The following is a 95,561-nucleotide window of genomic DNA, read 5'->3' on the forward strand; positions in this document are numbered from 1 at the left end:
CGATTGCGACGATTGCGAAGCGTGACTCTCCACCCCAGCACCCTAAACATACAAGCGAAGCGCAGCGTAGCGAGTTTAGCGAGACCCCGCCGTAGTCGAGCACCGCAGGTTGCCCGTAGCGAAGCGTAGGGACCCAGACTGCGGGTCGCCTTTTCTTTGGTGACTTTCTTTTGGCGAAGCAAAAGAAAGTTACTTGCTGCCGGGCAATCCCCGGCCGGCAACTCTCAGCAAAGTACCCCTGTCAGAACAAGACCAAATCTCCTCCGTTATGCACAAATCCAAATAAATTAAGAGCAATATATTCTTTTGAGTTTTAACGTCTGCTCCCCACAATGCTTTGATCAAGCAACCTCAAGGAGCAAACCATGGCCACCCTCAGACTCGGCGACATCGCCCCCGACTTCACCCAGGACTCCACCGCAGGCAAGATTTCCTTCCATGAATGGGCCGGCGACTCATGGGTTGTGCTGTTTTCGCATCCCGCTGATTTCACTCCCGTCTGCACCACCGAGCTCGGCAAGACCGCTGCGCTGAGCGGTGAATTCGCCAAGCGCAACGTCAAGCCCATCGCGGTCAGCGTCGATCCGCTGGAATCCCATGGCAAATGGGTCAACGACATCAACGAGACGCAGAACACCACGGTGAACTTCCCCATCCTGGCCGATGCCGACCGCAAGGTGGCCGGCCTCTACGACATGATTCACCCGAACGCCTTGAGCACCGGCCCCACGGCCACCGTGCGCAGCGTGTTCATCATCGACCCGAAGAAGGCCATCCGCACGACCTTCACCTATCCCGCCAGCACGGGCCGCAACTTTGACGAAATCCTGCGTGTCATCGACTCGCTGCAGCTGACCGATGGCTACAAGGTGGCGACGCCGGTGAACTGGAAGGACGGCGACGACGTGATCATCGTGCCCAGCCTGCAAGACCCGGCCGAACTGGCACAGCGTTTCCCCAAGGGTTTCAAGGCCGTGAAGCCTTACCTGCGCATCACGCCGCAGCCTAATAAGTAATCAAGCCGACGGATTCACGCGAAGTGCGCTTCATCATCGTTCCTGGCTGGCGCGACTCCGGTCCCGGCCACTGGCAAAGCCTGTGGGCCGAACGCCTGGGCAATGCGGTGCGCGTGCGGCAGGACGACTGGATCACGCCTTCGCGCAAGGCCTGGGTGGCGGCTATCGCCAACACCATCCAGTTGCAGAAGGAGCCGGTGGTCATCGTCGCGCACAGCCTGGGCTGCATCGCGACGGCGCATCTGCCGCCTGAAGCGGTCGACCGCATACAGGGCGCCTTGCTGGTGGCGCCGGCCGACCCGGAACGCCGCGCCGTCCTGAGCGACTTCGCGCCCGTGCCTTACCAGAAGCTGCCTTACCGCAGCGTGCTGGTGGCCAGCAGCAACGATCCCTTCTGTCCGGTTCGCCTGGCCGGCGCGTATGCCCGCGCCTGGGGCAGCGAGTTTGTGCGCCTGCAGGACGCGGGGCACATCAACGTTGAATCGGGCCACGGTGAATGGCCGCTAGGCATTGCCTTGCTGCAGTCGCTGGCCGGTGACGCCTCGCTTTCGGCGCCGCGGCTTGATTTTTCTTCCCCGCAAATATCTTCCTCTTCTTCTTTCGGATCCCTGGAAACGGCATGACTTCCCCAAAATTCAAAATCGCACTTGCGGCCCTGGCGCTGGCAACGAGCGGTATCTCCCTGGCGCAAACGCAAACGCTGCTCAACGGTTCTTATGACGTCGCGCGCGAGTTCTACAAAGACTACAACGCGGCCTTTATCGCCCACTACAAAAAGACCACCGGCAAGGACGTCAAGGTCGACCAGTCGCATGCGGGCTCCAGCGCGGTGGCGCGTTCGGTGGCCGACGGCCTGGACGCCGACGTGGTCACCATGAACACCTCGACCGACGTGGACTTCCTGGCCAATGCCGGTGTGGTCGCCAAGGACTGGACGAAGAAGTTCCCCGACAATGCCTCGCCCACCACCTCGACCATGCTGTTCCTGGTGCGCAACGGCAACCCCAAGGGCATCAAGGACTGGGACGACCTGATCAAGCCCGGCATCCAGGTGATCGTGGTCAATCCCAAGACCGGCGGCAACGGCCGCTACGCCTACCTGGCTGCCTGGGGTTACGCCAAGAAGAAGGGCGCAAGCGATGCGCAGGCCGCCGAGTTCGTCGGCAAGTTCTACAAAAACGTGCCGGTGCTGGGCAAGGGCGGGCGCGATGCGACCACCGTGTTCCTGCAGCGCAATATCGGTGACGTGCTGATCACCTTCGAGTCCGAGGTGCTGTCGGTGAACCGGGAGTTCGGCGAAGGCAAGGTGGACGCGATTTACCCGTCCATCAGCATCGTGGCGGAAAACCCGGTGGCGGTGGTCGAGCGCACCGTGGCCAAGAAAGGCACGGCCGAACTCGCCAAGGCCTACCTGAGCTACCTTTATTCGGAAGAAGGCCAGGAGATCGCCGCGCGCCACGCGCTGCGCCCGCGTTCGCAGGCCGTGCTGAAAAAATACGCCAGCACCTTCAAGCCGCTGCAGCTCTTCACGGTGCAGGAGGTGTTCGGCAGCCTCGGTGAAGCGCAAAAAGTGCACTTCAACGACGGCGGGCAGTTCGACAAGCTGTACACCGTCAAATAAGCCCGCGCCATGACCGCCTTGTCTTCTGTGGCGCCGCCTTCCGCGGTGGTGCCGGGTGTTGCTGCGGGCAGCAAAAGAGCCGCCAGGCGTGTGCTGCCCGGTTTCCGGCTGACGCTGGGCTACACGGTGCTGTACCTGAGCCTGATCGTGCTGATCCCGATCTCGGCGCTGTTCTTCAAGACCTTCACGCTGAGCTGGGAGCAGTTCATCACCGCCGTGACCTCGCCGCGCGTGCTGGCGTCTTACCGGCTCACCTTCGGAGCCTCGCTGATCGCGGCGCTGGTCAACCTCGTCTTCGGCTTGCTATTGGCCTGGGTGCTGGTGCGCTACAAGTTTCCGGGAAAAAAAATTGTCGATGCGCTGGTCGACCTGCCGTTCGCGCTGCCCACGGCCGTAGCCGGCATTTCGCTCACGGCCTTGCTGGCCGGCAATGGCTGGATAGGCCAGTACCTCGAGCCCATGGGCATCAAGCTGGCCTTCACGCCGGCCGGCGTGGTGATCGCGCTGATCTTCATCGGCCTGCCGTTTGTGGTGCGCACGGTGCAGCCGGTGCTCGAAGATGCCGAGAAAGAGCTTGAAGAAGCCGCGACCTCGCTGGGCGCCACGCGCCTGCAGATCTTCACCAAGGTCATCCTGCCGCACATCACGCCGGCCTTGCTGACCGGTTTTGCCATGGCGTTTGCGCGCGCGATCGGCGAATACGGCTCGGTCATCTTCATCGCCGGCAACATGCCCATGATCTCTGAAATCACGCCGCTCATCATCATCGGCAAGCTGGAGCAGTACGACTATGCCGGCGCCACCGCCGTGGCCGTGGTGATGCTGCTGGTGTCCTTTGTGCTGCTGCTGGTCATCAATGGGCTGCAGGCCTGGCAGCGCCGAAATGCAGGGGCACCCGCATGAGCGCCGCATCATCCCCCATCAACCGCCGCGTCCGCGCCGGCACCACCGAAGCGCCCTGGGTCCGCTACACGCTGATCACTGTGGCATTGCTGTTTGTCGTGCTGTTCCTGGTGCTGCCGCTGGCGGCCGTGTTCACCGAGGCCTTGCGCAAGGGTTTTGGCGCCTACCTTGCGGCGCTGCGCGAACCCGATGCCTGGTCGGCCATCAAGCTGACCTTGATTGCCGCCGTGATCGCCGTGCCGCTGAACCTGGTGTTTGGCGTGGCCGCGGCCTGGGCCATCGCCAAGTATGAGTTCCGCGGCAAGTCGGTCTTGACGACGCTGGTCGACCTGCCGTTTTCGGTCTCGCCCGTGGTGGCCGGCCTGATCTATGTGCTGATCTTCGGCGCGCAGGGCTGGTTCGGGCCCTGGCTGCTGGCGCACGACATCAAGATCATCTTCGCCGTGCCCGGCATTGTGCTGGCCACCGTGTTCGTGACCTTTCCTTTCATCGCGCGCGAACTGATCCCGCTGATGCAGGCGCAGGGCAACGACGAAGAGCAGGCCGCCATCGTGCTGGGCGCCACCGGCTGGCAAACCTTCTGGCACGTCACGCTGCCCAATATCAAGTGGGGCCTGATCTACGGCGTGATTTTGTGCAATGCGCGGGCCATGGGCGAGTTCGGCGCGGTATCGGTGGTCTCGGGCCACATCCGCGGGCAGACCAACACGCTGCCGCTGCACGTCGAGATCCTCTACAACGAATACCAGTCGGTGGCCGCCTTCGCCGTGGCCTCGCTGCTGGCCATCCTGGCGCTGGTCACGCTGGCCATCAAGTCGGTGGCCGAATGGCGCCATGAGGCCGAGATGAAAGCCGCGGTGGATCTTCCGCCTGAGCGCCCGCAGGCGCTTGCTACCTGATTGCTTTCAGTAAACCGCTACCAAAATTACCATGCGTATTCTAAAAATAGTACTAATTTGCATTGCCTTGGTGTCGGGGTTGGCCAGTGCGTTTCTTTGTTTCTGGTGGAGTCTTGTGATTTTCCCAAGTCTTTTCGTTCACTGGGGTTTGAGTAATCCAATCGACGAAGCGCTCGCCGCCTACTCCAACTCCAACTTCAAATTGCTTGCCCATATTTTTCGCACTTACTTTGCGGCAATAGCAGGTCTGCCTGGGTGGATAGCGCTATTTGCTCTTTGTTTCTATGCAAGTCGAGATAAGCACACCTTGCCAATATGGGTTCCGGTCGGCTGCCTCTTCGGTCTCGCTGCCGTTTTGGCCGGACCCTATTTCTGGGGGCTTGCCATACCACCTATCTCACTTGCGATTTCGCTCTTGTTGCTTATAAAGGTCAAGGCTAAAACTGCGTCCGGAATTGACATAGGTTCCCTGAAAACACGCTGGAAAACACCATGAGCATCGAAATCCGCAACGTCAGCAAACATTTTGGCGACTTCCAGGCGCTCGGCGACGTGAGCCTGGACATTGAATCGGGCGAACTGGTCGCCTTGCTGGGCCCCTCGGGCTGCGGCAAGACCACCTTGCTGCGCATCATCGCCGGCCTGGAGAACGCCGATCGTGGCAGCATCCTCTTCAGCGGCGAAGACACCACCGACGTCCACGTGCGCGAGCGCCAGGTCGGTTTTGTGTTCCAGCATTACGCGCTGTTCCGCCACATGACGGTGTTCGAGAACGTGGCCTTCGGCCTGCGCGTCAAGCCGCGCGGCCTCAGGCCCAGCGAGGCGCAGATCAAGGAAAAAGTGCATTCGCTGCTCAACCTGGTGCAGCTCGACTGGCTGGCCGACCGCTTCCCCTCGCAGCTCTCGGGCGGGCAGCGCCAGCGCATTGCCCTGGCGCGCGCGCTGGCGGTGGAGCCCAAGGTGCTGTTGCTCGACGAGCCCTTCGGCGCGCTCGACGCCAAGGTGCGCAAGGAGTTGCGCCGCTGGTTGCGCCGCCTGCACGACGACCTGCATGTCACCAGCATTTTTGTGACGCACGACCAGGAGGAAGCGCTGGAGGTAGCCGACCGCGTGGTGTTGATGAATGCCGGCAAGGTCGAGCAGATAGGCTCGCCGCAGGAAGTCTGGGACCATCCGGCCAGCCCCTTCGTCTACGGCTTCCTGGGCGACGTCAACCTGTTCCACGGCCGCGCCCATGAGGGTGAGGTGCAGCTCGAAGGCCTGCGCCTCAATTCCCCCGAGCATGCCGGCACGCAGGACGCCAAGGCTTTTGCCTATGTGCGCCCGCACGACCTGGAGGTGCAGCGTTATGCGCCCGGCGCCGAAGGCATCGTCACCCACCTGGAACGCGCCATCGTCATCGGCCCCATCGCGCGGCTGGAACTGGTCCCCGCCGAAGGCTACGAACAAAAGGGCAATGTCCCGGGCGACGCCATCATCGAAGCCCAGATGCCCTCGCAACAGTTCAAGGACATGGGCTTGCGCGAAGGCGACATGCTGGTGGTGACGCCGCGCAAGGCGAGGGTGTTTGTGGAGGGGTAATTGCGGCTGCGTGCAGGCAACTGCTTATGCAGATAGAACCTTGCGCGACTTCAACCAATATGCTGCTGCAAACCTTCGACCAATGCGTCGAAGGTGACACGGCAACGCGGGCTGTGGCGCAGGTCTTCGTGCATGGTCAGCCAGGTTTCGAGCTTGAAGGACAACTCGCCAGGCAGAACCCGCACCAGGGCGGGGTCACGCGCCGCCAGCGCTGACTGGCACACGCCAATGCCGGCGCCGGCACGTATCAGTGCCAGTTGCGCGAGGTCGCTGTCGGTGCGCGTGGAAAACGCCGCCCGCTTCCATGCGGGAAACGCTTTGCGCGCCGAACGCAGGAAGGGTGTCTCTTCGTCAAAACCAATCAGCGCATGCTGCGCCAGGTCCGTTGATGACTGCGGCGTGCCGCGCGCGTCCAGGTAATCGCGGCGTGCGTAGAGACCCAGTTCCACTTCGCCCACGCTGCGAGCGATCAACAGGTCCTGCTTGGGCTGTGTCATTCGCACGGCAATGTCGGCTTCGCGCTGCAGCAGGTCCTGCACGCGGTTGGTCAGCACCAGTTCGATGGTCAGGCCCGGGTGCTTGCGCTGCAGTTGCGCGAGGATGGGCGGCAGCACTTCAACACCGATGACTTCACTCGCTGTGACCCGCACCGTGCCGCGCACACCGTCACCCTGGCTCTCGGCGGCGCGGCGTAGGGCGGCTGCGGCGCTGGCCATTTCTTCAGCGAAGGACTGCAGTCCCCGCGCGGCTTCGGTCGGCGAAAAACCGGTTTGTGAGCGCGTGAACAGCGCCAGGCCGAGCGACTTTTCGAGTGAGGCGACATGGCGTCCGACCGTAGGCTGTGCCACCCCCAAAGACCGTGCCGCACCTGAGAGCGAACCCTCGCGCAGCACCCCTAAAAACGAACGGTAAAGCTCCCAGCCAGCATCTTCTTCCATGCAAAAATGTATAGCCGATGCCCTACTTTAGTCAATTCCATTTTGATGCCCCGGGGCCCAGAATTTCCCCATAGCAACTTTTTTGGGGAATGGCATGAGCAGCAAACAAGACAAATCAAGCACCGCACTGGTGCTGGGCGCAACCGGTGGCATCGGCGGTGAAGTTGCACGGCAACTGGAGGCGGCAGGCTGGCAGGTTCGCGCGCTTCGCCGTGGCGAGCCGCGGCCGGGCGAGCAACGCGGCGGCATCACCTGGCTGCGTGGCGATGCGATGAATCCCGGTGATGTCATGGCTGCAGCACAAGGCTGCGGCGTGATAGTCCACGCAGTCAATCCGCCCGGCTACCGTCGCTGGGGTGAGCTGGTACTGCCCATGCTGGACAACACGATTGCGGCCGCCCGGGCGCAGGGCGCGACCGTCGTGCTGCCTGGCACGGTCTACAACTACGGGCCAGACGCATTTCCCAGCCTCCGGGAGAATTCACCGCAACACCCGCAAACTGCCAAAGGTGCGATTCGCGTGCAGCTCGAGCAGCGGCTCAAGGACGCGACCAACGACAGCGGCCAAGGCTGCTGCCGGGTGATCATCGTGCGCGCGGGGGATTTTTTCGGGCCGGGTGCCGGTAACAGCTGGTTCTCGCAAGGCCTGGTTCGGCCGGGCGCACCGGTGCGCAGTGTGAAGCTCCCCGGCAAGCCTGGCGTCGGTCACCAATGGGCCTATTTGCCGGATGTGGCGCGTACCATGGTCGCCTTGCTGGCACGGCGTGACGTTCTGCCTGCATTTGCAACGTTCCATATGAACGGCCAGTGGGACGCCGACGGCCGCCAGCTGGCTGAGGCGATCTGCCGTGTCGTCGCACGGCGCGGTGGCCCTCGGCCGTCCATCAAATCCTTTCCCTGGTGGGCGGTGTCGCTGGCCGCGCCCTTTGTTGAGACCCTGCGCGAGCTGCGCCGGATGCGCTACCTCTGGAACACGCCGGTACGCATGGACAATGCCTCCCTGGTGGCGGCGCTCGGTGCGGAGCCGCACACGCCGCTAGATATTGCCGTGGAGGAAACACTGCAAGGGCTGGGTTGCCTGGCTGCGAATGGCGGGGATTCCAACCAGGGTAGTGCGCGCCGTGGCTGATGCAAGCCAAGCTCAGCCTTTTGATGTCGTCAAACGCTTTCGGTTGGGCGAGGTCGACTTGGGGGGCGCTCCGGCTACTGGCTCGTGCCAAACCTTAGTGCCGACCTGGCCCGCGCCCGTTCGGCTTCCACTTCCCGGTTGCGCGGCTCGGCGTTAGTTACCAATGTCCGGATCAGGACCCGCGCCGAGGCCGCCACCTCTTCCACAGCGCGATCGAACGCGGCCTCGTTGGCCTTGGACGGGACGTTGAAGCCGCTGAGCTTGCGGACAAACTGCAGCGAAGCGTCACGGATTTCCAGCTCCGTGGCCGGCGGTTCGAAGTTGAACAGGGTCTTGATGTTGCGGCACATGGCGGGTTCGTTTCCTATTGCTGTTCCTATGGCTGTTCGGCCGGCTTGATCACCACGGATTCAGCCGACGCCACAAAAGGCCCATGGTAAACCGCCTCGATGTTGTTGCCGTCCGGATCCAGCACAAAGGCCGCATAGTAGCCGGGGTGGTATTTGCGTTCGCCCGGCGCGCCGTTGTCGGTGCCGCCGGCGGCAAGGGCCGCTTCGTAAAAGGCTTTGACCTCCGCATGGTCCTTGGCCCGGAAGGCCAGGTGAACATGCGAGGTCGAGCCGTCGGCCTGGTCTATCCACAGCTCGTCGGCCGAGAAATGGTCATCGGCTTCCTGGATCGCGCTTTCCTTGTTCAGTGACTTGAGTACGGCGCGGTAAAAGCGTTTGCTGGCCGCCAGGTCGTGGGCGCGCAGGTGGACATGGTCTATGAGTCGTCCGCGGTGTATTTCCATCATGGGTCCTTCTGGTTTGGCTTGGCTTGGCGGCTGCGTTCAGCGGATCACGCCGGGCATCAGGGCTTCGGCGATCGCGATGTGGTTGCCGTCGGGGTCGGTGATCATCACCGCCCGGACCTTGTCGCTGGAGCTTTTCTGGCTGGTGTCTATGCCCAGCTTTTCCAGGTGTTCGATTTCCGGCTCAAGGTCGTTGACGGCCAGGGTCAGCGAGCCTTCGCCGGCGCGCTCGGGCAGTTCATAGACCTGCAGGCCGCCGCCGCGCTGGAACTGCCATTCGCCGACCTCGGGCATGGGGCGGCTGGCTTTGGCGTCCAGCAGTTTTTCGTACCAGGGCAGGGACGTGGCCAGGTTGCGGACGGCGACGCTGGCAAGGGCGTTTTGCACCATCATGATGGGTCTCCGGGAGTTTGCGGTCCTGAAAATCTACGCCCGCCGGGGCGCCCCTGCTGTAGGACAAGTGCTGGCAAATGATGCTGAAGAGGCGGCGAAGAATTTGCCCCGCATGGATACCGCAAGGGAACTTATCGCCCACCGAACGCCCGAACCCCTGGACCATTCATAATCCACCCAGAAAAAAGAGGGATCCCCTGATGTTTTTGACCTATTTCGACGCCATGCCGCGCCGCCTGCTGGCGCTGGTCGCCGCGGCCTGTGTGGCCATGCTGGCTTTTGGCCTTTACCTGCAGCACGTCGTCGGGCTGGAGCCTTGCCCCATGTGCATCGTGCAGCGTTACGCCCTGGTGCTGGTGGCTGTGGTGGCGGCCGTGACCGCCATCGCTAAAAGCCGCGGCTTTCTGATGGCTGGTTCGGGCCTGATGGTACTGCTGGCCGGTTTCGGCGCATTTGTCGCGGCGCGCCAGAGCTTTCTGCAGTGGTACCCGCCGGAGATCGCCTCTTGCGGCCGCGATTTTTACGGAATGATCGAGACCTTCCCGCTCAAGCGCGCCATTCCCATGATCTTCAAGGGCAGCGGCGACTGCACCAAGATCGACTGGACCTTTCTGGGCGGCTCGATTGCCAACTGGTCCTTTGTCTGCTTTGTGGTGATTGCGCTGGTGGGTCTGCTGCTGGTGGTCCGCCAGGCCCGCAAGCGCTAAGTCCTGCCGCACGTGCCCAGGCCGGGCTTGCGGAAACCCCGAGATTCAGCCAGGGCTTCCCACAAGCCGGGACGTCCCTTGTTCAGACCTCCACGACGCGGATGTTGTCCAGGTTCACGGTCACGTTCAAGGTGTTGTTGCCATCGCGCACCTCGAGCGTCATGGAGAGTTGTAGCGGTTGAGTGGTCTTGATGACCGTCAGGAGCTGGTAGCCTGGAGGGACCGCCAGGAACTGGCCAAACGGAGCGCCGTTGTGGCCCCAGCGCTGCGCCCCCACGGTGACTGCCACCACATTTTCCTGCTCTGTTCCGCCCACGATATTGACACTGATATTGGCCATGATTGCTCCTTCGGTTGTTGGCAAAAAAAGGCCCTCAAGTTGCCAAGAGGGTGACGCCAATTTAGGGCCGCGGGACCGGTAAAGCCATTACAGGGCATTACGTACGCGGTTCCCGGCGTGCGCTACACACCTTCAGGATTCACCGAGATGGGGGAGTCAGGCGATGGTCAGCCCGCCGTCCAGGATGAACTCGCTGCCGACGGCATAGGTCGATTCATCGGAGGCCAGGAACACCACGGCCTTGGCGATCTCCACCGGTGAGCCGAAGCGGTGCAGCGGGATCACGGCCGTCAAGCCGTCCTTCATCTGCTGCAGCGCGTCGGCCGGCAGGCCCAGCTTGCCGTAGATGGGAGTCGTCACGGTGCCCGGGCTGACGGTGTTGAGCCGTATGCCCCGGGCGACCAGTTCGCCGGACAGTGTTTTGGCCAGCGAGACCAAACCGGCCTTGGTCGCCGAGTAGACGCTGGAGGCCGGCATGCCCAGGTGCGCATTCACCGAGCCGTTGAAGATGACGGAGGCCGGGTTCGCAAAAGTGCCCAGCAAGGCCTGCAGCAAAAAGAAGGGCCCTTTGAAGTTGACGGCCATGGAGCGGTCAAACGCCGCCTCGTCCCAGGCTTCAAGCGGCATGAAAACGCCGATGCCCGCGTTGATGAAGGCCACATCGAGCTGCCCGAACGCGTCGCGCACCTGCCGGGCCAGTTTGACCTGCGCCTGAAGATCGCCCGCATCGGTTTTGGAGAAGAGGGCGTCACCGCCGAGCTGCCGGCGTGCCTCGGCCAATGATTCGTCGCTGGAGCCGGTCACCATGACGCGGGCGCCTTCGGCCAGAAACTGCCTGGCCGTTTCAAGGCCTATGCCCGAGGTTCCGCCTGTCACCAGCGCGCGCTTGTTGTGCAGCCTGTTCATCAAAATCTTCCTGGAATGTGAGGTAGCAAGTACCGGTATTCCAAGCGTAGGTCTGGCGGGTGTTCGGCGCTCGCCGGTTCCGGACATGCGTTTGTGGCCCGCTGGCTACCTCAGATCTTCAGCAGCAAAAAATCGAACATATCCGGGTGTGCTGGCGTCAGCCAGACGGTCACGTCCAGCAGTCGGGGCAGTCATCGGATAAAACCGATAAGCCGGAGTCTTTCGATGTCTTCCTGCGACGCCTGGTCTTCCATCTGCGCGTTACTTTGAGCGGGGAGTGGCTTCGCGGCTTCCTCTTGTGGGTTCTGAAGCCGCTTCAACACCGGCAAGGCGGGGGCGGCTTGCGCAAGCTCAGGCATAGCGGGCATTTGCATGGCCTGCAAAATCAATTCGTTCAACAGAGATTTCAGGGTTTGACCGTTTTGTGCCGCGCGGGTTTTAAGCTTCCGCAGCAAAGAATCAGGTAAATCAAGCGTGGTTCGCATCATTGCCTTTTCGCATTGAAGTGTTTTCTGGATGACTGGAATCCGGGCAAGGAAGACAATATACTGTATATAAATACAGTATTTATTTGAATTTTAAGCACCTCCCATGCTTTCGCCAACCCCCGCAGCCCGCGCCTTGCCGGACTTCGCCAACGCCCATGTATGGCGCGCCGGCGAACTCGGCGGCGCGAGCGTGCAAACCGTCGCCACGGGGTATCCGGCACTCGATGCCGTGCTGCCCGGCGGCGGCTGGCCGCAGGGGGCCTTGATCGAACTGCTGCAGCCCCAGGCCGGCGTGCATGAATGGGGCCTGGTGGCGCCGGCCCTGGCGGCCTTGCAGTCCCGGGCCCGCGAACTGGCGGTGCTGGTGGGCGCGCCCTGGCTGCCTTTCGGCCCGGCGCTCGGCGCGCGCGCCCTGGACATGCGGCGCCTGCTGAGCCTCCAGGGCAAGCCCGGAGATGCGCCTTCGTTGCTGTGGGCCACGCGCGAAGCCCTGCAATGCGCCGACGTCCATTGCGTGCTGGCCTGGCTGCCTGATGCGCGCAGCGCGCACTTGCGGCGCCTGCAGATCGCGGCGCATGCGCACCACAAGCTGTTGTTTGTCTTCCGGCTCCTGCGGGCGCAGCACGAATCCTCGCCCGCACCGCTGCGTTTGCGGGTAGAGGGTGTGGCCGGCGAGGCGGGCACGCTGCGGGTCGATGTGTTCAAGCGGCGCGGCCCGCCGCTGGCCGCGCCGCTGCTGCTCGACACCCGGCCGGCCCGGCTTGCCGCGCTGCTGGCGGCCAGCCGCGAAAGGGCGCGGCGCCAGCGCGAGGAAGCCGGTGTTCCGGCGCCCCAGCTGCTGCCTTCGCTGGTGTCGCTTCCCCTCAGTTCACCCCGGAGTCCCATCCATGCGCTGCTGGATCGCATTGCACATCTCGACCACCACTGAGCCGGGCGCCGCAGACAGGCCGGTGCTGGATGCCGCCGCTGTGCAGCGGGCGGCGGCCAGCCTGGCGCTGGACCTGACGCCGCGCGTGGCGCTGGTCGACGAGGCGGTGCTGATGGACGTGACGGGCAGCCTGCGCCTCTTCGGCGGGCTGGCGCGGTTGATGCAACTGCTGGCGCAGCGCCTGGCTGCTTTTTTTGACGAGAACGGTTTGCAAGCCGAAGTCGCAAGAGCGCAGGGCGCGACCTCGCTGATCGCATTGGGCCGCTTGCGGCAGCAGAAGGAGCACGAACAAGGCCGCGCCGCCGCCGTGAAAAAGCGCGTGGCCGACTTGCCCATGCACACGCTGACGGCCGCCCGCCCGCACCTGGGCGTGCTCGAGCGCATAGGCTGCCGCACCTGGGACGACCTGCTGCGCCTGCCGCGCGACGGCGTGGCCCGGCGCTTCGGCGCGGAACTGCTGCAGGCGCTGGACCGCGCCCGCGGCAGTGCGCCCGACGACTATGAATGGCTGGTACTGCCCGAGCACTTCGAGGAAAAACTCGAACTCAATGCGCTGGTCACCCACGCCCCCGCGCTGATGGCCGGCGTGGAGCGGCTGCTGGTGCAGCTGCATGCCTGGCTGCTGGGCCGCCAAAGCGGGCTCTGCGCCCTCAAAATCACCTGGCACCTGGACAAGCGCCGCGACGTGCCGCCCACCGGCGAGCTGGAAATCCGCACGGCCCAGCCCGCGCAAGACCTGCGCCATGTGGCGCGCCTTATCTCCGAACACCTGGCCCAGCAAAAATTGCCGGCGCCGGTGCACAGCCTGAGCTTGCAATCGCTGGCCACCGAATTGCTGGCTGACTCGGCCGCCGCCACCGGCAGCCTGCTGATGGAGGCGCGCAAGCAGGGCGACAGCGCGGTGGAACTGGTTGAACGCCTGAGCGCCCGCCTGGGCGATGCACGGGTGCAGGCCTGGCAGCCTTGCGCGGACCACCGGCCCGAACTGATGCAGCGCTGGGTGCCGGCCCGGGGCGTGATGGCATCGATCAGCGCACAGCTGAATCCTGCGCGGCCCGGCCGCAAGCGCTCCAAGGCGAGCCCGCCCCCGGACACCAAAACCGAAGCCCTGTACCCGGCCTGGCTGCTGCCCGAGCCGATCAAGCTGGCCACCGCCGGCAACAACCCGGTCTACCAGGGCCGGCTGCGCCGCCTGGCCGGGCCGCAGCGGCTGGAAGCCGCCGAATGGCTGCTGGCCGACAGCGAGGCCGCGCGTGGCGCCGGCCTCAGCGAAAAGCCGTGGGCCTTGCGCGACTACTTCATCTACCGCAGCGAGCAGGGCGGCCTGCTCTGGGTTTACAGCGAGCGCCTGGGCGCCACGCCCGAAGCCGCGCGGCAGCGCGCCTGGTACCTGCACGGTTTTTTTGCCTGAGGCCGCACGCATGTCCGTCCACGCACTGCCCGATTACGCCGAGCTGCATGCGCTGAGCAATTTCAGCTTCCAGCGCGGCGCCTCGCATGCCGAGGAATTGGCCGAGCGGGCCTCCGAACTGGGCTACCAGGCGCTGGCCGTCACCGACGAATGTTCGGTCGCCGGTGTCGTGAAGGCGCATGAGGCGGCCCGGGCGCACGGGCTCAAGCTGCTGCCGGGGGCGGAATTCCTGGTGCAGGCGGCCTATGCCTTCAGGCTGGTGGTGCTGCCCCGCAACGCGGCGGGCTGGGGCAACCTCTGCGAGTTCATCACCGAGGCGCGCCGCGCCGGCGACGAGATCGAGAAAGGCAGTTACCGTGTCGCACTCGGCGAAACCGATTTTTCGCGCCTGGGCGATTGTGAAATCCTGCTGTCGCCTTTGCCCGATGCCATCGAGGTGGAGGCGCTTGGCGCGCACGCGACCTGGGCTGTAGGACTGTTCGGCCAGGGCGCCTGGCTGGCCGTGGAACTGCAGCAGGGCCTGGATGACGCGCTGCGCCTCGAGCAACTGCAGCAGGTGGCGGCGCGCACCGGCATCCGCCTGGTGGCGGCCGGTAACGTGCTGATGCACAAGCGCTCGCGCAAACCGCTGCACGACGTGATGACGGCCATCAAGCTGGGCCGGCCGGTGCATGAGTGCGGCTTTGCGCTGCAGGCCAATGCCGAGGCGCATCTGCGCCCGCGCATGCGGCTGGCCGGCATTTACCCGGCCGCGCTGCTGCGCGCCACGCTGGAGGTGGCGGCGCGCTGCCGGTTCAACCTTGACGAAATTCGCGACCTGTACCGCTACCCCCGGGACGATATGGTGCCGCCGGCCGAGACGCCGGCGCGCTGGCTCAGGCGGCTGACCTGGCAAGGGGCCCACACACGCTATCCGCGCGGCATCCCCCATAAGATCCGCAGGCAGCTGGGCTTCGAACTGGCGCTGATCGAAGAGCTGGAATACGAGATGTTCTTCATCACCGTGCACGACATCGTGCGCTTCGCGAACGAGAAAAAAATCCTGTGCCAGGGCCGTGGCTCGGCGGCCAATTCGGCGGTGTGCTTCTGCCTGGGCGTCACGGCCATCAACCCGGCGGAAAGCAAGCTGCTGTTCGAGCGTTTCATCAGCCGCGAACGCCGCGAACCGCCCGACATCGACGTGGACTTCGAGCACGAGCGGCGCGAAGAGGTCATCCAGTACATCTACGGCAAATACGGCCACGACCGCGCCGCCATCGCCGCCACCATCATCAGCTACCGCCCGCGCAGCGCGATCCGCGACGTCGGCAAGGCGCTGGCGATGGAGCCCGAGCTGATAGACCAGTTCGCCAAAGAGCATTTCTGGTTCGACGGCAGCGAAGTGCTGGAAGAAAAAATCCGCCAGGCCGGCCTGGCGGGCAGGGAAGGGCCGGTGCTGCAGTGGCTGGACCTGTCGGCGCAGCTGATCGGCTTTCCGCGCCACCTGAGCCAGCATGTGGGCGGTTTTGTGCTCACGCAGGGCAAGCTCACGCGGCTGGTGCCGGTGCAGCCGGCCTCCATGGTGGACCGCCGCATCATCCAGTGGGACAAGGACGACCTCGAGGCCATGGGCCTGCTCAAGGTCGATGTGCTGGCGCTGGGCATGCTGTCGGCCATACGGCGCTGCCTGGCGCTGGTGAACCAGGCGCGCGGCAGCCAGCTGGAGATGCACCAGGTCAAGCCGGACGAGAAAACCTACGACATGATCTGCGAGGCCGACACGGTGGGCGTGTTCCAGATCGAGAGCCGCGCGCAGATGTCCATGCTGCCGCGGTTGCAGCCGCGCAGCTACTACGACCTGGTGGTCGAGGTCGCCATCGTGCGCCCCGGTCCCATCCAGGGCGGCATGGTCCATCCCTACCTGAAGAATCGCGAAGCCCTCAGGCGGGGTGAAAAAATCGTTCCCGAATACCCGGCGCTCAACCCCGCCCTGGAGCGCACGCTGGGCATCCCGATTTTCCAGGAGCAGGTCATGCAGATCGCGATGATCGCGGCCGACTTCACGCCGGGCGAGGCCGACGACCTGCGCCGCTCCATGGCGGCCTGGAAGCGCAAGGGCGGGGTGGAGCGCTTTCACGGCCGGCTGGTGCAGGCCATGGTCAAGAACGGCTACAGCGCTGAATTCGCCGAACGCATCTTCAGCCAGATCCTCGGCTTCGGCGACTACGGTTTTCCCGAAAGCCACGCCGCCAGCTTCGCCAAACTGGTCTATGTGAGCTGCTGGTTCAAATGCCACGAGCCGGCCTGTTTCCTGGCCGCCATGGTCAATTCGCAGCCCATGGGCTTTTACACACCGTCCCAGTTGGTACAGGATGCCATTCGCCATAAAGTGGAAGTGCGCCCCGTCGACGTGATGCACAGCCACTGGGACTGCACGCTGGAGCCGGGCGGTGTGTTGCCCCAGGGTGTCCAGCCGGCGGTACGCCTGGGCCTGCGCCTGGTGTCCGGCCTGCGCGAAGACGCCGTGACCCGCCTGGTGGCGGCGCGGGCGCAAGCGCCTTTCAGCTCGACCGAAGACCTGGTGTCGCGCGCCGGGCTGGGTACGCTCGAAATCAACGCGCTGGCCGCCGCCGATGCCTTGCTGCCCCTGTCGGGCCACAGGCGCCAGCAGGTGTGGGATGCCTCGGCCATCAAGCCGGCGCCGCGCCTGCTCAGGTCCGTGCCCACGCATGAAACGCCGCTGGCGCTGCCCGACACGCCCGAAGGCGAAAACATTTTGTTCGACTACCAGGCCACCGGCCTCACGCTGCGGCGCCACCCGGTCGCGCTGCTGCGCGAGAGGCTGGCGCGCAAGGGCCTGCTGAGCGCCAGCGAACTCAATGCCCTGCCCGACGGCGAAGAGGTGGCCGGCTGCGGCATCGTCACCGTGCGCCAGCAGCCGCAAACCGCCAAGGGCACCATCTTCGTCACGCTGGAAGACGAAACCGGCCCGGTCAACGTCATCGTCTGGAAGTCCCTACGCGAGGCGCAGCGCGCCGAGCTGCTGCATTCGCGCCTGCTGGCGGTGTACGGCGTGTGGCAGCGCAGCGAGGAAAGCGGCACCGCCAAAGGTTATGGCGCGGTGCGCAACCTGGTGGCGCACCGGCTGGAAGACCTCACGCCGCTGCTGGGGCGGCTGGGCACGTTCAGCCGCGACTTTCATTGAGGCGCGGCCCGGGACCGCAGGCCTTTGCGGACCGGCTTGCTCAGGAGGCGGTGTGCGACGCGTGCTCCCGGCGCGCATCGTCCAGCAACTTGCGCACTTCCTCATCCGTGGCCTGGGGGAAGTGCCGGTACCACTGGCTCACGGCGCCGAAATCTTCGGGGCGGGCCGGGCAGACGACGTCCGTGGCCTGCTCCTCCAGGCTGCGGCATCCCTGCACGGAGCCGACCGGCACGGCCGCCACTAGGGCGTGCGGGTGCTGCTGCCGGATCGCCAGCACGGCCGCCTGCATGGTGGCGCCGGTGGCCAGCCCGTCGTCCACCACGATGACGGTACGGCCCATGATGGAGATAGCGGGCCGCTGCCGGCGGTACAGCTGCTCACGCCGCATCAGTTCCGCTTCTTCCCGAGCCAGCACGGCGGCCATGGCTTGCGGCTGCGGCGCCGCGCCCGGCAGCGGGTTCATCACCCGCACGCCGCCGCTGGCGATGGCCCCGATAGCGTATTCCTCATGTCCCGGATAACCGAGTTTGCGCACCACAAAGATGTCCAGCGGTGCCCCGAGTTCCCGGGCCACCTCGCGCCCCACGGCCACGCCGCCGCGCGGCAGGGCCAGCACCAGCAGGTCGGGGCGCCCACGGTAAGAAGCCAAGGCGCCGGCCAGCAGATGCCCGGCATGGACGCGGTCACGGTAGGGCAGCGGGAGGTCCGTCATACGGATGTTCCAGGCAGGCTTCCAGGCTAAAAGGGCGGGTCCGGCCTGCCTGTCAGAACCTTCCCATTCTTCTGTAGGAATGCCGCGGCGCGCATAAGACCGCCAGCCGCGAGGTGCTCAGCGCTTTTGCGCTTCGTCGGCTTCCGCCGCGCTCTGCTGCATGGCGTGCTCCAGCAGCTTGCTGTAGTTCTCCAGTTTTTTATACAGCAGGCGCACTTCCAGCGCGTTGTGGATGCGCGTCTTGACTTCGACCAGGTCAAACGGCTTGCTGATGAAATCCTTGGCACCGGCCTGCAAGGCGCGTAGCTTGTGGGCCGGCTCCGCGGTCAGCACGATGACAGAGAGGTATTTGTCCTGCTTGTCTTCCTTCAGCGCCTCCATCACCTGGAAACCGTCCATGCCGGGCATTTTCAGGTCCAGCAGGATCAGGTCGTAGCGATGCTCCGCGTGTAGCGCGGCCACTTCGAGCGGGTTGGTGGTGGAACTGACCTGGGTGTAGCCGGCGCCCGCCAGCAACTGCTCAAGCAACTGCACATTGACGGGCTGGTCGTCCACGATCAGGATGCTGCCGTTCAGGATGTCGAATTCGGTGTTCATGCGGTTTTCTCCGGAAAGAGGGGCGGCCTGGACCGGGTTTTAGAAAACTCCAGCGCGAGGTCCAGGGTGTTCATGAATTCCTGGATCTTGATGGGCTTGGTGAGGTAGTAGAAGAACCCGGCCTCCATGCCTTTTTCGATGTCACGCGGCATGGCGTTGGCGCTGAGCGCCACCACCGGGATATGCGCGGTCAACGGGTTTGCGCACAAAATTTGCACCACCTTGATACCGCTGATGCCCGGAAGGTTGATGTCCATCAGGATGACGTCGGGCTGCAAGGCCTTGGCCATCGCGATGCCGCTGATGCCGTCGCGGGCGGACAGCAGCCGTATGTCGGAGCGGCGCGCGATGAGGTCTTCCACCAGCATCAGGTTGGCCGGGTTGTCCTCCACATACAGCAGTGTGCGCGCGCCGGGATCCGTGAGCACCTGGCTTTGAACGGCCGGTGACAGGGTGCCCAGATCCGTGTGAAGTTCGCGTTCTTCGGTGAGGTCCATTTCGATCCAGAACACACTGCCCCGGCCGACCACGCTCTCGACGCCGATAGCGCCGCCCATGAGTTCGATGAGGCGCTTGGTCATCACCAGGCCGATGCCGGTGCCTTGCTCGGTACTGGCCTCCTGGCCCAGGCGGTTGAAGGGCTGGAAAAGCTGGGCGATCTTGGCCGGGTCCAGGCCTTCGCCGGTGTCCTCCACGCAGATGCGGATGCGCTGGGGCGGGATGTCCACGCACTTGAGTGTCACCGTACCACCGCTGGTGTTGTACTTGATCGCGTTGGACAGCAGGTTGATCAGCACCTGCTTGAGCCGCGTGCGGTCGCCTTTGACGAAGCAGGGCAGGGGAAACTGCGGAAAGGCCACGCGGATGCCGCGCTTGCCGGCCTGCGATTCGACCAGGGTTTCGCATTCGAGCATGACCTCAGCCAGCGACACCGGTTCCAGCGACAGCGACAGCCTGCCGGATTCGATCAGCGCCAGGTCCAGGATTTCATTGATCAGCTCCAGTAAATACCAGCCCGCCTGCAGGATCTGGTCGACGCTGCGCTTTTGCGACGGCGTGGGCTGCGGCGTGCCGGATTCGATCAGCTGCGCAAAGCCGAGGATGGCGCTGAGCGGCGTGCGCAGTTCGTGGCTCATGCTGGAGAGGAAGTCGGATTTCGCGAGGTTGGCTTTTTCAGCCACGGCCATCGCTTCCTTCAAGGCCACTTCGACCTGCTTGCGCACCGAGTTGTCGGTGCCTATCAGCAGGTAGCCGATGATGGTGCCGAAGTCGTCGCGCAAGGCGGTGATGGACACGATGGCCGGAAAGCGGCTGCCGTCCTTGCAGATGTAAGTCAGCTCGTAAATGTCTTCAATGCCGCGCGAGGCCTTGAAAGCCAGCGCTTCAAAGCCCGGCGTGATGGTGGTGGCAAGCTCCAGGCTTAGCGCCTGCGCTCGGGCCATCACTTCCTGCGGGTCGTGGATGTCGCTGGGATTGATCTTGTTGACGACCTCGGCGGCCATATAGCCCAGCATGCGCTCGGCGCCGACGTTGAAGAGCTGGATGATGCCTTTTTCATCGGTCGCGATGATGGAAAAATTTTCGCTCGTCAGGATGGCCGTCTGCAGCGCGCCGGTTTTGAGCAAGGCCTCCTGGCGCTTGACTTCGATGCCGTCGGCTTTGGCGAGCGCATCAAGGGCGCTCAGGCTGGGAAGGGGTGACATCGGCCATGTTCCTGTAAAAGTAACGACGGATCGTGCTGGGTGGCGCCGCTGGGCGGCGTATCTACGATCCTGGCCGGGGAGGGGGAAGTCTCTGGAAAGACTCCGGCAGTGTACAGCGCATGGCCGGAAAGGCCCTGCGCCAGCGCAGGCGGGCCCTAGCTGTTTGCCCGCCGGTAAAACGCCAGTGAGCCCGCCAGCGCCAGCAGCGCGCCGCCGCAGGCGCGGTCTATCCAGCGTGTGGCCGACGCTTTGAGCAGGCGAATCGCCTTCGCGCCGATAAAGGCATAGCCGAACATCACGGAAAAATCGATGCCGGCGAACACCAGTGCAATCGCGAGGTACTGCGGCGCCTGCGCGGCGGCCGGGTCTATGAACTGCGGCAGCAGGGCCGAACAGAAAAGGTAGCCCTTGGGGTTGGTCACCGCCACCAGGAAAGACTTCATGAAGATCGCCCGGCCGCCGTGCTGCGTGCCGGGAGCGCCTTCGGGGATTTCAAACCCGCCGCGCGAGCGCAGCAGGCGTATCCCCAGCCAGGCCAGGTAGGCCGCACCGGCCCACTTGAGCACCGAAAACCAGAACTCGGAAGCGGCCAGCAGCGCGCCCAGGCCCAGGGCCACCGCGCCCACCAGGACAAAATCGGACAGCACCGCGCCCAGCATGCCGGGTACCGAGCGGCGCACGCCGTAGCGCGAGCCGTTGGCCAGCGCCAGCAGGACCGTGGGGCCGGGCGTGGCAATGGCCACCAGCGCGACGACGGAAAACAGCAGCAAGGTGGTGGTGTTCATGCTGCGGCCTCACAGCCTTCGGGCTTGTAGACACGCTCGGTCGAGGGTGGGTACTTGGCCAGCTTGCCGGCCGGGCGGCGCGGCCGCACGGCGAATTCACCCCCGCAATTGGGGCAGACGCCCTTGAGTTTGGTGTCGACGCAATCGGCGCAGAAGGTGCATTCGAAAGTGCAGATGCGCGCGTCGGGCGACTCGTTGGGCAGGTCGCGGTTGCAGCATTCGCAGTTGGGGCGGAGTTCTAGCATGCGGATGTCCTGTGTGAAGAGTGGGATGAACGGTAAAAGAAAAACCCCTGAGCAAGAAAACCCGCCGCCGCGGCTAGGACAGCTTCTTGACCAGCACCTGGCTCTTGCGGTCCCAGTTGTATTTGCGCTTGCGGCCTTCGGGCAGCCAGTCCGGGTCCACCTGCACAAAGCCGCGCTTGATGAACCAGTGCATGGTGCGGGTGGTCAGCACGAAGATGCTTTGCAGGCCGGCCGCGCGGGCGCGCTGCTCTATGCGTTTGAGGATTTTTTCGCCGTCGCCCTGGCCCTGGCTTTGCGGCGAGACCGTCAGCGCGGCCATTTCGGCGGTTTTGGCTTCCGGGTAGGGATAGAGCGCCGCGCAGGCGAAGATGACGCCGTCGTGCTCGATGATGCTGTAGTTGGCGGCGTCGCGCTCGATCTCGGTGCGGCTGCGCTTGACCAGCGTACCGTCGTTTTCAAAGGGCTCGATCAGCTGCAGGATGCCGCCGACGTCGTCCTCGGTGGCTTCGCGCAGTTCCTCGAGCTTCTCGTCGATGACCATGGTGCCAATGCCGTCGTGCACATAGATTTCCAGCAGCAGCGAGCCGTCCACCGCGAAGGGCAGGATATGGCTGCGCTCCACGCCGGCCTTGCAGGCCTTGACGCAGTGCTGCAGGTAAAACGCGGTGTCGGTGGGGCGCTCGCCGTTGGGCAGGGTGGCCAGCAGCTTTTCGGCGGCGGCCAGCGGTAGCTCGGTGTCTATGGGGTTGTCTTCGCTCTCGGGCTGGTCGTGGTGTATGCGTATGCCCGGGATCTCGGTCAGGAAGATCAGCTTGTCGGCCTGCATGGCGATGGCCACCGAGGTGGCGACCTCTTCCATGGTCAGGTTGAAGGCTTCGCCGGTGGGCGAGAAACCGAAGGGCGAGAGCAGCACCATGGCGCCGAAGTCCAGCACCCGGCCTATGGCGGCGGTGTCGACCTTGCGCACCAGGCCCGAGTGCTTGAAGTCCACGCCGTCCAGGATGCCGACCGGCCGCGCGGTGATGAAGTTGCCCGAAATCACCCGCACCGTGGAGCCGGCCATGGGGGTGTTGGGCAGGCCCTGGCTGAAGGCCGCCTCGATTTCATAACGCAGCTGGCCGGCGGCTTCCTGGGCGCTGTCGAGGGCCACTTCGTCGGTGATGCGCATGCCGTGCGAGTACTTCGCCGCATGGCCCTTGGCCTTGAGCTGCTCGTTGACCTGCGGGCGAAAGCCGTGCACCAGCACGATCTTCACGCCCATGCTCTGGATCAGCGCCAGGTCCTGGGCGATGTGCTGCAGCTTGCCGGCGGCGATGGCTTCGCCGGCCAGGCCCACGACAAAGGTTTTGCCGCGGTGCGTGTGGATATACGGCGCGACCGAGCGGAACCAGGGCACAAAGGTGAAATTGAAGACGGCGGACATGGGCGCGCTTTCGGGTTCTAAAGGGCGGGGCGGGAGCAGCCGGGGCGAGGCGGTCGGAGGCGAAACCCGGCTTCCTGGCGCTGCTTTCCCCGGCAAACGGAAAAGTCCAGTGAGTGTAAGGGAGACAGCCTGCCGCATGAAGGTGCGGCCGGCGAGCGGCCTACCCCTTTTGGGGCTGGTGAAACCGGGTCCGGCAGGTTAAGGTCAGGGTGTTATGGATAAATATGCGATCGGGTTCTGGGGTTGCTATTTCGGGTCGGCCGGCCTGATGCTGGCCGGGTCGGTATTTGCCTATCTGCGGTCCCTGCGGCGCATTGCCGTCAATGCCGCCGCTTCGGCCCTGGCCTCGACCTTTTTTGTGGTGGCCTTCCTGGGCGGCCTGCCCATCGCTGATGCCGCCACCCTGGACCGCTTCCTGGCCCATGTGGCCAGTCTGGTGTCGGTGTTGCTGGCCTACCTGCTGTTTTCGATCCTGGGAATTTTGCGCAGCCCCGCGTCCCAACGGCGCGCCTTGCTGCTGCTGGCAGGCGCCGCCGGCGGGGTGATTGCGCTGGGTTGGGCGCTGAGCCCACAGCAGTCCCTGATGCTCAGCCTGGCCGGGGCCGCGCTGATGGGCTTTGCGGCGCTGGTCCTCAGCCTGCGCAGCGCGCTGCGCGGCGACCGCCTGGCCTGGGTGGCCGTGGCGGGCGTGGTGTTCATGCTGATTGCCATCGCCGGCCTGAGCTGGGCGGCGCTGGACCGCGCCCACGTGCCCTGGCAGGCGCATGCCGTCAGCGCGCTGGCAGGTACCGCCTACCTGGCCACCATGGCCTCCGTGCTGTGGATCCGCTATTCCTACCTGATCGAGCTGAACCAGGCCCTGGCCTACGGCCCCAGCTACGACCCCGTCACCCGCATGCGCTCCAACAGCGAAACCAACAACATGCTGAACACGGTGTTCAGGCACTACCGCGACCAGCCGGTGCCGATGGGCGTGATCGTGGTGTCCGTCGCCAACCTTTACGTGCTTGAAAAGCTCTATGGCCTGGCGGCCGTCAACCATGCGCTGTTTGTCTGCGCCGGGCGGCTGCGCCGCACGGTGCCCGCCCACGTCGAGATGGGACGCCTCGGTGAGGACGGGTTTTTGCTGCTGATGCGCAACTGCCACCACAGCGGCGACCTGATCCATCTGGCGCGCCGTGTCCAGGCCGCCCTGGCACGCAGCGTGACGCTCAACACCGGCGCGGAAGCCGGCCAGCAGACGCGCTGGGAGGCGGAGGCCGGGATCGGCGTGCTGCGGGTGTCCAAAAGCGACGCGCGCGCCTCCACGGCGGTGGGCCTGGGGCGCGGCATGTCGCGCGCGGCGCTGGGCTACCCGAGCCGCATCGCCTGGTTTGACGAAACCAGCGGCGAAATCGTCGACATGCCGGTGCTGGCGGCCTGAGCGGGCCGGTGCGCCAACCCCGCGGGCACGGCGCCTTCCGGAACAGCCGATAATTGGCGGCTCTGGCCGTCCCGGCCTTTTTTATTTTCCCCCTTGCTTTCAGCCTTGTCCCCCCTGACCATTACTTTTCCCGAATCACTGCCGGTCTCCGGCAAGCGTGATGAGATCACCGCCGCGATGGCGGCCCACCAGGTCGTCATCGTCTGCGGCGAGACCGGCTCGGGCAAGACCACCCAGCTGCCCAAGATCGCGCTGGCCATGGGGCGCGGCAAGCTCAACTACCCGGCGGGGCAGGGCCGGCTCATAGGCCACACCCAGCCGCGCCGCATCGCCGCATCGAGCGTGGCCAAGCGCATTGCCGAGGAGTTGAAAACCCCATTGGGTGACGTGGTGGGCTACAAGGTGCGCTTCCAGGACCGGCTTTCGCGCGACGCTTCCGTCAAGCTGATGACCGACGGCATCCTGCTGGCCGAGACGCAGACCGACCCGCTGCTCAAGGCCTATGACACCATCATCATCGACGAGGCCCATGAGCGCAGCCTGAACATCGACTTCCTGCTCGGCTATTTGCGCCAACTGCTGCCGCGGCGGCCCGACCTCAAGGTGGTTATCACCTCGGCGACCATCGATGCGCAGCGTTTTGCGGACTACTTTGCTTCCACCAAAGGGCCGGCACCCGTGATCATGGTGTCGGGGCGCATGTTCCCCGTCGAGCAGCGCTACCGGCCGTTTGAGGAGTCGCGTGAGCATGATTTGAACGATGCGATCACCGACGCGGTCGACGAGCTCTGGCTGAGCCCGCACAGCGCGGGCGACATCCTGGTGTTTTTGCCCGGTGAGCGCGAGATTCGCGAGGCGGCCGACCATTTGCGCAAGCACCTGGCGCACCAGCCGCTGACGCGCAACGCCGAGGTGCTGCCGCTGTTCGCGCGCCTGAGCCAGGCCGAGCAGGACCGCATTTTCGACGGCCACAGCGGCCGGCGCATCGTGCTGGCGACCAACGTGGCCGAAACCTCGCTGACCGTGCCCGGCATACGCTATGTGATCGACGCCGGCACCGCGCGCGTCAAGCGCTACAGTTTTCGCAACAAGGTCGAGCAGCTCATGGTGGAGCCGGTCTCCCAGGCCGCGGCCAACCAGCGCGCCGGCCGTTGCGGCCGCGTGGCCGACGGCATCTGCATACGGCTTTACGACGAGAAGGACTTCCAAGGCCGGCAGCCTTTTACCGACCCGGAAATCCTGCGCAGCTCGCTGGCCTCGGTGATTTTGCGCATGAAGGCGCTGCACCTGGGCAATGTCGAGGAATTCGCCTTCATCGAGCCGCCGCAGCGCCGCGCGATTGCGGATGGCTACCAGCTGCTGGCCGAACTGGGCGCGGTGGACGAAGACAACGAACTGACCGGCGTCGGCCGCACGCTGGCCAAGCTGCCGCTGGACCCGCGTGTGGGCCGCATGATTCTGGAAGCCAAGGATCGCGGCGCGCTCGACGAAGTGCTGGTGATCGCAAGCGCGCTCAGCGTGCAGGACGTGCGCGACCGGCCCATGGACAAGCAGGCCCAGGCCGACCAGCAGCACGCCAAGTTCGACGACGAAAAAAGCGAGTTCAGCGGCTACCTCAAGCTGTGGAAATGGCTGGGCGACGCGCGCGGCGGCCACGGCACCGACCACAAGCTGTCGAACCGCCAGTACGAGAACCTGCTGCGCGAGAACTACGTCAACATCCGCCGTGTGCGCGAGTGGCGCGACATCCATTCGCAGCTCCATACCGTGGTGGGCGAACAGAAATGGGTGCTCAATGACAAGCCCGCCAGCTATGAGCAGCTGCACTTGTCCATGCTCTGCGGCCTGCTCGGCAACATCGGCTGCAAGAGCGACGAGGAAGACTGGTACCTGGGTGCGCGCGGCATCAAGTTCTACCGCCATCCCGGCGCGCGCCTGAGCAAAAAGCCGGGCCGCTGGATCGTGGTTGCCGAACTGGTGGAAACCACGCGCCTGTTCGGCCGCGGCATCGCCAATATCGACCCGGCCTGGATAGAGCAGGTGGCCGGCCACTTGCTGAGCAAACAGCTGCTGGACCCGCACTGGGAGAAAAAAGCCGCCCAGGTGACGGCGCTGGAGCGCGCCACGCTCTACGGCCTGGTGGTCTACAACGGCCGGCGCGTGAATTTCGGCCGCGTCGACCCGGTGACGGCGCGCGAGATTTTCATCCGTGAGGCGCTGGTCGCCGGCAACTGGGACACCAAACTGCCTTTCCTGGCCGCCAACCTGAAGCTGATCCAGCAGGTGCAGGACCTGGAGCACAAGGCCAGGCGCCAGGACGTGCTGGTCGATGAAGAACTGATTTACGCCTTCTACGACCAGCAACTTCCGGCCGAGGTGCACAGCGGCGCAAGCTGCGAGCACTGGTACAAGGAAGAGTCTAAAAAGCAGTCCAAGCTTTTGTTGCTGACCCGCGAGGAGTTGATGCGCCACGAGGCGGCCGGCATCACCACGCAGTCTTTCCCCAAAACTCTGCGCATGGGCGGCGTGGACTGCGTGGTGACCTACCTGCACGAGCCCGGCGATGCGCGGGATGGAGTCACGGTTGATGTGCCGCTGTTTGCGCTTAACCAGGTCAATGAAGAGCGCTGCGAGTGGCTGGTGCCCGGCATGCTCAAGGACAAGGTGCAGGCGCTGATCAAGACCCTGCACCAGCGCCCGCGCTCGCGCCTGGTGCCCTTGCCCGACACGGCCGCCCGCATGACGGAGCAGCTGCTGCAGCCCGAGGTGTTCGGCAGCGGCTCGCTGACGGATGCGGTGCTCAAGCTGGTGCGCGACGCGACCTCGCTGGACGTCAAGCGCAACGACATGAAGCTGGACATGCTGCCACCGCACCTTTTCATGAATTTCCGCGTGGTCGACGAACACGGCCGGCAGCTGGGCGCGGGCCGCAACCTGGGCGCGCTCAAGGGCGAGCTGGGTTCGCAGGCGCGCGGTGCTTTCCAGGCGCTGGCCGGGCTCAAGAACCTGGCCAAGGCGCCCGAACCGGCTGCCGGTTCTGCACCCGACAGGCCTGCAGCCCAAGCCGGGCGCGCACAGGCGGCGCCTGAAAAAAAACCGGTCAAGGTGGCCGAGCGCTACACGGGCTGGAGCTTTGGCGAGCTGCCGGAACTCATGGAGATTCGCAAGGGCTCGCAGACGCTGATTGGTTTCCCAGCCCTCATCGACCTGGGCGATGCGGTGACCATCGAGGTGTTCGATGAGCCGGATGCGGCGGCGGCCAAACACCGCGCCGGCCTGCGCCGGCTGTTCGCACTGCAGATCAAGGATGCGCTGAAGTACCTCGAGAAAAACCTGCCCGAGCTGCAAAAAATGGCCACGGCCTACATGCTGGTGGGCCGCGCCGCCGACAACTCGGGCGGCGGCACGCTGGAGGAACTGCGCGAGCAGATCATCGAGGTCGCGCTGGACCGCGCTTTCCTGCTCGATCCGCTACCCACCAACGAGGGCGAGTTCAAGAGACGCATTGACGACGGCCGCGGCCGCCTGACCCTGATCGCCAGTGAAGTGGCGCGGCTGGCCGCGGGCATCCTCACCGAATTCGCGGTGGCCCAGCGCAAGATCAAGGACAGCAAAAACGCCGCTGAAGCCGCTGCGGACGCCGCCCAGCAACTGCAGCGTCTGGTGCCCAAGCGTTTCCTGACGGCCACGCCTTACACGCAACTGCAGCATTTCGCACGCTACCTGAAGGCCATCACCTTGCGTCTGGAGAAATGGCGCGCCGACCCGGCACGCGATACCACGCGCCTGGCCGAACTGCGGCCGCAGGAGCAGCGCTACTGGCGCCTCGTGGCCGAACGCAAGGGCGCGGTCGATGCGCGCATGCAGGAGTTCCGCTGGCTGCTGGAGGAACTGCGTGTGAGCTTTTTTGCGCAGGAGTTGCGTACGCCGCAGCCGGTCAGTATCAAACGGTTGGAGAAAGCCTGGGCTCAACTCAATAGTTGAGGTCAGGCTTCTTTAGCGTCTTCAGCGGACAAAAAAATGGCCTTGCAACGCAAGGCCATTTTTCCTGGGGAGATCGTTGACTAGATGCGTCCCATCAGCAGCAGGATGACGAGGATCAGCACCACGAGGCCGATACCGCCGCTGGGCCCGTAGCCCCAGCTGCGACTGTGGCCCCAGGTGGGCAGGGCGCCGACCAGGATCAGGATCAAGACAATCAGCAGGATGAGCGAAATGGACATTTGGAAGCACTCCTAGTTATTGATGTGCATTCATTCTTGTCCGGTACCGGGGGCGGACAAGCAGGAGGAGGGCGTGTCCAACCGTCGGCAAGCACTGACAGCCTGCGCCTACAGGCCTACCGCTGATCTATACGCTGGTTATAGCTTTGCCAGGCGCTGCAGCGCGGTGTTCAAGGTCTCGTCTTTTTTGGCGAAACAGAAACGCACCACGCGCTGGTCGAAGCCGTTGCCGTAAAAAGCCGACAGGGGAATGGCCGCGACGCCGATCTCGGTGGTCAGCCATTTGCAGAATTCGGCTTCGTCGAGGTCGCTGACTTCGGAGATGTCGACGCACTGGAAGTAGCTGCCTTCGCTGGGCAGCAGCTTGAAGCGTGTTTTGGCCAGGCCGTCCCGGAACAGGTCGCGCTTGCGCTGGTAGAAGGCCGGCAGGTCCAGGTAAGGCTGCTCGTCGGCCATGTAGGCGGCCAGGCCGTATTGCACCGGCGTGTTGACGGTGAAGACGTTGAACTGGTGCACCTTGCGGAACTCGGCGGTGAGGGGCGCGGGCGCGGCCACATAGCCGACCTTCCAGCCCGTGACGTGGTAAGTCTTGCCGAAGCTGCTCACGATGAAGGCGCGCGCGGCCAGGCCCGGAAAGCGCGCCGCGCTCTGGTGGATGCGGCCCTGGGCCGCGTCGAACACCATGTGTTCATAAACTTCGTCGCTGATCAGCAACACGTCGGTGGGTGCCAGCAGGTCCTGCAGCGCGAGCATGTCGGCCTCGCTCCATACCGTGGCGCTCGGGTTGTGCGGCGAGTTGACGATGATGGCGCGCGTGCGCGGCGTGATGGCGGCGGCGATCTTGCCGAAGTCGGGACGGAAGGTGCCGGGTGTCAAAGGCACGCGAACCACCTTGCCGCCGGCCAGCTCGATGTTGGGCACATAGCTGTCGTAGCAGGGCTCCAGTACGATGACTTCGTCGCCGGGATGGACCACGGCCAGGATGACGGTGATGATGGCCTGGGTCGCGCCGGCGGTGATGGTGATCTCGCTGTTGGCGTCGTAGCGGTGGCCGTAAAGTTTGGCCACCTTGGCCGAGATGGCTTCGCGCAGCACCGGCACGCCCGTCATGGGCGGGTACTGGTTCAAGCCCTGGGTCATGGCGCCGGTGACGGCATTGACCAATTGCGGGTCGCATTCAAAATCGGGAAAGCCCTGGCCCAGGTTGACCGCGCCTTTTTCGGCGGCCAGCGTGGACATGACCGTGAAAATGGTGGTGCCGACGGCGGGCAGCTTGGTTTCGAGTTTGGGGGTGCGTTCGAGGGTGGTGGTCATGGCTTCAGGATGCGCTTCGGGGTGGATCAAATTTCGTAATCATTCACGCGGCCGGCCATGGCCTTGGTGATCAGGGCGCGGTCCAGCTTGTCGCTGAGCAGTTCGGCGAATTTGTAGACGAAATTGCGCAGGTAGGCGCTGCGCTTGAAGGCGACGCGGGCCACGTTGATGCCGAACAGCGGGCCGGCCGGGATGGCGACCAGGTCGCTGTTGGTGCCGTCTTCCTTGATGGCCATTTCGGCCACGATGCCCACGCCCAGGCCCAGGCGTACATAGGTCTTGATCACGTCGGAGTCTATGGCCTCCAGCGCGATGCGCGGCTGCAGGCGCTTGGCGGCGAAGGCCAGGTCTATCTTGGTGCGGCCGGTGAAGGACGGGTGGTAGGTGATCAGCGGCTCTTCGGCCAGGTCTTCCAGCGTGATGTTTTCTTTTTTGGCCAGTGGATGGTCCACCGGGATCACCAGCATGTGCTGCCATTCGTAGCAGGGCAGGGTGACGAGGTCGTCGTACTGCGTCAGCGACTCGGTGGCAATGCCGATTTCGGCGACTTCGTCGAGCACCATGCGCGCCACCTGGTCGGGTGAGCCCTGATGCAGGCTGACGTTGACCTTGGGGAAGGCTTCGCGCAGCTTGGCGACCGGTTGCGGCAACACGTAGCGGGCCTGGGTGTGGGTGGTGGCGATGGACAGCGTGCCGCTGTCCTGAGCCGAGAACTGCTCGCCGATGCGGCGCAGGTTGCCGACCTCGCGCATGATGAGCTCTATGCTTTTGAGGACATGCTCGCCGGGCTCGGTGACACGCTTGAGGCGCTTGCCGTGCCGCGCGAAGATTTCCACGCCGAGTTCTTCTTCCAGTTCGATGATGGCCTTGGACACACCCGGCTGCGAGGTATGCAGCGCTTTGGCGGTCTCGGTGAGGTTCAGGTTGCGCCGGATGGCCTCCTGGACGAATCGGAATTGGTGAAGGTTCATATGCGAATTCAGGCTAATTATTAACTTTATTATGCCTGTATTGCGCTAAGGCGGCAGGGCCGGCGGGCTTCAGGCCAAGGCGATCGCCGCCATCAAGGCCGTCAGTTCGGGGTGCTCCCCGGCGCTCGGCAGCAGCTCCACCGCGATGCCTGGATGGCTGGCCTGAACCTGTCCAACCAGCAGCGGCAAGTCCTCGCGGGCATGCTTGCCTACGCCGAAAAACATCGGAAACACCCGGATGGCACGCACGCCGGCGGCGGCCAGTCCGGCGGCGGCTTCGGGCAGCGTGGGCGCGCAAAGCTCGAGGTAGGCGCAGAGCACGGGCGTGCCGGGCGCGTCGGCGCGTATCCGGGCGGCCACGGCCTCGATGGGCGCGCGCCAGAGCGGGTCGCGCGAGCCGTGGGCCAGCAGGATGATGCCGCGCAATGGCGTGGCGGTCGTCGTCATGGGCATTCGCTAGCGCCGTAGCACCAGCCAGCCGAAAGCGCCCAGCGAAACGGCCATGTAAAGCAGGCCGGGCGTGGCGGCCGCCAGCCAGGGCATCCAGTTGCGCAGGTTGCCGATGTAGCCGAACACGTTGTTGAGCAGGAAGAAGCTGATGCCTATCATGACCCCGGCAAACACATAGCCCGCGATGCCGCCGGAGCGGAAGTGCAGGTAGGCAAAGGGCAGGGCCAGGATCACCATCACCAGGCAGCTCAGCGGGTAGAACACCTTTTTCCAGAATTCGATTTCATAGCGCTGGGCCGTCTGGCCGTTGGCGTCCAGGTGGCGCACGTAGTTGAAGAGGTCTATGGTGCCCATGCGCTCGGGTTTGAGCAGCGCCACCGACACCATTTCGGCGCTGATTTCAGTGGGCCAGCGGAAGCTTTCAAGCACCGCGCGGTGGACCTTGGCGCTCTCCTGCGGCCTGGCCGTGCTGGTCGCGCCGGGCGTGCTACCGACCTCGAATTCCGCGCGCGTGGCCTGCTGCAGCTGCCAGGCATCGCCGGCGGCAAAGCTCGCCAGCGGCGCCTGAGTGGTCGAGACGATCAGTCCCTTGTTGTTGAACTCGAACACCTGCACGCCCTGCATTTCGTTGTCGGGGGTGAGAGCCTTCACGTTGACCACGTAGGTGTTGTAGGCCTGTTTTTCCTTGAGCCAGGCGCCGGTCTGGCCTATGGTGATCTTGCTCTGGTAGCGCGCTTTGAGCAGCTGGGCGGCCCGCTCGCTGGCGGGCGCCACGTAGTCGCCCACCACGAAGCTGAACACCACAAACAAGGCGCCCAGGGCCAGCAGCAGCTTCAGCGCGCGCCAGGGGCCCAGGCCGCTGGTTCGCAAAATGGTGTATTCGGAGCTCTGGGCCAGCCGGGCCATGACGAAGATCGTGCCGATCAGCACCGAAATGGGCAGCAGCTCGTAAAGGTGGTTGGGCACCAGCAGGCCCACATACAGCAGCGCATGGCGGATCTGGTAGATCTCGCCGGCATTGATGCCGTTGCTCTTGCCGAGGTATTGGAGTTCGTCGACCAGGTCGAAAAAGAAGAACAGGGCCAGGAAGCCTAGCGCCACCAGGGCGATGGCGGCCAGCACTTCTCCGTAAATCAGGCGGCGTATGGTTTTCATGGCAACTCGCTGTCGGTATTGCGCACGGCCATGGGCGCGCGCCTGAGGGGCCGGGCGGGCCTGAGCACCCAGTTGAACTGCCGCTTGGAAAGCCAGGCCAGGCCCAGCAAAAGCACGCCGCCGTGCAAGGCCAGCAGGAAGTTGCTGAAGCTGATGAGGCCGACAAAAATCCAGCTCTGCCCCAGGTTGACCAGGTTGTTGTAGACCACGAAGGTCAAGAGCACAAAAATCATGTTGCCACTGCGCCCGCCGCGCGGGTTCACACTGGCCAGGGCCACGGCCAGCACAACGAAGTTGATGGACGCCAGCGCCAGCCCGAGGCGCCAGGCCAGTTCGCTGAGGTTGCCGCGGCTGGGCGCCTTGACGAGGTCGCGGGTGGACAGCAGCTTGGCTTCCGGCGCGTTTTCGCTGAGCGGGTTGGCGTCGCCGGTCTTGGTGCCGTACTCCTCGAAGTCGCTGATCTTGAGCGCCGGCTGGCCAATCACGTTTTCCAGGCGCTGCCCGTTTTCCAGCATGAGGAACTGGGCATCGTTCAGGGTCTCGATGCGGCCGGACCGAGCGGTGGTGATGGAGCTTTTGCCTTTTTCAGTGGCGGCGATGAATACGTTGTTGCTGGAGCGTGCGCCCGCCAGGTCGCGGTCGATGAAGAACACGCGGTTGCCGCTGGAAGACTCCTGGAACTGGCCGGGGGCGATGCGGTCGATGTCGCCGCGCTGCTCGTAGCGGCTTTGCATGTCCTTGGTCTGCTGGTTGGTCCAGGGCCAGACGAACAGCGCCATTAGCGTGATCACCAGCAGCACCGGCCAGGCAAAGCGGAACAGCGGCCGCAAAAAGCCGGCCAGCCCCTGGCCGCTGGTAAACCACACCACCATTTCGCTGTCGCGGTACATGCGCGACAAGGTGCTGACCATGGCGATGAAAAGCGACAGTGTGAGGATGGTCGGCAGGCGGCCCAGCGCGGAGTAGGCCATGAAGAGCATGACGTCCTGCGGATTGATGAAACCGCGCGAGGCCTGGCCCAGTGTACGGATCAGCACGATGGTCATCACGATGGTGACCAGCACCACCAGCGTGGCGCCGAAACTGCGTGCCAGCTCTTTGCGAATCGAAGATTGGAATAACATTGACTGAATATCTGCTTTTGCTTTGTTTTATTTTTGTTTCACTTCGGTTTATCCACCAGACCCTGAATTATGGACTTTGAACTCAAAACTCTGACCCGCGCCCGTATTTGCAGCGAAAAAACCGACGCACTGCTGGTGCTCGTGCCCCAGGACACGGGGGCCGGCAGCGATCCGCTGTCGGCACTGACGGCGCTGGCCATCAAGTCCGGGGACTTCGAAGCCAAGCCGGGCAAGCTGCTGGCTGCCTACCGCGCGCCCGGCATCGCCGCCACGCGCCTGGTGCTGGCCGGGGTAGGGGATGCCAGCCCCAAAAACATCCGCACCGCCGTCGCCGCAGCCCTGGGCGCCGTGAAAAACGGCAACACGCAGCGCATCGTGCTGTGCCTGGACCTGCTGGACGCGCTGCAGGCCGAGGCCGTTCGCGCCGCCGTGACAGCCTGTGGCGATGCAACCTACGTTTACACCACCACCAAGTCCAAGGCCAGCCCCTCCAGGCTGCAGCGCGTGCTGATCGCCGTGGGCGATGCCGCGAGCGCCAAAGCGGCCAAGGCCGGCCTGGACAAAGGCGTGGCCCTGCTCAAAGGCCTGGAATTCGCCAAGGAATGGGCCAACCGGCCGTCCAACCATGCGACGCCGACCCTGCTGGCCGGTGCCGCCAGGGAGCTGGGCAAGTTGCGCAATATCAAGGTCGAAGTACTGGGCCCTAAAGAGGTCGCCAAACTGGGCATGGGCTCCTTTATGGCCGTGGCCCAGGGCACGGCCGAGCCGCTGCGTTTCATCGTGCTGCGCTACGACGGTGCGGCCAGGACCGTGGCGCCTGTGGTGCTGGTCGGCAAAGGCATTACCTTCGACACGGGCGGCATTTCCATCAAGCCTGCCGCCGAGATGGATGAGATGAAGTTCGACATGTGCGGCGCCGCCAGCGTCCTGGGCACCTTCCGGGCGCTGGCTGAACTGCAGCCTGTCCTCAATGTGGTGGGCCTGATTCCGGCCTGCGAGAACATGCCGGGCGGCCGCGCCATCAAGCCGGGCGACGTGGTCACCAGCATGAGCGGGCAGACCATCGAGATCCTGAACACCGATGCCGAGGGACGCCTGGTGCTGTGCGACGCCTTGACCTACGCCGAGCGCTTCAAGCCCAGGGCCGTGGTCGACATCGCCACGCTCACGGGCGCTTGCGTGATCGCGCTCGGCGGCGTGCGCAGCGGGATGTTTTCCACCGACGATGCCTTGGCCGGGGCGCTGGCCCAAGCAGGTGAATCCTCCATGGACCTGTGCTGGAGGATGCCGCTGGATGACGATTACGCCGAAGGCCTGAAGACCAATTTTGCCGACGTCGCCAATGTGGCCGGCCGGGCCGGCGGTGCGATCACCGCGGCCAAGTTCCTGCAACGCTTCGCGTCTAGTTTCCCCTGGGCGCACCTGGACATCGCCGGCACCGCCTGGAAAGGCGGCGCCGCCAAGGGCGCCACCGGCCGCCCCGTGCCGCTGCTGCTCGATTACCTGCTGGGCCAGGTGGCTTCCAACCGGCCCAAAGCAACTGCTAAACCCAAGGCTTCGGCAAAACCCAAGGCCGCCGCCAGAACACGGGCATGACCGAGATCGCTTTTCACTTCAATGTTCCGGACAAGCTGGCCTACAGCTGCCGGCTGCTGCGCAAGGCCTACCTGAGCGGGGCCAGCGTGGTGGTGACGGGTGAGCCGGCAATGCTGGCCGAGCTGGACCAGCTGATGTGGAGCTTTTCGCCGGCCGAGTTCGTGCCGCACTGCCGTGGTGGAGCGGCCGAGAGCACCCTGGCGGCATCGCCCGTGGTGCTGGCGGAATCGCTCCAAGCGTGCCCGCATTATGGCGTGCTGGTCAACCTGGGGCAGGGAATCCCGCCCGAGTTCGAACGCTTTGAGCGTTTCATCGAAGTGGTGGCGCAGGGCGACGAAGACCGCCTCGCCGCGCGCAGCCGCTGGAAGCATTACACCGACAGGGGTTATGCGATGAAACGGCACGACCTGGCCACGGCCGGGGAGGGTGCATGAACCGTCCACCGCCCGCGCCGCCGCGCTTTGTGCCCACGTTGACGGAGGTCGTGCGGCCCGTCGCGGCCCCCTTGCCGGCACCGAGCCCGGCCGGTGCAACGGCAGCGCCCCCGGTAGCATCCGCCGCCGCACCCATGGCCTCACTGGCGGCTTCGCCGGACTTGCAGGAGCAGATGGTGCAGCGCGTGCTGCAGCGGGTGGACCTGATGCTGGACCGGCGTTTGCGCGAGGTGGTAGGCCAGCTGATTCTTGAACACACGCAAAGCCTGGAGCCGCGCCTTCGCGAAGAAATCGAGGGCGTCGTCCGCCAGTCCGTCAGCCAGGCTTTCGCGAATGAACGCACGCCGCCGGGGGCCGGCGGATAGGTCTCGCAGGTGACTGCTTGGATCCGCGAATTTTTCCCTTGCGGCATCATCGCGGGCGCTGCTGAAACACGCGCTCACATAAGCCGATCTGCTCCCCGGGTAAACCCCCTTATCAGAAATTAACCTAGGGACGTTGCTATGGTGCGGGCCCGGAAATTGCGTTATGTTCGGCCCCGTTGAGTAAAAAAATTCGTTCTCAACCTTTAACGGTAATTTCCTAATCGGAGTGTTTTTATGCAAATGAAATTAAAACTGACAGTAGTGGCTGCCCTCGCTGCGGTGGCGGGTTTTGCTTCTGCCCAAGACGCAGTCGTCAAAATCGGCCATGTGGCACCGCTGTCCGGCTCGCAGGCCCATTACGGCAAAGACAATGAAAACGGCGTGCGTATGGCCATCGAAGACCTGAACGCGCAAAACGTGGTCATCGGCGGCAAGAAGGTCAAGTTTGAAATTGTTGCTGAAGATGACGCTGCTGATCCAAAACAGGGCACCGCAGCCGCACAAAAACTGTGCGACTCCAAAGTCGCCGGCGTGGTCGGCCACCTGAATTCCGGCACGACGATTCCTGCTTCCAAGGTTTACAACGATTGCGGCATTCCCCACGTCACGGGCGCTGCAACCAACCCCAACCTGACCAAGCCAGGCTACAAAACCACCTACCGCATCATCGCCAACGACAACGCCCTGGGCGCCGGCCTGGCTTTCTATGCCGCTGACGCACTGAAGCTGAAGAAGGTCGCCATCATCGACGACCGTACCGCTTACGGCCAAGGCGTTGCTGAAGTGTTCAAGAAGACCGCCCTGGCAAAAGGCATGACCGTCGTTGACGAACAGTTCACGACCGACAAAGCCACCGATTTCATGGCCATCCTGACCGCGGTCAAGGCCAAGGCTCCCGATGCCATCTTCTTCGGCGGCATGGACCCACAAGGCGGCCCGATGCTGCGCCAGATGGAGCAGCTCGGCATGGGCAACGTCAAGTACTTCGGCGGTGACGGCATCTGCACGGCCGAACTGGCCAAGCTGGCAGCCGGCGCCAAGACCATCAGCAATGTGGTCTGCGCTGAAGGCGGCGCTTCCCTGGCAAAAATGCCAGGCGGTGAAGCCTGGATGAAGCGTTACGAAGCCAAGTATCCGAAGCAGTTCCAGGTTTACAGCCCGTACACCTATGACGCGACCTTCGTCCTGGTTGACGCCATGAAGCGCGCCGGTTCCTGGGATCCAAAGGTCTACACCCCTGAGCTGATCAAGACCAACTTCAAGGGCGTGACCACCACCATCGCTTTTGAACCCAACGGCGAACTGAAGAACCCCGCCATCACCCTGTACGTCTACAAGGACGGCAAGAAATCCGCCCTGAACTGATCGTTCACCGCAGATAAAAAAAGCCACCGCAAGGTGGCTTTTTTTTGCCCGCTTTTTGCTGAAGCGAGAAAGCGGAAAGCCTTGCCGGCTACGGCTGAAACGAGGAATCGTGGAAACATTGCCCGCAAAAAGACAATGTGAGCAAACGAATTCTTTTTACCGAACCAGAATGGATTCAGGCAGGGTTTTTGTGCTTCCGATAGGAATAAAGGATGACAGTGACCTGCCTGGAATGCACAAAACCAATCCGGCGAGGTACCCGTGGATCAGGGCCACATGCGGCCCTTTCGATTGATGAGGCCCGGCGGATCAACCTTTTTCTTGGAGACGTCAAATGGCTAAAACGCAAGCAACCCCGGGAATTCCTTCCGGTCCCAGCAGCACGGAAACCGCTGCCGAACAGCTCGTGGTCCTCACCGATGTTCTGGGGCGTAAATTGAAGGTCAAGCCCATCGACATCCTCTACGAAAGCCGGCTCACGCGGATGTTCGGCACTGAAGCCGCGGCCAATCTCCCCTACATGATGGGCTTTGTCTATCCCGCTGCCTCGGTCTGCGAAATAGACGGCGTGCCGTATCCGCGCCCCACCAGCCAGCAGGAAGTCGACGATGCCATTGAGCGTCTGGGCCGCGAAGGTTTTGCCGCATTCCTGCAGCACATGCAATCCGAAGTGGAGAAGATCAAGCAGATGGTGGAAGCCGACGTGGAGACAAAGCCGGAGTAGCCGGACTGGCGAGCGTCAGAGCTCGATGTAAGACCAAAATGAAAAACGGGGCGCAAGGCCCCGTTTTCATTGACTCACTGGCGGAAGAGGCGGGATTCGAACCCGCGGTAGGTTTAACCCTACGCACGCTTTCCAGGCGTGTGACTTAAACCGCTCATCCACCCTTCCGCGAAGCCTTTGATTATAGCAGCGCCCAGGCCTGCCGGCCGGGAAATGCGCCATAAATGCACACGCTAATGAACCGCGCCCTGGAAGCGGTGCTTCTCCAGCTGGGCCAGGGTGACGAATTCCAGCGCCTTGCTATGGGTGGACTCAAGGATGACGGGCGGCGCAAAGCCGGCTTCCAGCGCTTCCCGCCAGCGGTTGGCGCACAGGCACCAGCGGTCGCCCGGTTTGAGCCCGGCGAAGCGGTGGGCAGGCCGTGGTGTACTCAGGTCGTTGCCGTGCAGGGCGGAAAACGCCAGGAACCCGGCGGTGACCCGCACGCAAACCAGGTGGGAGCCGAGGTCCGAGGCGTCCGTGTTGCAGCAGCCGTCGCGAAAGTAGCCTGTGAGCGGGTCGTAGGAACAGGGCACGAGGTCCGTACCCAGGACGTTTTTTGCGGTCATGGCTTTCTCATAGCTGTTTTCCCGGCAGACCCGTATTACACCTTGTTGGCTTGCACCATCTTCATGGCGGAGCTGATGAGGGAGCCGACTTCCGTCATGTTGCTGGGCACAATCAAGGTGGTCTTGGCGTCCTTGGCCACCTTGGAATACGCCTCCACCGCCTGCTGGGCCACTTTGAGCTGGACAGCCTGCTCGCCGCCGGGCTGGCGGATGGCGGCGGCCACCATTTCGATGGCTTTGGCGTTGGCGTCGGCGACGGCCATGATGGCGGCCGCTTCACCCTGGGCGTTGTTGATGGCGGCCAGTTTTTCGCCTTCGGAGCGGGCGATGAAGGCCTCGCGTTCACCGGTGGCGATATTGATCTGTTCCTGGCGCCGGCCTTCCGAGGCGGCGATCAGCGCGCGTTTTTCGCGCTCGGCGGTGATCTGCGACTGCATGGCGTGCAGGATTTCCTTGGGCGGCGTCAAATCCTTGATTTCGTAGCGCAGGACCTTCACGCCCCAGTTCAGGGCCGCTTCGTCAATGGCGGCCACAACCTGCGCGTTGATGATGTCGCGCTCCTCAAAGGTCTTGTCGAGTTCCAGCTTGCCGATGACGGAACGCAGCGAGGTCTGGGCCAGCTGGGTGACGGCCACGATGTAGTTGGATGAGCCGTAGCTGGCGCGCATCGGGTCGGTGACCTGGAAATACAGGATGCCGTCGACCTGCAGTTGCGTGTTGTCGCGCGTGATGCAAACCTGGCTGGGCACGTCGAGCGGGATTTCCTTGAGGCTGTGCTTGTAGGCGACGCGGTCCACGAAGGGAATCAGCCAGTTCAGGCCGGGCGTCAGCGTTCCGGCGTATTTCCCCAGCCGTTCCTTGACCCAGGCATTCTGCTGGGGCACGACCTTGATGGCGCGGATGACGAAGATCATCCCGACGATGAAAACGATAAGTGCTACATAAGATGACATGTTGATTCCCTCAGATTTTTTCTACGACCAGTTTGCTGCCAATGACTTCCCGGATACGGTGGGGACCCGCGGAGGGCGTTGCACCGGCCGCCTGCACGACCGCCCATTGCGCGCCGCGGTAGCGCACCAGTGCCGTACCGTCAGCTTGCCAGTTGTCGACCTGCACGGTCTCGCCGACATCCATGTTGACGTCCGGGTTGGTCCCGGGCGGCAGGGCTTCGGGGCTCCGGCCCCGGACAAAATGGGCAATGCCAACGGTGGCCGAGCCCACCACGGCCGCGGTGATCAGCTGCACGGACGTCGATGCGCCCAGATGGGCGGCGACGGCAGCGGCCGCCAGCCCTACGGCCACCATCAGCAGGTAAAACGTTCCCGTCGCCAGTTCCACCGCGACGGCCACGCCGGCCAGCAGCCACCAGATCGTCGATTCACTCATGCATCCTCCTTTTGTAGGTCATCCGCTACATTTTGGGGCAATTAGACCCCAAGACAAGCGTAGCGCAACAATATGTCCTTACACTTCGCTGCTTGGAAAAAGCTTCCTATCACCGCTCGGGCTCAACCTGTCTATGCCTTTTGAGCGTTCCCCATGCCCTCCGACAGGTTCAGGGCGCCCTTGAACTGCTCTCCCCGTCATGAAATTCCGCTTTCCCATCGTCATCATTGACGAAGATTTTCGTTCCGAAAATACCTCCGGCCTGGGTATCCGCGCGCTGGCGCAGGCCATTGAAAGCGAGGGCTTCGAGGTACTGGGCGTCACCAGCTACGGCGACCTCTCGCAGTTCGCCCAGCAGCAAAGCCGGGCCAGCGCCTTTATTTTGTCGATCGACGACGAAGAGTTCTCGCCCGGGCCCGATCTCGACCCCGCAGTGCTGAACCTGCGCAACTTCATCGAAGAGGTGCGCCGCAAGAACCTGGACGTGCCGATCTATGTCTATGGCGAGACCAAGACCTCGCGCCACATCCCCAACGACATCCTGCGTGAGCTGCACGGCTTCATCCACATGTTCGAGGACACGCCCGAGTTCGTGGCGCGCCACATCCTGCGGGAGGCCAAGAGCTACCTGGAAGGCGTGCAGCCGCCGTTTTTCAAGGCCTTGCTCGACTACGCCGAGGACGGCTCCTATTCCTGGCACTGCCCCGGCCATTCGGGCGGCGTCGCTTTCCTCAAAAGCCCCGTCGGGCAGATGTTCCACCAGTTCTTCGGCGAGAACATGCTGCGCGCCGACGTCTGCAACGCCGTGGAAGAGCTTGGCCAGCTGCTGGACCACGACGGCGCCATCGGCGCCAGCGAGCGCAACGCCGCGCGCATCTTCAACGCCGACCACTGCTTCTTCGTGACCAACGGCACCTCCACCAGCAACAAGATGGTCTGGCACCACACGGTGGCGCCGGGCGATGTCGTGGTGGTCGACCGCAACTGCCACAAGTCCATCCTGCACGCCATCATCATGACGGGCGCGATCCCGGTGTTTTTGAAGCCAACGCGCAACCATTTCGGCATCATTGGCCCGATTCCGCAAAGCGAGTTTGACCCCGAGGCCATCAAGGCCAAGATACGCGCCAACCCGCTGCTCAAGGGCGTCGACGCCGACAGCGTGAAGCCGCGCGTGCTGACGCTGACGCAGTCGACCTACGACGGCGTGCTTTACAACACCGAAACCATCAAGGGCATGCTCGACGGCTATGTCGACAACCTGCACTTTGACGAGGCCTGGCTGCCGCACGCGGCCTTCCACCCGTTCTACGGCAGTTACCACGCGATGGGCAAGAGCCGCATCCGGCCGAAAAACGCCGTGGTCTACGCCACGCAGTCCATCCACAAGCTGCTGGCCGGCATCAGCCAGGCCAGCCACGTGCTGGTGCAGGACTCGCAGAACACCAAGCTCGACAGGCACCTCTTCAACGAGGCCTACCTGATGCACACCTCCACCTCTCCGCAGTACAGCATCATTGCCAGCTGCGACGTGGCCGCCGCCATGATGGAGCCTCCCGGCGGCACGGCGCTGGTCGAGGAAAGCATTGCCGAGGCGCTGGATTTCCGCCGCGCCATGCGCAAGATCGATCAGGAATACGGCACCGACTGGTGGTTCAAGGTCTGGGGCCCGGACAAGCTGGTCGAAGAGGGCATAGGCGAGTCGCAGGACTGGATCATCAAGGGCGAGTCGCGCAGCGCCAAGACAGCGAAGAACGGCGCCAACAACTGGCACGGTTTCGGCCAGATGGCCACCGGCTTCAACATGCTGGACCCGATCAAGTCCACCATCGTCACGCCGGGCCTGGACCTGAACGGCAAGTTCGCGAAGACCGGCATCCCGGCCAGCATCGTGACCAAGTTCCTGGCAGAGCATGGCGTGATCGTCGAGAAAACCGGCCTCTACAGTTTCTTCATCATGTTCACTATCGGCATCACCAAAGGCCGCTGGAACACGCTGCTGACGGCGCTGCAGCAGTTCAAGGACGACTACGACAAGAACCAGCCGATGTGGCGCATCCTGCCCGAGTTCTGCCAGAAGTACCCCAAATATGAGCGCATGGGCCTGGCCGACTTGTGCCAGCACATCCATACGCTGTACGCCAAATACGACATCGCGCGGCTGACGACCGAGGTCTACCTGAGCGACCTGGCGCCCGCCATGAAGCCCAGCGACGCCTATTCCCACATCGCCCACCGCACGACGGAGCGGGTCGAGATCGACCACCTGGAGGGCCGCATCACCGTGGGCCTGGTCACGCCGTACCCGCCGGGCATCCCGCTGCTGATCCCGGGCGAGGTCTTCAACAAGCGCATCGTCGACTACCTGAAGTTCTCGCGCGAATTCAACGCCCAGTGCCCGGGTTTCGAGACCGACATCCATGGACTCGTCGAAGAGGTCGATGCCAAAGGCAAGACCCGCTACTACGCCGACTGCGTCAAGAAATAGACCCGGTGGTAGGCCCGGAGCCGGGTGCGCACCTGCCCGGCTTAAAGGGCGTCGTCCCGCACCCGCATAAAGCTCGCGAAGCGCGGAATGCCGCTATCGTTCAGGCCGCGAAAACGGTAGGTGACGGTGCTGCCCACGGGCGGCGGGTTCTGGCGCAACTCGTCGCTGAGGCCGCTGCCCAGCTTGAAACGCTGGCCGGTCTTGCCGTCCGCACCCGGAATTTCCACCAGCAGCGCCCCCACCATGCCCGCGTATTTTCCCTGGCCGGGGAGGTGCGCCACCACGCGGGCCTCGTTGTCTTCATGCGGCTTGGCCTTGAGCAGGTCGTCGCTGCGCTGGCCTTTGTAAAACGACGCCCCCCGGTGCAGCATCAGGCCTTCGCCGCCATGCTTGACGGTGGTGGCCAACAGCGCCTGCAGGGCCGCATGGTTGGCCACCTTGGACTGCGCCACGGCGTGCACCCAGGGCTGGTCGATACGGCTCACCACCCCATTCAGCGCGGGAATGCGTTCGCTGAACGGGCCGCCTTGCGCCGGCAGGTCGAACACCATGAAACGCATGGCCCGCCAGGCAGCCGCGTCCGGGCTTTGCTGGCGCACGGTGGACACCGCCCGGGAAAACTGGCCGTGGCCAGCCCACAGTTCGCCGTCAAGCGGAACCTTGGGCCAGCCGGCCGTGAACCAGGCCGGCGCGGCGATGCGTTCTCCGCCACGGGTCAGCAGCTTTTCGCCATCCCAGTAGCCACGCACGCCGTCGTATTTTTCGCTGACCCAGTAGTCGGGCACGGAGGTGCCTGGGCGATAGACCTTGGCGAGCATCAACTCCGGCGCCTGCGAGGCAGCCGCCAAAGCCAGGGCCGAGGTGGGCAAGGCGGGCGTCAGCAGGCCCGCGAGGACCAGCAGCAGGTGCAGCGCCTTCAGGCGGAAAAATGCCGCCGGGGCAGAAGCGCGAGAGGAGGGAATCCGGAATTGATGCTGAGTCGCCATAGTATTGTTGACTTTGAGCTGTATGAATGTACAGTCTATAGTCCCGTGCCGGACGCTGCAAGCGTCCCTTCAGCAAACTGTTGAGGGCGCGCCACATGCGCGTGGTTCCCTTCCAGATTATTGAGAAAAAAGGATGCAAAACATGACTCACCAAGGAAGTTGCCATTGCGGAAGGATTGCCTTCGAGGTTGAAGGCGAACCCGCCGGCGCGCTGGCCTGCAATTGCTCCATGTGCTCGCGCAAGGGATCGCTGCTCTGGTTTGTTCCGCACGAGCAGTTGCGCCTGCTGACTCCCGACGAGAACGCCAGCACCTATTTGTTCAACAAGCACCTCATCCGCCACCGGTTTTGCCCCACCTGCGGCATCCACCCTTATGGCGAGGGCACAGGCCCGGATGGCAAGCGCATGGCGGCCATCAACCTGCGCTGCGTGCAGGACCTGGACCTCGCCGCCATTCCCGTCCAGCACTTTAACGGGCGGGCTTCCTAGCCAATAATCAGCAGACTCGAAGCCGCCTGCTCGCGAGCTTTGTCCCGTGGACTTTTCACCCCGAGGAACCATGACCTCCAGCGATATCGAATCCATAGAGCGCGCCACCTTGGCCGCGGTGTCTCCCGAAGCCGTGGAGGAATTCCAGGGCTGGCTCCTGCCTTTTGACAGCGGCACCGTCAGCCGGGCGCATAGCGCCGTGCCGCTGCGCCACCTACCGGCCGACGAGGGCCTGGTCGACCAGGTCGAAGCGCGTTATCGGGCGCGCGGCCTGCGCACGGTGTTCCGCCTGGCCAATGAGGCCTGCTTCGACGGCCTGCGGCAGGAACTGTTGCGGCGCGGCTACCAGGCCGGGAAACCGGTGCTGGTTCAGGTGGCGACTGTCCAGGCCATGCGCGCGGCCAGTGCGGCTGCGCCCGCCGAAACTGCCGATGCGCCCGATGCCGCGTGGGCGGCGCTGTTCCTGGCCGAAGGTTTTGACCCGGTGGACGGCGCGAGCCGCGTCAAGGCCTTGAGCCGCGCCCGCGGTTCGGTCTATGCCAGCGTCCGCGAGAACGGCAAAACCGTGGCCGCGGGCGCCGGCGCGTTCAGCCATGGCTGGTCCAGCGTGCACGGCATGCGCACCGACCAGGCTTGCAGGGGCAGGGGACTGGCCGGGCGCGTGCTGGCGGGGATCGCCGGGGTGGCGGAGCAGCGCGGCATCACACGGGCGTTTTTGCAGGTCGAAGATGTCAATGCCCCGGCGCTGGCGCTGTACCGGCGCGCGGGTTTTGCATCCGTCTGGAGTTACGACTACTGGCGTCAAGCCTGAACAGGCTCAACCTGCCAGGCCAGCTTCAGGCCGCTTCGGCGGGCTCGGCGATGCCGCCCACGACGTGGCTGAAGCCGCCATCGACATAGGTGATCTCTGCGCTCACGCCGCCGGCCAGGTCGCTCAGCAGGAAAGCCGCCACGTTGCCCACGTCCTCAATCGTCACGTTGCGGCGGATAGGCGAAGCCTCGGCGACCACGCTCAAAATCTTGCCGAAGCCCTTGATGCCGCTGGCGGCCAAAGTCTTGATGGGGCCGGCGCTGATGCCGTTGACGCGCATGCCCTTAGGGCCCAGTGACTCGGCCAGGTAACGGACCGAGGTTTCCAGGCTGGCCTTGGCCAGGCCCATGGTGTTGTAGTTGGGAACGGTGCGCACCGCGCCCAGGTAGGTCAGCGTGAGCAGGGCAGATTTTTTGTTCAGGTAAGGCAGGGCGGCCTTGGCCATGGCCGGAAAGCTGTAGGCGCTGATGTCGTGGGCGATCTTGAAGCCCTCGCGCGACAGGCCGTCCAGGAAATCGCCGGCGATCGCCTCGCGCGGCGCATAACCGATGCTGTGCACAAAACCGTCAAAGGTCGGCCAGGTCTGGGACAGGTCGGCGAACAGCTTGGCGATCTGGGCGTCGTCGCCCACGTCGCAGTCAAAAATCAGTTTCGAGTCGAAATCGGCGGCGAATTCCGTGATGCGGTCCTTGAAGCGCTCGCCCACGTAGCTGAAGGCCAGTTCGGCGCCCTGCGCGTGGCAGGCCTTGGCGATGCCGTAGGCGATGGAGCGGTTGGACAGCACGCCCGTGATCAACAGTTTTTTGCCAGTGAGGAATCCGGTGTGTGTCGCCATGCAGGTGCTCCAGTAAATGTGCTGAGGGTGGGCCGGCAAGGGGCGCGAGATATGCGCGCCGGAAATTTGCCGACCCAAGTAGTGCAGAATTGTCGCATGCGAAGTTTGCTGCTCTGGGTCCTGCTGGGAGTTTCATTGCCATCGTGGGCAGCGCACGGCTACGCCCTCTGGGGTGACCTTAAATACCCCGCCGGCTTTGCCCATTTCGATTACGTCAATCCGGCCGCACCCAAAGACGGGGAACTGCGCCTGGTCAGCAACCTGCGCTATTCGACTTTCGACAAATACAACCCCTTCACGATCAAGGGCTCGGCGCCGGCCTACCTGGCGACGCTGATGTTCGATTCGCTCCTGGCCGGCTCCATGGACGAAACCGCCGCAGGCTATGGCCTGCTGGCCGAGGATGTGGAGCTAGCGCCCGACCGGCTGAGCGTGGTGTTCCGTCTGCGTCCGCAAGCGAAATTCCATAACGGGGCGCCGGTGGAGGCCGCAGACGTCAAGCACAGCTACGATACGCTGATAGGTCCTTACACGTCGCCCGGTTACAAGACCGCGCTGGAGGACGTGGCGGGTTGCGACGTGATCGACGCGCGCACGGTGCGTTACCGGTTCAAGAAGCCTTACCGCGAACTGCCCCTGACGGTGGGCGGCCTGCCGGTGTTCAGCCGCGCATGGGGCATGGTGAACGGCAAGCCCAAGCGCTTCGACGACGTTGTGATGGACGTGCCCATCGGCAGCGGGCCTTACAAAATAGGCCCGGTGCGTTTCGGCAAGGACATCACCTATGTTCGCGATCCCAATTACTGGGCCCGCGATTTGAACGTGCGGCGCGGCGGCTACAACTTCGATCGCATCACCGTGAAGATCTACAAGGACAGCACAGCGCGGTTGGAGGCCCTGAAGGCGGCTGAGTTCGACATGATGAGCTTTTACTCGGCCGGCGACTGGGCACGCCGTGTAACGGGCAAGCGCTTCGATTCGGGCGAACTGGTCAAGCAGGAATTCCAGCACCGCCAGCCGTCCGGGTTCCAGAGCTATGTGCTCAACAGCCGCAAGCCCATGCTCTCCGACCCACGTGTGCGCGAAGCCCTGGACCTGGCTCTGGACTACGAGTGGATGAACCGGCAGTTGTTCTACAACGGCTATCCGCGCGTGAAAGACCTGTTCGGCAACACGGACTGCGCCGCCACCGGCCAGCCATCACCGGACGAGCTGGCCCTGCTGGAGCCCTTGCGCGCCAAAGTGCCTGCCGCGGTCTTCGGGCTCATGTACCAGCCGCCCGAAACGACCGGCGAAGGTCAATCGCTGCGCAACAACCTGCGTAAGGCGCAGGCCCTGCTCAAGGATGCCGGCTGGATCTACCGCGATGGCGCGCTGCGCAATGCCAAGGGCGAGGCCATGGTGCTCGACTACCTGGACAGCCGTGACACGGGCATGCGCACGGTTGCGCCCTGGATGCGCAACCTGGAAAAGCTGGGCATCACGCTGCGCTTCTCGCCGGTTGACTTCGCGCTCTACCAGCAGCGGCTGGATAAATTCGAGTTCGACATTACGACCATTAACTTCCCAGGCACGCACGATCCGGGCCAGCAGCTGAGCGACATCTTCGGCAGCAAGGCGGCCGACACCGAAAGTTCGGGCAATTACTTCGGCGTCAAGAGCCCGGCCGTGGATGCGTTGGTCACCGCGGTGGTCAGCGCCAGGACCAAGGCCGAACTGATCCCGGCCTGCCGAGCGCTGGACCGTGTGGTCATGCATAGCCACTACCTGATCCCCCAGTGGACGCTGACGTCTCACCGCGTCGCCTACAACGGCTGGCGGCTGGGCTTCAAACCGCCGATGCCGCCCTATGCCGGGGCGGAAGACTGGGTGATGATGGCCTGGTGGGCCAAACCTGCACCCCAAGGAAAATAAGCAACATGCTCGCCTACGTCGTCAAACGCCTGCTGCTGATGATCCCCACTTTGCTGGGCGTTCTGCTGATTACCTTTGCCGTGGTCCAGTTCGTGCCCGGCGGACCGGTGGAGCAGTATCTGTCGGATGCCAAAGGCGGCTTCGGCGGCGTGGAGTCGGGTGGCTCCAGCTACCGTGGCAACCAGGGTGTGGATCCCAAGCGGCTGGAGGCGATCAAGGCCCTGTATGGTTTCGACAAACCGGCCCACGAGCGGCTGGTGCAGATGTTGGGCCAGTTCGCGCGCTTCGATCTAGGCAAGAGCTTTTTCCAGAACAAGGATGTGTGGACGCTGATCCTCGAGAAGCTGCCGGTGTCTATCAGCCTGGGACTGTGGACTTTTTTCATCAGTTACGGCGTGGCCGTGCCCTTGGGCGTGGCCAAGGCGGTGAGGGCGGGGAGCAAATTCGATCTGATCACCACCTTGCTGATCCTGGTAGGTTATGCCATTCCGGGCTTTGTGCTGGGCGTTGTGTTGCTGGTGATCTTTGGCGGCCAGTTGCAGTGGTTTCCGTTGCGCGGGCTTACGTCGCCCAACTGGGACGAGCTCAACTGGGGCGCGAAGATCGTGGACTACCTCTGGCACATCGCATTGCCGGTGACGGCCATGGTTTTCGGTAGTTTCGCGGTGACGGCCATGCTGACCAAGAACTCGTTCCTGGAGGAGATTCGCAAGCAATATGTGTTGACCGCGCGCGCCAAGGGCCTGGCCGAAAACCGCGTGCTTTGGAAGCATGTGTTTCGTAATGCGCTGATTCCCATCATCACGGGATTTCCCGGCGCGTTCATCGGGGCGTTCTTCACGGGGTCACTGTTGATCGAAACGCTGTTTTCGCTGGATGGCCTGGGCTTGCTCAGCTACGAGAGTGTGATCCGGCGCGACTATCCCGTGGTGCTTGGAACCCTTTATCTGTTCACGTTGATAGGGCTTTTAACCAAGCTGATCAGCGACCTCTCTTACGTACTGGTGGACCCTCGTGTCAAATTCGACTAGCACTGGCGCCTCCACGCTCGCGGGGGGTGTTGCCTCTGGGGGCGGTCCGGCGGCGCTCCACGTCAGCCCCGCCCGTCGCGCCTGGCGGCGATTTCGCCGCAACCCGCTGGGTTTCTGGAGTCTGGTGATCTTCAGTGCGATGGTGGTGCTCAGCCTGTTCGCCGAAGTCGTCTCCAACGACCGGCCGCTGATCGTGCGCTACGAGGGCGCCATCTATTTCCCCATCGTCAAGGACTACTCGGAGCAGACCTTCGGCGGTGATTTCCCCGCGTCCGCCGATTACCTGGACCCATTCATCCGCGACCGCATCACCACCGGCGGCAACTGGGCGATCTATGCGCCCAACCCTTACGGCCCCAAGACCCTGAACTACTTCGCCAAGTCCCCCAGTCCAGCCGCGCCCACGCGGGATAACTGGTTCGGCACCGATGACCGGGGACGTGACCTGCTGGCACAACTGATCTATGGATTTCGCGTCAGTGTTCTCTTCGGACTGGCGCTGACCGTGACCGGCACGGCGCTGGGCATCCTGGCGGGTGCGGTGCAGGGGTATTTTGCGGGTAAGACCGACCTGGTGATGCAGCGCCTGATCGAGATCTGGAGCGCGATGCCCGCACTCTATTTGCTCATCATCTTCAGTGCCATCTTCGCGCCCAGCGTCGCGCTGCTGCTGATCCTGTTGTCGGTGTTCGGCTGGATGGACCTGGCCGACTACGTGCGCGCGGAGTTCCTGCGAAACCGGCAGATGGACTACGTGCGGGCGGCCAAGGCTCTTGGCGTGGGTACTTGGCAGATCATGTGGCGCCACATCCTGCCCAACAGCATGACCCCGGTGGTGACTTTTCTGCCGTTTCGCATGAGCGGCGCAATCCTGGCGCTGACCTCTCTCGATTTCCTCGGCCTGGGTGTGCCGCCCGGCACGCCTTCGCTCGGCGAACTGCTGTCCCAGGGCAAGAACAATATTGACGCCTGGTGGATTTCTCTTTCGACTTTTGCGGTGCTGGTCATAACGCTGCTGTTGCTCACCTTCATGGGTGACGCCCTGCGCGACGCCATGGATCCCAGGAAGGCCGACTGATGGCAACACCGCTGCTCGACGTCCAGAACCTGCGGATATCGTTTGCGGGCAAGCCCGTGGTCCACGGCATCGACTTCTCCATCGCACCCGGCGAAAAACTGGCGCTGGTGGGCGAGTCCGGCTCGGGCAAGACGGTGACCGCGCTGAGCCTGCTGCGGCTGGTGCAAAACGCCGCAGTCGGCGGAAAAGCCGTCTTTACCGGCGTGGATGCGGCCGACCGCACAGCCAGCGGGGCGCCGCCCAAGGCGCCCGTCGATTTGCTGTCCCTGCCCGAGGCATCCTTGCGCGGGATTCGCGGCCGCGACATCGCGATGATCTTCCAGGAGCCCATGACGGCTCTCAACCCGCTCTACAGCGTGGGGGACCAGATTGCCGAAGTGCTCCAGGTCCACAAAGGCCAGACCCCGGCTGAAGCGATGCAGGGCGCGATCGCCTTGCTGGCCGATACCGGGATTCCGGAGCCCGAGCGCCGCGCCAATGCTTTGCCGCACCAGCTCTCGGGCGGACAGCGGCAGCGGGCCATGATCGCGATGGCGCTGGCCTGCCAGCCCCGGCTGCTGCTGGCCGACGAGCCCACCACGGCCCTGGACGTCACCCTGCGCGGCCAGATCCTGGACCTGCTGGGCGAGTTGCAGCAGCGCAACGGCATGGCCGTGCTGCTGATCACCCACGACCTCAACCTGGTGCGCAAGTTCGCCGACCGGGTGGCTGTGATGGAAAACGGCCGCATTGTGGAGCAGGGCGCCGTCACCGAGGTCTTCGCCCGGCCCCAGCATCCTTACACCCGCAAGCTGATCGACAGCAAGCCGCAGCGCGACGGGCTGGCGGCTGCCGGCGCAGCGGCGGATGCCGCTGCCACGATGACGGCGGAGCGGCTGCGTGTGGCCTACCAGGTGCCCATTCCCGGCATCCGGGGCTGGTTCCGGCGCGGCGAATTTGTGGCGGTGAAAGACGCGAGTTTCCAGATCCCGGCCGGCAGGACGCTGGGTGTGATCGGCGAATCGGGCTCGGGCAAGTCCACCCTGGCGCTGGCCAGCCTGGGCCTGCTGCCTTTTTCGGGGCAACTGCAGGCGGTGGGCCAGGCCTGGAGCAAGGAGGCCGCGCGCAACAAAGCCATGCGCCGTGCGGTGCAAGTGGTGTTCCAGGACCCGTTTTCCTCGCTGTCGCCGCGCATGACCGTCGAAGCCATTGTGGAGGAGGGCCTGCGAGTGCATGAACCCGGCCTGCACGACGCTGGGCGGCGCGAGCGCGCCTTGCAGGCGCTGGCGGATGTCGGCATGACGGAGGCCCAGTTTCCGGGCCTGCTGCAGCGTTACCCGCACGAATTTTCGGGCGGGCAGCGCCAGCGCCTGGCGATTGCCCGGGCGCTCATCGTCAACCCCAGCCTGCTGGTGCTGGACGAGCCGACCAGCGCGCTCGACGTGACCATCCAGAAACAGGTGCTGGGCCTGCTGCAAAGGCTGCAACGCGAACGCGGCCTCAGTTATTTGCTGATCACGCACGACGTCGACGTCATCCGCGCCATGGCACATGAGGTCATGGTCATGAAGGACGGTGACGTGCTGGAATCCGGTTCGCTCGGCGAGGTGCTGGATTCACCGCGCCATCCGTACACACGAGTCCTTGTGACGGCGACCTGAATACTTGATAAATCACTTTAAATAATTAAAAAATCCATATGATTTAAAAAGAAATTTCAGAAAAATTAAGCAGGCATTGAAAATCGGGAGGCGGGCGCCCATCTTTGAGTTCCCACTGTTTTCCCCCATGCGCGACCTGCGGCCCAAAGGCGTGCCGGTGCGATACAGAACTCAACAAATAAAAGATGATCCGGAGGCCATGAGCGGGTTTCCGGCAGCGGCGCTCGTTTCAGGCACGGAAATTGTTTGCATCGAAGGGCGCAGCACGTTACAATAAGAGCTTCACGACCAAATGGGCGGGTTTTCACCGCCCATTTTTTTTGGGCGTTTGTTTTTGAATATCGATTTTTAAAGCGGGTTTTAGAGACTGAATGGCATTGCAAGAGACGATTGAGCAAACTGTGACGGGACTGGGCTACGAGCTGGTCGAGATCGAGCGCACCGGCGGCGGTTTGCTGCGTGTCACGATCGACATGCCTTACGTCCAGGGCGCCGAACAGTTCATCAATGCCGAAGACTGCGAAAAAGTCACCCGCCAGCTGCAGTTCGTGCTGGAAGTCGAGGGCGCCGAATACGCCCGGCTGGAGGTCAGTTCCCCCGGCATCGACAGGCCCCTGCGCAGCGAAAAGGATTTTGAGCGTTTTGCCGGCGAACTCGTCGACATCACGCTGAAGGCGCCGATTGGTGTGGCCGCCAGCGCCGGTTCGACGGTGGCGGCCAGCCGCAAGAAATTCCGCGGCACGCTGGAGCGCGCCGAGGCTGGCTGGCAAATCGTCTGGAGTGACGAGCCCGCCGCCAAACCCGGCCAGAAGATCAGCAAGAAGAGGATTCCCGCACCGTTGCAGGCGCTGGGTTTCACGCTCGACGAACTTCACCAGGCGCGCCTTGCGCCCGTGGTGGACTTCAAGGGCCGTAAACCCAAATCAGCCCCCGGTACCGGTCCCTCGACAGAGAATTAAATTTCAAGAAATGAAGAAAGGCAGGCTTGTGAAATGAATCGCGAACTGTTGATGTTGGTTGATGCCATCTCGCGTGAAAAAAATGTGGAACGCGACGTCGTTTTCGGCGCCGTTGAGCTCGCGCTCGCCTCGGCCACCAAAAAGGTGTACGAGGGCGAAGTGGACATCCGCGTGGCCGTCGACCGTGACAGCGGCAATTACGAGACCTTCCGCCGCTGGCTGGTGGTGCCCGACGAAGCCGGCCTGCAGAACCCCGAAGCCGAAGAGTTGGTGAGCGACGCGCGCGACGAAATCGCCGACATCGAAGAAGGCGACTACATCGAAAAGCCGGTTGAAAGCCTGCCTATCGGGCGCATCGGCGCGCAAGCGGCCAAACAGGTCATCCTGCAGAAAATCCGCGACGCCGAGCGCGAAATGCTGCTCAACGACTTCATGTCGCGCGGCGACAAGATTTTCGTCGGCACCGTCAAGCGCATGGACAAGGGCGACATCATCGTCGAATCCGGCCGCGTCGAAGGGCGCCTGCGCCGCGGTGACATGATCCCCAAGGAAAACCTGCGTTCCGGCGACCGCGTCCGCGCCATGATCATGGAAGTGGACACGACCCTGCGCGGCGCGCCCATCATCCTCTCGCGCACCGCGCCCGAGTACATGATCGAGCTGTTTCGCCAGGAAGTGCCTGAAATCGAGCAAGGCCTGCTGGAGATCAAATCCTGCGCCCGTGACCCCGGTTCGCGCGCCAAGATCGCCGTGCTGTCGCATGACAAGCGCGTCGACCCCATCGGCACCTGCGTCGGCGTGCGCGGCACCCGCGTCAACGGCGTGACCAACGAGCTCGCCGGTGAACGTGTCGACATCGTGCTGTGGAGCGAAGACCCGGCCCAGTTCGTCATTGGCGCGCTGGCCCCGGCCAACGTGTCGTCCATCGTGGTGGATGAAGAGCGCCATGCCATGGACGTTGTCGTTGATGAGGAAAACCTGGCGATTTCGATCGGCCGCGGCGGCCAGAACGTGCGCCTTGCCGCCGAGCTGACCGGCTGGAAGATCAACATCATGACGGCCGACGAGTCCGCCCAGAAGCAGGCGAGCGAGACCGACACCAGCCGCAAGCTTTTCATGGAAAAGCTCGACGTGGACGAGGAAATCGCCGACATCCTGATCTCCGAAGGCTTCACCAGCCTCGAAGAAGTGGCCTATGTTCCGCTGCAGGAAATGCTCGAGATCGAATCCTTCGACGAAGACACCGTCAATGAGCTGCGCACGCGCGCCAAAGACGCGCTCCTGACGATGGAAATCGCCAAGGAAGAAAATGCCGAGGGCGTTTCGCAGAACCTGCGCGACGTCGAAGGCCTCACGCCAGAGCTGATCGCCAAATTGACCGAAGCGGGCATCACCACCCGCGACGACCTGGCCGACCTGGCTGTGGACGAACTCACCGATATCACCGGCCAGTCTTCGGACGAGGCCAAAGCCCTGATCATGACCGCTCGCGCGCATTGGTTTACCGATGAGCCCGCTGCCGCTGACACCCCTGCACCCGCAGCGGCCCAAGAGCAATGATCATGAAAGGCCTGCAGGAAAAAAACATATGTCCAGTACCACTACCGTCGCTGAATTCGCAGCTGAACTCAATAAATCTCCCGCCACGCTGATCGAGCAATTGACCAGCGCGGGCGTCGCCAAGGCGCAAGCCAGCGACCCCCTGTCCGAGGCGGACAAGCAAAAGCTCCTGGGCTATTTGCAGGCCAGCCATGGCACTGTCACGGCCGAGCGCAAAAAAATCACGCTGGTGAAGAAGTCCACCAGCGAAATCAAGCAAGCCGATGCCACCGGCAAGGCGCGCACCATCCAGGTGGAAGTCCGCAAAAAACGCACCTTCGTCAAACGCGACGACGGCTCGGACCTGCCCGCCGAAGAAGTCCAGCCTGAGGTGGCCGCGCCGCCGCCGGCCCCCGTCATCGATGACGCCGAACTGATCCGCCGCGAGGAAGAAGCCAGCCGCCATGCCGAGCTGCTGCGCCGCCAGGAGCAGGAACTCGCCGAAAAACGCCGCCTGCGCGATGAGCAGGATGCGAAGGACGCCGCGCGCGAACAGGAACGCCTGGCCGCCGAGCAGGCCGCCCAGGCAGCCGCTGCCGCCGCCGATGCCGTGAAGAAAGCCAAGCCCGCGACCGGCAAGGCCGCCAAGGAAGCCTCCGCACCGACCGCCGCCGCCGCCAAGGCCGCCGAAACCGCTGCTGCCGAGCAGGTCACCAAGGCGGCCGACGCCGCCGCAGCTGCGGCCACGGCCAAAGCCAAGGCCACCGCTGAATTCCAGGCTGACGCCGCCAAGGCGCAGGAACTGCAGGAACGCCGCCGCAAGGCCGAAGCCGAAGCCGCTGGCATCCGCGCCATGATGTCCGCACCCAAGCGCGTACTGGTGCCGCACGTCGACCCCAAGGCGGCCATCAAGGGCACGCTGCACAAACCGGCCGCCGTGCCGGGCGCAGCCGCCAAGCCGGGCGCTCCCGCAGCCGCGGGCGCACCGGGCGCCGCCGGCAAGAAGGAAGTCAAGTCGGAGAACCTGTCTTCGACCTGGAAGGACGACGCCGCCAAGAAGAAGGGCATCCCGAGCCGTGGCGCACCTGTCGTGCCCGGACGCGGCAATTTCCGCAGCGGCCCGCGCGGCCGCCGCGGCAACGACCGCGAGGCACGTCCCGAGTCCACCTTTGTGGCGCCGACCGAGTTCAAGGTCATCGAAGTGCATGTGCCTGAAACCATCACCGTGGCCGAACTCGCCCACAAGATGAGCGTCAAGTCGTCCGAGGTGATCAAGCACCTGATGAAGCTTGGCCAGATGGTCACCATCAACCAGCCGCTGGACCAGGATACCGCCATGATCGTGGTGGAAGAAATGGGCCACAAGGCGGTGACGGCTTCGCTGGACGATCCGGAAGCCTTTGCCGACGAAGATGTGCAAGGCCAGCAGGCCGAGTTGCTGCCGCGCGCGCCTGTCGTGACCGTCATGGGCCACGTCGACCATGGCAAGACCTCGCTGCTCGACTACATCCGCCGCGCCAAGGTTGCCTCCGGCGAAGCCGGCGGCATCACCCAGCACATCGGCGCCTACCACGTGGAAACCCCGCGCGGCATGGTGTCCTTCCTGGATACCCCGGGCCACGAGGCGTTCACCGCCATGCGTGCCCGCGGCGCCCAGGCGACCGACATCGTGATCCTGGTGGTCGCGGCCGACGACGGCGTCATGCCGCAGACCAAGGAAGCCATCAAGCATGCCAAGGCTGCCGGCGTTCCCATCGTTGTGGCGATCAACAAGATCGACAAGCCGGGCATCAACCTGGAACGCGTCAAGGGCGAACTGGTCACCGAAGAGGTGATTCCCGAAGAGTTCGGCGGCGACGTTCCTTTTGTCGGCGTCTCGGCCCATACCGGCGCCGGTGTCGACGCCTTGCTCGAGCAGGTGCTGCTGCAGGCCGAAGTGCTTGAACTGAAGGCGCCTGTCGACGCGCTGGCCAAGGGTCTGGTGATTGAAGCCCGCCTCGACAAGGGCCGCGGCCCGGTCGCGACCGTGCTGATCCAGGCCGGCACACTGAAGGCCGGCGACGTGGTGCTGGCCGGTTCGACCTATGGCCGCGTGCGCGCCATGCTGGATGAAAACGGCAAGCCGATCAAAACGGCAGGCCCGTCGATCCCGGTGGAAATCCAGGGTCTGACGGAAGTGCCGCAGGCCGGCGATGAATTCATGGTCATGCTCGACGAGCGCCGTGCCCGTGAAATCTCCACCTACCGTGCCGGCAAGTTCCGCAACACCAAGCTGGCCAAGCAGCAGGCCGCCAAGCTGGAGAACATGTTCTCCGACATCGGCGCCGGCGAAGTCAAGATGCTGCCTATCATTATCAAGGCCGATGTGCAGGGCTCGCAGGAAGCGCTGTCCCAGTCGCTGCTCAAGCTCTCGACCGACGAGGTCAAGGTCCAGCTGGTGTACTCCGGTGTCGGTGGCATTTCCGAGTCGGACGTCAATCTGGCCATCGCCTCCAAGGCAGTGGTGATCGGGTTCAACACCCGCGCCGATGCCCAGGCCCGCAAGCAGGCCGAAAACAACGGCGTGGACATTCGTTACTACAACATCATTTATGACGCTGTGGACGAACTGCGCGCCGCGATGTCGGGCATGCTGACGCCGGACAAGAAGGAAGAAGTCATCGGCAATGCCGAGATTCGCCAGGTGTTCAAGGTCAGCAAGATCGGTTCGATCGCCGGCTGTATGGTCACCGCCGGTGTGGTTCGCCGCACGGCGCGCCTGCGCCTCCTGCGCGAAAACGTGGTCATCTTCACGGGTGAACTCGACTCGCTCAAGCGTTTCAAGGACGATGCCAAGGAAGTCAAGGAAGGCTTCGAGTGCGGCTTGAACATCAAGAACTACAACGACATCCAGGTTGGCGACATCCTGGAGTTCTTTGAAATCAGGGAAGTGGCCAGAACGCTGGAAGCCTGAACCACGTGAATCCGCCCGCAGCCCACCAGGCTGCCGGGCTTCACGCCAAAGGCCTCAACACTTTTTGACATGCGCAAGAAATCCACCACCCCCAACCGCGGTTTTCGCGTTGCCGACCAGATCCAGCGCGATCTGACGGAGCTGATCGCGCGCGAACTCAAAGACCCGCGGGTCGGGATGGTGACCGTCCAGGCAGTCGAAGTGACAGCCGATTACGCGCATGCCAAGGTGTTTTTCAGCGTGCTCGTCGGCGACCCAAAAGAGTGCGAGGAAGCGCTCAACCAGGCCGCGGGCTTCCTGCGCAACGGCCTGTTCAAGCGCTTGATGACGCACACCGTGCCGACCCTGCATTTCCATTTCGACCGCACGACCGAACGCGCGGCCGACATGAACGCCTTGATTGCCAAGGCGGTCTCCTCCCGCGCCCAAGACGACTGAGTTCGCGCCGTTCCCCTTGATGACAGGTTCAGGGACAACGGCGCCAACGAAGCGCCCGGTTTGTCCCGTGCGCTGAACCTGTCGGAATTTATGACGCAAACTTCTTCTCATCGCCAGAAAATCCAGCGACGTCCCGTGCACGGCGTGCTGCTGCTCGACAAGCCGCTGGGCCTGTCGAGCAACCAGGCCTTGCAGAAGGCCAAATGGCTGCTGCGCGCCGACAAGGCCGGCCACACCGGCACGCTGGACCCGCTGGCCACCGGCGTACTGCCGTTGTGTTTTGGCGCGGCCACCAAATTCAGCCAGATCCAGCTCGACGCCAACAAGACCTATGAAGCCGTGCTGCTGCTGGGCACCAAAACCAGCACCGCCGATGCCGAGGGCGACGTGATTGAAACCCGGCCCGTGCCGGAGATCACGCCGGCCCTGCTGCAAGACCTGACGGCGCGTTTCACCGGCCCGCTGGCGCAGGTGCCGCCCATGTACTCGGCGCTCAAGAAAGACGGCAAGGCGCTGTACGAATATGCCCGCAAGGGCCAGGAAGTCGAGCGGGAGGCCCGCCACATCACCATCTTCGCGCTGGAAATGGCCGTGGTCCACGACGCGCGCGCGCCGGCTGCCATCAAGATCACGGTGAGCTGCAGCAAGGGCACCTACATCCGCACGCTGGGCGAAGACATCGGCGAGGCCATAGGTTGCGGCGCGCACCTGGGTTCGCTCAGGCGGCTGGAGACCGGCGGCTACACCACCCAGCAGTGCGTCAGCTTGCCGGCCCTGGAAGCCATGACCGAGCCCGAGCGCGAAGCCTGCCTGCTGCCGCCGCAGACCCTGGTGGCGGCGTACCCGTCTGTCACATTGGACGCCGACAATGCAGGGCGGTTTTTAAGCGGCCTGCGCCGTCGGGGCGCGCCCGGCCAGTGGGGCGCCGATGCGCCGCTGGTACAGGTCTACGGTCCGGGGCAGGGCGGCGAGGTGCCGGCCTTCCTGGGTTCGGCCCACATCACGGCCGACGAACTGATTCCGCAGCGCCTGCTGAGCCCGGTCGAGATCCAGGACATCCTGGCGGCCGCACAGAGTTCCGGCCATGCCGCGCCCACGGGTGCGGCGGCCCTTGTCCATCACTAACAGTTTTTTTGCCAGTTTTGACGTTTTAAAGTTCCCAGAAAGCCAACCATGAGCCACAAACAGATCCGCAATATCGCCATCATCGCCCACGTTGACCATGGCAAAACCACCATGGTCGACCAGTTGCTGCGCCAGTCCGGCACCTTCGCCGAGCACGAAAAAGTGGTCGACACCGTGATGGACAACAACGCCATCGAAAAAGAACGCGGCATCACCATCCTGGCCAAGAACTGCGCCGTGACCTGGGAAGGCACGCACATCAACATCGTCGACACCCCGGGCCACGCCGACTTCGGCGGTGAAGTGGAGCGCGCGCTGTCCATGGTCGACGGCGTGGTGCTGCTGATCGACGCGCAGGAAGGCCCCATGCCCCAGACGCGCTTCGTGACCAAGAAAGCGCTGGCCCTGGGCTTGAAGCCCATCGTGGTGGTCAACAAGGTCGACAAGCCGGGCGCCAATCCCGACAAGGTGGTCAACGCCGCCTTCGACCTGTTCGACAAACTGGGCGCGACCGACGAACAGCTCGACTTCCCGGTGGTCTATGCCTCCGGCATCAACGGCTGGTCTTCGCTCGAGGAAGGTCCTCCCAACGAACAGTGGGGTCCCGACATGTCGGCCCTGTTCAATACCATCCTCAAGCACGTCCCGTCCCAGAACGGCGACCCGGCGGCACCGCTGCAACTGCAGATCTCCGCGCTTGACTTCTCGACCTTCGTGGGCCGCATCGGCGTGGGCCGCATCAGCCAGGGCACCATCAAGCCCATGATGGACGTCGTGGTCATGGAAGGCCCGGACGGCAAGGCCGTCAAAGGCCGCGTCAACCAGGTCCTGACTTTCCAGGGCCTGGAGCGCGTGCAGGCCACCGAAGCCGGCCCCGGCGAGATCGTGCTGATCAACGGCATTACCGACATCGGCATCGGCGTGACCATCACCGACCCGACCAACCCGGCACCGCTGCCCATGCTCAAAGTGGACGAGCCGACGCTGACCATGAACTTCTGCGTCAACACCAGCCCGCTGGCCGGCCGTGAAGGCAAGTTCGTCACCAGCCGCCAGATCTGGGACCGCCTGCAGAAAGAGCTGCAGCACAACGTCGCCCTGCGCGTCAAGGAAACCGACGAAGAAGGTATTTTTGAAGTCATGGGCCGCGGCGAACTGCACCTGACCATCCTGCTGGAAAACATGCGCCGCGAAGGCTATGAACTGGCCGTCTCCAAGCCGCGCGTGGTGTTCAAGGAGGTCAACGGTGAAAAGCACGAACCTATCGAGCTGGTCACCGCGGACATCGAAGACCAGCACCAGGGCGGTGTGATGCAGGCACTGGGCGAGCGCAAGGGCGAGCTGGTGAACATGGAGCCGGACGGCCGCGGCCGTGTGCGCCTCGAGTACCGCATCCCGGCGCGCGGCCTGATCGGCTTCACCAACGAATTCCTGAACCTGACGCGCGGTTCCGGCCTGATCTCCAACATCTTCGACAGCTACGAAGCGCACAAGGGCGAGATCGGCGGCCGCAAGAACGGCGTGCTGATCTCCATGGACGACGGTGAAATTTTCACCTACGCCCTGGGCAAGCTGGACGACCGCGGCCGCATGTTCGTGCGCGCCAACGACCCGGTGTACGAAGGCATGATCGTCGGTATCCACAGCCGCGACAACGACCTGGTGGTCAACGCCACGCGCACCAAGCAGCTGACCAACTTCCGCGTTAGCGGCAAGGAAGACGCGATCAAGATCACGCCGCCGATTGAATGCACGCTGGAATACGGCGTGGAATTCATCGAGGACGACGAACTGGTCGAAATCACGCCCAAGTCCATCCGCCTGCGCAAGCGCCACCTGAAAGAAAGCGACCGTAAACGCGCTGGCCGTTCTTGAGATAAGGCCACTCCGGCCGCATGATGCGGCAGGAGATTGTCAAAGGCCGCTGCGCGCAAGCTTCAGCGGCCTTTGCTTTTATGTCTGCACAACAGCCTGAATTGATTGCCCATCCCATGAAACTCACGCATTCCCGCGCCGTTTTCCTGATGATCCTCGTGACCATGATGTGGTCGATCGCCGGCGTTGTGACACGCCACCTGGAGTCAGCCCGCAGCTTTGAAGTCACCTTCTGGCGCAGCTTTTTCACGGTGGTGTCGCTGCTGGTCATCCTGCCGTTTTTCCAGGGCAGGGCGGTGTTCACCAAGATACGCAACGGCGGCTCGGCCTTCTGGCTGTCGGGCGTCTGCTGGAGCGTGATGTTCACGGCCTTCATGGTCGCGCTCACGATGACCACCGTGGCCAATGTGCTGGTGACCATGGCGCTCAGCCCCTTCCTCACGGCCTTGCTGGCCCGCGCCTTCATCGGCCACAGCATTCCCGCGCGGACCTGGCTGGCCATTGCCATGGCCGGCGCCGGCATTGCCTGGATGTACGGCGGACAGATGGACCTTTCCAGCCACATCGGCGGCACCCTGGTGGCCCTGATGGTGCCGCTGGCCAGCGCCAGCAACTGGACGGTGGTGCAGCACAGCCGCGCCCACGGCAAGAATGTCGACCTGGTGCCCGCGGTGCTGCTGGGTGCGGTGATCTCGACGCTGGCCACCTTGCCGCTGTCGCTGCCTTTCTCCGCCACGGCGCATGACATCGGCTTGCTGGCATTGCTGGGCCTGGTGCAGCTGGCCATTCCTTGTGTGTTGTCGGTGATGTGCGCCGGCGTGCTCAAGGCGCCGGAAGTCGCCTTGCTGGCGCTGCTGGAAGTGATTTTCGGGATCTTGCTGGCCTGGTTCGGCGCGGGCGAGGTGCCCGGCGCGAGTGTGCTGACAGGCGGCGCCCTGGTGATAGGCGCGCTGGTGGTCAATGAACTGGTTGGATGGAGGCAGCGGGCATGAGCGATATGAATACGAATACGGAAACCAGGGCTGAGGTCCTGCTTGAGCGGCGCGGTAATGCCGGGCTGATCACGCTGAACCGGCCCAAAGCCCTCAACGCGCTGTCGCTCCCCATGATCCGCGAGTTGTCCGCCGCCCTGCTGGCCTGGCGCGACGACCCGGCGATCCATGTGGTGGCCATACGCGGCACCAACAAAAAAGGCCAGCCCGGCACGCCGGAGAGCCTGTTCGGCGGTTTTTGCGCCGGCGGCGACATCCGCTTTTTCCACCATGCGGTGTTCGCTGGCGATTCCGCGCTGGAAGACTTCTTCACCGAGGAATACGCCCTCAACCACCTCATCCACACCTACCCCAAGCCCTACATCGCCTTTATGGACGGCGTGGTCATGGGCGGCGGCATGGGAATCAGCCAGGGTGCGCGGGTGCGCATCGTTACCGAGCACACCAAGATGGCCATGCCCGAGACCAACATCGGCCTGTTCCCCGACGTCGGCGGCGGTTATTTCCTGGGGCGTTGCCCCGGCCATGCCGGCGAATACCTGGCGCTGACGGGCGACGTGATCGGCGCGGACGAGGCGATGGCCTACGGCCTGGCCGACATCAAGGTCGACGCAGCCCGCCTGCCGGCTCTGTGGGAGGCCCTGGGCGCCCAGGCCTTCGGTTCAGCCGCCGCCGCCGAGGCGTGGATCGCGGCGCAGTGGACGGCAGGCCACACCCAGCCAGTGAAGGCCGACAGCAGGATCGACGGCTATTTTTCGCTGCTGCGTGTCAAACACATCGTCGATGCGCTGGAAGCCTCGCCGGATCCATGGGCGGCCAAAACCGCCGCCACCTTGCGCAAACGCTCGCCGTTGATGTTGCACGTCACGCTGGAGCAGATCCGCCGCGCCCGCGGCATGAGCCTGGCCGACGACCTGCGTATGGAGCGCGACATGGTGCATCACTGCTTTCACCTGCGCCCGGGCGCCGCCAGCGAGACCGTCGAGGGCATACGGGCCCTGGCCATTGACAAGGACTACAAGCCGCAGTGGAACCCGGCCCGCATCGAAGACGTCAAGCCCGGCATGGCGGATGCTTTTTTCGCCAGCCCCTGGACGCCTGAAACGCATCCCCTGCGCGGCCTGAAGTAAGCAAATCGAGGTTTAGAGTTGCTGGTACACCAGTTGCGCCAGCTTCATCAACTCGTCACGCGACACGGCGCCGCTCAGCGCGTAGCCGAAGCCTTGGTCCACCCAGTAAAACGAGGGCACCGGGCCGTCGCCGCTGTAGCGGAAGGCGGTTTCCCGGGCAGCGTCGGACGGCGGCTTGGGTACCGATGCGGCAGGTGAACCCGGATCCACGGCACCCAGGTACAAAGTCAGGCGCAAGCCGGCCGTATTCTGGAACATGAACTGCGCGCGGGCCCCGCCGTCACCGGATAGCAGCCTGCCGCCGACCAGCTCATAACCTTCCGCCGCCAGCAACGGCACCTTCAGCGGCCGGCCCACGCGTTTGGACAGCCACTGGACCAGGTGGTCCTGTTGCGCGGCCGTGACTTCGACGGGATGGCGGACTTCGGGCGAAAACACGGCGTGCGCCAGCGAAGCCTGGTGCACAAAGGATTGCGCCGAACGCGCCGAGGCGAGCTGTTGCGGTGCGGGGCCGCCGAGTTTCCCGTGCGACAGCCAGCCCACGCCAAAGGCCAGGATTACCGCCGCGGCCATGCCGCCCCAGCGCCGCCATTGCTCGACCTGTCGCCCGCCTTGCTGGCCGCGGCGCGCGGCAGCCAGCAAGGCGTCGGGGATGGCTTCATCCAGCAGCGGGCGGTGCAGGGCGCGCAGGGCCTCGCGCTGGGCTTTCCAGGCTTGCAGGATCGAGTGGGCGGCGGCGTCTTCGTCCAGTTGCGCTTCGAGTTCAGCCTGCCGGGCGGGCGGCAGCCGGCCGTCGACCAAGGCGTTGATCCGGTCGTGCAAGAGTTCGCCGTGGAGGGCGCGCGTTGTGTCGTTGGTTTTTTCCATGGAGGTCCTGCCTTTACTTCAGGCGCCTGAGCTGGGCCGGTGCGCCGGCGGCCGCCGATGCCGAGCCGTCCATCAGGTCGCGCAGGCGGCTGCGCGCGCGCGACAGGCGGGACATGACCGTCCCGACCGGCACGCCGGTGATCTTTGAGACCTCCTCGTAGCTGAGGTCTTCGAGGCTGACCAGCAGCAGCACGGCCCGCTGGTCTTCCGGCAGGCGCAGCAGGCAGCGCTGCAGGTCCAGCGACTGGGCCGTACCCGCCTCCGGCGCCGCCAGTTCGTTCTCGACCTCCTCGACGTTGACCGTGGCGCCCGCGGCCGCCTGCCGCAGGGAGCGGCGAAGCTGGTTGACGAAGATGTTGTGCATCAGCGTGAACAGCCAGGCACGCAGGTCGCTGCCCGCCAGCCACAGCCGCCATCTGGAGCAGGCACGCTCCAGCGTGTCCTGCACCAGGTCGTCGGCCGCCCAGGCGTCGCCCGTCAGCGCGCGCGCATAGCGGCGCAGGCTGGGGATGTGGTCGGTCAGCGGAAAGTGGGTCATGCGTCAGGCAAAGCCTGCTGCCATCGTAGCGGGAGGTGCGGCAGGCGTGCGGCGTCAGGGCTTGACGACGTGCCAGACGGTGCCCACGTTGTCGCCGGTCTTGTCACCCGGCTTGCTGTCCTTGGCCCAGTAATACAGCGGCTTGCCTTTCAGGGCCCACTGCTTTTTCCCATCGTCACGGGTGATGATGGTGTAGTCGCCGGCGGCCTTGTCGGTGTCCGCGGCCATCAGCGGAGGCCAGTTGGTGGCGCAGCCGCCGTTGCAGACCGATTTGTCGGCCGTGTCCTTGTCAAAGACGTACAAGGTCATGCCGTTAGGGCCGACCAGCACGCCGTCGGCGGCCTTGGCCGGGCTTTGGGCGCTCGCGGAGGCGCAGAGGCCGAGCAGGCCGGCGGTCAACAGGGCAATGGGGAGCAGTTTCATGGGAATCTCCGGTGTGTTCAGGCAAATCAGGCAAAAGCAGCCTGCACTGGAGTAAACAGCCGCGGTGGGCGATTTATTCCATGGCACCGGAAATTCTTTTATGACGGGCCCCGAAGGGCCGGCGGTCAGCGGTTGCGGGACTTCATCGCGCGCTCGACCTCGCGCTTGCCTTCGCGGTCCTTGATGGTGTCGCGCTTGTCGTGCTCACCCTTGCCCTTGGCCAGGCCGATCTCGCATTTGACCTTGCCGGCCTTCCAGTGCATGTTCAGCGGCACCAGGGTGAAACCTTTTTGCTCGACCTTGCCGATCAGCCTGCGGATCTCTTCCTTGTGCATCAGCAGTTTTTTGGTCCGCACCGAGTCGGGCCGCACGTGGGTGGAGGCCGTGCCCAGCGGGTTGATCTGGCAGCCGATGATGAACAGCTCGCCGCCGCGCACCACCACATAGCCGTCGGTGAGCTGCACCTTGCCTTCGCGCAGGGACTTCACTTCCCAGCCTTCCAGCACCATGCCTGCTTCGAAGCGCTCCTCGATGTGATAGTTGAAAAGCGCCTTTTTGTTATCGGCAATGCGCACGGCCGCTGCCGCGGCCTTGGGGGAAAGGTTTGCGGAAGGCGTTGCGGCCGTTTTTTTGGAGGAGGATGCTTCTTTGGTGGCCATGGATAAAAGATAGGGGCGAAAATCGGAAAGTACACTGCCAATACAATTGCGCCCAGCCCTCGATTGTATGAAAACCGTTCACAAGTCCGTTTTAATCTGGTACAGCGCCGCCGAGATGTACGCCCTGGTCACCGACGTGGCCCGCTATCCCGAGTTTTTGCCGTGGTGCGACCAGGCCTCGGTGCTGGAGGAAAACGCGCACGGCATGACGGCTAAAGTGGGCCTCTCCATCGCCGGCCTCTCGCAAAGTTTCACCACCCGCAATGTCCACGAAAAAGACCGCAAGGTCAGCCTGAAGCTGGTCGATGGGCCGTTTTCAAAACTGGACGGCCACTGGGATTTCACGCCGGTGGGCAAAGGCAGCGAAAGGGCCTGCAAGGTCGAGTTCAGCCTGCGTTATGACTTCGACAATGCCGCGCTGGCGGCGCTGGTCGGCCCCGTGTTCGACAAGATCGCGGGCAGCCTGGTCGATGCGTTTGTCAAAAGAGCGTCGGACGTCTATGGCGAGCCCTGAGGGCGGCGCGCCGCTCACCATCAGCCTGGTTTATTCACCCGCGCCGCGGCAGGTGCGCGAATGGTCGCTGGAACTCCCGGCCGGTGCGACGGTGGCCCGGGCGCTGGCGGCCAGCGGGGTGCTCGATGAATTTGCGGAACTGCGGGCCGGCCGCCTGGTCCTGGGCATCTGGGGCCGCAAAACCACGCCGGGACACGTGCTGCGGGACCAGGACCGGATTGAAATTTACAGAGGCCTGCGTGTAGACCCCAAGGTGGCGCGCCGCGAGCGCTTCAACCGCCAGGGCGCCAAGAGCGCCGGGCTGTTTGCCAAAACCCGGGCCGGCGCCAAGGCCGGGTATTGAAGAAGAGAGGAGAGGCGAGATGCGGGCCTGCGGCTCAAGCCCTTGTTTCTATTTGCAGTCGCCACTCACAACGGCCTGAGTCCGCTTGATTTCCGCAGCCCTGGCGTTGTCATCCATATAGTCGCGTTCGCCCTTGGCATTGGTGATGGGGACGCGCTGGCCTGACTGCAGACCTGCCAGCGTTTTTTTAGCTCGTTCGCAGTTGTCGGCCTTGGCTTTCGCGATTTTTTCCTGCTCAGCCTGCTTTTTCGCGGCTTCTTCGTCTTCCGCCTGCTTTTTCTTGGCTTCGAGCTGCGCATCCTTGCCGGTCAGCTTGGGGGCATTGGCGGCGGTTTTGGTCGCCGCTGCAGAGGCCGCCCCAGCGGGAGCGGCGGCCGGGTCGTCAATGGGCGTCACCACAACGGATTTTCCCTTGGCTCCGCGTGGCATCTTCAAGATGTTTTTTTCGGGAATGTCGGCCGGCGGCGAGCGGTCGCTGTAGACCTTGCGGCCGTCTTTGTCTATCCATTGCCATTGCGCCAAAGCGGTGACTGAAAAAGCGCTGCCGGCGATGGCCAGTATGAGTGTTCTTGAGACGAGTTTGAGGTCCATTTCGCCAGTGTAGCGCTGTGTGGCGCGGTTTTCGGCCTATTCGGAAGCAAAGCGCCGGCAAAGCTGCCTTTTTACAACCTGGGCGCAACGGCAGCCAAACCGCACCGGAACGTGGCTAGGGGTTAGTACCGACGGGTCTTTGCGACAAGGGTACAATCGTGTTTTTGGAGCCATCCCTATGCGCCTACTCGGCAAAGCGCTCACCTTCGACGACGTATTGTTGGTGCCAGCGTTCTCCCAGGTCCTGCCCAAGGACACTTCACTTTCCACCCAATTCTCCCGAAACATCCGCCTGAACCTGCCGCTCGTGTCAGCGGCCATGGACACGGTCACCGAAGCCCGGCTGGCCATCGCCATCGCCCAGGAAGGCGGCATAGGCATCGTTCACAAAAACCTCACGGCCCAGCAGCAGGCCGCTGAAGTCGCCAAGGTCAAGCGCTACGAAAGCGGCGTGCTGCGCGACCCGGTCGTCATCACCCCCACCCATACCGTTCGCCAAGTCATGGCCCTGAGCGAGCAGCTCGGCATCTCCGGCTTCCCGGTCATCGACGGCGGCCGTGTCGTCGGCATCGTCACGGGGCGCGACATGCGCTTCGAATCGCGCATGGACGTGCCGGTCAGCACCATCATGACGCCGCGCGAGCGCCTCATCACCATCTCCGAAACCGCCTCGCTGTCCGACGCCAAGGCGCTGCTGAACAAGCACCGCCTCGAGCGCGTGTTGCTGGTCAATGACAACTTCGAGCTCAAGGGCCTGATTACCGTCAAGGACATCACCAAACAGACCACCTTCCCGAATGCCGCACGCGACTCGCACGGCCAGCTGCGCGTGGGCGCCGCCGTCGGGGTGGGTGAGGGCACCGAAGAGCGCGTCGAAGCCCTGGTGAAAGCCGGCGTCGATGCCATCGTCGTCGATACCGCCCACGGCCACAGCAAAGGCGTGCTCGACCGGGTGCGCTGGGTCAAGCAAAACTACCCGCAGGTCGACGTCATCGGCGGCAACATCGCCACGGGCGCGGCCGCGCTGGCGCTGGTGGAAGCCGGTGCAGACGGCGTCAAGGTCGGCATAGGCCCCGGCAGCATCTGCACCACCCGCATCGTCGCAGGCGTCGGCGTGCCGCAGATCATGGCCATCGACAACGTCGCCACCGCGCTGCGCGGCACCGGCGTCCCGCTGATCGGCGACGGCGGCATCCGTTACAGCGGCGACATCGCCAAGGCCATCGCGGCGGGCGCCAACACGGTGATGATGGGCGGCATGTTTGCCGGCACCGAAGAAGCGCCAGGCGAGGTCATCCTGTTCCAGGGACGCAGCTACAAGAGCTACCGCGGCATGGGCAGCATAGGCGCCATGCAGCAGGGCAGCGCCGACCGCTACTTCCAGGAATCGAGCACCGGCAACCCGAACGCCGACAAGCTGGTGCCCGAAGGCATCGAAGGCCGGGTACCTTACAAGGGCTCCATGGTTGCCATCGTGTTCCAGATGGCCGGCGGCCTGCGGGCCAGCATGGGCTACTGCGGTTGCCCCACCATCGAGGACATGCGCGACAAGGCCGAGTTCGTCGAAATCACATCGGCCGGCATCCGCGAAAGCCACGTGCACGACGTGCAGATCACCAAAGAAGCGCCGAACTACCGCGCTGATTGAATGTGACCTAGCCGGCCAGGGCGTCTTGAAAGACGCCCTTTCTTTTTTTGCCTTGAAGAAGCCCCTCATGCAACACCAGAAAATCCTCATCCTCGATTTCGGCTCACAGGTCACCCAGCTGATCGCGCGCCGCGTGCGCGACGCCCACGTATTTTGCGAAGTCCATCCCTGCGACGTCAGCGACGAATGGGTTCGCGAGTACGCCAAGGACGGCACGCTCAAGGGCGTGATCCTCTCCGGCAGCCATGCCAGCATCTACGAGGAAACCACCGACAAGGCGCCGCAAGCCGTCTTTGAGCTGGGCCTGCCGGTGCTGGGCATCTGTTACGGCATGCAGGCCATGGCGCACCAGCTGGGCGGCAAGGTCGAAGGCGGCCACAAGCGCGAGTTCGGTTCCGCCGACGTGCGCGCCCGCGGCCACACCGCGCTGCTGAAAGACATCGCCGACTACACCACGCCCGAAGGCCAGGGCATGCTCGACGTCTGGATGAGCCACGGTGACAAGGTCACCGAAATGCCGCCCGGCTTTAAGCTCATGGCATCCACCGATTCCTGCCCCATCGCCGGCATGGCCGACGAAGAGCGCCGCTTCTACGCGGTGCAGTTCCACCCCGAGGTCACGCATACAAAGCAGGGCAACGCCATCCTCAAGCGCTTTGTGCTCGAGATCTGCGGCACGCGCCAGGACTGGGTCATGGGCGACTACATCAGCGAAGCCGTCGAAAAAATCCGCCAGCAGGTCGGCGACGAAGAGGTCATCCTGGGCCTGTCGGGCGGCGTCGATTCATCGGTGGCCGCCGCCCTGATCCACCGTGCCATCGGTGACCAGCTGACCTGCGTCTTCGTCGACCACGGCCTGCTGCGCCTCAACGAAGGCGACATGGTGATGGACATGTTTGTCGGCAAGCTGCATGCCAAAGTGATCCGCGTCGATGCCAGCGACCAGTTCCTCGGCCACCTGGCCGGTGTGAGCGAGCCCGAGGCCAAGCGCAAGATCATCGGCCGCGAGTTTGTCGAGGTGTTCAAGGCCGAAGCCGCCCGCCTCAAGGCCGGCGACGGTGGCCACAAAGGCGCCAAATGGCTGGCCCAGGGCACGATCTACCCCGACGTCATTGAGTCCGGCGGCGCCAAGAGCAAAAAAGCCGTCACCATCAAGAGCCACCACAACGTGGGCGGCCTGCCCGAACAGTTGGGCCTGAAGCTGCTGGAGCCGCTGCGCGAGCTGTTCAAGGATGAAGTCCGCGAACTCGGCGTCGCGCTGGGCCTGCCCCACGACATGGTCTACCGCCACCCCTTCCCAGGCCCCGGCCTGGGTGTGCGCATCCTCGGCGAAGTCAAAAAGGAATACGCCGACCTGTTGCGCCGCGCCGATGCGATCTTCATCGAGGAACTGCGCAACTTCAAGGACGCCGCCACCGGCAAGACCTGGTATGACCTCACCAGCCAGGCTTTCACCGTCTTTTTGCCGGTGAAAAGCGTGGGCGTGATGGGCGATGGCCGCACCTACGATTACGTGGTGGCCCTGCGCGCGGTGCAAACCAGCGACTTCATGACAGCCGACTGGGCCGAGCTGCCGTATGCGCTGCTCAAAAAGGTCTCCGGCCGCATCATCAACGAAGTGCGCGGCATCAACCGCGTCACCTACGACGTCAGCAGCAAGCCGCCGGCGACGATTGAGTGGGAATAAGCCGGGAATAGGGCGGAATTCAGGCATGGCCGGGCAATCCTCATTTCCAGGCTTTGAAGAAGCCAAACCCACTGACCGCCTGTTTCTGGCGCTGTTTCCTCCGGCAGACACCGCGCTGCAAATAGCGGAGCTCGCCGCGCAGATCCGTACCGCCCACAGCTTGCGCGGCCGGCCGCTGGAAGCCGCGCGCTTTCACATCACCCTGAACCACTTGGGCGACTACGCCGGCTTGCCGCCCGACGTCGTCAGGCAGGCCCACGCGGCCGCCGCCGAAGCCGCTGCCCTGACGCAGCCCTTCGCCGTCGCCTTCAACCGCGCGGAAAGCTTTGCCAGCATGCCGCGCAACCGGCCGCTGGTGCTGCGCGGCGAAGACCAAGGGCTCTCGGCCTTGATGGCTTTCCACAAGGTTCTGGGCACGGCGCTGAAGAAGGCCAGCCTGGGGCAGTGGGCCAAGCCCGGCTACACGCCGCACGTGACCTTGCTGTACGACGACAGCCTGCTGGGCGCCACGCCGGTGCCGCCCGTGGCCTGGACGGCCGGTGAGGTCGTGCTGGTGCGCAGCCTGCTGGGTGAAACCCGTCACGTCCACCTGGCGAGCTGGCCGCTGTCAGGACCGGCGCGGGCATAGGCCTCATGAATCGAACATGCCGCCTTGCCGGTCCAGCGGCTCCAGCGACAGCGTTTCTTCGGGCATCAGCCTTTCGGTGAGCCGGCGCGCGTCAAAAGGCGCCCGCACTTTCTGGTCGTTGTCGAAATAACAGAACACCTCGCGGCTGGCCCGCGCCCGCACTGGCTTGGCGGAGATACGTTGCGCATCTTGCGGTTCGCCGCCCGAAGCCCAGGTGCTGATGCGCGCTGCCCACCGGTCCAGCGCCTTGTCGCTGTAGCGGCCGCCGTAAAGCGTGTCGGGCCCATGCAGGCGAAGGTAGACAAAATCCGCCGTCAGGTCCTCGGCATAGGGCCAGTCCGCCACCGCCTCGGACACCACCAGCGCGGCGCCGTGGCGGCGCAGCATCTTGACGAAGGACTCTTCGAAGAAGCCCGGGTGGCGGATTTCAATCGCATGCCTGAGCCGGCGCTTGCGGTCGATTTCCAGGCAGGGGTGGTGCACGTGACTGTCGTGGTGGCGGCGCGCGAACTGCGCGGCAGCCTCGGTGTCGCGCGGCAGCAATCGCAAAAAAGCTTCGAACACCTCGGGCTTGAAGGGCATGCCGGGCGGAAACTGCCAGAGCAGGGGGCCGAGCTTGCCGCGCAGCTTAAAAATCCCCGAGGCAAGGAAGTTGGCCAGCGCGATCGGCACGCCGTCGCCTTCGAGGCGCAGCATGTGGGTCAGGTAGCGCGGCGCCTTCACGCTGAAGACAAAGCCGTCCGGCGTTTCGTCATGCCAGCGCTGGTAGCTGCTGGGGCGCTGAAGCGAATAGTGCGAGCCGTTGATCTCGATGGTCTGCATGGCGCGCGAGGCGAACGCGAGTTCATGCGCCTGGACCAACCCCGGCGGGTAGAACACACCGCGCCAGCCGGCATATTGCCAGCCTGAGATGCCGATGCGGATCCGGGGATGTTTCATGCCTGTGCTGCGCCTCAATGCCTGCGGCGAGGCCAGTTTGTGCGCTGTCGGGCCGGCCCCGCTGTAGGCTGGACCCGATTTTCCTTGTCGCGCGAATACCATGGTGCGTGGCACGGACCGGCCTGAAATTCCGGTTTTTGGCCTATGCTTCAGGCCATGTACCTGCCACCCCAATTCAAAGGCGACCGCGCCCAGGCCGCGGCGCTGATCAACGAGAACCCCTTCGCCAGCCTGATCAGCGTGGATGACGCGGGCCTGCCCTATGTGACCCATCTGCCGCTGCACCTGGAAGAGCGCGGCGAGCAGATGGTGCTGCTGGGCCATGTGGCCAAGCCCAACCCGCACTGGCGCTACCTGCAGGCACGGCCCCAGGCTGTCGTGACCTTCCTCGGGCCGCATGCCTACCTGTCGCCCAAGGTGTATCCCGACCTGGCGCGGGTGCCGACCTGGAATTACGTGGCCGTGCATTGCACCGTGCAGGCGACGCTGGTCGAAGACCCGGCGGCCAAGGACAAGCTGCTCAAAACTCTCATAGGCGACCACGAGCCGCCTTATGCCCAGCAGTGGCGTGACCTGGGCGAGGAATTTGCCCACAAGATGCTGGCCGGCATCGTGGGCTTTGAGCTGCAGGTGACCGATTTCCAATGCAAGGTCAAAATCAACCAGCACAGGCGCGAGTCGCATGCAGCGATGCACGCCATGTACGCCGCCGGCAATGAGGACGAGCGGGCCCTGGCGGCCTGGATGGACCGTCTGGGCATGGCCACCAACAACGACACCCCAAAGGAGGCTTGATATGCGCGGTATTTTCAGCATCGTGGGCCTGCTGGTGGCGTTGGCCATCGTGGGCCTGCTGGTCAAAAAACAACTGGGCACCCAGGTCACCGTCCCGGCGGCCCCCGGCATGCCCGCCGTTTCCGCCGACGCGCCGCCGCAGGTGCAGAGTCAGCAAGCCCAGCAGCAGGTCAAGCAGGCTGTGGAGGGCGCCCTGCAGCAGGCGCGTCCCATGCCCGAAGAGAAATAAGGCCGGCGGCAGCCATTGCCATTCCGATGAGCGACGAGATTTTCATGCAGCAGGCCCTGGCGGAGGCACGCCAGGCCGCCGCCGCGGGCGAAGTGCCGGTGGGCGCGGTGGTGGTCCGGTACGGCGAGGTCATTGCCAGCGGCCGCAATGCGCCGGTGGACGGCCATGACCCGACGGCCCATGCCGAGATCGTGGCACTGCGTGCCGCGGCGCGGGTGCTGGGCAACTACCGGCTCGGCGACTGCGAACTCTTTGTCACGCTGGAGCCCTGCGCCATGTGCAGCGGCGCCATGCTGCACGCCCGGCTCAAGCGTGTGGTGTTCGGCGCGGCCGACCCCAAGACCGGCGCGGCCGGCTCGGTGCTCAACCTGTTTGCCGAATCCCGGCTCAACCACCAGACTGCCTTGCAGGGCGGTGTGCTGGCGTGGGAATGCGGCGAGCTGCTGCAGGCTTTCTTCCGGCAGCGGCGCGCCGACAAGCGCGAAGAATCCAGGCTCGCCCACCCGCTGCGCGACGATGCGCTGCGCACGCCCGACGCGGCTTTTGACGACTTGCCGGGCTATCCGTGGCAGCCTCGTTATGTCAGCGACCTGCCGGCGCTGGGTGGGCTGCGTCTGCATTACCTGGATGAAGGCGGGGGACGTGACGCAGGCGAGGGCGGCCTGACTTACCTGTGCCTGCACGGCAACCCGGCCTGGAGCTACCTCTACCGCAAGATGATCCCCGTGTTGCTGGAGGTCGGGCACCGTGTGGTCGCGCCCGACCTGATCGGCTTCGGCAAAAGTGACAAACCCAAAAAGGACAGCTTCCATAGTTTCAGCGTCCACCGCCAGATCCTGCTGGAACTGGTCGAAAGCATGGATCTGCACAACGTGGTGCTGGTGGTGCAGGACTGGGGTGGCCTGCTGGGCCTCACGCTGCCGATGGAGGCGCCGCAGCGCTACACCGGACTGCTGGTCATGAACACGACGCTGGGCACCGGTGACGCGCCGCTGCCCGCCGGCTTTGTGGCCTGGCGCGAGATGTGCGCGAAAAACCCGGAGTTCGACCTGGCCCGGCTGTTTGCGCGCGGCAACCCGCAAATGAGCGCCGCCGAGTGCGCGGCTTACAACGCCCCCTTTCCGGACAAGGGCCACCGCGCGGCCTTGCGCGCCTTCCCGCCCATGGTGCCGGACAGCCCCGGGGCCGATGGCGCCGCCGTCTCGCGGCAAGCGCGCAGCTTCTGGCAAAACGGCTGGACGGGCAAAACCCTGATGGCGGTGGGCGCGCAGGACCCGGTGCTGGGCCCGCCCGTCATGCGCGAGCTGCAGGCGGTGATCCGCGGTTGCGGCGAGCCCATGGTACTGGGGCAGGCCGGGCATTTTGTGCAGGAGCATGGCGAGCCGGTCGCGCGGCAGGCCTTGGCGTTTTTCAGCCCGGCAGCTTGAAGACCGGCAGATGCCAGCCCATGAAGATGGCGCTGAGCCGCAGCGCCACCACCGCCGCCAACCCGATGCCAAAGGCCCATGAAGGCCTGAGTCCCAGCGCCTTCAAGGCAAGGTAAAGCGCGATCCCGGCGATCGCCGCGCTCGCGTAGATGTCCTGGCGCAGCAACAGCGGCACCTGGTTGCTGCAGACGTCGCGCATCAGGCCGCCCGCCACGCCGGTCATGGTGCCCATCACCACCACGATCACCGGTGACAACCGCGCGGCTTCGGCCAGCTGCGCGCCCGACAGCGCGAACAGCGCCAGCCCGAGCGCATCGGCCACCAGCAGCGCCTGCGACGGGATCGGCAGCACCTGCACATACAGCATGGTGCCCAGGGCCGCTGCGGCGATCACCAGCAGGTAGGCCGGCCTGGCCATCCAGAACACCGGATGACGGTTCATCAGCAGGTCGCGCAGGGTGCCGCCGCCTATGGCGGTCAAGGCCGCCAGCACCAGCACGCCCAGCAGGTCGAGCTGCAGGCGCCCGGCCGCCAGCGCGCCGCTCACGGCAAAGACGGCAACGCCCAGGAGGTCCAGCACATACAGCATCATGGTGGCCCGTTTATACCTGCAGCCAAGGCGGCAAGGGAGGACGGGCGACAGTGGGATACTTGCAGCCGTGAAAAAACATATCTACATCTACTCCCCCTCCAGCGCGGTGCGCGACAAGGCCGCCTTCAAGCGCGGCGTGCAGCGCCTCACCGCCTTGGGCCATGAGGTTGAAATTGATCCCGACGCACTCGCGCGCCACCAGCGTTTTGCCGGCGACGACGACACCCGGCTGGCCGGCATCCACCGCGCGGCCGCCAGCGGCGCCGACGTGGCCCTGATTTCCCGCGGCGGCTACGGCCTGTCGCGCATCCTGCCGGGCATTCAATACAAAGCGGTCGCCAAAGCCATCGCGGGCGGTACACGTTTTGTCGGCTTGAGCGACTTCACCGCCTTCCAGCTGGCCGTGATGGCCAAGACCGGCGCCGTGACCTGGGCCGGCCCCGCGCTGGGCGAGGATTTCGGCGCCAAGGCGCCGGACGACATCACCGAGGCCTGTTTTGACGACCTGATCACGGGGCAGGGCGAGGGCACGGGCTGGCAACTGCCCAAACCGGCCGCGGATGCGAAGCCGGCGGCCGATTTCATGGTCAAGGACGCCGTGCTCTGGGGCGGCAACCTGGCCATGCTGTCCTCGCTGGTCGGCACACCCTACCTGCCGGCCGTCAAGGGCGGGATTTTGTTCATCGAGGACGTCGCCGAGCATCCCTACCGTGTGGAGCGCATGCTCACGCAGTTGCTGCACGCCGGCGTGCTGGCGCAGCAAAAAGCCATCATCTTTGGGCAGTTCACCAACTATTCCCTGGTGCCGCACGACAAGGGCTTCAAGCTGGCGTCGGTCATCGCCTGGCTGCAAAGCAAGGTCAAGGCGCGTGTGCTGACCGGCCTGCCTTTCGGCCACGTGCCGACCAAGGTGATGCTGCCCGTGGGCCTGAAAACCACGCTGGCGGTGGAGGGGCGCGATGCCTTTGTGCTCTGGGGCCACCTGCACGGAGCGCATGAGGCGCATTGAGCGGGTGCCGGCTGCGAGCGGACAAAAATAAACCAGCTAGAAGCTGGTTTAAAAAGTTGCCTTGGAGGCCAGGAAGAAACTAGAGGAAACTGGAGAAGAAAAAGAGCGGAACGAAGGAAAAAAGTTACGTGGTGAGCGGGCTGGGCCGCGAGCTCAGGCCGCGAGGCAGCATGCCCTTGAATTTGTCGCTGATGCGGCTGACTTTTTCACGGGCGATGGTCTCACCGTGCATGGCCGCCAACACTGCCATCACGTCACCGCGGGTGTACCAGAGGCCCTGGATATCCTGGGCATAACGCACGCGGCGGGTGATCTTGGGATAGTGCTTTTCGCCGAATTCACCGAGTTCGTCGAGGATGAACTGGCGGATGTCCTCGGTGCGGTCTTCCAGTATGGAAGGCGTGACCTCGCCGGACCCCAGCAGTGCCATGAAGCTGCTTTTGATATTCGGTTTTAACCAGCGCATGTATTTCACAACTTTCTACCGGAGCATCCCGTGGGTATTTATCTGCGTTCCCATGGAACGTCGTCTTCTGTTAGATTAAGACGACATCTAAGGATATGCAAGGTGTTTTGTGTGAAATGGTTAACGCAAAACAACAAATGAATCAAGGAGTTAGTAACTAGATGTCATGTCGATTCTGGAATTGAACATTGTTTAAATCTTTAGGCCTACAGGCAATTTCACCTGTGAGCCGAAAGTCACTCCTGGCCTTTTTCGGCATTATTCACCTCTTTTCGGGCCTTCTTCAGGCCCTCCCCGGACCGCTATGAGCACACAAATGACCGCCATGACCGTTTACCCCGCGCACTACATCAACGGCCAATGGGTCAAGGCCCAGTCCTCCGAAACCCTGCCCGTCCACGATTCCAGCACCGAAGCCCTGATGGCGACGGTGCCGGCCGGCACTGCGGCGGAGGCTGAAGCCGCCGTGCTGGCGGCCCGCGCGGCTTTCGACGGCTGGTCAGCCCTGCCGGTCGAAACCCGCGCCGCCTACCTCGACAAGGTGGCGGCCGGCGTCAAGGCGCGCACCGAGGACCTGGCCGTGGCGATTGCCCGCGAAGTGGGCATGCCCCTGAAGATGGCGCGTGCCGTCCAGGTGGGCGGCCCGGCCTGGCACTGGGGCAATTTCGCCAAGGTGGCGCGCCAGTTTGAATGGGAAAAGCAGGTCGGCAACTCCCTGGTGGTGCGCGAAGCGATCGGCGTGGTGGGCTGCATCACGCCCTGGAATTTCCCGCTGAGCCAGATCACGCTGAAAATCGCGCCGGCCATGGTGGCCGGCTGCACCGTGGTGCTCAAACCCAGCGAAATTGCGCCGGTCAACGCCATGATCCTGGCCGAGATCATCCACGAGGCGGGCCTGCCGCCCGGCGTGTTCAACCTGGTCAACGGCATGGGCCCGGTGGTGGGCGAAGTCCTGGCCACGCACCCGGAAGTCGATATGGTGAGCTTTACCGGTTCCACCCGCGCGGGCAAACGCGTGAGCGAACTGGCCAGCCAGTCCATCAAGCGCGTGGCGCTGGAACTGGGCGGCAAGTCGGCCAGCGTGGTGCTGGACGACGCCAATTTTGAGGCCGCCGTCAAAGGCACCGTGTCGGCCTGCATGCTCAACAGCGGCCAGACCTGCTCGGCCCACACCCGCCTGCTGGTGCCGGCCGGCCGCTATGAGGAAGTCAAGGCGCTGGCCCAGGCCGCCGTCGCCAAATTCAGCGTAGGCCCCAGCCTGGAAGAGGGCAGCAAGCTCGGCCCCCTGGTCAGCGCTTCGCAGCGCGACCGCGTGCTGGGTTTCATCCGCACCGGCATCGAAGAGGGTGCCGACGTGATCGCCGGCGGCGCCGAGGCGCCCGCCATCGCCAAGGGCTATTTTGTCCAGCCCACCATCCTGGGCATCAAGCCCACCGACACGCTGGCCCAGGAGGAAATCTTCGGCCCGGTGCTGGTGGTCATCCCCTACAAAGACGAAGAAGACGCTGTGGCCATTGCCAACAGCACCATCTACGGCCTGGGCGGCGCCGTCTGGAGCGGCACCGACGAGCACGCGATGAAGGTCGCGCGCCGCCTGCGCACCGGCCAGGTGGACATCAACGGCGGGCCTTTCAACGGCCAGGCCCCGTTCGGCGGTTACAAACAGTCGGGCAATGGCCGCGAAAACGGCGTGTACGGCTTTGAGGAGTTCCTGGAGTTCAAGGCCATGCAGCTCAAGCCCAGCGCGAGCTGAATTTCCGGGCCGCCCCGGCCGGTGCCTGGGCAAAACCGCCGAGCCGACTGCCGTTTGTCATAAGTTCCATGTGTACTTATGTTTTAATGGCGCCAGAACTACAAGCAGTTACATCGATTTATGGCAGAAGTTACCGTCGTTTTTGCCGATCTCACAGGAAGCACCGGGGTTTTTGAGTCGCTGGGCAATGCCAAGGCAACCCAGGCCATCACACGACTGACCCAGTGGATAGGCAAGGTCTGTCAGGCCTACCGGGGCCACGTCGTGAAATACCTGGGCGACGGCGTGCTGGTCGTGTTTCCCGACAATGCCGACGCCGTCGATGCCGTCACCGAACTCCAGCGGGTCCACCGCGACCGCATCCGCAACTGGCCCGACCAACTCAAGATGCGCCTGCAAACGGGCGTCGCGCGCGGTGAAATCGTCGAGCAAGACGGCGACTGCTTCGGTGACGCCGTCAACCTGGCTTCGCGCCTGAGCGACCTGTCCGGCCCGGACCAGATCCTGGCCACCGACGCCGTCATCCGGCAACTTCCCTCCGACACGCTGGTGCGCTCCCGAAGCCTGGGCGCGCTGGAAATACGCGGCCGCACCGAAGCCTGCCTGGTGCACCGCATCGAATGGCAGGCCGAGGTCATGTCGGAATCTTTCACGGTGCCCGCCACCCTGACGGAGCCGCCGCCCGCCCGGCGGGCTGCCGCCCAGGCATTGATAGAGCTGTGCTGGCTGGACATCAACACGGCCTTCGCCTCGACCGAGCTGCCCATCTTCCTGGGGCGCGACCAGGACGCGCATTTTGTGGTGCAGGATCCGCGGGTTTCCCGCAGGCATGCCAGGATTGAATGGCGCGCCGGCCAGTTCTTCCTCGAAGACGTCAGCAGCTACGGCACCTGGGTGCGCTTTTCCGACAGCACCGCCGTGGTGGCACTGCGCCGCCAGGAATGCGTGCTGCTGCTCGAAGGCGAGATCGCGCTGGGCGCTCCTTTTGAGGATTTCACGGTGCCCACCGTCAGTTTCAAGTTCGCCGACGGCAAAATGCACTTGCAGACAAAATAAGCTGCATTCATCCTGCCGGGTGCGGGATGTCAAAGAGTCCGCTACGGGCTCATCGCCTTTGCCGTCGATCCGCACGGCGACTTGATGGGAACATGATCTTGGCCTGGTTCAAACGCGTTCTAGCCGCCCTGGCCGCGCTGCTTCTGCTCGCCGCGGCGGCGGCCGGCATCTATATTTACCGCGCCACACCCGCGCTCGATGGCGAACTCCAGGCTGCCGGCCTGCGGGCCCGCGTGAGCGTGGCGCGCGATGCGGCCGACGTCACCCACATCAAGGCCCAGTCGCCGCGCGACGCCTGGTTCGCCCTCGGCTATGTGCATGCCCAGGAGCGCGGCTGGCAGCTGGAATTCAACCGGCGCGTGATGCACGGTGAGCTCTCCGAGGTGTTCGGCCCGGCCACGCTGGACACCGACAAGCTGCTGCGCACGCTGGGCGTGGCGCGCGCCGCCGAGCGCCAATGGCAGGGCCTGCCCGCCGAGGGGCGCGAGGCCATGCAGGCCTACAGCGAGGGCATCAACGCTTTTTACGCCGGTTCATCGCAGGCCTTGTCTCCCGAGTTCCAGATCCTGGGCGTCAAGCCCGGCGGCGCCTCGGGCGTGGCCTGGTCGCCCACCGACAGCCTGGCCTGGTCGCTGATCATGGCGCTGGATTTGAGCGGCAACTGGGGCACCGAATTCGCCCGTCTGTCCGCCGCCCGCGTGCTCAAGACCCCCGAACTCTGGCAGCTGTTTCCGCCATACCCCGGCGAGCAGCCGGCCTCCAGGGCGGATTTCAGCAAGCTCTACGCCGATCTCGGCGTGTACCGCACCGACCTTCCCGCCACCCCAAAAGTTTCAAGCAGCCGCCCGGCCCCCGCAACCGTCGCCATGGCCCAAGGCATTAACGGCTGGGCCGGGGCACTGGGCGAGGTGGAAGGCAAGGGCTCCAACAACTGGGTGGTGGCCGGCGCGCACAGCGCGAGCGGCAAGCCCCTGCTGGCCAACGACCCGCACCTGGGCCTGTCGGCCCCGGCCGTCTGGTATTTCGCGCGCCTGCAGGCGCCCGCCGGTGGCAATGACACCGGGCTGGACGTCATAGGCGCGACCTTGCCAGGCCTGCCGTTTGTGGTCATGGGCCGCACCCAGAAAATGGCCTGGGGCTTCACCAACACCGCCCCCGATGTGCAGGACCTGTACCTCGAGCAGGTCAACCCGGCCAACCCGCGGCAGTACCGCATCCCGTCCGCCGGGGCTTCCAAGGCTGAGGCCTGGGCCGACTTCGAAACCCGCCGCGAAACCATCAAGGTCAAGGGCCAACCCGACGTGGTGCTGGATGTGCGCGAAAGCCGCCACGGCCCGGTGCTCAGCGACGTGCAGAAATCGCATGCCGAACTGCTCGACACCCGCAAATATGTGCTCGCGCTGCGCTGGAGCGCGCTCGACGACGACAACCAGACGGTGCTGGCCGGGCTGCGGGCCAACCGTGCCCAGTCGGCCCAGGAATTGGTGGATGCCTTCGCGGCCTACCACTCGCCGATGCAAAACGTCGTCACCGCCGACGTCGCGGGCGGCGTGGCCTTCAAGGCCGCCGGCAAGGTGCCGCTGCGCAAACCCGACAACGACATTCGCGGCATCGCCCCTTCGCCGGGATGGGATGTCCGTTACGACTGGGCTGGCTGGCTGCCTTACGCGCAAACGCCCGAAGCCGGCCGCGCCGCCATCGAGGCCAGGGGCTGGTGGGCGACGGCCAACCAGCGCATCACGCCGCCGGCTTATCCTTTCTTCATCGGCCAGGATTGGACCGTGCCCTACCGCCACAACCGCATCGAGCAGTTGCTGGCTGCCACGCCCAGGCATGACGTGGCATCCATGCAGAAAATCCAGGCCGACCAGCTGTCACCGGCGACGGTGAAATTGCTGCCTTTCCTGCAGAAAACATTGGCGCAACCGGTGAAGCATCCATTGGCCGATGCCACGCGCAAGGCTATGGCCGGCTTTGACGGCGTCATGCGCGCCGACCAGGCCGCGCCGCTGGTGTTCGCCGCCTGGGCCGACGAACTCACGCGCGGCATTGTGGGCGGCAAGCTCGGCGAGGCGACGTTCAGGCCGCTTTATGGCAAGCGCCATTTCAGGAGCACGCTGGAAGATGTATTGGAGCGCCAGGACGGCAACTGGTGCGGTGCGGCCGGCTGCGAGGCGCAATCGGCGGCGGCGCTGCTGCGCGCGCTGGACCGCCTGCAGACAGCTTACGGCACCGATATGGGCAGCTGGACCTGGGGCAGGGCGCATCCGGCCCTCTCGGCGCACAAGCCTTTCGGCAACGTGGCCTGGCTGGCGCCCTGGTTTGACGTGCGCGTGCCCACCGGCGGCGACACCTTCACCGTCAACGTCGGCCAGTACTGGGCCACGGGCGACGCCACGCCCTTTGCCAACCGGCAGGCCGCGTCCCTACGCGCTATCTACGACATGGGTGACCCCGAAAACTCGCGCTTCATCTACCAGACCGGGCAGAGCGGCCTGGTGTTTTCCGGCCGCTACCGCGACATGCGGGACAGCTGGGCCGCCGTGCAATACCGGCCTTTGCAGATGAACCCTCCGGCCTTCGCGCACCAGCTCACACTGCGTCCGTAAGACGCGTTTTACGCGGGGATGGCGTCCACGTTGAGCCGGTCCCAGTGGCGGTGCAGCGCAATCGCCGCCAGGAGATCCTGCGACACCTGGCCGTCCATCACCTTGCGCGCGTCGGCGATGATGACACCGGGCGTGGGCACGCTGACCGCCTCCGGATCCCTGCCCAGGCTGAAGCCCAGGGTCGCCAGCAGCTGCGCGCCGTCGTTCACGGAGCAAATCGTCTTGCAATGCTTGTAGGCCTCCAGCACGAAGTGCACCGCCTCGCCCATGGCGCCCAGGGTGGCAACGCTTTCGCTTCCGCCCGGAATCAGCACGGCGTCAAACATCACCGAGGGCATGTTGCTGAAGGTATGGTCCGCAGTGAGTTGCCGGCCCGATGAGGTGCTCACGGTGCCCAGGTGCGGCGCCACAAGCTTGCACTGGGCGCCGGCGTCCAGCAGGTCCTGCTGCAGGCGCTTGAGCGCGGCGGCCTCCACCCCGTCGGCCACCAGGATGGCCACCTTGCGCGTTTTGGCGCTGCCGCCCGGGCGGCCCACCATGCGCAGGGCCGGGTCTTCTTCCACCTTCACCACGATGCGGTGGTCGCGAAAGCCCAGCCTGCCGGCCGCGGCCTTGGCGTCGGGCGGCTTGATGCCCAGCGGGGCCGCCACGCGCGCGGCCAGCTTCAGGTCCACATGGGCCAGGTTGTCCACCATGCGCTGGCGGATGTCGGGCACCTCCACCTTGGACAGCTCAAAGCGGAAGGCCGCCACGATGTGGTCTTTTTCCGGCGCGCTCTGGCTGTTCCAGAACAGCGCGGCCTGCGAAAAATGGTCGTCAAAAGAGGGGCTGCGGCGGCGGATTTTCGGCGGCTCCAGCTGCTCGGGGTAGGACTGGAATCCCTGCGCGCCGCCGTCTACCCGGTACTCGGCACCGCTGCCCAGCGTGTTGGGTTCGTAGGCGACCCGGCCCTTGGCGATGGCCTGGCGGTGCATGCCGTCGCGCTGGAAGTTGTGCATGGGACACACGGCCCGGTTGATCGGGATCTCATGGAAGTTGGCGCCGCCCAGGCGCGACAGCTGGGTGTCGGTGTACGAGAACAGCCGGCCCTGCAGCAACGGGTCGTTGGAAAAGTCGATGCCGGGCACCAGGTGGCCGGGGTGGAAGGCGGCCTGCTCGGTCTCCGCGAAGAAGTTGTCCGGGTTGCGGTTGAGCACCATCTTGCCGATGAGCTGCACCGGCACCTGTGCTTCGGGGATCAGCTTGGTCGGGTCAAGGATGTCGAAGCCCAGCTCGCTTTCCTTGCCCTCGTCGACGATCTGCACGCCGAGTTCCCACTCCGGGAAGTTGCCGCTTTCAATCGCCTCCCACAGGTCGCGCCTGTGGAAGTCCGGGTCCTTGCCGGCGATTTTCTGCGCCTCGTCCCAGACCAGCCCGTGTACGCCCAGCTTGGGTTTCCAGTGGAACTTCACAAAAAAGGATTCGCCGCGCGCATTGATGAAGCGAAAGGCATGGACGCCGAAGCCCTCCATCATGCGAAAGCTGCGCGGCACGGCGCGGTCCGACATGGCCCACATCAGCATGTGCGTGGATTCGGGCATCAGCGAGGCGAAATCCCAGAAGGTGTCGTGGGCGCTGGCCGCCTGTGGCATTTCGTTGTGCGGTTCCGGCTTGACCGCATGGATCAGGTCGGGAAACTTGATGGCATCCTGGATGAAGAAGACCGGGATGTTGTTGCCGACCAGGTCGTAGTTGCCTTCGGCGGTGTAGAACTTCACCGCGAAACCGCGCACGTCGCGCACGGTATCGGCCGAGCCCCTGGAGCCCGCCACGGTGGAAAAACGCACGAAGACCGGCGTCTCCACATCTGGATCCTGCAAAAAGCCCGCGCTGGTGTACTGCACCATGGACTTGTAGGGCTTGAAATAGCCGTGCGCGCCCGCGCCACGGGCATGCACCGCACGCTCGGGAATGCGCTCGTGGTCGAAGTGGGTGATTTTTTCGCGGAGGATGAAATCCTCCACCAGGGTCGGGCCGCGCACGCCCGCTTTCAGCGAGTTGTGGTTGTCGGGAAACTGCAGGCCCTGGTTGGTCGTCAGCACCGGGGCGATGCCCGCGGTGAAGCTTTCGAGCTGGGTCTTCTTGTCTTTGGCGCCGTCCGTGTTCCGGTGAGGGGGGGAAGTGCTGCGCTTGGAGGGCGGCATGAAAAATCCTTGTTATAAAAAAAACTCCGCCTGGGGCTTGGGGCCACGGGCGGTTACAGGACGTAAGGGCGAAACACCGGGAAGCGCTCCCGCGTGGCGATCAGTTGTCGAGCAGGCCTTCCAGGACCTTCACCGAGGCCAGCAGGCCCAGCGCGGCGACCGTGCCGGCCAGGCACCAGGCCATGAACTCCTGCAGGATTTCCGCGATGCTGTCCGGCAAGGCCATGGACACCAGGAACAGGCCCGCCGCGCAGACCAGCACCGTCAGGAAGGCGTGGAGCAGGTCGATATCGCGGGGATTGGCATGAATTCGCCAGGCGGTCAGCAGCCCCGCGGCCATGCCTGTCAAAAGTCCGGCCATCAGCTTCATGGTGGTGGTTTCCTGTGGTGGGTGAATCGTCATCAGGTGCTTCGTCATCAGGTGCTGCATGGACGATAGGGGCGCCTGGGCGCCGGGGTGGTAGCCCGATGCCGGTGGGCGGTGTAAGGCCTTTCTGCTCCTTGCGTAAGACGACGCTTACTGCCCGCGAACACCGGTGTTCGCTCAGGCTTTTGCGCGCCGGTTGGCCTTTCTCCTACATGGGCACGCTCAACCTTCCGGCATCAAGGCGTGAACCTGCCGCGTAAATTGATGAACATTCCATCCCTATTTGCCGCTGTTGCGGATTGGCACACATCATGAAAATGCGAACCTACCTCGTTGAGGACAATCCCACCATCCGCGACAACCTGCTCAGCACGCTGGAAGAACTGGCTCCGGTTGAAGCCGTCGGCACCTGCGAGACCGAAGACGAGGGCGCCGAATGGCTGACGCACCACGCCGCCCAGTGGGACCTGGCCATCGTCGACCTGTTCCTCAAACAGGGCAGCGGCCTCAGGATCCTCGAGGCCTGCCGCGACCGAAAACCCGCCCAGAAGATCGTGGTGTTCAGCAACTACGCCACGCGCGAGATGCGCATGCGCTGCGCCGAACTGGGCGTGGACGCGGTCTTTGACAAGTCCACGGAAATTGATTGCCTGCTGGCCTATTGCCTGACCCAGAGCCGCAAGCTGGACCCCGCGGCGAACGACGACTCCAGGGCCTCCACGCTGCAGTCCGCGTAAGCCGAAAACACCGCATCCACCAGGACCGGACCATGAGCACGCCCACCGCTCAGCCTCTCGATACCAGACCGCGGCGGCTTGACGACGGCGTTTTCCAGACGGCGGAAGAGGCGGTGCTGGTGGAAGGGCAGGGCAACGGCGCCGCGATGCCGCGGCCGCTGTCCGGCCAGGCTCCCACCTTTGCCCGCAACGGCGGCCGCACCAGCTCTTCATTCACCCGGGCCGTCGGTGCCCATGTCGCGGCCCGGCCTTGCCAGTCGGCCTTGCTGGCCGCCGCGGCCGGCGCGCTGGCCATGCTGGTCCTTCGCTCGCGGCTGCGCGGCCGGCTCCAGCCCTTGCGCTCGTTCCGGCTGAAATGAGGCCGGGGCGGGGCCCTCGACTCAAGGAAATTCACGGAATCCAAGGAAATTTTTATGCCCCTGCATCTTCACGTTCCCGTTCCCCAGCCTCCACCCGGAACACCGGGCATTCACGTGCCGAACGAGGTTCCGCCGCTGATCATTCCCCCTGAGCCCGGCACGCCGCCCGAGATCACCGATCCCCCGCCGCCGGAACCCACGCTTCCCATTCGAGAACCCGGCATCAATGTGCCGCCGCAAGCCACCTAGAGGAAGTCAGGATGCCTGCTGGCGCTGGTATTCGGCGCGCTTCATGACCAGGTAGCTTTCCTTGTCCACCTCATGGAGCTGGCGCGCGTACTGCTCGGTCGCGTCGAACCAGTGCTGCAGCCGCGCCTCGAGTTGCTGCGCCGGCGGCTTGTCGAGTGAGGCCAGGTAGGCTTCAATGGCCAGGTAATAGCGCATGGTGTTGCGCTCCACGGTGCCGCGCATGCCGTCGACATACCCGGCGGTTGAGCCGCGTTGCACCCGCGTGAAACCGACCTTGCCGCTGCCGGCCGTGGCCAGGTAGCCCTGCATGGCCAGGCGGCTGGCGACGCCGTAGCCGTAGGAATAACGCAGGTGCATAAAGGTCTTGCCGTCCGGAAGCGGCACAGCCTGCAGTTCGATGCGGTAATCTTTGGTGCCCAAGGGGCCCTTGTCCGACCTCAGGTTCGCCGCGAGGTAGTCGGGCGAACTGGCGGCCAGCTGGTACTTGAACTGAAGCGCAAAGGCATCTCCCAGTTCCTGCTCGGTTTTTTTCCCGATGTTCATGTTCAGCGTGCTCGGGCTGTCGTCGGAACTGGCGTGGCAGTACTTGGTGTTGATATGCAATATCAGCATCTCGCACCAGCGCCTGGGGCTTTTGAAGGCGGCGCTGACCGTGGCAAAAGGCGAATTCAGCACGGCGTAGGCGCTGCCGGTCACCGCATTGGCGCCTTCGGATGATTCCAGGAACAGCGGCCTGCGGTAGGCATTCTGCGCAAGCTGCCCGGCCAGCGCCGCGTGTTTTTCGAGCAGGGCCGGCGCGCCGGATTCCGCGCTCGCGGCGGGTGCCTGCGCGGCAGCCGGGAAAGTGGCGAAAGGGGCGGCGCAAATCACCAGGCCGCACAGCAGCACAAGGCGCCCAAGACGTCGTCGAAAAGAATTCATGGTTCCAGTTTGCCAGCGCAAACAAGGCCTTCTTCGCGGATGCTCCCTCGTCCTACATGCAATCGCCGCAAGCGTGAAGCGAAAGGGAAATGAACGGGGAGGGCGGCGGGCCGCTCAAGCTTGCACTGTCTCCGCCAGCGCCTCCGGATCGTTCGCGGCGGAAGCTTCGAACTGCAGCGTGAGCCGGTTTTCCCCGCGTGTCAGGCGGACGGATTCCTGCCGGGCCAGGGCTTGCACATCGTCCCACTCCAGCAGGCGGTAAGGGGGTTTGTCCACCACGCGCACAGGCTCGGGGACCTCGGGCACTTTCAGTTCGATGTGTACCGAAAGGACATCCTCCGCGAACCCGGCGCTGATGAGCAGCTTGCCGGGCACGGCAGCCGCATCGGCCAGGCCTATGAGCGAGGCGGTCAGCACATTGCGCAGTGCCGATTGGGGAAGTCGCGCGGCAATGCTGCCGCTGCTGTTGACCACCGAAAAACCCCTGAACGAGAGTTGTGTCACCACCATGCCCACGCATTCCGCGATGCCTGCATCGGCCTTGACCGGCCGGTTGTCCTTGGGCGCGAGCCAACTCATCAAATCAGCGCAGGAGGCGGCCGCCTCTTTGGACAGCGCCACGATGTCGCGCGCGTTCTTGAGCAGCGCTTCCGGGTCAGGGTCGGCTTTTTGCAGGCGCCGCTCCAGCATTGCCGCCACCATGGCGATGGGCTGCAATGTCCCCGCCATGTTGTGGCGTATCACCGGGGCCAGCCGCCGCAGGAGCGCGTAATGCGCCGCTTCCGCCTCGCATCGTTGCAATCCGCTTGCCTGTTCCGCCGTGCTGCTGGACTGAGCGCTCATGGTGCTGGTGCCAATGAAAAGGTTCACGAAAACTGCAGCCAAACCTGCAGGGCCCACGCCGCGCAACGAACACATCTCGCTGCGATATTTTCAAGGCGTAACTACAAAATATACAGCGGCCAAAAAAGAATTTATGTAAGCCAAAGCCTACAGTTGTGAGGCTGTGACGGGCGCGCCGCAGATTGTTTTCGCCGTTAAGTAAATAGTGCGATATCTGGTTGTCATTCTGAATCTTCGCGAGTAATCTCGGCACCCGTTTCTACAAAAAGTTACCGCCAATACAGGATGAATGATATGGAGGCTCTAGCCAAGCTTTCGGTGATCGAGCGCGACACCGAATTGAAGTCCATTCTCAAATCTTTGAGCGCGCTCAGGCGCGGTGAATCCGGCGTCACACTCCCGACGGAGTGGGATGGCATCTATGGAAAGATCGCCGCCGAATTCAACCAGCTGTCGGCCATGACGACGGCGACCACCAGCCGCTGCAAAGGCCTGGCATCCAAGTCCCGCCTGTCAACACGCGCCAGCCGGCGCCTGCCCGAGGAAAAACTCTCGGGCTTCTGGCTGCAGAACGCGATGGCCATCAACACCGTGCTCGACGAAGCCGACACGGTGACGGAGCAGACCAAGGTGGTGCTGACCGCATTGACCGACCTGAAGAAAGGCGACGCGCGCGCATCCCTGCCGCAAGACTGGACCGGCGTGCCCGGCAAGGTCGCAGATGCCTTCAACGACGTGGTCTCGGAAAACGTGCGCATGGCGCGCGAGCTTGAACGCCTGAGCCGCGTGGTCGGCAAGCAAGGCCGGCTCAAGGAACGGGCCTTTGTGCCTGACGCCACGGGTTTCTGGCGCGACTCTGCGGAGTCCATCAATTCGCTGATCGCCGACCTGGTCCACCCGACCAGTGAAGTGGCCCGCGTGATCGGCGCCGTGGCCCAGGGCGACCTGTCCAAGAGCATGGCGCTGGAGGCCGAAGGCAGGGCGCTGGAAGGCGAGTTCCTGCGCACCGCGATGATCATCAACAAGATGGTGGAGCAGCTCGGTACCTTCTCGGCCGAGGTGACGCGTGTGGCGCGCGAAGTGGGCACCGAAGGCAAGCTGGGCGGCCAGGCCGACGTGCAAGGCGTGGCCGGCACCTGGAAGGACTTGACCGACTCGGTCAACTCCATGGGCTCCAACCTCACGGCGCAGGTGCGCAACATCGCCGAGGTGACGACGGCCGTGGCGGCCGGTGACCTGTCCAAGAAGATCACGGTGGACGTGAAGGGCGAGATTCTCGAACTTAAAAACACCATCAACACCATGGTGGACCAGCTGCGGTCCTTTGCGTCCGAGGTGACGCGTGTGGCGCGCGAAGTGGGTACCGAAGGCAAGCTGGGCGGCCAGGCCGACGTGCAGGGCGTGGCCGGCACCTGGAAAGACCTGACCGACAACGTGAACTTCATGGCCGGCAACCTGACATCCCAGGTGCGCAACATCGCCGACGTGACCAAGGCCGTGGCCGCCGGTGACCTGTCCAAGAAGATCACGGTGGACGTGAAAGGCGAGATTCTCGAACTCAAGAACACCATCAACACCATGGTGGACCAGCTTTCCTCGTTCGCTTCCGAGGTGACGCGGGTTGCGCGCGAGGTGGGTACCGAAGGAAAACTGGGCGGCCAGGCCGACGTGCAGGGCGTGGCCGGCACCTGGAAGGATCTGACCGACTCGGTCAACTCGATGGGCTCCAACCTGACCGGCCAGGTACGCAACATCGCCGAGGTGACGACGGCCGTGGCGGCCGGCGACCTGTCCAAAAAGATCACAGTGGACGTGAAGGGCGAAATCCTGGAACTCAAGAACACCATCAACACCATGGTGGACCAGCTGTCCTCGTTCGCTTCCGAAGTGACGCGCGTGGCGCGCGAAGTGGGCACCGAAGGCAAGCTGGGCGGCCAGGCCGACGTGCAGGGCGTTGCCGGCACCTGGAAAGACTTGACCGATTCGGTGAATTCCATGGGGTCCAACCTCACGGGCCAGGTGCGCAACATCGCCGAGGTGACCAAGGCCGTGGCCGCCGGCGACCTGTCCAAAAAGATCACCGTGGACGTGAAGGGCGAAATCCTGGAGCTCAAGGCCACCATCAACACCATGGTCGACCAACTGCGCTCCTTCGCGTCCGAGGTGACGCGGGTGGCGCGCGAGGTGGGCACCGAAGGCAAGCTGGGCGGTCAGGCCGACGTGCAGGGCGTGGCCGGTACCTGGAAGGACTTGACGGATTCCGTGAACTCCATGGGCTCCAACCTCACAGGCCAGGTGCGCAACATCGCCGAGGTGACGACCGCCGTGGCGGCCGGCGACCTGTCCAAGAAGATCACGGTGGACGTGAAGGGCGAAATCCTGGAGCTCAAAAATACCATCAACACCATGGTGGACCAGCTGCGGTCTTTCGCCTCCGAAGTGACGCGTGTCGCACGCGAGGTGGGCACCGAAGGCAAGCTGGGCGGGCAGGCCGATGTGCAGGGTGTGGCGGGTACCTGGAAGGACTTGACGGATTCCGTGAACTCCATGGGCTCCAACCTGACCGCACAGGTGCGCAACATCGCCGAGGTGACGACGGCTGTGGCTGCCGGTGACTTGTCAAAAAAGATCACGGTGGACGTGAAAGGCGAGATTCTCGAGCTCAAGAACACCATCAACACCATGGTGGACCAGCTGCGATCCTTTGCTTCCGAGGTGACGCGTGTGGCGCGCGAAGTGGGCACCGAAGGCAAGCTGGGCGGCCAGGCCGACGTGCAGGGCGTTGCCGGCACCTGGAAGGATTTGACCGACAACGTGAACTTCATGGCCGGCAACCTGACGTCCCAGGTGCGCAACATTGCCGACGTGACCAAGGCCGTGGCGGCCGGCGACCTGTCCAAAAAGATCACGGTGGACGTGAAGGGCGAAATCCTCGAACTTAAGGCCACCATCAACACCATGGTGGACCAGCTGCGGTCCTTCGCGTCCGAAGTGACGCGGGTGGCGCGCGAAGTGGGAACCGAAGGCAAGCTGGGCGGCCAGGCCGATGTGCAGGGTGTGGCCGGCACCTGGAAGGACCTGACCGACAACGTGAACTTCATGGCCGGCAACCTGACCAGCCAGGTGCGCGGCATTGCGCGCGTGGTGACGGCCGTGGCCAACGGCGACCTGGAACGCAAGCTGACCGTGGAGGCCAAGGGCGAGATCGCCGCTTTGGCCGACACCATCAACGGCATGACCGATACGCTGGCCACCTTCGCCGACCAGGTGACCTCGGTGGCGCGCGAGGTGGGTGTTGAAGGCAAGCTGGGCGGCCAGGCCAAGGTGCCGGGCGCGGCCGGCACCTGGAAGGGCCTGACCGAAAACGTCAACCAGCTGGCCGCCAACCTGACGACCCAGGTGCGCGCCATTGCCGAGGTGGCGACGGCCGTGACGCAGGGCGACCTGACGCGTTCCATCACCGTGGAAGCGCTGGGCGAGGTGGCCGCACTGAAAGACACGATCAATGAAATGATCCGCAATCTCAAGGACACCACCCAGGTCAACACCGAGCAGGACTGGCTCAAGACCAACCTGGCCAAGTTCAGCCGCATGCTGCAGGGCCAGAAAGACCTGGTGGCCGTGGGCCACCTGATCCTCTCGGAGCTCGCGCCCGTGGTGGGTGCCCAGCAGGCCGAGTTTTATGTGCTGAGCTACACGCATGAAAGGCCGCGCCTGCGCCTGATGGCGAGTTATGCCTCGGACGGGCAGGGCGCTTACGGCAAGGAAATCGACCTGGGCCAGGGCCTGATAGGCCAGTGCGCTTTCGACAAGCAGAAGATATTGCTGACCTCCTCGCTGCCGCAGGGCCTCAAGATATCCTCCGGCCTCACCGAGGTGGCGCCCATGGACATCCTGGTGCTGCCCATCATCTTCGAGGGCCAGGTTCGGGGCGTGGTCGAGCTGGCCTCGGTCGAGCGCTTCAACCCCACGCACCAGGCCTTCCTGGACCAGCTCACGGAAAGTATCGGCATCGTGATCAACACGATCGAAGCCAATATGCGCACCGAGGACCTGCTGACCCAGTCGCAGTCCCTGGCGCAGGAGCTGCAAAGCCGGCAGGAAGAACTGCAGCAGACCAACGAGGAGCTGCAGGAAAAAGCCCACCTGCTGGTCCAGCAGAACGACGAGGTGGAGCGCAAGAACCAGGAGGTCGAGCAGGCCCGCCAGGCGCTCGAAGAAAAAGCCAAGCAGCTTTCGCTGACCTCCAAGTACAAGTCCGAGTTCCTGGCGAACATGTCGCACGAGCTGCGCACGCCGCTCAACAGCCTCTTGATCCTGTCCGACCAGCTGTGCAAGAACTCGGAAGGCAACCTGACAGCCAGGCAGGTCGAGTTCTCCAAGACCATTCATTCATCCGGCAACGATTTGCTGATGCTGATCAACGACATCCTGGACCTGTCCAAGATCGAGTCGGGCACGGTGGTGGTGGACGTCAATGAGTTGCGTCTGTCCGACCTGCAGATGTACGTCGAGCGCACCTTCCGCCACGTCGCTGAGGCCAAGAGCGTGGATTTCCTGATCACCACCGGCCTGCAGCTGCCGGTGTCCATGGTGACCGACGTCAAGCGCCTGCAGCAGATCCTCAAGAACCTGCTGTCCAACGCCTTCAAGTTCACGCACCAGGGCCATGTGGCCCTGGCCATCGAGGAAGCCTTCACCGGCTGGAGCCCGGACAACGAGGAACTCAACCGCGCCCAGCAGGTGCTGGCGTTTTCCGTCACCGATACCGGCATCGGCATTTCCGCCGACAAGCAGCAGATCATCTTTGAAGCCTTCCAGCAGGCCGACGGCTCTACCTCCCGCAAATACGGCGGCACCGGCCTGGGCCTGGCCATCAGCCGCGAGCTTTCTCGCCTGCTGGGCGGCGAAATCCGCCTGTCCAGCGCACCCGGCGAGGGCAGCAGCTTTGTGCTTTACCTGCCGCTGGTCTACGCCTCGCCGCGCGGCGCGCGCAAGCCCGGCGGCAGCGCCGAACAGCGCATCGAAGCCAGCGCGCCCATTAGCCGGCTGGGCTTCGAGAAGCTGGAGCCCGCTTTTGATGAAACCGCCCTGGTGGTGGACGCCAGCGCCCTGGCCAACGAAGCAGCCGACGACCGGCACGCCATACAGCCCGGCGACTTCGTGCTGCTGATCGTGGAAAACGACCTGGCCTTCGCCGGCTTCCTGCTCGACGCGGCCCGCGCCAAGGGCTTCAAGGGCCTGGTGACCCCGTTGGGCGCCGGCGCGCTGACGCTGGCGGCCGAGTACAAGCCCTCGGCCATCACGCTGGACATGCACCTGCCGGACATGGAAGGTTGGCGCGTGCTCGAGCGCATCAAGCAGGACGCCGGCGTCCGGCACATCCCGGTCTGCGTCATCTCCACCGACGACTCCAAGGACCGTGCCTACCGCTCGGGCGCCATGGCCTTCATCGAAAAACCGATCCCGTCCAAGGAAGTGCTCGACGAGATGCTGGAGCAGCTGCACCGCTATGTGTCGCGCTCGGTCCGGCATATGCTGGTCGCCCTGAAGGACGATGTCCTGCGCGGCGAGGTTACCGGCATGCTGCAGCACAGCCATGTGCAGTGCACCGCCGTGGCCTCGCTGGCCGGCGTCAAAGCTGAAGACTTCGCCCGTTTTGAATGTGTCGTCACCGACGATGCCTCCCTGACCGAGGGCTTCGAAGGCATGCGCCGCGCCGCGCCGGAACGCCGGGCGCTCGGGCCGCTGCCCGTGGTGGTCTGGCGTGAAGGGCCCATCGATGCGCTGCACCAGCCGGCCTGGCAGTCCCGCGACGGCTTCCTGTTCCGCGAGGCCAGGTCCATCCCGCGGGTGCTGGACCAGGCCATGCATGCCCTGCACCTGACGGAGGCGCGCATGACCGAAAAGCAGCGCGGCACCCTGAGGGCCCTGCACGACGCCAACAAATCGCTGGCGGGTAAAAGGGTGCTGATCGTCGACGACGACATGCGCAACATCTTTGCCCTGGCCACCGTGCTCGAAGAGGAGGGCATGGACATCGTCTGGGCCGACAACGGCCACGACGCCATCGCCAAGGTCGCCTCCGACCCGCAGCTCAGCGTGGTGCTGATGGACATCATGATGCCGGTCATGGACGGCCTGGTCACCATGCAGGAGATCCGCAAGCTGCCGGCCGGCAAGAGCCTGCCCATGATCGCCGTCACGGCCAAGGCCATGAAGGGCGACCGCGAGAAATGCATAGAGGCCGGCGCCTGGGACTACCTGTCCAAGCCGGTCAACACCGAAAACCTGCTGGCCGTGCTGCGTGCCTGGTTGCCCCGATGAGCGCTGTCCTCATGCCGCAGGAGCCGGCCACCATGCTCAATCCCGATCCCGTCAACATCCTGATCGTCGACGACCTGCCTGAAAAGCACGTCGTCATGGGCAGCATCCTCGAGGAACTGGGGCAGAACCTGGTCAGCGCCCGTTCGGGCCGCGAGGCGCTTCGCCTGATCCTGCAGATGGACTTCGCCGTCATCCTGCTCGACGTCAACATGCCCGACATCGACGGGCTGGAAACCGCCAGCCTGATCCGGCAGTACAAAAAGACCGCGCAGACGCCCATCCTCTTCATCACGGCCTACGTGGACGAGATGCAGGCCGCCAAGGGTTACGAGCTGGGCGCGGTCGACTACATCTCGACCCCCGTCGTGCCCGGCGTGCTGCGCTCCAAGGTCAAGGTGTTCGTGGAGCTGCACCGCATGCACCGCCAGCTGCAGCAGCAGGCCGTCGAGCGCGAGGCGCTGGCGCGGGCCGAAGCGGCCCGCAGCGCCGCGGAAGAGGCCACGCGCCGCGCCGCCTATCTGGCCGAGGCCAGCCAGCGCCTGTCCATGTCGCTCAACATCGACGCCACCGCCCATGCTCTGGCCGACATCGCCGTGCCGGGCCTGGGCTCCATGGCCGCCGTTTCCTTGCTGGACGACCACGGCGAACTGCACTGCCGCTGCCTCAAGATCATCGGCGAGGCCGACCCCACCTTGGGCCCGGTCTTGCTGGAATGCCACCGCGAGCTGAGCCCGGCCATGGCGGCGGTGGTCCGCGGCGCCATGCTTTCGCGCGACATCCAGTTCCTGCCCGCGACCGAACTCTGCGCGGCGCCGGCTTCGTCCGCGCCGCCGCCTGACTGGCCGGAGCTGCCGCCGGACCACGAAGAAATGGCAGTCTGCCCGCTGGTCGCCGGTGAACAGATGCTGGGCGCGCTCATCATTTTCGGCAAGGCCGGCGGTTTCGCGCAGGCCGACGCCGCGCTGCTAAGCGAGGTCGTGGGCCGGGCCTCCATCGCCATGGAAAACGCCAGGCTCTACACGCTGGTGCAGGAGGCCGACCGCCGCAAGAACGAGTTCCTCGCGATGCTGGCGCACGAGTTGCGCAACCCGCTGGCGCCGATACGCAACGCGGTCCACATCATCAACGGGGCCCAGGTGGCCGACCCGACGGTGGCCTGGGCGCGCGACGTGATCGCACGCCAGGTCGACCACATGTCCCGGTTGGTCGACGACTTGCTCGACGTGTCGCGCATCGTGCGCGGCAAGGTGACCGTCCACATGGAGCCGCTGCTGCTCGCCACCCTGTGCGAGCGCGCCGTCGAAGCCAGCAACCCCTTGCTGGCCGCGAGGCAGCAGTCGCTCACGGTCAAGCTCCCGGACGAGGCCTTGGTCCTGCGGGGCGACCTGGTGCGCCTGTCCCAGGTGCTGTCCAACCTGCTCAACAACGCCTCCAAGTTCACCGACCCGCAAGGAACGATCACCCTGGACGCATCGCTGAAGGGCGACAGCATTTTTATCACCGTCTCCGACACCGGCCAGGGCATAGACGCCGAATTCCTGCCGCACATCTTCGACCTGTTCGCCCAGGGCGACCAGGCGCTGGACCGCGCCCAGGGCGGGCTGGGCATAGGCCTCACGCTCGTCAAGCACCTGGTGGAGCTGCACCAGGGAACGGTCGAGGCCTACAGCGAAGGCCGCGGCAAGGGAAGCCGCATCACCGTGTCCTTCCCGGCCAAGCTTGCAGCACAGGGAGCGGCCCTTCCCGCCGCCGTAGCGCCGAAAGCCGCGAGGCCGGCGCCGGCCGCCTCCCGCAAAGTCCTGGTCGTCGACGACTTGCCAGCTTCGGCGGACACGCTGAAAGTTTTGCTGGAACTCGAAGGCTATGTGGTGAGGATCGCGAACGACGGCGCGGCGGCGCTCACGGTGGCCCAGGAGTTCGGGCCCGACGTGCTCATCCTCGACATCGGCCTGCCCGGCATGGACGGGTTTGAAGTCGCTCGCCAATTGCGCAGCCGGCCTGAATCCAAAGATGCTCTGTTGATTGCCTTGACGGGGTATGGGGAGGCTGAGAGTCGGCAACGGTCGCAACGGGCTGGGTTTGATCATCATGTGGTCAAGCCGGCTGATATCGATTTCTTGCTGTCTCTTGTTGGGCAGCCGCCCGGGGTTCGGAATGTGGTGGACGGGCTTTAGTTCTTTGGGTGTTCTGGGCGCTGATGTTGGTTTGGATTCCGGGGCCGGGGTTGCCGGCAGCAACTCACTTTTCTTTGCTTCGCCAAAGAAAAGTAAGCAAAAGAAAGGCGACCCGCAGTCTGGGTCCCTACGCTTCGCTTCGGGCAACCTGCGGTGCTCGAGCCAAGCGGGGTCCGGCTAAACTCGCCTTCGGCTCAGACAACGCCGGCCCTGATCCGCTTGTCTCTGCGCTCCTCGGCCCAGCCAGGACGGGGCAATCGGGAGCGGGAACCAAACACCAAAAACAAAGAAGACAAATACAAACAAGGACTCGCCACGGCGAGTCCTTGTGGTTTTCAGTATTTGGATTTGGTATTCCTCGTCCCCACCCCTTGTGGATGCGCCGAGGAGCGGAGGTTCAGGCGGATCAGGGATCGCGTTGTTTGAGCCGAAGGCGAGTTTAGCGAGACCCCGCCTGAACCGAGCACCGCAGGTTGCCCGTAGCGAAGCGAAGGGACGCAG

Annotated in this window: 87 protein-coding genes and 1 tRNA gene; 51 read left to right on the forward strand and 37 right to left on the reverse strand. The window is 64.3% G+C overall.

Annotated elements, in window-relative coordinates; all coding sequences use genetic code 11:
• Nucleotides 1-365 precede the first annotated feature (365 nt).
• The 7 genes from AC1D1F_RS15520 to AC1D1F_RS15550 are packed head-to-tail and all read left to right on the forward strand — an operon-like array spanning nt 366 to nt 6,020.
• Nucleotides 366-1,016 (forward strand): peroxiredoxin, encoded by a 651-nt coding sequence (locus AC1D1F_RS15520; protein WP_477651692.1) that lies wholly within the window; start codon nt 366-368, stop codon nt 1,014-1,016.
• Nucleotides 1,017-1,039: 23 nt separating this feature from the next.
• Entirely contained in the window at nt 1,040-1,639 is a 600-nt protein-coding gene (locus AC1D1F_RS15525; protein ID WP_477679294.1) for an RBBP9/YdeN family alpha/beta hydrolase, read from the forward strand.
• Nucleotides 1,636-2,637 carry a sulfate ABC transporter substrate-binding protein gene (locus AC1D1F_RS15530; protein ID WP_477696829.1) on the forward strand — a complete coding sequence of 334 codons (1,002 nt, stop codon included), beginning with the start codon at nt 1,636-1,638 and terminating at the stop codon, nt 2,635-2,637. The genes AC1D1F_RS15525 and AC1D1F_RS15530 overlap by 4 nt, the downstream gene beginning before the upstream one ends.
• Before the next feature lie 9 nt (nt 2,638-2,646).
• The gene (cysT, locus tag AC1D1F_RS15535) at nt 2,647-3,540 is read left to right on the forward strand and encodes a sulfate ABC transporter permease subunit CysT (protein ID WP_477679114.1); all 894 of its coding nucleotides are present in this window, start codon (nt 2,647-2,649) and stop codon (nt 3,538-3,540) included.
• Complete coding sequence (gene cysW, locus AC1D1F_RS15540) at nt 3,537-4,439, forward strand: sulfate ABC transporter permease subunit CysW (protein ID WP_477696828.1); 903 nt, start codon at nt 3,537-3,539, stop codon at nt 4,437-4,439. The genes cysT and cysW overlap by 4 nt, the downstream gene beginning before the upstream one ends.
• Before the next feature lie 31 nt (nt 4,440-4,470).
• On the forward strand, nt 4,471-4,935 hold the full coding sequence (locus AC1D1F_RS15545) for a hypothetical protein (RefSeq protein ID WP_477679357.1): 465 nt from the start codon (nt 4,471-4,473) through the stop codon (nt 4,933-4,935).
• The gene (locus tag AC1D1F_RS15550; protein WP_477696827.1) at nt 4,932-6,020 is read left to right on the forward strand and encodes a sulfate/molybdate ABC transporter ATP-binding protein; all 1,089 of its coding nucleotides are present in this window, start codon (nt 4,932-4,934) and stop codon (nt 6,018-6,020) included. Before AC1D1F_RS15545 ends, AC1D1F_RS15550 begins: the two co-directional genes overlap by 4 nt.
• A 50-nt stretch (nt 6,021-6,070) precedes the next feature.
• Here the strand turns inward: AC1D1F_RS15550 and AC1D1F_RS15555 are convergent, their stop codons facing one another.
• Complete coding sequence (locus AC1D1F_RS15555; protein WP_477678914.1) at nt 6,071-6,958, reverse strand: LysR family transcriptional regulator; 888 nt, start codon at nt 6,956-6,958, stop codon at nt 6,071-6,073.
• Nucleotides 6,959-7,052: 94 nt separating this feature from the next.
• Between AC1D1F_RS15555 and AC1D1F_RS15560 the strand changes: the two genes are divergently transcribed.
• Nucleotides 7,053-8,087 (forward strand): NAD-dependent epimerase/dehydratase family protein, encoded by a 1,035-nt coding sequence (locus AC1D1F_RS15560; protein ID WP_477678915.1) that lies wholly within the window; start codon nt 7,053-7,055, stop codon nt 8,085-8,087.
• Nucleotides 8,088-8,161: 74 nt separating this feature from the next.
• Here the strand turns inward: AC1D1F_RS15560 and AC1D1F_RS15565 are convergent, their stop codons facing one another.
• Genes AC1D1F_RS15565 through AC1D1F_RS15575 form a run of 3 tightly spaced genes read right to left on the reverse strand, consistent with a single transcriptional unit; the run spans nt 8,162 to nt 9,273 of the window.
• Nucleotides 8,162-8,437: a DUF2277 domain-containing protein gene (locus AC1D1F_RS15565; RefSeq protein ID WP_436154801.1), complete on the reverse strand. Its 276-nt coding sequence runs from the start codon at nt 8,435-8,437 to the stop codon at nt 8,162-8,164.
• A 26-nt stretch (nt 8,438-8,463) separates the two neighbouring features.
• Entirely contained in the window at nt 8,464-8,880 is a 417-nt protein-coding gene (locus AC1D1F_RS15570) for a VOC family protein (RefSeq protein ID WP_477678917.1), read from the reverse strand.
• A 39-nt stretch (nt 8,881-8,919) separates the two neighbouring features.
• Nucleotides 8,920-9,273, reverse strand: coding sequence for a VOC family protein (locus tag AC1D1F_RS15575; RefSeq protein WP_477696826.1), 354 nt, complete (start codon nt 9,271-9,273; stop codon nt 8,920-8,922).
• Nucleotides 9,274-9,473: 200 nt separating this feature from the next.
• Between AC1D1F_RS15575 and AC1D1F_RS15580 the strand changes: the two genes are divergently transcribed.
• A complete protein-coding gene (locus tag AC1D1F_RS15580) occupies nt 9,474-9,980 on the forward strand; it encodes a disulfide bond formation protein B (RefSeq protein ID WP_477679323.1) in 507 nt (168 codons plus the stop codon).
• 82 nt (nt 9,981-10,062) lie between these two features.
• Here the strand turns inward: AC1D1F_RS15580 and AC1D1F_RS15585 are convergent, their stop codons facing one another.
• The 3 genes from AC1D1F_RS15585 to AC1D1F_RS15595 all read right to left on the reverse strand — a co-directional run bounded on the left by AC1D1F_RS15585 (nt 10,063) and on the right by AC1D1F_RS15595 (nt 11,711).
• Entirely contained in the window at nt 10,063-10,320 is a 258-nt protein-coding gene (locus AC1D1F_RS15585; protein WP_477679324.1) for a hypothetical protein, read from the reverse strand.
• Nucleotides 10,321-10,476: 156 nt separating this feature from the next.
• On the reverse strand, nt 10,477-11,226 hold the full coding sequence (locus tag AC1D1F_RS15590) for an SDR family oxidoreductase (RefSeq protein WP_477696825.1): 750 nt from the start codon (nt 11,224-11,226) through the stop codon (nt 10,477-10,479).
• Between the two features lie 191 nt (nt 11,227-11,417).
• The gene (locus tag AC1D1F_RS15595) at nt 11,418-11,711 is read right to left on the reverse strand and encodes a hypothetical protein (protein WP_477696824.1); all 294 of its coding nucleotides are present in this window, start codon (nt 11,709-11,711) and stop codon (nt 11,418-11,420) included.
• A 106-nt stretch (nt 11,712-11,817) separates the two neighbouring features.
• Here AC1D1F_RS15595 and imuA point away from each other — a divergent pair, with 106 nt between their 5' ends.
• The 3 genes from imuA to AC1D1F_RS15610 are packed head-to-tail and all read left to right on the forward strand — an operon-like array spanning nt 11,818 to nt 17,237.
• Nucleotides 11,818-12,642: a translesion DNA synthesis-associated protein ImuA gene (gene imuA, locus AC1D1F_RS15600; protein ID WP_477696823.1), complete on the forward strand. Its 825-nt coding sequence runs from the start codon at nt 11,818-11,820 to the stop codon at nt 12,640-12,642.
• Nucleotides 12,602-14,053 carry a Y-family DNA polymerase gene (locus AC1D1F_RS15605; protein WP_477696822.1) on the forward strand — a complete coding sequence of 484 codons (1,452 nt, stop codon included), beginning with the start codon at nt 12,602-12,604 and terminating at the stop codon, nt 14,051-14,053. Before imuA ends, AC1D1F_RS15605 begins: the two co-directional genes overlap by 41 nt.
• A 10-nt stretch (nt 14,054-14,063) precedes the next feature.
• Nucleotides 14,064-17,237: an error-prone DNA polymerase gene (locus AC1D1F_RS15610; protein ID WP_477696821.1), complete on the forward strand. Its 3,174-nt coding sequence runs from the start codon at nt 14,064-14,066 to the stop codon at nt 17,235-17,237.
• A 40-nt stretch (nt 17,238-17,277) separates the two neighbouring features.
• On the opposite strand, the gene AC1D1F_RS15615 is transcribed toward AC1D1F_RS15610, so the two are convergent.
• From AC1D1F_RS15615 to argA, 6 genes are all read right to left on the reverse strand, one after another.
• Entirely contained in the window at nt 17,278-17,949 is a 672-nt protein-coding gene (locus AC1D1F_RS15615; RefSeq protein WP_477679095.1) for a phosphoribosyltransferase, read from the reverse strand.
• Nucleotides 17,950-18,066: 117 nt separating this feature from the next.
• Nucleotides 18,067-18,546 carry a response regulator gene (locus AC1D1F_RS15620; RefSeq protein ID WP_477679094.1) on the reverse strand — a complete coding sequence of 160 codons (480 nt, stop codon included), beginning with the start codon at nt 18,544-18,546 and terminating at the stop codon, nt 18,067-18,069.
• The gene (locus tag AC1D1F_RS15625; RefSeq protein WP_477696820.1) at nt 18,543-20,249 is read right to left on the reverse strand and encodes a PAS domain-containing hybrid sensor histidine kinase/response regulator; all 1,707 of its coding nucleotides are present in this window, start codon (nt 20,247-20,249) and stop codon (nt 18,543-18,545) included. Before AC1D1F_RS15625 ends, AC1D1F_RS15620 begins: the two co-directional genes overlap by 4 nt.
• A 155-nt stretch (nt 20,250-20,404) precedes the next feature.
• Complete coding sequence (locus AC1D1F_RS15630) at nt 20,405-21,034, reverse strand: LysE family translocator (protein ID WP_477679092.1); 630 nt, start codon at nt 21,032-21,034, stop codon at nt 20,405-20,407.
• The gene (locus AC1D1F_RS15635; RefSeq protein ID WP_477679097.1) at nt 21,031-21,279 is read right to left on the reverse strand and encodes a DUF1272 domain-containing protein; all 249 of its coding nucleotides are present in this window, start codon (nt 21,277-21,279) and stop codon (nt 21,031-21,033) included. Before AC1D1F_RS15635 ends, AC1D1F_RS15630 begins: the two co-directional genes overlap by 4 nt.
• A gap of 73 nt (nt 21,280-21,352) precedes the next feature.
• Complete coding sequence (argA, locus tag AC1D1F_RS15640) at nt 21,353-22,702, reverse strand: amino-acid N-acetyltransferase (protein ID WP_436154786.1); 1,350 nt, start codon at nt 22,700-22,702, stop codon at nt 21,353-21,355.
• Between the two features lie 214 nt (nt 22,703-22,916).
• On the opposite strand from argA, the gene AC1D1F_RS15645 reads away from it, so the two are divergent.
• Together AC1D1F_RS15645 and hrpA are read left to right on the forward strand one after the other, a co-directional pair.
• Nucleotides 22,917-24,125: a GGDEF domain-containing protein gene (locus tag AC1D1F_RS15645; protein WP_477678741.1), complete on the forward strand. Its 1,209-nt coding sequence runs from the start codon at nt 22,917-22,919 to the stop codon at nt 24,123-24,125.
• Nucleotides 24,126-24,230: 105 nt separating this feature from the next.
• Nucleotides 24,231-28,109 carry an ATP-dependent RNA helicase HrpA gene (hrpA, locus tag AC1D1F_RS15650; RefSeq protein ID WP_477696819.1) on the forward strand — a complete coding sequence of 1,293 codons (3,879 nt, stop codon included), beginning with the start codon at nt 24,231-24,233 and terminating at the stop codon, nt 28,107-28,109.
• A gap of 80 nt (nt 28,110-28,189) precedes the next feature.
• On the opposite strand, the gene AC1D1F_RS15655 is transcribed toward hrpA, so the two are convergent.
• From AC1D1F_RS15655 to lptF, 6 genes are all read right to left on the reverse strand, one after another.
• Complete coding sequence (locus AC1D1F_RS15655) at nt 28,190-28,348, reverse strand: DUF3309 family protein (protein WP_411880438.1); 159 nt, start codon at nt 28,346-28,348, stop codon at nt 28,190-28,192.
• A gap of 138 nt (nt 28,349-28,486) precedes the next feature.
• The gene (locus tag AC1D1F_RS15660) at nt 28,487-29,662 is read right to left on the reverse strand and encodes a pyridoxal phosphate-dependent aminotransferase (RefSeq protein ID WP_477696818.1); all 1,176 of its coding nucleotides are present in this window, start codon (nt 29,660-29,662) and stop codon (nt 28,487-28,489) included.
• Between the two features lie 26 nt (nt 29,663-29,688).
• A complete protein-coding gene (locus AC1D1F_RS15665) occupies nt 29,689-30,633 on the reverse strand; it encodes a CysB family HTH-type transcriptional regulator (protein WP_477683329.1) in 945 nt (314 codons plus the stop codon).
• Nucleotides 30,634-30,702: 69 nt separating this feature from the next.
• Entirely contained in the window at nt 30,703-31,086 is a 384-nt protein-coding gene (locus AC1D1F_RS15670; RefSeq protein ID WP_477679224.1) for a sirohydrochlorin chelatase, read from the reverse strand.
• A gap of 3 nt (nt 31,087-31,089) precedes the next feature.
• Complete coding sequence (gene lptG, locus AC1D1F_RS15675) at nt 31,090-32,238, reverse strand: LPS export ABC transporter permease LptG (protein WP_477696817.1); 1,149 nt, start codon at nt 32,236-32,238, stop codon at nt 31,090-31,092.
• A complete protein-coding gene (gene lptF / locus AC1D1F_RS15680; RefSeq protein ID WP_477651720.1) occupies nt 32,235-33,362 on the reverse strand; it encodes an LPS export ABC transporter permease LptF in 1,128 nt (375 codons plus the stop codon). Before lptF ends, lptG begins: the two co-directional genes overlap by 4 nt.
• Before the next feature lie 69 nt (nt 33,363-33,431).
• Between lptF and AC1D1F_RS15685 the strand changes: the two genes are divergently transcribed.
• The 5 genes from AC1D1F_RS15685 to AC1D1F_RS15705 all read left to right on the forward strand — a co-directional run bounded on the left by AC1D1F_RS15685 (nt 33,432) and on the right by AC1D1F_RS15705 (nt 37,846).
• Nucleotides 33,432-34,958: a leucyl aminopeptidase gene (locus tag AC1D1F_RS15685; protein WP_477678695.1), complete on the forward strand. Its 1,527-nt coding sequence runs from the start codon at nt 33,432-33,434 to the stop codon at nt 34,956-34,958.
• Nucleotides 34,955-35,392, forward strand: a complete 438-nt coding sequence (locus tag AC1D1F_RS15690) for a DNA polymerase III subunit chi (protein WP_477696816.1) — start codon at nt 34,955-34,957, stop codon at nt 35,390-35,392. Before AC1D1F_RS15685 ends, AC1D1F_RS15690 begins: the two co-directional genes overlap by 4 nt.
• Nucleotides 35,389-35,757, forward strand: coding sequence for a hypothetical protein (locus tag AC1D1F_RS15695; RefSeq protein ID WP_477678693.1), 369 nt, complete (start codon nt 35,389-35,391; stop codon nt 35,755-35,757). The genes AC1D1F_RS15690 and AC1D1F_RS15695 overlap by 4 nt, the downstream gene beginning before the upstream one ends.
• Before the next feature lie 234 nt (nt 35,758-35,991).
• Nucleotides 35,992-37,122: a branched-chain amino acid ABC transporter substrate-binding protein gene (locus AC1D1F_RS15700; protein WP_477678692.1), complete on the forward strand. Its 1,131-nt coding sequence runs from the start codon at nt 35,992-35,994 to the stop codon at nt 37,120-37,122.
• A gap of 334 nt (nt 37,123-37,456) precedes the next feature.
• A complete protein-coding gene (locus AC1D1F_RS15705; RefSeq protein ID WP_477679061.1) occupies nt 37,457-37,846 on the forward strand; it encodes a hypothetical protein in 390 nt (129 codons plus the stop codon).
• Between the two features lie 78 nt (nt 37,847-37,924).
• Here the strand turns inward: AC1D1F_RS15705 and AC1D1F_RS15710 are convergent.
• The 4 genes from AC1D1F_RS15710 to AC1D1F_RS15725 all read right to left on the reverse strand — a co-directional run bounded on the left by AC1D1F_RS15710 (nt 37,925) and on the right by AC1D1F_RS15725 (nt 39,843).
• Nucleotides 37,925-38,014, reverse strand: a tRNA-Ser gene (locus tag AC1D1F_RS15710).
• Nucleotides 38,015-38,079: 65 nt separating this feature from the next.
• Complete coding sequence (locus tag AC1D1F_RS15715) at nt 38,080-38,454, reverse strand: DUF2237 family protein (RefSeq protein ID WP_477679060.1); 375 nt, start codon at nt 38,452-38,454, stop codon at nt 38,080-38,082.
• A 35-nt stretch (nt 38,455-38,489) separates the two neighbouring features.
• Nucleotides 38,490-39,407, reverse strand: coding sequence for an SPFH domain-containing protein (locus tag AC1D1F_RS15720; protein ID WP_477679059.1), 918 nt, complete (start codon nt 39,405-39,407; stop codon nt 38,490-38,492).
• 10 nt (nt 39,408-39,417) lie between these two features.
• Entirely contained in the window at nt 39,418-39,843 is a 426-nt protein-coding gene (locus AC1D1F_RS15725) for an NfeD family protein (RefSeq protein WP_477679058.1), read from the reverse strand.
• 199 nt (nt 39,844-40,042) lie between these two features.
• Here AC1D1F_RS15725 and AC1D1F_RS15730 point away from each other — a divergent pair, with 199 nt between their 5' ends.
• Nucleotides 40,043-42,331, forward strand: a complete 2,289-nt coding sequence (locus AC1D1F_RS15730) for an Orn/Lys/Arg family decarboxylase (RefSeq protein ID WP_477678716.1) — start codon at nt 40,043-40,045, stop codon at nt 42,329-42,331.
• A 41-nt stretch (nt 42,332-42,372) separates the two neighbouring features.
• Here AC1D1F_RS15730 and AC1D1F_RS15735 read toward each other — a convergent pair whose 3' ends face one another.
• Nucleotides 42,373-43,317 carry a DNA ligase gene (locus AC1D1F_RS15735; RefSeq protein ID WP_477678715.1) on the reverse strand — a complete coding sequence of 315 codons (945 nt, stop codon included), beginning with the start codon at nt 43,315-43,317 and terminating at the stop codon, nt 42,373-42,375.
• A 142-nt stretch (nt 43,318-43,459) separates the two neighbouring features.
• Here AC1D1F_RS15735 and AC1D1F_RS15740 point away from each other — a divergent pair, with 142 nt between their 5' ends.
• Together AC1D1F_RS15740 and AC1D1F_RS15745 are read left to right on the forward strand one after the other, a co-directional pair.
• A complete protein-coding gene (locus AC1D1F_RS15740) occupies nt 43,460-43,807 on the forward strand; it encodes a GFA family protein (protein WP_477678714.1) in 348 nt (115 codons plus the stop codon).
• 70 nt (nt 43,808-43,877) lie between these two features.
• Complete coding sequence (locus AC1D1F_RS15745) at nt 43,878-44,618, forward strand: GNAT family N-acetyltransferase (RefSeq protein WP_477696815.1); 741 nt, start codon at nt 43,878-43,880, stop codon at nt 44,616-44,618.
• A 25-nt stretch (nt 44,619-44,643) separates the two neighbouring features.
• Here AC1D1F_RS15745 and fabI read toward each other — a convergent pair whose 3' ends face one another.
• Entirely contained in the window at nt 44,644-45,453 is an 810-nt protein-coding gene (fabI, locus tag AC1D1F_RS15750; RefSeq protein ID WP_477677986.1) for an enoyl-ACP reductase FabI, read from the reverse strand.
• A gap of 96 nt (nt 45,454-45,549) precedes the next feature.
• On the opposite strand from fabI, the gene AC1D1F_RS15755 reads away from it, so the two are divergent.
• From AC1D1F_RS15755 to AC1D1F_RS15810, 12 genes are all read left to right on the forward strand, one after another.
• Complete coding sequence (locus AC1D1F_RS15755; protein WP_477677985.1) at nt 45,550-47,367, forward strand: extracellular solute-binding protein; 1,818 nt, start codon at nt 45,550-45,552, stop codon at nt 47,365-47,367.
• A gap of 5 nt (nt 47,368-47,372) precedes the next feature.
• Nucleotides 47,373-48,398, forward strand: coding sequence for a microcin C ABC transporter permease YejB (locus tag AC1D1F_RS15760; RefSeq protein ID WP_477677984.1), 1,026 nt, complete (start codon nt 47,373-47,375; stop codon nt 48,396-48,398).
• Nucleotides 48,382-49,476: an ABC transporter permease gene (locus AC1D1F_RS15765; RefSeq protein ID WP_477677983.1), complete on the forward strand. Its 1,095-nt coding sequence runs from the start codon at nt 48,382-48,384 to the stop codon at nt 49,474-49,476. Before AC1D1F_RS15760 ends, AC1D1F_RS15765 begins: the two co-directional genes overlap by 17 nt.
• Nucleotides 49,476-51,116, forward strand: a complete 1,641-nt coding sequence (locus tag AC1D1F_RS15770) for an ABC transporter ATP-binding protein (protein ID WP_477700769.1) — start codon at nt 49,476-49,478, stop codon at nt 51,114-51,116. Before AC1D1F_RS15765 ends, AC1D1F_RS15770 begins: the two co-directional genes overlap by 1 nt.
• Nucleotides 51,117-51,487: 371 nt before the next feature.
• Complete coding sequence (rimP, locus tag AC1D1F_RS15775; RefSeq protein WP_477677980.1) at nt 51,488-52,075, forward strand: ribosome maturation factor RimP; 588 nt, start codon at nt 51,488-51,490, stop codon at nt 52,073-52,075.
• Between the two features lie 33 nt (nt 52,076-52,108).
• On the forward strand, nt 52,109-53,635 hold the full coding sequence (nusA, locus tag AC1D1F_RS15780; RefSeq protein WP_436154762.1) for a transcription termination factor NusA: 1,527 nt from the start codon (nt 52,109-52,111) through the stop codon (nt 53,633-53,635).
• A 28-nt stretch (nt 53,636-53,663) separates the two neighbouring features.
• Entirely contained in the window at nt 53,664-56,567 is a 2,904-nt protein-coding gene (infB, locus tag AC1D1F_RS15785; protein ID WP_477697310.1) for a translation initiation factor IF-2, read from the forward strand.
• 69 nt (nt 56,568-56,636) lie between these two features.
• On the forward strand, nt 56,637-57,005 hold the full coding sequence (gene rbfA / locus AC1D1F_RS15790) for a 30S ribosome-binding factor RbfA (protein WP_436154760.1): 369 nt from the start codon (nt 56,637-56,639) through the stop codon (nt 57,003-57,005).
• Nucleotides 57,006-57,095: 90 nt separating this feature from the next.
• On the forward strand, nt 57,096-58,130 hold the full coding sequence (gene truB, locus AC1D1F_RS15795; RefSeq protein WP_477678161.1) for a tRNA pseudouridine(55) synthase TruB: 1,035 nt from the start codon (nt 57,096-57,098) through the stop codon (nt 58,128-58,130).
• A gap of 48 nt (nt 58,131-58,178) precedes the next feature.
• Nucleotides 58,179-60,005, forward strand: a complete 1,827-nt coding sequence (typA, locus tag AC1D1F_RS15800; protein WP_477651741.1) for a translational GTPase TypA — start codon at nt 58,179-58,181, stop codon at nt 60,003-60,005.
• A 116-nt stretch (nt 60,006-60,121) separates the two neighbouring features.
• Nucleotides 60,122-60,997 carry a DMT family transporter gene (locus AC1D1F_RS15805; protein WP_477678163.1) on the forward strand — a complete coding sequence of 292 codons (876 nt, stop codon included), beginning with the start codon at nt 60,122-60,124 and terminating at the stop codon, nt 60,995-60,997.
• The gene (locus tag AC1D1F_RS15810) at nt 60,994-62,127 is read left to right on the forward strand and encodes an enoyl-CoA hydratase/isomerase family protein (protein WP_477700770.1); all 1,134 of its coding nucleotides are present in this window, start codon (nt 60,994-60,996) and stop codon (nt 62,125-62,127) included. Before AC1D1F_RS15805 ends, AC1D1F_RS15810 begins: the two co-directional genes overlap by 4 nt.
• A 12-nt stretch (nt 62,128-62,139) precedes the next feature.
• Here AC1D1F_RS15810 and AC1D1F_RS15815 read toward each other — a convergent pair whose 3' ends face one another.
• The 4 genes from AC1D1F_RS15815 to smpB form a co-directional block, all read right to left on the reverse strand.
• Entirely contained in the window at nt 62,140-62,994 is an 855-nt protein-coding gene (locus AC1D1F_RS15815; protein WP_477697460.1) for an anti-sigma factor family protein, read from the reverse strand.
• Between the two features lie 13 nt (nt 62,995-63,007).
• On the reverse strand, nt 63,008-63,532 hold the full coding sequence (locus AC1D1F_RS15820) for a sigma-70 family RNA polymerase sigma factor (RefSeq protein WP_477697461.1): 525 nt from the start codon (nt 63,530-63,532) through the stop codon (nt 63,008-63,010).
• A gap of 54 nt (nt 63,533-63,586) precedes the next feature.
• Nucleotides 63,587-63,955: a COG4315 family predicted lipoprotein gene (locus tag AC1D1F_RS15825; protein ID WP_477677190.1), complete on the reverse strand. Its 369-nt coding sequence runs from the start codon at nt 63,953-63,955 to the stop codon at nt 63,587-63,589.
• 125 nt (nt 63,956-64,080) lie between these two features.
• Complete coding sequence (gene smpB / locus AC1D1F_RS15830; RefSeq protein ID WP_411880407.1) at nt 64,081-64,614, reverse strand: SsrA-binding protein SmpB; 534 nt, start codon at nt 64,612-64,614, stop codon at nt 64,081-64,083.
• Between the two features lie 67 nt (nt 64,615-64,681).
• Here smpB and AC1D1F_RS15835 point away from each other — a divergent pair, with 67 nt between their 5' ends.
• On the forward strand, nt 64,682-65,128 hold the full coding sequence (locus tag AC1D1F_RS15835) for a type II toxin-antitoxin system RatA family toxin (protein WP_477651746.1): 447 nt from the start codon (nt 64,682-64,684) through the stop codon (nt 65,126-65,128).
• Nucleotides 65,115-65,471, forward strand: coding sequence for an RnfH family protein (locus tag AC1D1F_RS15840; RefSeq protein ID WP_477677189.1), 357 nt, complete (start codon nt 65,115-65,117; stop codon nt 65,469-65,471). The genes AC1D1F_RS15835 and AC1D1F_RS15840 overlap by 14 nt, the downstream gene beginning before the upstream one ends.
• 48 nt (nt 65,472-65,519) lie before the next feature.
• On the opposite strand, the gene AC1D1F_RS15845 is transcribed toward AC1D1F_RS15840, so the two are convergent.
• A complete protein-coding gene (locus AC1D1F_RS15845) occupies nt 65,520-66,062 on the reverse strand; it encodes a DUF4124 domain-containing protein (RefSeq protein ID WP_477677188.1) in 543 nt (180 codons plus the stop codon).
• A 178-nt stretch (nt 66,063-66,240) separates the two neighbouring features.
• Here AC1D1F_RS15845 and guaB point away from each other — a divergent pair, with 178 nt between their 5' ends.
• The 3 genes from guaB to AC1D1F_RS15860 all read left to right on the forward strand — a co-directional run bounded on the left by guaB (nt 66,241) and on the right by AC1D1F_RS15860 (nt 70,025).
• On the forward strand, nt 66,241-67,710 hold the full coding sequence (gene guaB, locus AC1D1F_RS15850) for an IMP dehydrogenase (RefSeq protein ID WP_413330514.1): 1,470 nt from the start codon (nt 66,241-66,243) through the stop codon (nt 67,708-67,710).
• 67 nt (nt 67,711-67,777) lie between these two features.
• On the forward strand, nt 67,778-69,397 hold the full coding sequence (gene guaA, locus AC1D1F_RS15855; RefSeq protein WP_477677186.1) for a glutamine-hydrolyzing GMP synthase: 1,620 nt from the start codon (nt 67,778-67,780) through the stop codon (nt 69,395-69,397).
• A 25-nt stretch (nt 69,398-69,422) separates the two neighbouring features.
• Nucleotides 69,423-70,025, forward strand: coding sequence for a 2'-5' RNA ligase family protein (locus AC1D1F_RS15860; RefSeq protein WP_477677185.1), 603 nt, complete (start codon nt 69,423-69,425; stop codon nt 70,023-70,025).
• 3 nt (nt 70,026-70,028) lie between these two features.
• On the opposite strand, the gene AC1D1F_RS15865 is transcribed toward AC1D1F_RS15860, so the two are convergent.
• Nucleotides 70,029-70,964 carry a DUF72 domain-containing protein gene (locus tag AC1D1F_RS15865; RefSeq protein ID WP_477677184.1) on the reverse strand — a complete coding sequence of 312 codons (936 nt, stop codon included), beginning with the start codon at nt 70,962-70,964 and terminating at the stop codon, nt 70,029-70,031.
• A gap of 156 nt (nt 70,965-71,120) precedes the next feature.
• On the opposite strand from AC1D1F_RS15865, the gene AC1D1F_RS15870 reads away from it, so the two are divergent.
• From AC1D1F_RS15870 to tadA, 3 genes are read left to right on the forward strand one after another with little or no spacing between them, the layout of a single operon-like run.
• Nucleotides 71,121-71,759: an FMN-binding negative transcriptional regulator gene (locus tag AC1D1F_RS15870; protein ID WP_477677183.1), complete on the forward strand. Its 639-nt coding sequence runs from the start codon at nt 71,121-71,123 to the stop codon at nt 71,757-71,759.
• A gap of 1 nt (nt 71,760) precedes the next feature.
• A complete protein-coding gene (locus AC1D1F_RS15875) occupies nt 71,761-71,988 on the forward strand; it encodes a hypothetical protein (RefSeq protein WP_477651753.1) in 228 nt (75 codons plus the stop codon).
• Between the two features lie 26 nt (nt 71,989-72,014).
• Nucleotides 72,015-73,415, forward strand: a complete 1,401-nt coding sequence (tadA, locus tag AC1D1F_RS15880; RefSeq protein ID WP_477700771.1) for a tRNA adenosine(34) deaminase TadA — start codon at nt 72,015-72,017, stop codon at nt 73,413-73,415.
• On the opposite strand, the gene AC1D1F_RS15885 is transcribed toward tadA, so the two are convergent.
• Nucleotides 73,399-74,007: a trimeric intracellular cation channel family protein gene (locus tag AC1D1F_RS15885; RefSeq protein ID WP_477677181.1), complete on the reverse strand. Its 609-nt coding sequence runs from the start codon at nt 74,005-74,007 to the stop codon at nt 73,399-73,401. The two genes, tadA and AC1D1F_RS15885, sit on opposite strands and share 17 nt — an antisense overlap.
• 67 nt (nt 74,008-74,074) lie before the next feature.
• Between AC1D1F_RS15885 and AC1D1F_RS15890 the strand changes: the two genes are divergently transcribed.
• Complete coding sequence (locus AC1D1F_RS15890) at nt 74,075-75,016, forward strand: LD-carboxypeptidase (protein WP_477677180.1); 942 nt, start codon at nt 74,075-74,077, stop codon at nt 75,014-75,016.
• Between the two features lie 124 nt (nt 75,017-75,140).
• Here the strand turns inward: AC1D1F_RS15890 and AC1D1F_RS15895 are convergent, their stop codons facing one another.
• Nucleotides 75,141-75,446: a hypothetical protein gene (locus tag AC1D1F_RS15895; protein ID WP_477697438.1), complete on the reverse strand. Its 306-nt coding sequence runs from the start codon at nt 75,444-75,446 to the stop codon at nt 75,141-75,143.
• Nucleotides 75,447-75,807: 361 nt separating this feature from the next.
• On the opposite strand from AC1D1F_RS15895, the gene AC1D1F_RS15900 reads away from it, so the two are divergent.
• From AC1D1F_RS15900 to AC1D1F_RS15910, 3 genes are all read left to right on the forward strand, one after another.
• On the forward strand, nt 75,808-77,235 hold the full coding sequence (locus AC1D1F_RS15900) for an aldehyde dehydrogenase family protein (RefSeq protein ID WP_477677542.1): 1,428 nt from the start codon (nt 75,808-75,810) through the stop codon (nt 77,233-77,235).
• 120 nt (nt 77,236-77,355) lie between these two features.
• Nucleotides 77,356-78,291 carry an FHA domain-containing protein gene (locus AC1D1F_RS15905; protein ID WP_477677543.1) on the forward strand — a complete coding sequence of 312 codons (936 nt, stop codon included), beginning with the start codon at nt 77,356-77,358 and terminating at the stop codon, nt 78,289-78,291.
• Nucleotides 78,292-78,383: 92 nt separating this feature from the next.
• Nucleotides 78,384-80,900, forward strand: coding sequence for a penicillin acylase family protein (locus AC1D1F_RS15910; RefSeq protein ID WP_477677544.1), 2,517 nt, complete (start codon nt 78,384-78,386; stop codon nt 80,898-80,900).
• Between the two features lie 8 nt (nt 80,901-80,908).
• Here the strand turns inward: AC1D1F_RS15910 and AC1D1F_RS15915 are convergent, their stop codons facing one another.
• Complete coding sequence (locus tag AC1D1F_RS15915) at nt 80,909-83,083, reverse strand: catalase (protein ID WP_477677545.1); 2,175 nt, start codon at nt 83,081-83,083, stop codon at nt 80,909-80,911.
• Between the two features lie 100 nt (nt 83,084-83,183).
• Entirely contained in the window at nt 83,184-83,501 is a 318-nt protein-coding gene (locus AC1D1F_RS15920; protein WP_477677546.1) for a hypothetical protein, read from the reverse strand.
• 260 nt (nt 83,502-83,761) lie between these two features.
• Here AC1D1F_RS15920 and AC1D1F_RS15925 point away from each other — a divergent pair, with 260 nt between their 5' ends.
• The 3 genes from AC1D1F_RS15925 to AC1D1F_RS15935 are packed head-to-tail and all read left to right on the forward strand — an operon-like array spanning nt 83,762 to nt 84,795.
• Entirely contained in the window at nt 83,762-84,187 is a 426-nt protein-coding gene (locus AC1D1F_RS15925) for a response regulator (protein WP_477684285.1), read from the forward strand.
• A gap of 32 nt (nt 84,188-84,219) precedes the next feature.
• On the forward strand, nt 84,220-84,546 hold the full coding sequence (locus AC1D1F_RS15930; protein WP_477677548.1) for a hypothetical protein: 327 nt from the start codon (nt 84,220-84,222) through the stop codon (nt 84,544-84,546).
• 54 nt (nt 84,547-84,600) lie between these two features.
• Entirely contained in the window at nt 84,601-84,795 is a 195-nt protein-coding gene (locus tag AC1D1F_RS15935) for a hypothetical protein (RefSeq protein ID WP_477677549.1), read from the forward strand.
• Between the two features lie 6 nt (nt 84,796-84,801).
• Here AC1D1F_RS15935 and AC1D1F_RS15940 read toward each other — a convergent pair whose 3' ends face one another.
• The gene (locus AC1D1F_RS15940) at nt 84,802-85,716 is read right to left on the reverse strand and encodes a hypothetical protein (RefSeq protein WP_477697454.1); all 915 of its coding nucleotides are present in this window, start codon (nt 85,714-85,716) and stop codon (nt 84,802-84,804) included.
• 114 nt (nt 85,717-85,830) lie between these two features.
• Complete coding sequence (locus AC1D1F_RS15945; RefSeq protein WP_477697453.1) at nt 85,831-86,559, reverse strand: hypothetical protein; 729 nt, start codon at nt 86,557-86,559, stop codon at nt 85,831-85,833.
• Between the two features lie 294 nt (nt 86,560-86,853).
• On the opposite strand from AC1D1F_RS15945, the gene AC1D1F_RS15950 reads away from it, so the two are divergent.
• Nucleotides 86,854-92,886: a HAMP domain-containing protein gene (locus AC1D1F_RS15950; protein WP_477700772.1), complete on the forward strand. Its 6,033-nt coding sequence runs from the start codon at nt 86,854-86,856 to the stop codon at nt 92,884-92,886.
• Complete coding sequence (locus AC1D1F_RS15955; RefSeq protein ID WP_477700773.1) at nt 92,883-95,060, forward strand: response regulator; 2,178 nt, start codon at nt 92,883-92,885, stop codon at nt 95,058-95,060. The genes AC1D1F_RS15950 and AC1D1F_RS15955 overlap by 4 nt, the downstream gene beginning before the upstream one ends.
• Nucleotides 95,061-95,561: the final 501 nt, after the last annotated feature.

It is taken from the genome of Polaromonas sp. P1_H6 (assembly GCF_056405195.1).

What these genes read in the sequence shown, in the direction of transcription:
- AC1D1F_RS15615 (WP_477679095.1), bottom strand. Translation starts at nt 17,949, where the DNA reads ATGACGGACCTCCCGCTGCCCTACCGTGACCGCGTCCATGCCGGGCAT.
- AC1D1F_RS15950 (WP_477700772.1), top strand. Translation starts at nt 86,854, where the DNA reads ATGGAGGCTCTAGCCAAGCTTTCGGTGATCGAGCGCGACACCGAATTG.
- AC1D1F_RS15635 (WP_477679097.1), bottom strand. Translation starts at nt 21,279, where the DNA reads ATGCTAGAACTCCGCCCCAACTGCGAATGCTGCAACCGCGACCTGCCC.
- AC1D1F_RS15555 (WP_477678914.1), bottom strand. Translation starts at nt 6,958, where the DNA reads ATGGAAGAAGATGCTGGCTGGGAGCTTTACCGTTCGTTTTTAGGGGTG.
- AC1D1F_RS15580 (WP_477679323.1), top strand. Translation starts at nt 9,474, where the DNA reads ATGTTTTTGACCTATTTCGACGCCATGCCGCGCCGCCTGCTGGCGCTG.
- AC1D1F_RS15620 (WP_477679094.1), bottom strand. Translation starts at nt 18,546, where the DNA reads ATGAACACCGAATTCGACATCCTGAACGGCAGCATCCTGATCGTGGAC.
- cysW (WP_477696828.1), top strand. Translation starts at nt 3,537, where the DNA reads ATGAGCGCCGCATCATCCCCCATCAACCGCCGCGTCCGCGCCGGCACC.
- rimP (WP_477677980.1), top strand. Translation starts at nt 51,488, where the DNA reads ATGGCATTGCAAGAGACGATTGAGCAAACTGTGACGGGACTGGGCTAC.
- AC1D1F_RS15870 (WP_477677183.1), top strand. Translation starts at nt 71,121, where the DNA reads ATGTACCTGCCACCCCAATTCAAAGGCGACCGCGCCCAGGCCGCGGCG.
- AC1D1F_RS15530 (WP_477696829.1), top strand. Translation starts at nt 1,636, where the DNA reads ATGACTTCCCCAAAATTCAAAATCGCACTTGCGGCCCTGGCGCTGGCA.
- AC1D1F_RS15520 (WP_477651692.1), top strand. Translation starts at nt 366, where the DNA reads ATGGCCACCCTCAGACTCGGCGACATCGCCCCCGACTTCACCCAGGAC.
- AC1D1F_RS15585 (WP_477679324.1), bottom strand. Translation starts at nt 10,320, where the DNA reads ATGGCCAATATCAGTGTCAATATCGTGGGCGGAACAGAGCAGGAAAAT.
- AC1D1F_RS15920 (WP_477677546.1), bottom strand. Translation starts at nt 83,501, where the DNA reads ATGACGAAGCACCTGATGACGATTCACCCACCACAGGAAACCACCACC.
- AC1D1F_RS15925 (WP_477684285.1), top strand. Translation starts at nt 83,762, where the DNA reads ATGAAAATGCGAACCTACCTCGTTGAGGACAATCCCACCATCCGCGAC.
- AC1D1F_RS15865 (WP_477677184.1), bottom strand. Translation starts at nt 70,964, where the DNA reads ATGAAACATCCCCGGATCCGCATCGGCATCTCAGGCTGGCAATATGCC.
- lptG (WP_477696817.1), bottom strand. Translation starts at nt 32,238, where the DNA reads ATGAAAACCATACGCCGCCTGATTTACGGAGAAGTGCTGGCCGCCATC.
- AC1D1F_RS15810 (WP_477700770.1), top strand. Translation starts at nt 60,994, where the DNA reads ATGAGCGATATGAATACGAATACGGAAACCAGGGCTGAGGTCCTGCTT.
- AC1D1F_RS15595 (WP_477696824.1), bottom strand. Translation starts at nt 11,711, where the DNA reads ATGCGAACCACGCTTGATTTACCTGATTCTTTGCTGCGGAAGCTTAAA.
- tadA (WP_477700771.1), top strand. Translation starts at nt 72,015, where the DNA reads ATGAGCGACGAGATTTTCATGCAGCAGGCCCTGGCGGAGGCACGCCAG.
- AC1D1F_RS15820 (WP_477697461.1), bottom strand. Translation starts at nt 63,532, where the DNA reads ATGACCCACTTTCCGCTGACCGACCACATCCCCAGCCTGCGCCGCTAT.
- AC1D1F_RS15605 (WP_477696822.1), top strand. Translation starts at nt 12,602, where the DNA reads ATGCGCTGCTGGATCGCATTGCACATCTCGACCACCACTGAGCCGGGC.
- infB (WP_477697310.1), top strand. Translation starts at nt 53,664, where the DNA reads ATGTCCAGTACCACTACCGTCGCTGAATTCGCAGCTGAACTCAATAAA.
- AC1D1F_RS15860 (WP_477677185.1), top strand. Translation starts at nt 69,423, where the DNA reads ATGGCCGGGCAATCCTCATTTCCAGGCTTTGAAGAAGCCAAACCCACT.
- AC1D1F_RS15745 (WP_477696815.1), top strand. Translation starts at nt 43,878, where the DNA reads ATGACCTCCAGCGATATCGAATCCATAGAGCGCGCCACCTTGGCCGCG.
- argA (WP_436154786.1), bottom strand. Translation starts at nt 22,702, where the DNA reads ATGTCCGCCGTCTTCAATTTCACCTTTGTGCCCTGGTTCCGCTCGGTC.
- AC1D1F_RS15725 (WP_477679058.1), bottom strand. Translation starts at nt 39,843, where the DNA reads ATGAGTGAATCGACGATCTGGTGGCTGCTGGCCGGCGTGGCCGTCGCG.
- AC1D1F_RS15805 (WP_477678163.1), top strand. Translation starts at nt 60,122, where the DNA reads ATGAAACTCACGCATTCCCGCGCCGTTTTCCTGATGATCCTCGTGACC.
- guaA (WP_477677186.1), top strand. Translation starts at nt 67,778, where the DNA reads ATGCAACACCAGAAAATCCTCATCCTCGATTTCGGCTCACAGGTCACC.
- AC1D1F_RS15550 (WP_477696827.1), top strand. Translation starts at nt 4,932, where the DNA reads ATGAGCATCGAAATCCGCAACGTCAGCAAACATTTTGGCGACTTCCAG.
- AC1D1F_RS15685 (WP_477678695.1), top strand. Translation starts at nt 33,432, where the DNA reads ATGGACTTTGAACTCAAAACTCTGACCCGCGCCCGTATTTGCAGCGAA.
- AC1D1F_RS15840 (WP_477677189.1), top strand. Translation starts at nt 65,115, where the DNA reads ATGGCGAGCCCTGAGGGCGGCGCGCCGCTCACCATCAGCCTGGTTTAT.
- imuA (WP_477696823.1), top strand. Translation starts at nt 11,818, where the DNA reads ATGCTTTCGCCAACCCCCGCAGCCCGCGCCTTGCCGGACTTCGCCAAC.
- rbfA (WP_436154760.1), top strand. Translation starts at nt 56,637, where the DNA reads ATGCGCAAGAAATCCACCACCCCCAACCGCGGTTTTCGCGTTGCCGAC.
- AC1D1F_RS15910 (WP_477677544.1), top strand. Translation starts at nt 78,384, where the DNA reads ATGATCTTGGCCTGGTTCAAACGCGTTCTAGCCGCCCTGGCCGCGCTG.
- AC1D1F_RS15575 (WP_477696826.1), bottom strand. Translation starts at nt 9,273, where the DNA reads ATGATGGTGCAAAACGCCCTTGCCAGCGTCGCCGTCCGCAACCTGGCC.
- AC1D1F_RS15565 (WP_436154801.1), bottom strand. Translation starts at nt 8,437, where the DNA reads ATGTGCCGCAACATCAAGACCCTGTTCAACTTCGAACCGCCGGCCACG.
- cysT (WP_477679114.1), top strand. Translation starts at nt 2,647, where the DNA reads ATGACCGCCTTGTCTTCTGTGGCGCCGCCTTCCGCGGTGGTGCCGGGT.
- AC1D1F_RS15735 (WP_477678715.1), bottom strand. Translation starts at nt 43,317, where the DNA reads ATGGCGACTCAGCATCAATTCCGGATTCCCTCCTCTCGCGCTTCTGCC.
- AC1D1F_RS15955 (WP_477700773.1), top strand. Translation starts at nt 92,883, where the DNA reads ATGAGCGCTGTCCTCATGCCGCAGGAGCCGGCCACCATGCTCAATCCC.
- AC1D1F_RS15655 (WP_411880438.1), bottom strand. Translation starts at nt 28,348, where the DNA reads ATGTCCATTTCGCTCATCCTGCTGATTGTCTTGATCCTGATCCTGGTC.
- AC1D1F_RS15590 (WP_477696825.1), bottom strand. Translation starts at nt 11,226, where the DNA reads ATGAACAGGCTGCACAACAAGCGCGCGCTGGTGACAGGCGGAACCTCG.
- nusA (WP_436154762.1), top strand. Translation starts at nt 52,109, where the DNA reads ATGAATCGCGAACTGTTGATGTTGGTTGATGCCATCTCGCGTGAAAAA.
- AC1D1F_RS15730 (WP_477678716.1), top strand. Translation starts at nt 40,043, where the DNA reads ATGAAATTCCGCTTTCCCATCGTCATCATTGACGAAGATTTTCGTTCC.
- AC1D1F_RS15545 (WP_477679357.1), top strand. Translation starts at nt 4,471, where the DNA reads ATGCGTATTCTAAAAATAGTACTAATTTGCATTGCCTTGGTGTCGGGG.
- AC1D1F_RS15930 (WP_477677548.1), top strand. Translation starts at nt 84,220, where the DNA reads ATGAGCACGCCCACCGCTCAGCCTCTCGATACCAGACCGCGGCGGCTT.
- AC1D1F_RS15760 (WP_477677984.1), top strand. Translation starts at nt 47,373, where the DNA reads ATGCTCGCCTACGTCGTCAAACGCCTGCTGCTGATGATCCCCACTTTG.
- guaB (WP_413330514.1), top strand. Translation starts at nt 66,241, where the DNA reads ATGCGCCTACTCGGCAAAGCGCTCACCTTCGACGACGTATTGTTGGTG.
- AC1D1F_RS15945 (WP_477697453.1), bottom strand. Translation starts at nt 86,559, where the DNA reads ATGAGCGCTCAGTCCAGCAGCACGGCGGAACAGGCAAGCGGATTGCAA.
- fabI (WP_477677986.1), bottom strand. Translation starts at nt 45,453, where the DNA reads ATGGCGACACACACCGGATTCCTCACTGGCAAAAAACTGTTGATCACG.
- smpB (WP_411880407.1), bottom strand. Translation starts at nt 64,614, where the DNA reads ATGGCCACCAAAGAAGCATCCTCCTCCAAAAAAACGGCCGCAACGCCT.
- AC1D1F_RS15875 (WP_477651753.1), top strand. Translation starts at nt 71,761, where the DNA reads ATGCGCGGTATTTTCAGCATCGTGGGCCTGCTGGTGGCGTTGGCCATC.
- typA (WP_477651741.1), top strand. Translation starts at nt 58,179, where the DNA reads ATGAGCCACAAACAGATCCGCAATATCGCCATCATCGCCCACGTTGAC.
- AC1D1F_RS15845 (WP_477677188.1), bottom strand. Translation starts at nt 66,062, where the DNA reads ATGGACCTCAAACTCGTCTCAAGAACACTCATACTGGCCATCGCCGGC.
- AC1D1F_RS15940 (WP_477697454.1), bottom strand. Translation starts at nt 85,716, where the DNA reads ATGAATTCTTTTCGACGACGTCTTGGGCGCCTTGTGCTGCTGTGCGGC.
- AC1D1F_RS15570 (WP_477678917.1), bottom strand. Translation starts at nt 8,880, where the DNA reads ATGGAAATACACCGCGGACGACTCATAGACCATGTCCACCTGCGCGCC.
- AC1D1F_RS15700 (WP_477678692.1), top strand. Translation starts at nt 35,992, where the DNA reads ATGCAAATGAAATTAAAACTGACAGTAGTGGCTGCCCTCGCTGCGGTG.
- AC1D1F_RS15740 (WP_477678714.1), top strand. Translation starts at nt 43,460, where the DNA reads ATGACTCACCAAGGAAGTTGCCATTGCGGAAGGATTGCCTTCGAGGTT.
- AC1D1F_RS15720 (WP_477679059.1), bottom strand. Translation starts at nt 39,407, where the DNA reads ATGTCATCTTATGTAGCACTTATCGTTTTCATCGTCGGGATGATCTTC.
- AC1D1F_RS15825 (WP_477677190.1), bottom strand. Translation starts at nt 63,955, where the DNA reads ATGAAACTGCTCCCCATTGCCCTGTTGACCGCCGGCCTGCTCGGCCTC.
- AC1D1F_RS15895 (WP_477697438.1), bottom strand. Translation starts at nt 75,446, where the DNA reads ATGGCACTGCTGGGGTCCGGCGAGGTCACGCCTTCCATACTGGAAGAC.
- AC1D1F_RS15560 (WP_477678915.1), top strand. Translation starts at nt 7,053, where the DNA reads ATGAGCAGCAAACAAGACAAATCAAGCACCGCACTGGTGCTGGGCGCA.
- AC1D1F_RS15900 (WP_477677542.1), top strand. Translation starts at nt 75,808, where the DNA reads ATGACCGTTTACCCCGCGCACTACATCAACGGCCAATGGGTCAAGGCC.
- AC1D1F_RS15645 (WP_477678741.1), top strand. Translation starts at nt 22,917, where the DNA reads ATGGATAAATATGCGATCGGGTTCTGGGGTTGCTATTTCGGGTCGGCC.
- AC1D1F_RS15690 (WP_477696816.1), top strand. Translation starts at nt 34,955, where the DNA reads ATGACCGAGATCGCTTTTCACTTCAATGTTCCGGACAAGCTGGCCTAC.
- AC1D1F_RS15670 (WP_477679224.1), bottom strand. Translation starts at nt 31,086, where the DNA reads ATGCCCATGACGACGACCGCCACGCCATTGCGCGGCATCATCCTGCTG.
- AC1D1F_RS15885 (WP_477677181.1), bottom strand. Translation starts at nt 74,007, where the DNA reads ATGATGCTGTATGTGCTGGACCTCCTGGGCGTTGCCGTCTTTGCCGTG.
- AC1D1F_RS15625 (WP_477696820.1), bottom strand. Translation starts at nt 20,249, where the DNA reads ATGTCACCCCTTCCCAGCCTGAGCGCCCTTGATGCGCTCGCCAAAGCC.
- AC1D1F_RS15770 (WP_477700769.1), top strand. Translation starts at nt 49,476, where the DNA reads ATGGCAACACCGCTGCTCGACGTCCAGAACCTGCGGATATCGTTTGCG.
- AC1D1F_RS15665 (WP_477683329.1), bottom strand. Translation starts at nt 30,633, where the DNA reads ATGAACCTTCACCAATTCCGATTCGTCCAGGAGGCCATCCGGCGCAAC.
- AC1D1F_RS15695 (WP_477678693.1), top strand. Translation starts at nt 35,389, where the DNA reads ATGAACCGTCCACCGCCCGCGCCGCCGCGCTTTGTGCCCACGTTGACG.
- truB (WP_477678161.1), top strand. Translation starts at nt 57,096, where the DNA reads ATGACGCAAACTTCTTCTCATCGCCAGAAAATCCAGCGACGTCCCGTG.
- AC1D1F_RS15835 (WP_477651746.1), top strand. Translation starts at nt 64,682, where the DNA reads ATGAAAACCGTTCACAAGTCCGTTTTAATCTGGTACAGCGCCGCCGAG.
- AC1D1F_RS15715 (WP_477679060.1), bottom strand. Translation starts at nt 38,454, where the DNA reads ATGACCGCAAAAAACGTCCTGGGTACGGACCTCGTGCCCTGTTCCTAC.
- AC1D1F_RS15660 (WP_477696818.1), bottom strand. Translation starts at nt 29,662, where the DNA reads ATGACCACCACCCTCGAACGCACCCCCAAACTCGAAACCAAGCTGCCC.
- AC1D1F_RS15815 (WP_477697460.1), bottom strand. Translation starts at nt 62,994, where the DNA reads ATGGAAAAAACCAACGACACAACGCGCGCCCTCCACGGCGAACTCTTG.
- AC1D1F_RS15755 (WP_477677985.1), top strand. Translation starts at nt 45,550, where the DNA reads ATGCGAAGTTTGCTGCTCTGGGTCCTGCTGGGAGTTTCATTGCCATCG.
- AC1D1F_RS15915 (WP_477677545.1), bottom strand. Translation starts at nt 83,083, where the DNA reads ATGCCGCCCTCCAAGCGCAGCACTTCCCCCCCTCACCGGAACACGGAC.
- AC1D1F_RS15630 (WP_477679092.1), bottom strand. Translation starts at nt 21,034, where the DNA reads ATGAACACCACCACCTTGCTGCTGTTTTCCGTCGTCGCGCTGGTGGCC.
- lptF (WP_477651720.1), bottom strand. Translation starts at nt 33,362, where the DNA reads ATGTTATTCCAATCTTCGATTCGCAAAGAGCTGGCACGCAGTTTCGGC.
- AC1D1F_RS15935 (WP_477677549.1), top strand. Translation starts at nt 84,601, where the DNA reads ATGCCCCTGCATCTTCACGTTCCCGTTCCCCAGCCTCCACCCGGAACA.
- AC1D1F_RS15905 (WP_477677543.1), top strand. Translation starts at nt 77,356, where the DNA reads ATGGCAGAAGTTACCGTCGTTTTTGCCGATCTCACAGGAAGCACCGGG.
- AC1D1F_RS15705 (WP_477679061.1), top strand. Translation starts at nt 37,457, where the DNA reads ATGGCTAAAACGCAAGCAACCCCGGGAATTCCTTCCGGTCCCAGCAGC.
- AC1D1F_RS15610 (WP_477696821.1), top strand. Translation starts at nt 14,064, where the DNA reads ATGTCCGTCCACGCACTGCCCGATTACGCCGAGCTGCATGCGCTGAGC.